The organism is Pseudomonas sp. YH-1 (assembly GCF_051990045.1).
Taxonomy (GTDB): Bacteria; Pseudomonadota; Gammaproteobacteria; order Pseudomonadales; family Pseudomonadaceae; genus Pseudomonas; species Pseudomonas nicosulfuronedens.
Map to the genome: position 1 here is coordinate 2,705,758 of NZ_CP178184.1, position 112,075 is coordinate 2,817,832.

Genomic DNA, 112,075 nt, shown 5'->3' on the forward strand with positions numbered 1-112,075 from the left:
CTGGAGGACATCGACAGCGTGCAGGCCAGCCTGCCGATGATCCGCGAGAAGCTCGGCGGCAGCCTGCATGCTTTGGTGAACAACGCCGGCATCTCGCCCAAGGGCCCGGAAGGCGAGCGTCTCGGCGTGCTGGGCAGTGAGTACGGCACCTGGCTCAAGGTGTTCAACGTCAACCTGTTCTCCACCGCATTGCTGGCGCGCGGGCTGTTCGACGAGCTGAAGGCGGCCAAGGGCTCGGTGATCAACGTCACCTCCATCGCCGGCTCCCGCGTGCATCCGTTCGCCGGTGCCGCCTACGCCTGCTCGAAAGCCGCGCTGGCGGCGCTGACCCGCGAGATGGCCCACGACTTCGGCCCGCACGGTGTGCGTGTCAACGCCATCGCGCCGGGGGAGATCGATACGGCCATCCTGTCCTCGGGTACCGAGCTGATCGTCGAGCGCGACATTCCCATGCACCGCCTGGGCAAGCCGGAGGAAGTCGCCTCGCTGATCCACTTCCTCTGCACCAGCGGCGCGTCCTACGTGAATGGTGCGGAAATCCACGTCAACGGCGGGCAGCATGTGTGAAACCGGCTGGCATTCGGCGCGATCAGCGACCATCATGCGCGCCCGAATGCCGCACCACGCGATGAGACAGCCATGAACTACCCGATCGAAGGGCTCAATCATTCCTACCTGGGCAGCGGTGTCTACGCGCTGCTGCGCGAGGCGCTGATCACCGGCCGCTTCAAGCCCGACGACCGCCTGCGCATCCGCGACCTGGCGCAGCAGCTGGGCACCAGCGTCACCCCGGTGCGCGACGCCATCCTGCAACTGGCGAAGGAACAGGCGCTGGTACTCAAGACCCCGCGCGATATCCGCGTGCCGTTGCTCACCCGCGAGCAATACCTGGAAATCCGCAGCATCCGCGTGGCGCTCGAAGGTCTCGCTGCGGAGACCGCCGCCGCCCGCGCCAGCGATGACCAGCTGGATGAGCTGGAAGCCAACATCCGCGAGAACCTCGACGCGATCCACGCCGAGGACCTGGTCCTGGCGCTCAAGCTCAACCAGGCCTTTCACTTCGCCCTGGCCGACATCGCCGGGATGCCGCTGCTGCGCGCCTTCCTCGACAGCCTGTGGATGCGCACCGGTCCGCTGATCGCCCAGGCCTACGCTGACTTCAACGAACGCATGGCCATCGAGCACCACTGGGATGTCCTGCGTGCCCTGCGCGAGCGCAACGGCACTGCTGCCCGCGCAGCGATCCACGCCGACCTGCTGGACGGCAGCGAGAAGATGCTGGAGTTCATCGCCCAGACCGAAGAGCCGGAGCAGGAAGCCGGCTGACCGGCTTTTTTGTAGTAGCGAGCTTGCTCGCGAACCGCATTGTACGGAGCCAGCCGGCTGGATCGTTCGCGAGCAAGCTCGCTCCTACGAAGAGCAAAGGCTCAGCGCCGCAGGGCGGATAACGCTGGCGCGTTATGCGCCCTACAAAAGCGGAAGCTCAGACCGCACCGTCCTTGCGCAGCGCGGCGATAGCCGCGGCGTCGTAACCCAGTCCGCTCAGCACCTCGTCCGTATGCTCACCCAGCTTTGGCCCGATCCATTCGGCGCTGCCAGGGGTATCGGACAGCTTGGGCACGATGCCGGGCATGCGGAAGGGTTTGCCGTCCGGCAGCTTGGCCGAGAGGAACATCTCCCGCGCGAGGAATTGCGGGTCGCTGAACATGTCCTCGGCGGAGAAGATGCGGCTGGCCGGCACTTCGGCTTCGTTGAGTACCTTCAGCACGGTATCCAGCGATTCGGAGCGCGCCCAGCGGTCGATGATGCCGTACAGCTCGTCGCGGCGCGCATCGCGGCCATCGTTGCTGGCCAGGGTCGGGTCTTCGGCCAGGTCGAGGCGGCCGATGGCGGTCATGAAGCGGCGGAAGATCGCGTCGCCGTTGGCGGCGATCTGCACGTGCTTGCCGTCGGCCGTGGTGTGCACGGAGGAGGGGGTGATGCCGGGCATGATGTTGCCGGTGCGTTCGCGGATGAAGCCGAACACATCGAACTCCGGCACCATGGATTCCATCATGGCGAATACCGCCTCGTAGAGCGCCACGTCCACCACCTGCCCGGCGCCGCCATTCACCTCTCGATGGCGCAGCGCCATCAGCGCGCCGATCACGCCCCACAGCGCGGCGATGGAGTCGCCGATGGAGATGCCGGTGCGCACCGGCGGGCGGTCCTCGAAGCCGGTGATGTAGCGCAGGCCGCCCATGGATTCGCCCACCGCGCCGAAGCCCGGCTGGTCCTTGTACGGGCCGCTCTGGCCGAAGCCGGAGAGGCGCACCATCACCAGCTTCGGGTTCAGCGCGTGGATCACCTCCCAGCCCAGGCCGAGCTTCTCCAGCACACCGGGGCGGAAGTTCTCGATCAGGATGTCGGCCTCGGCCAGCAGCTTCTTCAGCACCTCGCGGCCGGCCTCGTGCTTGAGGTTCAGGGTCAGCGAACGCTTGTTGCGCGCCTGCACGAACCACCACAGCGAGGTGCCCTCGTAGAGCTTGCGCCACTTGCGCAGTGGATCGCCGCCGTCGGGCGACTCGACCTTGATGACTTCGGCGCCGAATTCCGCGCACAGGCGCGAGGCGAAGGGGCCGGCGATCAGGGTGCCGAGTTCGATGACCTTGAGGCCGGCGAGGGGTTTGGCGGTGCTGTTCATCGGTCTGTCCGATCAGATAGGAATCGCCGGACTCTAACGCTTGTGCGCCGCTTCGAACAGGCCGCCGGGCAGGCGTCTGGAAACGGTGCTTTGCGCTGGCCTTGAGCGCGCGTAGAGTAGCCACATTCAGATGGTTCCCACTTCGGCTCGCTCGGTTTCGCGCAGGTATACCGTGATGCGTTCGTCTTCCTTCCCACAGCCCGATGGTCTGACGGCATTCTCTGAGGAGTGCGCGCAGGCGGGTGGCGAGGGGGTTGCATGACGTTGAACCTGCCGACGCTGGTAGTCGTCGACCTCTACGTGCTGACCCTGGTCGGCGTACTGATGGCTTTCGCCTGGCACAGCGGTCGACGCGATCACACGCTGGGCTTCATGAGTGTCGCGCTGTTGCTGGGCGCAATCGGCACCTTCCTGGCCACGCTGCGTGGCATGGGTATCGACTGGTTGCCGATCCTGGTCGGCAACGTGGTCCTGCATCTTTCTTCGGCGATGACCTGGACTTCCATGCGCGTCTTCACCGGACGCAAGCCGCATTGGCCATTGATCGGAGCGGGCGCGGCATTCTGGGCGCTGCTGTGCCTGGTTCCGCCGTTCTACGACTCCCTGGCGGCGCGCATCGCGGTCAGTACGGGCATCACGGTCATCTATTGCCTGGCGGCGATCAGCGAGTTGTGGCGGGACCGCCGGAAACTCGAAGTGGAGCTCAAGCCGACGCTGGCGTTGTTACTGTTCCATACCGCCGTTTACACGGTGCGCCTGGTGGTCGACCGCGGCATGCCGTTCGAGAGCGTGGCCAATAACGGCCAGGGCTCGACCTTCTTCACCTTCCTGGTCTTCGAGACCATGCTGTTCGCCATCGGTATTGCCTTCGCCACCCTGGCGATGGTCAAGGAACGCGCCGAATTGCAGTTCCGCAGCGCCGCCCTGAGCGACCCGCTGACCGGCGTGGGTAACCGCCGCGCTTTCATGGAGTCCGGCGAGCGCCTGCTGCGGTTGTGCGCCGAACGCGGAGAGCAGGCGTCGCTGCTGCTCTGCGACCTGGACAACTTCAAGCGCCTCAACGATTCCTTCGGCCATCCGGCCGGCGACCGCGTGCTGGTGGAGTTCAGCCGCATCACCGCGTCGCGGATGCGCAAGCACGACCAGTTCGCGCGGATCGGCGGGGAGGAGTTCGCCTGCCTGCTGGTGGCCGCCGACACCGAAGGCGCCTGCCAGGTAGCCGAGCGTGTGCGCCGCGAATTCGCCGAGCTGCCCTTCATCGCCGAAGGCCAGCTCAGCGTCAGCATCGGTATCGCCACCAGCCGCGAAGCCGGGCATGACCTGCTGCGCCTGCTGTCGCTGGCCGACCAGGCGCTCTACGCCGCCAAGGCCAAGGGCCGCAATCGCATCGAACTGGCCGCGCCGGAGCCGGGAACCGACCGGCGTCCGCGCACTTGAGCCACGGTGCCGACGCTTTCGCGGTAGACTTGCCGCCTTCGAAAATTCGCCGGGAAAGCCCATGGCCCTGTCCGCCACGCCCTACAAAGCCGATATCAGCCTGACCGACCTCGACCGTGGGGTCTACGAGACCCTGCGCTTCACCGTCGCTCGTCATCCCTCGGAAACCGAGGAGCGCCTGGCGGTGCGCCTGCTGGCCTACGTCATCTGGTACAACGAGCAGCTGGCTTTCGGACGCGGTCTGTCGGACGTGGAAGAACCCTCGCTCTGGGAAAAAAGCCTGGATGACCGCGTACTGCACTGGATCGAAGTCGGCCAGCCCGACGCCGAGCGCCTGACCTGGTGCTCGCGCCGCTGCGAGAAGCTGACCCTGGTCGCCTACGGCAACCTGCGCGTGTGGACCACCAAGGTGCTCGACAGCGTGCGCCATCTGAAGAACCTCAACGTCGTCGCCATGCCCCAGGAGCCGCTGGAGGAAATCTCCCGCGACCTGCCGCGTTCGATCAACTGGACCGTGATGATCAGCGAAGGGACCATCTTCGTGACCGACGAGCGCGGCCAGCACGAGCTGCAGGTGGAGTGGTTGATGGGCGAGCGTTAATCGCCAGCTTTGCCCGCTGTAACCAGGGCGCCGGGATCGGCGCCTGAATGAATCGACTGGAACACCCATGCGCATCGAATCCCGCCCCCTCCCGCAAACCCTGCCCAACCTGGGTGACCTGCCGCCGCTGCTGACCCGTCTCTACGCCGCCCGTGGCGTACAGAGCGCCGAAGAGCTGGACAAGGGGCTGGCGCGGCTGATCCCGTACCAGCAGCTCAAGGGCGTGGACGCGGCGGTGGAACTGCTGGTTGATGCACTGGAGAAGGGCCAGCGGATTCTCTACGTCGGCGACTTCGACGCCGACGGCGCCACTGCCAGCAGCGTCGGCGTGCTGGCTCTGCGCATGCTCGGCGCGGCCTGGGTCGACTATCTCGTCCCCAACCGTTTCGAGTACGGCTACGGCTTGACCCCGGAAATCGTCGCCGTGGCGCTGGAGAAGCGCCCGGACCTGCTGGTCACCGTCGACAACGGTATCTCCAGCATCGATGGCGTCGCCGCCGCCAAGGCCGCTGGCCTGCGTGTGCTGGTCACCGACCATCACTTGCCGGGGCATGAGCTGCCGGCCGCCGACGCCATCGTCAACCCGAACCAGCCCGGCTGCGACTTCCCCAGCAAGGCCATGGCCGGTGTCGGTGTGATCTTCTACGTCATGCTCGCCCTGCGCGCTCGCCTGCGCGAGCGCGGCTGGTTCTCCGCACGCGGCATCGCCGAGCCGAACCTAGCCGAACTGCTCGACCTGGTGTCCCTGGGCAGCGTCGCGGACGTGGTACCACTGGACGCCAACAACCGCATCCTGGTGCACCAGGGCCTCGCTCGCATCCGTGCCGGCCGAGCCCGCCCTGGCCTGCGGGCGCTGCTGGAGGTCGCCGGGCGCGATTGCCGGCGGATCACCTCCACGGACCTGGGCTTCATCCTCGGCCCTCGCCTGAACGCCGCCGGCCGACTGGACGACATGTCCCTGGGGATCGAGCTGCTGCTCTGCGACGACGAAAGCGTCGCCCGTGACATGGCGGTGCAGCTCGACCAGCTCAACCAGGATCGCAAGGCCATTGAGCAGGGCATGCAGCGCGAAGCACTGGCCCAGCTCAAGGAATTGCCGGTGGAGGAGATGCCTTTCGGCCTGTGCCTGTTCGACCCGGAATGGCACCAGGGTGTGATCGGTATCCTCGCCTCCCGCCTGAAGGAGCGTTACCACCGCCCGACCATCGCCTTCGCCGATGCCGGCGATGGCACGCTCAAGGGCTCGGCGCGTTCGGTGCCGGGATTCCATATTCGCGACGCACTGGATGCCGTGGCCGCCCGCCATTCGGGGCTGATCAGCAAGTTCGGCGGCCATGCCATGGCCGCCGGCCTGTCACTGCCGCAGGAGAACTTCGGCGCCTTCGCCGCCGCCTTCGATGCCGAGGTGCGCCGCCAGCTGGACGAGGAAGACCTCACCGGTCGCCTGCTCTCCGATGGCCAGTTGGGCGCCGAGGAGTTCCACCTGGAGCTGGCCCGCGCCCTGCGCCAGGCCGGTCCCTGGGGCCAGCACTTCCCCGAGCCGCTGTTCCACGGCATCTTCCAGATCGTCCAGCAGCGCGTGGTCGGCGAACGTCACCTGAAGCTGGTGCTCAAGACCGAATGCGGCTCGCTGCAGCTGGACGCCATCGCCTTCAACATCGACCGCGAAATCTGGCCAAACCCCACCGTGCGCTGGGCGGAAGTGGCCTACAAGCTGGACGTCAACGAGTTCCGTGGCAACGAGACCGTGCAGTTGATGGTGGCGCATATCGCGCCACGTTGAGTTGCTCGGCGCTGATCTGCCTTTTATAGGAGCGAGCTTGCTCGCGAACCCGGTCCTCGCAGCGGAGGCTGTTCGCGAGCAAGCTCGCTCCTACAGATTCACGCCTACGAAAATGTCGCGGGATAGTGCTCAGATGCCTTTGATCTCGCTCGGCTCGACCTCGACCTGATAGCCCGGCCCGACATCGAAGAGGATGTAGAAGTCCTCGGCAGGGCGCTTGAAGGTCAGGCTGGAGTCCGCCCCCAGCTTGCCGGGCGTCAGCACCTGGTTGTCGGCGGCGCTCATCACGTCCAGCGTCACTCCCGGGGCGTCGCTGCCGTCGGTGAAGCCGCCGACGCAGCGGATGGTCTCGGCATCCAGCGCGGTGCATTCGCAGAAGGGGGCGTGTGCCAGGGCACTGACGCTGACGGCGAGGCCGAGCAGCGCGGTGGCGGTTTGCAGGATCGCTTTCATCAAGGGCTCCGGGTCTTTTCCAGCCACGCCACCAGCGTCGGCGAGGCCTTGTCGAGGGGAATCTGCGTCTGGTGCACGGCGCCGTCCCAGCCTTCCACCGTCAGCCAGAGCTGGTCGCTCGGGGTGACGCGGGCCGGGATCGTGACCTCGGCGAACAACTGGTGCGGCGTGCCGGAGAACAGCCCGCCGGCCGCCCGCAGGCTGCGCGGCTCGCCAATGCGCAGGTAGGCAGCTTTCACCTGTGGATAACAGCTGTCGCAGAAGGCCAGGGTGAACGCCTTGACGAAGCCCGCGCGGCCTTCGTCTTCCGGATCACCCACTTCCCACTCGGCCATGCGCGCGGTCCAGGGGCCGACCTGTACGGCACCGATCTCGCGTTCGCCCAGACCACGCAGGCCTCGGTCCAGCTTCGCTTCGTGGAAGTAGTGGGGCATGAAGCCCAGCGGGATCAGCACCAGCAGGGCGCTGAGGTGGAATCGCCAGCGCAGCCACTGGCGGCGCAGTTTGCTGTGGCCGCTCATTGGCTGGTCTCCGGGGTGGCCGCGACGGTGATCCGCTCACGGGCCTTCTGCTTCTTCAGTTCCTTGGCGGTGGCGATCAGGGTGCGTTTGCTCCAGATCATCAGGCCGCTGAGCACCATCATGCTGAGGATCAGGCCGAACACGAACCAGATCAGCTTGACCCACACGCCGCCGAAATCGCCGGTGTGCAGCGGGCGCATGGACTCGGTGACGAACTCCAGGCCCGAGCGGTCGCCCAGCAGGCGGGTCGAGGCCACGCTGCCGTCGTAGGGGTTCACCTGGGCGCTTTCGAACATCAGCGGGTACCAGGCCTTGCCGAAGATGGTCACGGGATCGTAGGCGCTGGAGGGCAGGCGGAAGAAGGTCGGCTCCAGGCCGGGAATTCGCTGCTGGGCGGCGAGCACGGCGGCGTCCAGGCCGATTCGCGGTGGTGCCTTGCCGTCGGCGCTCAGGGGAATGCTGTCACGCTGGATGATGGTCGGCACGCCTTCGCTGGAGATGGAAATGGCGTTGTCGTAGAGCACCGCCTGGATCAGGAACCAGGTACCGGTGATGGAGATCACCGCGATGAACCAGATCGACCAGATACCCATCAGCCGGTGCACGTCGCCCCAGAAGATGCGCGCACCCTGGCGCAGGCGCAGCGTCGGCTTGAGGAAGCCGCGCCAGAAACGCTTGTACACCACCAGCCCGGTGACCAGCGAGGCGAGCATCGGCAGGCCGAGCAGCGAAACCAGGTACCAGCCCCAGCTGAAGCCATGGGTGAAGGGCACCAGCCACCAGCCGTGCAGCGCGCGGGTGAACTGGCGGAAGTCGAAGAGTGGCACCTTGCCCTGGATGACGCCGGTATAGGGGTTCACGTAGAGCGCGGCGCTGGAGCTGTCGGGGTAGGTGACGCGCGCCAGCAGGGCGAAATGCGATTCGCTCGGCGCACTGAGCATGTGCACGGCCGCTTGCGGCTGTTGCTGTGCGACGGCTGCAAGCACCTGGTCGTAACCCAGACGCGGAGTTTCGTCGTCCGGCGCATTGGCGCGTACGGCTGGGTCCACCAGCCAGACGATCTCCTGGCTCACCGTGGCCAGGGTGCCGGTGATGCACACCAGGAACACGAAGAACCAGATGGGCAGCGCCAGCCAGCTATGAACCAGGAACCAGAGCCTGGAGCGGGATTTCTTGGACATGGGGAATCACGGCCACGCAAGGAAAAAGACCAATGAAAGAGCCCCCGCCGGACGAGGCCGGCGAGGCGCGAAGACACCAAGGAGCAGCGGTGTTCTAGGAGTAAGGACGGATGAGATCGAAAAACCGGCCATGTGCAGTTGCAAATAAATGTTTCGGAGCGGCTTTTCGCGTCTTTTCCATTTCTTTACACATTTTCGGTGCGCGTTTTTGCCGGCTCATCCGTCTTGTATGTGAAAGCGATCGATTCGCAACGGAAGCGAACCTCAGCCCAACAACAGGAGAACCCGCATGACCCACTACCTTCGCCAGCTCACGCTGCTGGCCGTGGCGCTGAGCTGTGCGCCGCTGGCCAGCGCGGACTATCTGTGGCTGGAACGCGAAGCCGGCCAGAGCGCGAAAAGCTACTTCAGCGACCTGCAGCCGGGTGAGCGCCTGCCGGTGGCCCAGCTGCAGAACCCCCACGTCGTCCTGGGCGACGGCAAGACTGCGCCGATGAAGGCGGGCGTCGAGTCCTTCGAGATCGACAAGGCGCCGTCGGGTGACCTGCGCGCGGCCGCCCAGCGGGCCGAAGGCAGCACCCTGACCATCTATCAGGCCCGCGAGGGACGCACTGAAACCCGGGCGCAGAATGATCTGGAGCTGGTGCCCACCACGCCCGGCGGCAACACCTTCGCCCTGCACTGGAAAGGCACCGTGGTGCCGGCCTCGCAGGTCAACGTGTACACCTCCGAGCAGTGGAGCCGCAGCCTGAAGCCGGCGACGGATGGCACCGTCACCCTGGCCACGCCGTTCCCGGCGCGCTACGTGCTGGAGGTTTCCGCCCAGGTCAATGGCGGTGCCAGCGTCGATGGCAAGCGCTACGACAGCGTGATCCACGTTTCCACCCTGTCTTTCGAGGTGCGCTGAAATGAGAGTCGCGATGAAAGTCAGTACCCCGGCACCGGTCCGCCCACGCCTGCCGCGCCCGGCGCGGCAACTGCTGGAGCACGCCGGCCTGCGCAGCAGCCTGCCGCGCCTGAACATCCTCGATGCGCTGGTGATCTGCCGCAAGGCGACCGCCGTGGAGCTGCATGCCTACCTGGAGGAGCCGGGCCTGCCGATCTCCCTCAGCTGCGTCAGCCAGACCCTGCGCAGGCTACACCTCTCCGGCCTGCTGGAGCGTGACGAGAACAAGCGATACAGCCTGGCACCCGGAGCGGTGGCAGCCATGGGCAAGTCGAGCGGATTGCACTGACAGCAAGGATGTAGGGGATGGGACGGGGGAAAAAGGGCCGCCTGCTGACGCTGGCGGCCCTGTTGGTCGTTGTGGGGGGAGGCTTGGTCTGGGCGTTCGGCCGCAATGGCGTGCAGTACCAGACCCAGCCAGTGGCGCGGGGGGATATCGAGGCGACGGTGAGTGCCATCGGCACGCTCCGACCGCGCACCCAGGTGGAAGTCGGCGTACGGGTGTCCGGGCAGATCGACCGCCTGCTGGTGAAAGCCGGGGATGTGGTGAAACAGGGCCAGTTGCTCGCCGAGATCGACCCGAGGATTCCGCAGGCCACGGTGGATGCCGGCAAGGCACAGCTGGCCGACCTGCAGGCGCAGCTCGCCGAGCAGCGCGCGCAGCTGCAACTCGCCCAGCAGAAGCACGGCCGCCAGCGCCAGATGTTCGCGGAGGGCTCCACACGCCTGGAGGACCTGCAGACGGCAGAGGCCGAGCAGAAGGTGTCTGCTGCACGCATCGACCAGTTGCAGGCGAAGATCCAGCAGACCCGATCGACCCTGAGCGCCGACCAGACCCAACTGGACTACACCCGCGTCTACGCCCCCATCGCCGGTGCGGTGATCTCGGTGAAGGCCGAGCAGGGCCAGACTCTCAATGCCACCTACCAGACCCCGGCTATCCTGCGCATCGCCGACCTCTCGTCGATGACCGTCTGGACCGATGTATCCGAGGCCGATGTGGGGCGCGTGCGCGCCGGCATGCCGGTGCGCTTCACCACCTTGGGCGGCGATGGCCGCAGCTGGACTGGCACGGTGCGCCAGGTACTGCCAGCGCCGGAAGAGCCCAAGACCGAGGACAGCGGTAGCAGCAGCCAGGCCAGCAGCGGCACCAGCAAGGTCGTGCTCTACACCGTGCTGTTCGACGTGGACAACGCCGACGGCGCGCTGATGCCACAGATGACTGCCCAGGTCACCTTCGTCAACGCTGCCGCCAAGGGCGTACTTGCCGTACCGCTCACCGCGTTGGAAGCCCTGCCACAACAGCGCGGCCTGTACCGCGCGCGGGTGCTCGATGGTTCCGGCAAGGCGCAGACCCGCGACGTTCGCATCGGCGTGCGCAACCGGCTGCAGGGCGAGGTGCTCGACGGTCTCGCCGAAGGCGACGAGCTGATACTCGGTGAGCTGACTGCCCAGGAAGGTCCGCGGAGATTCACCTGGTGACCGCCGTGATCGAACTGGACGGCATCGTCAAACACTATGGCGGTGGCGCGAGCCCGACGGTCACGGTGCTGCATGGGGTGTCCCTGCGTATCGAACCGGGCGAATTCGTCGCCATCGTCGGTGCATCCGGCTCCGGCAAATCGACCCTGATGCACATCCTTGGTTGCCTGGACCGCCCGAGCGCCGGCCGCTACCGTTTTGCCGGCACCGACGTGTCGCAGATGGGCAGCGACGAACTGGCCTGGCTGCGCCGCGAGGCGTTCGGCTTCGTGTTCCAGGGCTACCACCTGATTCCCACCTGCAGCGCGCGGGAGAACGTCGAGGTCCCCGCGCTCTATGCCGGGCACCCGGTGCACCAGCGCCAGGAGCGCGCCACCGACCTGCTGCGCCGCCTGGGATTGGGCGAGCGCCTGGACAACCGCCCCAACCAGCTGTCCGGCGGTCAGCAGCAGCGCGTGTCCATCGCCCGCGCGCTGATGAACGGCGGGCGCATCATCCTCGCCGACGAACCCACGGGGGCGCTGGACAGTCGCAGCGGCGAGGAAGTCATGGCCCTGCTGGACGAACTGTCCGCCCAGGGCCACACGCTGATCCTGATTACCCATGACCGCGAAGTGGCGGCGCGGGCGAAGCGCGTCATCGAGATCCGCGACGGACACATCGTCGCCGACAGCGGCGGACAGGCGGGCGAAGCTGCGCTGCCATTACCCGATCTGCGGGATGCCCGCGATGCCGGTGGCGCCAGTTTTGCGGGAGATCTGCTGGAAGCCCTGCGCTCAGCGTGGCGAGTGATGTGGTTGAACCGCTTCCGTACCGCGCTGACGCTGCTGGGCATCGTCATCGGCGTCGCCTCGGTGATCGTCATGCTCGCCATCGGCCTGGGCACCAAGCAGCGTGTGGTGCAGCAGATGGCCTCCCTCGGAGCCACCATCATGTACGTCAGTGGCGACTATCCGCCCGAAGGCGGCCCCATGGGCGCGGTGACGGTCGAGGACTTGGCCGCCGTGTCCGAGCTGCCACAGGTGCGCCACGCCATGCCGGTGATCGGCAACGCCCTGACCGTGCGCTACGGCAACCTGTCGAAGTCGCTGTACACCTTTGCTTCGACCGAGGAGATGCCGCTGATCCATCGCTGGCCGGTGGTGCAGGGACGTTTCTTCACCACCGCCGAAGACCGCGAGCTGGCGCCGCTGGTGGTGATGGGACACAAGGCCTGGACCTACTTTTTCCCCGATGGCGAGAGCCCGCTGGGACGGCAACTGCTGGTGGGCAACGCGCTGTTCGAGGTGATCGGCGTACTCAAGGAAAAGGGCGCCGACTCGGGGGTCGAGGACTACGACGAGATGCTCTTCATCCCTTACAACGCCGGGCGCGCGCGGGTCTACAAGGGCATGACCGACCCGGATTACGCGGTTATCGACGCCATGTCCCCGGCGCTGGTGAAAGAGGCCGAGGAGGCCATGCAGGAGCTGCTGCTGGAGCGTCACGGGCGCAAGGACTTCGGCATCGGCAACGCCGCCGCCAAGTTGCAGGCCCAGGCCGAGGCGCAGGACAGCATGACCCTGATGCTCAGCCTGATCGCCGCCGTCTCGCTGCTGGTGGGTGGCATCGGCGTGATGAACGTGATGCTGATGACCGTGCGTGAACGCACCCGCGAGATCGGCATCCGTGTCGCCACCGGCGCGCGGCAACGGGACATCCTTCGCCAGTTCCTGTCCGAGTCCACCTTGCTGAGTCTGGTGGGCGGACTGATCGGCGTGGTCATCGGCCTGTCCATCGGCACCGTGCTGCTGCTCAGTGGTGTGCCGGTGGTGTTTTCGCTCACGGCGAGCCTTGGCGCTTTCGGCTGCGCGCTGGTCACCGGGCTGGTGTTCGGCTACGCGCCGGCCCGCAAGGCGGCGCGGCTCGATCCGGTCGTCGCCCTGGGAGGTGAGTGATGAGGGCCCGCCTTTCGCTGTTCTGCCTGCTGCTGGCCGGCTGCTCCTTGCAGGAGTCGGCGCCGCCGCACCAGATTGCCGCGCCCGCCGCCTGGACTCAGACGGTGGCGCCCGCCGAGGCAGAGTGGGACGAGCAATGGTGGAAGCAATTCGGCAGCGCCGAACTGGACCAATTGGTAGCGCGCGCCGCCCGCGACAGCTACGACCTGCAGGCCGCCGAGGCGCGCCTGCGCCAGGCGCGTGCGACCTTGCGGGTCGCCGGTGCGCCCTTGCTGCCGGAGGTGAACGGCACGCTGAACGCCTCGCGCCAGGGGCGTCTGGGCGGGAATGCCGATGTCGACGGCAACGCATTCGGCCTGGGCCTGCAAACCCGCTACGAGCTGGACCTGTGGGGCCGCAACCGCGCCCTGCGCGATGCGGCCCGTGCGCAATGGCAGGCCAGCGAATTCGACCTGCACAGCACCCATCTGAGCCTGACCGCCGCCGTCGCCACAACCTGGCTGGAACACGCCGGTCTGAGCGCACGCCTGCGCATCGCCGGGCTGAACCTGAAGAACGCCGAGGACGTGCTCGCCACCCTCGAATCGCGCCAGCGCGCCGGGGCGGCCATGCCGCTGGAGCTGGCCCAGCAGCGTGCGTTGCTGGCTGGTCTGCGGGTGGAGCAGGCGGAGCTGCGCCAGCAACTGGCGCAGAGTGAGGTCGCGGTGGCCGTGTTGCTCGGCAGTCCGCGTCAGTCGTTGCGTTTACAGTCGGGGTCATTGAACGAGCTGAGCGATCCCGGCATTGCGACGGGCGTGCCGTCGCAACTGCTGGCTCGCCGTCCGGACCTCGCCCGTGCCGAAGCACAACTGCGAAGCGCTGCCGCCGATCTGGGCGCTGCCCGTGCCGCGCTGTTCCCACAACTGACGCTGGGGCTGGACCTGGGCAGTGGCGGGGCCCGGCTGGGAGATCTCGCTGACAACCCCCTCTATAGCGTCAGTGGAGGCCTGCTGGCACCGATCTTCAACAACGGCCGCCTGACCGGCCAGCGCGACCTGGCCCAGGCGCGGCAGGAGGAACTGCTCGCGAACTATCGAGCGGCGATCATCACCGCATTCGGCGAAGTGGAGTCCGGCCTGGACGCCATTGCCGGACTCGAGGCTCGTCTGCAGGCGCAGGCCGAGCAGGTGCGCCAGGCCGAGCGCGCCTTCGAACTGGCCAACTCGCGTTATCGCGCCGGAGCTGAAGACCTGCTGGTGCTGCTGGACGCCCAGCGCACGCTCTACAGCGCGCAGGATGGCCTGGCCAGCCTGCGCCAGCTGCGTCTGCAGGCCAGCGTGGCCTTGTACAAGGCCCTGGGTGGAGGTTGGCAGGCTGGAAATACCCCACTGGCGACCTCCCTGTAGGAGCGCGCCACCGCCAGGGCGAGCAGCTTGCCACCGATCATCTGAACCTATCCTTAGGCGATCCCGGTCTACAGTTGAAGTGACAAGTTCTGAAGACCCGAGGGAGTGCCACCATGAGCCAGTTGTTCGAGCCCCTGACCCTGCGCCAGCTGACCCTGTCCAACCGCATCGCTGTATCCCCCATGTGCCAGTACTCCGCCCAGGACGGTCTGGCCAACGACTGGCACCTGGTGCACCTGGGCAGTCGAGCCGTCGGTGGTGCCGGTCTGGTGATAGTCGAAGCCACGGCCATCGCCCCGGAAGGGCGAATCAGCGCCGAGGACCTGGGTATCTGGAACGACGAGCAGGTCGAGCCGCTCCGGCGCATCACCCGCTTCATCGAATCCCAGGGCGCAGTGGCCGGCGTGCAACTGGCCCATGCCGGCCGCAAGGCGAGCACCTGGGCTCCCTGGTTGGGCAAGCACGGCTCCGTGCCGATCAGCGAGGGCGGCTGGACGCCGGTGGCGCCCTCGGCCATCGCTTTCGACCCGCAGCACACGGCGCCCATCGCCTTGAGCGAAGAGCAGATGGCGACGATCAAGCACCAGTTCGTGCGCGGCGCCGAGCGCGCCCTGGCCGCTGGCTTCAAGGTCGCCGAGGTGCATGCCGCCCACGGCTACCTGCTGCACCAGTTCCTTTCGCCGCTCTCCAACCAGCGCCGCGACCAGTACGGCACCTGCTTCGAGAACCGCATCCGCTTCCTCCTGGAAGTCACCGAAGCCGTGCGCACGGTCTGGCCGCAGGAGCTGCCGCTGTTCGTCCGCCTGTCCGCTACCGACTGGGTGGAGGACGGCTGGAACCCCGACGAAACCGTGGAGCTGGCGCGCCGCCTGAAGGCCCTGGGCGTGGACTTGATCGACGTGTCTTCGGGCGGTACCGCGGTGAACGCCGAGATCCCCGTGGGCCCGGGCTACCAGACGCAGTTCGCCGAGCGGGTGCGCAAGGAGGCAGGCGTCGCCAGCGGCACCGTGGGGATGATCACCGAGCCAGTGCAGGCCGAGCACATCCTGCGTACCGGGCAGGCCGACCTGATCCTGCTGGCCCGCGAACTGCTGCGCGATCCCTACTGGCCGCTGCATGCCGCCGACGAGCTGGGCGGCCAGCCGGTGCCCTGGCCGGCGCAGTACCTGCGCGCCGCGCAACGCGGCACGCCCAAGCGCAAGGCCTACGGGCAGGTTTGACGCTCGACCAGGGGGCATGGGCGAGCACCGCGTGCCCCCGCCTTTCTCTTCAACCGATGAGTAAGCCGCCGCCAGGGCAGCGGCGGCTTACTGCTGGTCGTTTTCCTTTACCGAGAACAGCGCCGGGCGAAGCGGGGTGGTGAAGGGGCGACGCTCTTCGTCCCGCTCGGTCGTCACCGGCGTGCGGTCCACTCTGTCGACGTTCCAGCCGTCGCCTTCGTGCCTGAACAGATAGGCCAGCGCAATGCCTTCCCTCAGCACGCGTTCCGGGCCTTTGCGGCCAAGTGCGTAGAGCGAGACTTCATAGGCGTCGATTTCTCCGGCCTTGCTCCGGCTGACGGGCACCAGGCGCGCATAGTTGAGCACTGGAGAATCTGCCAGGCGCCCCAGTGCGTGCTCACCCTGGTCTGCTTCGGTGTAGAGCGGGTAATGCAAAGGTGCGGACGGCACGCTGGTGTCTATCACCTGGAGAAAACCGTAGCGTTGCCAGTCGCCGACGCCGAACAGGCCGGCACCTGGGCTGACAAGCACCTGATAGCGCTTTTTCGGCCAACTGATTTCCAACAGGCGTGCCTGACGCATGTCCTGCCGGGGGAAGTTGCCCCAGGGGGTGGCGACGGCATCGAATCGTCTCCTGCCGGTGAGGACCCAGGCGGACTCACCGGCGGTTTGCAGGTAGGCCGGCGCGTTCTTCACTTCGGTACGGTACTCGCTCCCGGCTTTCGACACCTGCTGTGTGAAGCTGGAGCTCAGCACATTGATGGAAACCTGTTCGCCGCTCCAGAGGCTCTCGACGGCGGCACTCAGGCTTTCATGTGTGTCGGCCTGGACCAGCGGCAATACGCCCAGAAGGGAAAGCGCCAGACAAAAGCGGGCTGACCGGTAAGTAAAGGACATGGGGGCCTCGCTATCGGAGAAGAGGTTCAACGGCGCGCCGCCTGGACGAACACCGGTCCCCAGAGGGGATGGCTTGCTTCGGCAGTTCCCAGGTGGAAGGTCGGGTCGATCTGCAGGGCGCGATCGAAGGCGAAGCGACACTGGATCGGCCGCTCGGTCACGCAGTAGCTGAAGGCCAGATACTTGAGCGCCTTCAGCTGTATCGGGATATCGCCGGCCCACAGGGGCGGCGAGAGGAACTGTTCTTCGGCCAGGTAATAGTGCCCCGCCTCATACAGCTGCAGGCCGTCGGCGAAGGTGCTCTCGGCGTTCACCTGGGTGTCGTCTGCGGCTGGCACCGGCGGTGTTTCGAGGTGTGTCCTGCAGCCTGATGCCAGCGCCAGAAAGGCGATCAGCAGCGATACCGAAAGTGTGTGCAGAGTCTTCATGGGGCTGTCCGTACGTGAAAAAGGGATACGCCGGCATTCACTGGAAGCTGTGCCGCAATGTCACCGACTGGCCGGTGGATATCTGCACCTTCTGGCCGTAGCTGGGCAGGTCGGGGTTGCGCAGTTCGACCGTGTGGAGACCGGGCGGCAGTTGCAGCTTGAGTAGGGGCGGGCTGATGCCGTGTTTGCGGCCGTCGACCCAGATCTCGGCCCATGGCTGGACGGCGACGATCAGCGTGCCGAACGTGATAGCTGCCGGGATGCTGCGCGGTTTTGCCGGGCTGACCGGTTTCCTGCCAGTGATGGTCACGGCGTCGACGGGTCCCGGGTGCGCCTTCTGCGCCGTGATCGCCTGTGAGGTGCGTGCCGGTTGCTTGTGTTCCTCATGCCTCGGCGCCGGAACCGCTGCCGGAGAGGGGACAGTGACAGGCGCAGGTAGCGGCTTTTCGACGCTCTGCATGGCGGGCGCTACTTGCCTGACGGGGTCTGTTTCGGGTGAGAGCTGACGGTCATACATAGCCGGATCGGGCAGTTCGTTCAAAGCGAGCTCGGAAGATGGAGGGAGCACCAAGTCGTCTTCCACGGGCTCCTGGATTACGGTCACGGTGCTTTCTATCGGGCTTTCCGTGGGCTGCATTCGCGCAGGAGAGAGGGGACTTGGCTCGCCGTCTGCCGGGATGGCGGCCGTAGTGTCGAGTACTCCAACCTTCCATAGCGCCGCCAGCAGCACACCGGCGGCAATGCCGAGGAACAGCAGCCAACTCATGGAAGGCCTGGGCGTGGGTCGGTGGGAACCGAGCGCTGGCAAGGCTTTGGGTGGCTCCACCTGCTCGGTTTGCAGAGGAGGCCGAGCAGGGGGCGGTGATGGAGGCGCGGGGCGCGGCATAACGGTGTATCGGGTCCCCGGACCGTCCCAGGAGCTCAGGACATCTATGGGAGCAGGGCCGGCACGCGGAGTGCTCGGAGGCTGCCGGGTGTCGTGGGGGCGCAGGGCGTTCGCGGTGGGTTCCATCGGAGGGCATCTTCAAGGGGGGAAGAAGAGGCCTGGCCCTCGTACTGGAAGCGAGTCGCCGTGGACGACGAGAAGCAGGCATTCAATGTTCGAAAAATGGTCGCGGATCATAGAAAACCGATATCCCAGGCTCAAATGTGCTGGGTGGTTTCCTTCGCCGGGGTGGGGATTTGAGGATCAGGTCGCGCTTTGCGGTGAACAGGCTTACCGGGCGAGCGTGACCGTGAAGTCAGGAAAAGAAATGAAATGTGATATCTGTCGCACAGTGGCGTTGTGATGCTACTCTCGGTGTGCTCGCGCAAGGACTGCGCACTACCCACCAGAGCATCACTGGAGCACGCATGGACGCTTCTGCAACGCCTGCTGTCATCCCGCAATCGGAAATCGCCCTGCTGGCGAATATCCTTGCCCTCGCCACCCGCAACATGTCTAACCTCAGCACGCTGATCACCCAGTTGTCGGTGGAACTCGGCCATAGCCCCGACCCGCACCTGCAGCGCGTGGGCCAGCGGGTGCTGGCGGATGTGGATGTGCTGGCGAAATCCCTGGATACCCAGTGGGAGCTGATCGGCGCACTGGCGCGCTTCTGTCCGCTGCTGTCGCGTACGCCGCTGGTGAAGCCGGCGCTGGTGACGGAAATCCATATCACCGAATTGCCCGATAGAGCATGACTCCCCGGCCTGAGGCATTGCGTAGGATGGGTGGAGCGTAGCGATACCCATGCTACTGCGGGTGCGCAGATATCGATGGGTATCGCTGCACTCCACGCCATCCTAATTGGGAGCTTTCGCCAGCACGATCAGCTGGCAGGATGATGATTATTCGCCGGCCTGCGCCAGCTCGAAGCTCATCATCAGGGCCCAGGGCGCATCGCTGTCGCCCACGCGGATGGGCTGCAACAGTTGCACACGGCGGCCTTTCACCTGTTCCCAACTTCGGCCCTGGGCGATGGCGTTGCGTGCTTCCTGTGGCAGTTCGCCGGCCTTGTCGCCCAGGCGTTTGGCGTCCGGGTGGGTGACGTAGACGCTGGCGTTGGACAGCAGCGTGTACTGGCCATTGCCCATGGGTGTCAGCTTGCCGAGGCTTTCCTGCAACTGGTGCAGGGTGTAGTCGGCGCCGAGGATACCGAGGAAGCGGCCGTTGGCAGTCATGGGCGACATGAACGAGGTCATCAGCACGGTGCTGCCGCCGACGCTGTACTCGTAGGGCTCCATGAACACGTCGCGGCCCTTGTCGCGGGGGATCTGGTACCAGTCGCCGCTGCCATCGGCCTTGTCGTAGCCGACCAGGCATTCGCGCTGGGCCACGCCGCTGCCGCGGTGCCAGTAGGCCATGAGACGACCGCTGGCGTCGTGACCCGGTGCGTTGACGAATTCGCTGTCACGGCCGTCGAAGGCGTTGGGCTCGCAGCCGCAGGCGAAGGCCAGCAGCTCGGGATTGCGGGTCAGGTACTCGTGCATCACCGCGTCGATCTGCTCGCGCTGCGGGCCGAGGTTGCGAGTCTTCAGGCCGAGCAGAAAGTGCTTCAGGCCGTAAAGCGCGGTGGCCATCACGGCGAAGCGTGCCTCCAGGCGCTGGGTCTCGCTGGCCAGCACCACGCGGGCGGTGTCCAGCAGGCTGGAGTGCTCGGCCTGTTCGACATCGGCCAGGGCCTTGGCGCTTTCGCTCTTGATCGAGGCGACGACGTTGCCGATATCGGCGGTGGCGTTGGCCGACTGGGTGGCCAGGCGGCGCACCTCATCGGCGACCACCGCGAAGCCGCGTCCGCTTTCCCCGGCGCGGGCAGCCTCGATGGCGGCATTGAGGGCCACCAGGTTGGTGTTCTTGGCGATCTGCTTGATGACTTCGGAGACTTTGCTGATCTCGGTCCAGCGCACATTGAGGCCGGCGATAAGCTGCTTGACCTGGTCGATGGTGGAACGGGTGCTGGAGCTGTCTTCGGCCTTGGCGGGCCGTGGTTCGAGTGTAATTGACATGGCTTGGGACACTGCAGTGGCGGAGGAGGGCAGGGGTAGACGAGGGCTTGGATTTTTCTTATGTCAGCCGCTTTCCAAAGCTTCGGCTGTGGTCGCAGGCGGGTCGTAGGATGGTGTGGAGCGAAGCGATACCCACCGTTCTTCGCGTAAACCGCTTGGGTATCGCTGCGCTCCACCCATCCTACAAAGGCCTCCCGGAAGACCCGTAGGGCGAATAACGCGTAGCGTTATCCGCCGCCATGGCTGGACGGCGGATAACCCGTTCCGGGTTATGCGCCCTACGTTTCCGTTACCAACCGAGCTGCTTGTGAAGGCCCAGGGCGTCGTAGTAGTCGCCCTGGTAGACGATCTTGCCGTCCTTGACCTTCACGTAGCTCACACCGTCGAACGACAGCGGCTTGTTGGTCGCCGGGGTCTGGGCGTCCCAGGCGCCGGTGTTGGTGCCGCTGAAGGTCCACTGGAAGGCGATGCCGTCCTTGTCGACGATCGGCTTGCCGTTCATCTTCCACTTCAGGTCCGGCACGGCCCCCACGAACACCTTGATCACGTTGTCGCGCGCGGCGTCGCGGCCTTTCTGCGGGGTGCCGACGGTGACGTCGAAGTACTCCGCATCCTTGGCCAGGTAGCCGGCGGCCTTCTCGGCGTCGTGGGCATTCCACGCGGCCATGTAGGCATCGACGATCTGTTTGGGCGACTCTGCGGCCTGTACCAGGCCGGCAAAGGTGAACAGCGACAGCAGGTAGAACGCTCTGACGAGGTGACGCATGCTTGCCTCCGTTGCGGGCGTGCCCGCGGGTTGTCGGCCGGATGGCCGTTGAGTGTGGCGCCACGCGTGACTTGGCGCCGGGACCATCAGGACAGTTCGCCCACCGCGCGCCAGGCTTCGTCGATGGCCGCGTGGGCGTAGGCGTCCCAGGCGGCGTCGGAGTTGGCGATGGTGACGTTGCCGACCCTGGTACGAGCCAGGTTCATCAGTTTTTCGCTCTCTTCCTCATCATCGAAGAGGCTGTTGGAGAAGTACGAATAGCCGTGCGACCAACGGTTGATGGTGATCGCCTGGATGTCCTTCTGGTGGTCGAAGCCGGCCGAGCCGAGCATGGCCTGCAGCTGGTCGCGGATCTGCGTTTCCATCTGCTCGAAACTCATGGCGTAGAGCTTGCCGCGGCCGACGCGGGCCTGGGTGCGCGCGTCCATGCCGGCATTCGGGCTGGTGGGCACGTAGACCATGTGCAGGCCGATGGGCTGGTTCGGGTCGCGCGGGTGGCTGTAGCCGCCGATGTCCACCGGGTAGTCCAGCTTTACGCGGCTGTACGGCTGGCTCGGCGCGTAGATCTCGTGCACGCCCAGCTTCATGAAGCTCTGCCAGTTGCGGATCACCACCTTGGTGTACACCAGCGGGAACTTCACGTTCTGCGCCAGGGCGTGGCTCTGCTCGGCGGAGAGGTCGCGCAGGAGGTACGGGATGATCATGTTGTAGCAGGCCAGCACGCAGTGCTTGCCACGCACGCGGTGCAGGGCGCCGGCACGGCTGTAGCCGACGTCTACGCCGCCGTCGCGGTTCTTCACGCTGACTGCGGTGCTGTTCAGACGCAGGCGCACGGCGTTCTTCGGCTGGTCCAGTTTCGAATAGTCGAAGGTGGCCAGGACGATGTCGTTCATGTCCTTGCCCGGCGCCACGCCTGGAATCAGGCCGCGCACCAGCAGGCGCGCCAGCGAGGCGTTGCCGTCGGGGAAGTGGTAGATGTACGGCTCTTCCATCTCCGCCTTGAGCTCTTCGCTGATGGGCGAGAGGTCCATCGCGGCGAAGCCGGGGAAGCCCACGCCATAGGCGTCAGCGGCAGCCACGGCGTCGATGCTCAGCGCCGAGAAGTCGTTGGTGCGGCTGAGGAAGTAGCGGGTGGCGGCTTCGCTCAGGCCGACGTCCTTGCGCAGGAAGTCCTGGTAGCTGGTCTTGGCCAGGTGCGCTTCCTTCTCCTCGCGGGTCTTGCCGGCGAGGTAATCCCTGGGGGCTTCGTGCAGGTCGATCAGCGCCTGGCGGTCGGCCTCGGGCAGCGGGAAGTCGCCGATGAAGGCGCGCCAGCTACGGGCGTTGAGTTTTTCCGGGGCAATGTCGTCGGCCACCATCGGCGTCGGGTCGCCGCTGACCATCTTCGCTTCGCCGAAGCCGGCCTTGTCGAAGAACACCCCGCGTGACAGGCCCAGGCCCGGATAGAAGTCGCGGTCGAAGGCGGTCTGGAAGCGATCGACGTCGACGTTCAACTGCTTGAGCAGGCCGTTCACCGTGTCGCTGTACAGGTGCTTGGGCGACTGGAAGGCTTCGCTGCCGCCGTAGCCGAGGATCATCCGGCCACCGGCCTGGAATTCGTTGCGCTTGGCGTGGCCGCCGAAGTCGTCATGGTTCTCGATGATCAGTACGCGCGCCTTGGGGTGCTTCTGCCGGTAGAACCAGGCCGCAGACAAGCCGCTGATGCCGCCGCCGACCACCACCAGGTCGTACTGCTCCTCGATCTTCAGGCCATCGGTATCGAATACCTTCTTCTCCCAGCCCATCTGGTGCGCGACCTCGAACGCGCCGGGATGGCTGCCGCGCATGCCGGTCAGGGCGGGCGGGTAGTAGCGGCCGGAGGGGGCGGCCTGGAGAAGTTGCAGCGGGGTGAGGCCCGCGCCGATGGTGAGGGCAACGCCGTTGAGGAAGTCGCGGCGGGTGATGGTCATGGGAAATCCTTGCAAGGTGATGGCCCGGGGCAGGGGCTGTCATGGTTTTGCCCTTCCATGTCGGAAGGGGTTGCGGCATGCGTGGCCGCGCGGCGGCCCCGGTCGAGCGGGGCGCCGATTTGAAGCTTTTGATCTTTACGGTGTAACGAGGAACCAACGACCGCGCGAGCTAGAGCAGGACGAGGCGGAAAGAGGGGCGGGCCCAGGAGGGTAAATAACTGGGCCCGTCCCTCTTTCCAACGCTGTACTGCCGACGCGCAGCCGGTTGTTTTAGTGTTTGATCATCACGTGGCGAATGGCGGTGTAATCCTCCAGGCCGTACATGGACATATCCTTGCCGTAGCCCGACAGCTTCATGCCGCCGTGGGGCATCTCGGTGGTCAGCATGAAGTGCGTGTTGACCCAGGTGCAGCCATACTGCAGGCGCGCGGACAGGCGATGGGCACGGCCGATGTCGCTGGTCCACACCGAGGAGGCCAGGCCGTAGTCGGAGTCGTTGGCCCAGGCCAGCGCCTGTGCTTCGTCTTCGAACTCGGTGACCGAAACCACCGGGCCGAAGATTTCGCGGCGGACCACTTCGTCGTCCTGGCGGGCGCCGGCCAGTACGGTCGGCTCGAAGAAGAAGCCCGCGCGGTCGGCACGCTTGCCGCCGGTAACGACTTCGATGTGCGGCACCTGGCGGGCGCGCTCGACGAAGCCGACCACGCGCTCCAGGTGCTGTTCGGTGATGACCGGGCCCAGCTCGGTGTTCGGGTCGTCCTGCTCGCCGTACTGGATGCTGGCCACGGCGGCGCCGAGCTTCTCGACGAACTTGGCGTAGATGCCCTTCTGCGCGTAGATGCGGCAGGCGGCGGTGCAGTCTTGGCCTGCGTTGTAGAAGCCGAAGGTGCGGATGCCTTCCACGGCGGCGTCGATGTCGGCGTCGTCGAAGATCAGTACCGGGGCCTTGCCGCCCAGTTCCATGTGCATGCGCTTCACGGTGTCGGCGGTGCCGGCGATGATGCGGCTGCCGGTGGCGACCGAACCGGTCAGGGACACCATGCGCACTTTCGGATGGGTGGTCAGCGGCTCGCCAACGGTCGGGCCACGGCCGAAGACCAGGTTGACCACGCCAGCGGGGAAGATGCCGGCCATCAGCTGCGCCAGGCGCAGGGCGGTCAGCGGGGTCTGCTCGGACGGCTTGAGCACCACGGTGTTGCCGGCGGCCAGGGCCGGGCCGAGTTTCCACGCGACCATCATCAGCGGGTAGTTCCACGGCGCGATGGAGGCGACCACGCCCACCGGGTCGCGGCGGATCATCGAGGTGTGGCCCGGCAGGTATTCGCCAGCGGCGGAGCCTTGCATCACGCGGCAGGCGCCAGCGAAGAAGCGGAACACGTCGGCCACGGCCGGCAGTTCGTCGTTCAGCGCGGCGGAGTAGGGCTTGCCGCAGTTGTTGGACTCCAGGCGGGCCAGTTCCTCGGCGTTGGCGTCGATGGCGTCGGCCAGTTGCAGCAGGAGCATCGCGCGGTCTTTCGGCGCGGTCTGCGACCAGCTGTCGAAGGCCGCATCGGCGGCCAGCACGGCGGCGTCGACCTGGGCCGGGGTGGCCTCGGCGATCTCCACCAGGGTGGTGCCCAGGGACGGGTTCAGGACGGCGAGCTTCTCGCCTTCGCCAGCGACCAGTTGGCCGTTGATCAGCAGGTTGGTTTGCATGGTTGGGTCCTCTTGTTCAGAAGCGTGGTGCAAATTCGGTTGGGGTGTTTCTTCTTGGGGGCCTGCCGGTTCTGGGAGCCGGCGGGCCTGAGGGGTTCTGTGAGTTCGGAGTGGGGGCTTTTCCCTCTCCCCCGCCCTCTCCCTGAAGGGAGAGGGAGCAGTTCGTGCCGGCTGAAACTGTGGTTTCCTCCGGCGCCGATCCAGTCCCCTCTCCCTTCGGAGCGGGGCGCGCAGCCAGGGTTAGGGAGAGGGCCGCACGGCACCCAGGTTATTTCCCGCTCCCCGCCACGCCTTCACCACCCTTGGTCAGGTAGTAGGCGCCGAGGATCGGCAGCATGGTCACGATCATCACCAGCATCGCCACCACGTTGGTCACCGGCACGTCGCGCGGGCGGCCCAACTGGTTGAGCAGCCAGATCGGCAGGGTGCGTTCATGGCCGGCGGTGAAGGTGGTGACGATGATCTCGTCGAAGGACAGCGCGAACGCCAGCATGCCGCCGGCCAGCAGCGCCGAGCCGAGGTTGGGCAGGATCACGTAGCGGAAGGTCTGCCAGCCGTCGGCGCCCAGGTCCATCGAGGCTTCGATGAGGCTGTGGGAGGTGCGGCGGAAGCGTGCGATGACGTTGTTGTAGACGATCACCACGCAGAAGGTGGCGTGGCCGATGACGATGGTCAGGAAGCCCGGCTCGATGCCGAGGGTCTTGAACGCCGACAGCAGCGCGATACCGGTGATGATGCCGGGCAGGGCGATCGGCAGGATCAGCATCAGCGAGATACCTTCCTTGCCGAAGAAGTCGCGGCGATACAGCGCGGCGGCCGCGAGCGTGCCCAGAAGCATGGCGATCAGCGTGGCGACGCTGGCGATCTTCACCGACAGCTCGATGGCTTCGAGCACGTCCTGGCGCGCAAAGGCGACGCTGAACCAGTGCAGGGTGAAGCCCTTGGGCGGGAAGCTGAAGGCCGCGTCCTCGGTGTTGAAGGCGTACAGGAAGATGATCAGGATCGGGAAGTGCAGGAACACCAGCCCGCCCCAGGCGGCCGCTTTCAGGCCCCACGAAGCTTTCTCAGAGTGCATCGAAGGCCCCCAGACGTTTGACGATGGACAGGTACACGGCGATCAGCACGATGGGCACCAGGGTGAAGGCGGCGGCCATCGGCATGTTGCCGATCGCGCCCTGCTGGGCGTAGACCATGCTGCCGATGAAGTAGCCCGGCGGGCCCACCAGTTGCGGCACGATGAAGTCGCCCAGGGTCAGGCTGAAGGTGAAGATCGAGCCGGCGGCGATGCCGGGAATCGACAGCGGCAGGATGACCTGGAAGAAGGTCTGCCGCGGGTGCGCGCCGAGGTCCGCCGAGGCCTGCAGCAGTGACGGCGGCAGGCGCTCCAGGGAGGCCTGGATCGGCAGGATCATGAACGGCAGCCAGATGTACACGAACACCAGGAAGCGCCCGAAGCTGGAGGTGGACAGGGTGTTGCCACCGATACCCGGAATGCCCAGCAGCAGGTTCAGTATGGGCTCCAGGCCCAGGTGCTGGACGAACCACATGGCCACGCCGCCCTTGGCCAGCAGCAGGGTCCAGGCGTAGGCCTTGACGATGTAGCTGGCCCACATCGGCATCATCACGGCGATGTAGAAGAACGCCTTGGTCTTGCCGGTGGTGTAGCGCGCCATGTAGTAGGCGATGGGGAACGCCACCGCTCCGCTGGCAATGGAGACCGCGACCGCCATCAGCACGGTGCGCTGGATGATGTCGAAGTTGGAGCCACTGAACAGCGAGCCGAAGTTGGCCCAGGTCAGGTTCGGCGTCACCGTCATGGTGAAGTCGTCGAAGGTGTAGAAACCCTGCCACAGCAGTGTCAGCAGCGAGCCCAGGTAGATCGCGCCGAACCACAGCAGCGGCGGAATCAGCAGCAGCGAGAGGTACAGCGTCGGCTTGCGGTAGAGCAGGTTGGACAGGCGCCGCAGCGGGCCATTGCTGGCCGCGGGCAGCGCTGCATTCATCGTCAGTTCCATGTCACGCGCCCTCGTTCAGCACCACCATCGCCTCGCGTGCCCAGCGAGCGGTCACGCGCTGGCCCGGCTGATGGGCGAGGTCGATGTCGGCCCATTGGCTGTTGGCCTGGCTGAGGCAGAGGTTCTGGCCGTTGTCGAGACGGATCTCGTAGCGGGTCGCCGCGCCCTGGTACTGGATGTCGTGCAGCAGGCCGCTGATTTCGATGTCCGAGGCGCTGCGCTCGCCGTTGGCGAAGCGGATGTGCTCGGGGCGGATGGAGAAGGGCTGGACGTTGCCGGTCAGGCTCTGGGCGATGTCGCCGCGCAGCACGTTGGAGGTGCCGACGAACTCGGCTACGAACGGGGTGGCCGGCTTCATGTAGAGGTTGCGCGGGGTGTCGACCTGCTCGATGCGGCCCTTGTTGAATACCGCGACGCGGTCGGACATGGACAGCGCTTCGCTCTGGTCGTGGGTGACGAAGATGAAGGTGATGCCCAGCTGGCGCTGCAGCTTCTTCAGCTCGCTCTGCATCTGCTCGCGCAGCTTGAGGTCGAGGGCGCCGAGAGGTTCGTCCAGCAGCAGCACGCGCGGACGATTCACCAGAGCGCGGGCCAGGGCGACGCGCTGGCGCTGACCACCGGAGAGCTGCACCGGCTTGCGCACGCCGTAGCCACCCAGGGCAACCATGGCCAGGGCTTCTTCGGCGCGCTTGAGGCGTTCGGCCTTGCCGATGCCTTTCACCTTCAGGCCGTAGGCGACGTTCTCCAGCACGCTCATGTGCGGGAACAGCGCGTAGTCCTGGAACACCGTGTTGACGTCGCGCTGGTACGGCGGAAGGCCTGCGGCCTCCTCGCCATGGATGCGGATGGAGCCTGCGCTGGGTTGCTCGAAGCCGGCGATCAGGCGCAGGCAGGTGGTCTTGCCCGAACCCGACGGGCCGAGCATGGAGAAGAACTCGCCGTCCTTGATGTCGATGGACACCCGGTCAACGGCTTTCACCTCGCCGAACTGGCGGGAGACCTGGGTGAATTGAACAGCGGGGGTGGTCATGGTGCACGCTCCAAGGGGCAGGAATCCGGCGCGGCCGGGCCCTGCCCGTAAATCTGAGATACGGGTGAATCGATGCAATCGGATGGATGCCGTGAGGCTCGCCGGGATGGCGAGGTGCACGGGGCGGGTTCGCGAGCAAGCTCGCTCCTACAGGGGGCGATTGCTCTTCGTAGGAGCGAGCTTGCTCGCGAACACTCTAGGCCTTAACGGCCGCCCATGATCCCGATGTAGTCCTGGGTCCAGCGGCTGTACGGGACGAACTTGCCGCCTTCAGCCTGCGGGGTCTTCCAGAACGCGATCTTGTCGAACTGGTCGTAGCCGTTGGTGGCGCAGCCCTCGGCACCCAGCAGGGTGCTGGCCTTGCAGCCTTCGGGCACGGCCGGTACGGAACCGAACCAGGCCGCCACGTCGCCCTGGACCTTGGGCTCCAGCGACCAGTTCAGCCACTTGTAGGCGCAGCTCGGGTGCTGGGCTTCGGCGTGCAGCATGGTGGTGTCGGCCCAGCCGGTGACGCCTTCTTTCGGGAACACGGTGGCGATGGGCTGACCTTCGGCCTTCAGGGCGTTGGCCTGGTACGGCCAGGCGCTGGAAGCGGCGACGCCTTCGTTCTTGAAGTCGCTCATCTGCACGGTGGTGTCGTGCCAGTAGCGGTGGATCAGGTCATGCTGCTTGCGCAGCAGGTCGACCACGGCGGCGTACTGCTTCTCGTCGAGCTGGTACGGGTCGGTGATGCCCAGCTCCGGCTGGGTGGCCTTCAGGTACAGCGCGGCGTCGGCGACGTAGATCGGGCCGTCGTAGGCCTGCACGCGGCCCTTGTTCGGCTTGCCGTCGGGCAGGTTCTGCGCTTCGAACACGACTTTCCAGCTGTCCGGCGCGGTGGGGAAGACCTTGGTGTTGTACATCAGCAGGTTCGGGCCCCACTGGTACGGCGCGCCGTAGGTCTTGCCGTTGACCACGTACCAGGCGGCGTCCTTCAGGCGTGGGTCGATGTTCTTCCAGTTGGGGATCAGCGACGGGTCGATCGGCTGCACGCGCTTGCCGTAGATCAGGCGCAGGGAGGCGTCGCCCGAGGCGGTGACCAGGTCGTAGCCGCCCTTGGCCATCAGGCTGACCATCTCGTCGGAGGTGGCGGCGGTCTTCACGTTGACCTGGCAGCCGGTGTCCTTCTCGAACTGGGTCACCCAGTCGTAGTTCTTGTCGGACTGGCCGCGCTCGATGTAGCCGGGCCAGGCGATGATGTCCAGGCGGCCTTCGCCTTGGCCGACTTCCTTCAGGGCCTCGGCGGCCTGGACGCCGGCGCTGGCCAGCAGGGCGGTGGTGATGGCACTGAGCAGTGCGGTCTTGCGCATCGGGTGTCTCCCTCTCGTTGTTGTCTCTATTGGTGGGGCAGTTCAATCGAGCAACAGCCCTCGCGCGGCGTACCGCCGGGGCGTTTCTTATGTGCCGGCGGGCGACCCCGCCGGATGGTTCAATCCAGTTGCTGGCCGTGGCGCGCCATGATGTGGCGCACCACGCTGTAGTCCTGCAGCGAGTCGCTGGACAGGTCCTTGCCGTAGCCCGAGCGCTTGAGCCCGCCGTGGGGCATCTCGCTGGCGAGCATGAAATGGGTGTTGATCCAGGTGCAGCCGTACTGCAGGCGGTTGGCGATCTGGAAGGCCTTGTCCAGGTTCTGCGTCCACACCGAGGAGGCCAGGCCGTATTCGGAGTCGTTGGCCCAGTCCACCGCCTGCTCCAGCTGGTCGAAGCGGGTCACGGTGACCACCGGGCCGAACACTTCGCGCTGGACGATCTCGTCCTGCTGCTTGCAGCCGGCCAGCAGGGTTGGCTGGTAGTAGAAGCCGGGGCCCGAATGCACGGCGGCGCCGGTGACGCGTTCGATGTGCGGCTGGCCGAGGGCGCGTTCGACGAAGCTGGCCACGCGGTCGCGCTGGCGGGCGCTGATCAGCGGGCTGATCTCGTTGTCGGCGTCGCGCTTGCGGGCGAAGCTGATACTGGCCACGGCGTCGCCCAACTCGGCGACGAGGCGGTCATGGATGCCGGCCTGGGCATAGATGCGACAGGCGGCGGTACAGTCCTGCCCGGCGTTGTAGTAACCGTGGGTACGCACGCCCTGGACCACGGCTTCGAGGTCGGCGTCGTTGCAGACGATCACCGGTGCCTTGCCGCCCAGTTCCAGGTGGGTGCGTTTGAGCGTGCGCGAGGCGGCCTGGAGAATCTTCTGCCCGGTGACGATGTCGCCGGTGAGCGAGACCATGCGCACCTTCGGGTGGCTGACCAGATGACTGCCGACGCCTTCGCCGCCGCCGCAGACGATATTGATCACGCCCGGTGGGAGAATCTCGGCCAGCGCCGGCGCCAGCGCCAGGATGCTCAGCGGGGTGTGTTCGGACGGCTTGAACACCAGCGTGTTGCCGGCGGCGAGTGCGGGGGCGATCTTCCACGCGGCCATCATCAGCGGGTAGTTCCACGGTGCGATGGAGGCAACCACGCCCACCGGATCGCGGCGCACCATGCTGGTGTGGCCGGGCACGTATTCGCCAGCGAGCTGGCCCTGCTGGCAGCGCACGGCGCCGGCGAAGAAGCGGAACACGTCGGCGGTGGCCGGAATATCGTCCTGGCGCGCGAGATGCAACGGCTTGCCGCAGTTCAGCGATTCCAACTGGGCGAGATCGTTCGCGCGCTTGTCGATGGCGTCGGCGATAGCCAGCAGCGCGGCGGAACGTTGTGCGGGGGTCGTGCGGGCCCAGGCGGGGAAGGCGCGGTGCGCGCTGGCGATGGCCTGCTCGACCTGGTCGATGGAGCCGTCGGCGATGCTGACGATGTTCTCGCCCGTGGTCGGGTTGATGATCGGTTCGGCCATGCCTTCGCCGGCGACCAATTGGCCGTCGATCAGCAAGGCGGTATGCAGGGTTGCGCCGGTCATCTTGGAAACTCGTCTTTTATCTGTCTTGTTTTCGGGGGCCATGTGCGTGCTCCGGCGTAGGGGCGGTGCCCGGAACTTGGCCCTTTGGTATGGGACGAGAGACTAGAGTCCGGACGTGGGGTCGACAAATTCTAATTACTGAAAGCGCCGTTCGATTAAATCGAACGCTGTAAGCCTCTAGTTCGAAAGGCGTTTTGCCATTGCGTAGCGGATTTCGTAGGGCGCATAACGCTGCAAGCGTTATCCGCCGTCCATTTCTTCCCGGTCCATTCGGCGGATAACCGCTAGCGGTTATCCGCCCTGTGTTGGTCCGGCACGTACGGGTAAATCGGTGTTCAGATCGACAGGCGTTTTGCGTTGGGCTGTTCGCGGGCGACGGTGAGGAACGGGTCCACCAGTGCCGGTCGCGCGGTACCGCGCCGCCACGCCAGGCCCACGTCGAGCGGCTCGGACAGGTCCACCAGCGGCCGTGCTTCGATGATGTCGCCCTCCAGCGACCAGGGGCGATAGGTCATGTCCGGCTGGATCGACAGTCCCAGGCCGGCCGCCACCAGGCTTCGCACCGCTTCCACCGAGGCGGTGCGCAGCGTCACCTGCGGCACCAGCCCGGCACGCGACCAGATGCGCTGGGTGTGCAGGCCCATCTCGTCGGCGTTCAGCTGGATCAAGGGCTCGCCCGCCACATCGGCCAGGCCGATGCTGTCGCGTTCCAGCAGCGGGTGCTGGGCGGGCAGCCAGAGGCGGTGCGGCGAGTGGGTCAGTACCTCGGTCTGCAGGGCGTGGCGGTCTTCCAGGTTGGAGAGGATCAGCACGCCGACATCGATCTCGCCGCTCACCAGCAGGTGCTCGATGTACGGGCGTTCGTCCTCCACCACGCGGGTCTTCACGTTGGGGAAGGCACGCTGGAAACGGTTGATCAGGTCCGCCAGGTAATAGCCCGCCACTAGGCTGGTCACGCCGATGGTGAGGCTGCCGGCCACCTGGTCGGTGCTCTGTTGCAGGCTGCGCTTGGCGTTCTCCACCGTGGCCAGGATCAGGTGCGCCTGGCGCAGGAACTGGTGGCCCTGGTGGGTCAGGGTCATGCCCTTGGCGTGGCGGTCGAACAGGCGCACGCCGATCTCTTCTTCCAGTTGCTGGATGGCCAGGGTCAGGGTGGACTGGGAAATGAACACCGCCTGGGCGGCGGCGGAGATCGAGCCGGTCTCGGCAACGGCGATGAAGTGGCGGATCTGGCGGAGCGTCATCATGCTGATTGGCCGTTGGCGCGCGGAGCCGCGATCTAGAGCCTTGTCTAGCCGCTCTCGGCGCTTTTCATTGTTGATTATCGAAAATATATAGGAGCATTCTTTTTAATCGAATGAAAGCGGCCTATTTGCCCTGCGGACCCGCCGGCAAAGGCCCGCAATATCCGGAAGCACTCTGCGCCTGCGCTGTGACAAGGCTGCGAGCTAGAGTCGGAGGCCTGACTTTTCATCTCGATAGCTAGCGGAGATCGCCATGAACACACGTGGCCTGCTCGACCAACTGCTCAAGTCCGGGCAGGAACTGATGCAGAACAAGGGCCTCACTCAGCAGGGCGGCGGCCAGAGCTCGCAAGGCAGCAACAAAGGCGGCCTGGACCTGGGCAGCCTGCTGTCCGGAGCCGGTGGCGGTGCGTTGGCAGCTGGCGCGCTGGGTCTGCTGATGGGCAGCAAGAAGGCGCGCAAGGTGGGCGGCAAGGTCGTCGCCTATGGCGGTCTCGCGGCGCTCGGCGTGCTCGCCTACAAGGCCTACGGCAACTGGCAGCAGAAGCAGGCCAGCGCCCCGCGCGGTGAGCCGCAGACCGTCGACCGGCTGCCGCCGGCCCAGGCCGAGCAGCACAGCCATGCCATCCTTCGGGCCATCGTCGCTGCCGCGAAGGCCGACGGTCATATCGACGATCGCGAACGCCAGCTGATCGACGGCGAGATCGCCAAGCTCACCGGCGACGTCGAGCTGCAGGGCTGGCTCGACCGCGAACTGGCCAAGCCGCTGGACCCGGCCGAAGTCGCCCGCGCGGCCACCAGCGAGGAAATGGCCGCCGAGATGTACCTGGCCAGCCTGCTGATGGTCGACGAGACCAATTTCATGGAGCGCGCCTACCTCGACGAACTGGCCCGCCAGCTGAGCCTTGACGCTGGCCTCAAGGTCGAACTGGAGGCCCAGGCGCAGAAGGCGCTGGAGGCTGTTCCGGCCTAGTCCGTGACGACCCTCGCAAGCGTCGGATAAACCTCGCGACTGCGTTGCTTTGTCTGGCTCCGGACGGGGCTGCGCTTCAGGCTCCATCGCCGGGCGTCCCGACCATTCCGGGCCGGCTGGCGGACGGCGCTGGCGCATCGGTGTGGCGGGACTATCGTTGCCCAACGCACACCGCGCGATGGCGAGGGACTGGTCATGAACACAACCGATCTACTGGAACAACTGCTGCGGGCCGGACAGGGCTCGGCGGCGCAACAGCAACAGGGTGGCGCCGGCGGCGCAGACCCGCTGGGTGGCCTGGGTGGCTTGCTCGGCGGGATTCTGGGCGGTGGCGGAGCCGGCGGTGGCGGCGGCCTGGGTGGGCTGGGCTCGATCCTCGGCGGCGGCAGTTCCGGTGGCGGTGGGCTCGGCGGCCTGGGTGGCGTGCTCGGCAGCATGCTCGGTGGTGGCAGCAGCGGTGGTGGCATGCCGCAGGGGCGTTCCAGTGGCGGCGGTGTCAACTACGCCATGCTCGCCTCGCTGGGGATGATGGCTTATCAGGCCTATCAGAGTTGGCAACGCAATCAAGGCGCCAATCCCTCTCAGCAGCAATCCCTGACCACCGTCGACCAGCTCGATGGCCCCGAGGCCGAGGCGCACAGCCACGCCATCCTCCAGGCGATGCTGGCGGCAGCCAAGGCGGACGGTCGAATCGATCAGCGTGAGCAGGCCGCCATTCAGGCCGAATTGCAGCGCCATGCCGGCGAGCCACAACTGCAAGCGTGGATCGACGCCGAGATGCGCAAGCCGCTGGACGCCGCCGATGTCGCCCGCGCGGCCCAGGGTGACCCTGCGGTGGCAGCGGAGATGTACCTGGTCAGCGTGATGCTGGTGGATGACCAGCAGGACGCCGAGCGTACCTACCTCGACGAACTGGCCTACAACCTCAACCTCGACCCGCAACTGCAGGCGCACCTGGAGCAACAGGCCAAGACGGGCGGCGAAGTAGCTTGATACAACTCAGGGCATGGCCGTAGGAGCATTCGTACAATCTTGCGGTCAGAGAGGCTCGGACGAACGCACCTTCGCGGCGCGTTCGTTCCTCAATTCTGCAAGGAGGCTTCATGCCGTTCGCTCGTTACACCCTGCCCACTGCGCTGCTGCTCAGCGCCACCGCCACCCTGGCCAACGCCGCCAAGCTCGAAGATGTCGCGCCTTATCCCAAGGCCGATGAAGGCTTCGTCCGCCAGGTCATCCACCTGCCCAAGCAGGCCCATGAAGAGAACTTCAAGGTCGAGATCCTCGCCGGCAAGATGCTGAGCGTCGACTGCAATCGCCAGCGCCTGGGCGGCACCCTGGAAGAGAAGACCCTGGAAGGCTGGGGCTACACCTACTACCGCCTGGACAAGGTCAGCGGCCCGGCCAGCACGATGATGGCTTGCCCGGATGGCAAGAAGCACGAGGCGTTCGTGCCCGTGATCGGTGACGGCTTCGTGCTGCGCTACAACAGCAAGCTGCCCATCGTGGTCTACGCGCCGAAGGACGTAGAAGTGCGCTACCGCCTGTGGTCGGCCTCCGAGAAGGTCGAGAAGGCCCGCGCGGAGTAATCCCCGCGTTTCCCCTACATGAAAGGCAACGCCCCGCCGCTATCGGCGGCGGGGCGCCTCACCTCAACCCAGGCTCAACGCCTGCGGCAACTCCGGCAGCGGCACCCACACCTGCCCCTGCCAATCCAGCACGTTCAACTGCTGGCGTTCCCAGCGCAGCAGGCGACGGCGTGGCTGTTCATCTGACACCTGCTCATTCGTACGCAGGCTCGGCACCACGGTCTGGGTGATCCACTGGCGGATGCAGCGGTTTTCCGGGTGGTAGAAGTAGATCAGCGAAGCGTACAGGCCGGATTCGCTGACCAGTTCCACGGCTTCAGCGGGCTCGTACTCGCCGAGAGTCGTCACTCGGCGTACCTGGTCCGCATCGAGATTCTTGCCGACGCGTTCTTCCAGAAAGGCATGCATCAGCTTCGCCAGGTCGTGCACGACGAACCACGGCTGGCCTTCGATCAGCAAGGCGCGGAGGCGGCGTTTGTGGCGGTAGAAGGTGGTGGGGATGAATGGAGTCTGGGTTGTGGAAAGGGACATGGATTGGGCGTCCTATACGTAACGCTCCATGCTAACGGGCATGTATTCCGCCGCGAGGGTGTGTTCAGCACCATGGCGAAGGACGTTAGAAAATGTCCATGATCCGGTCAATCGAAGCAGTTGCTGAATTTGACGTCTGAAAAGGTTTGCTGCTCCCTGAGCCCGTTTGCTGCTAGATATTGCGCTGCAGTTCCTTCCGGTCTCTCCAGTAAATCGTCGACTCATATTGGAAGCTGACCAGGAATTGTCCGGTGGCTTGGTTCGAAATTGCAGTGATCAGTCTGTCCAGATCGTCCAACGGGGATAGTCCGTCCGGCGCAGGGCCCTTAATCCTCAGGTAGCCTCGCAACGCGACAGCAAAAGACATTCCTTTCGAATCTTCGGCGCGAATACTCTGGTCGGAGGAATAACTGACGCATATGGAAAGCCCTGACTCGAATACTGCTTCCAGTTCGTTTGGCAGTGCTTGGGTTGCACGAACGCCGATTGAGTTCAGCGTGCCTTCAATTAGCTCGATTGATAGATCGCTGCTGGCTTCCAGGAAAAAGTCCAGGCTCATAATTCTTCCCTGATACCGATGAGTGGTGATGTTGGTAGATTGGCGAGTATTTGCCACACCCTGTGCTGCTAGTTGATTCCTTGGGGCATGAGGGCGCATAACGCCCCAAGCGTTATCCGCCATCCCATCGGCGGATAAAGCGTTCCGCTTTATGCGCCCTACGCGGGTACTCCGGTTTTCCCTTCCACCAGAATCCCTTGTTCCCGCCCACAGACTTCCACCAGGAAATCCCACACCAGTCGCAGGCGCACCGACCGGTGCAATTCCCGCCGAGTACACATCCAGTATTCCCGTTCGATGAATTCCTCCGGCAGCACCGGCACCAGCCGCGGGTCGTGCAGGCCCATGTACTGCGGAAGGATGGCGATGCCGATGCCGGCCTGGGCGGCCTGTTGCTGGGCGACCACGCTGGTGCTGCGGAACACCACCTGCGGGTGGCGGCAGAAGCTGTGGTGGAACAGCAGTTCCTGGCTGAACAGCAGGTCGTCGACGTAGCCGATCCACGGGTGCTGGCTGAGGTCTTCGCGATCGCGCAGGGGTGGGGCTTTTTCCAGGTAGGCGGGGCTGGCGAACAGGCTCAGGCGGTAGCGGGTGAGCAGGCGGCTGATCACCAGGTCGGCGCTGGGGCGTTCCAGGGTAATGGCGATGTCCGCCTCGCGGTTGGTGATGCTGACGAAGCGCGGCACCGACACCAGTTCCACTTCCAGGCCCGGGTAGCGCTGCATCAGTTCGCCCAGGCGCGGGGCAAGGAACATGGTGCCCAGGCCTTCGGTGACACCGATGCGGATCTGCCCCAGCGGCGAGATGGCCTGGCTCATGTCCTCCTGGGCGAGCAGGGCGGTGTTCTCCATGGCCTCGGCGTGCTTGAGCAGCGCCTGGCCGGCTGGAGTGAGCTGGTAGCCGCCGGTGTGCTGGGCGAACAACTGGGTGCCGAGGTCGCGCTCGATGCTCTCGATATGCCGTGCCACTGTGGCGTGGGTGGTGCCCAGGCGCTTGGCGGTGGTCAGCAGGCGGCCGCTGCGGTGCAGCTCCAGGAAGTAGCGCAGGTCATTCCAGTCGAACATCTCGGCAGTCCTTGTTGTTAGAAAACGCACAGCAGCTGACTCGAAACGACTGTTCTTTTATCACGAACGAACGACTAGGCTCGGTCTTCAGATAAAAAGAACAAGCACGACGAGGTACTTCTCCATGCCCCAGGCACTGGATGCTTATGACTACCTGATCGTCGGCGCGGGCCCTGCCGGCTGCCTGCTGGCCAATCGTCTGTCCGCCGACCCTGCCAACCGTGTGCTGCTGCTCGAAGCGGGCGGCCCGGACAACTATCCCTGGATCCACATTCCCGTCGGCTACCTCTATTGCATCGGCAATCCGCGCACCGACTGGTGTTTCGACACCGAACAGGTGCCGGGCCTGAACGGCCGAGCCATCAAGTACCCGCGTGGGCGCACGCTCGGTGGTTGTTCCTCTATCAACGGCATGATTTACATGCGCGGCCAGGCGTTGGACTACGACGGTTGGGCGGCCGAGGGCAACCCCGGCTGGGGCTGGAACGATCTGCTGCCGCTGTTCATGAGGATGGAGGACCACTTCGGCGGGGCGAGCGAGCTGCATGGCGCGGGCGGCGAGTGGCGGGTGGAGAAGCAGCGGCTGTCGTGGACGATCCTTGATGCCTTCCGCGAGGCGGCGGCGCAGTCTGGTGTGCGCCCGGTTGAGGACTTCAACGGCGGCGACAACGAGGGCTGCGGCTACTTCCAGGTCAACCAGCGTTCCGGTGTGCGCTGGAACGCGTCGAAAGCCTTCCTGCGGCCCATCGCCAACCGACCCAATCTCACCGTGCTGACGAATGTCGAGGCCCTGCGCGTGCTGCTCGAGAACGGCCGCGCCGCCGGGCTGGAAGTGAGCTGGCAGGGCGCGCGGCGTGAGCTGCGGGCACGGCGTGAAGTGATTCTCTGCGCCGGGGCGATCAACACGCCGGTGCTGCTGCAACGCTCCGGCATCGGCCCGCGCGACCTGCTGGAGAAGCATGGCATCGGCGTGCGCCATGAGCTTTCCGGCGTGGGCGGCAACCTGCAGGACCACCTGCAATTGCGCCTGATCTACCGCATGAACGGCGCGCCTTCGCTGAACCAGATCGCCTCGACGCTGTGGGGCAAGATGGGCATGGGCCTGGAGTACCTGCTCAAGCGCAGCGGCCCGCTGTCCATGGCGCCAAGCCAACTGGGCGCGTTCGCCAAGTCCGACCCGAACCAGCGCTCGGCCAACCTCGAGTACCACGTGCAGCCGCTGTCGCTGGAGCGTTTCGGCGAGCCGCTGCACAGCTTCCCGGCGTTCACCGCTTCGGTGTGCGACCTGCGTCCATTGAGCCGTGGCACGGTCACGCTGCGCTCGCTGGACCCGCGCGACAAGCCGGTCATCCAGCCCAACTACCTGAGCCACCCGGAGGACCTGCGTGTGGCCGCCGATGCCATCCGCCTGACGCGACGCATCGCTGCTGCGCCCGCGCTCGCGCGCTACCAGCCGGTGGAGTTCAAGCCCGGCCTGGATTACCAGACTGAAGAAGACCTGCACCGCGCCGCCGCCGAGATCGGCACCACCATCTTCCACCCGGCCGGCACCTGCCGCATGGGGCAGGGCGAGGGTGCGGTGGTGGACAGCCAGCTGCGCGTCCACGGCATTCCCGGCCTGCGCATCGCCGATGCTTCGATCATGCCCAGCCTGACCTCCGGCAACAGTTGCTCGCCGGTGCTGGTGATCGCAGAAAAAGCCGCACAGATGATTTTGAGCGAACCCGCGCGCGGCGCGGAGGTCATCCCTTCCAGTGGGCGCACACAGGAGGAAGCCCCGGTGGCGTGACGGTATACGGCGGAGAGCCGCGTGCTTCGTAGGAATTGATGTAGAGGGTCGCTCCTACAAGGAGCTGAAAGAAACGGTATCGCGCGGTGTGACAGCCGTGGCAGTCGAGGCTGACAAAAACAAAAGCCCCCAGAAGGGGCAGGAGAGCCCGTAATGACCGATGTAGCACAGTCCAGCTCCTATGAGCGTCCCGCGACCTCGCGTCGCGACGAGCGCAAGGTGATCTTCGCCTCGTCGCTCGGCACGGTGTTCGAGTGGTACGACTTCTTTCTCTACGGCTCGCTGGCAGCGATCATCGCCAAGCATTTCTTCGCCGGGGTCAACGACACCACCGCCTTCATCTTCGCCCTGCTGGCGTTCGCTGCCGGCTTCCTTGTCCGACCGTTCGGCGCGCTGGTGTTCGGCCGACTGGGCGACATGATCGGGCGCAAGTACACCTTCCTCGTCACCATCCTGCTGATGGGGCTGTCGACCTTCGCCGTCGGCCTGCTGCCGGCCTACGCCACCATCGGGGTGGCGGCGCCGATCATCCTCATCGTGCTGCGCCTGCTGCAGGGCCTGGCACTGGGCGGTGAGTACGGCGGCGCTGCAATCTACGTGGCCGAGCACGCGCCGGACCACAAGCGCGGCGCCTACACCAGCTGGATCCAGTGCACCGCCACCGGCGGCCTGCTGCTCTCCCTGGTGGTGATCTGGGGCTGCCGCCAGATCACCGGGCCCGAGTTCGAAACCTGGGGCTGGCGCCTGCCGTTCCTGATCTCCATCGTGCTGCTGGGCATCTCCACCTGGATTCGCCTGTCCATGCACGAGTCGCCGGCCTTCCTGAAGATGAAGGCCGAGGGCAAGGTGAGCAAGTCGCCGCTCAAGGAGTCGTTCACCAACTGGAGCAACCTGAAGATCGTCCTGATCGCGCTGTTCAGCATCAACGCCGGCCAGGCGGTGACCTTCTACGCGGCGCAGTTCTACGTGATGTTCTTCCTCACCCAGGTGCTGAAGGTCGACCCGGCGCTGTCCAACGGACTGTTGATCATCTCCCTGGTGATCGGCGCGCCGCTGTTCGTGATCATGGGCTGGCTGTCGGACAAGGTCGGGCGCAAGCCAGTGCTGATCACCGGTCTGCTGCTGGCCACGGTGCTGTACTTCCCGCTGTTCAAGGCGCTGACCCATTACGCCAACCCGCAGATCGACGCGGCCTCGCGCCAGGCGCCGGTGACGGTGATGGCGGACCCGGCGACTTGTACCTTCCAGTTCGACCCGGTGGGCAAGGCCAAATTCGACAGCGCCTGCGACAAGGCCAAGACCCTGCTGGTGAAGGGCGGTGTGCCCTACAGTTCGGTGGCCGCGCCGGCCGGCAGCGAATTGGTGGTGACCGTGGGCGAGAAGCGTATCGAGGGTTTCGATGCCGCCGCGCTGGGCGCTGCGGTGAAGGACGCCGGGTACCCGACCGTGGCCGACTCCTCGCTGGTGAACCGGCCGATGGTGGTGGCGATCATCGTCGCGCTGATCTTCATCGCCACCTGCTGTTACGGCCCGCTGGCGGCGCTGATGGTCGAGCTGTTCCCGACGCGCATCCGCTACACCTCGCTGTCGCTGCCGTACCACATCGGCAACGGCTGGTTCGGCGGCTTGCTGCCGACCATCTCGTTCGCGCTGGTGGTGTACACCGGCAACATCTTCTACGGCCTTTGGTACCCGGTGCTGATCACGGCGATGAGCCTGGTCTGCTCGCTGCTGTTCCTGAAGGAGACCAAGGACAACGATATCCACGCCGACTGACGGCGCAAGGTGGAGAGAAGGGCGCCATTGGGCGCCCTTTTGCTTTTACCGGCGGAATCCGGGCTCGCCTGGCGGCCGGCGCTGGAATACCCTTGCGCTATTGCCTGGCGCGCCTTGCGCCGAACCCATCGCGGAGAGTCATCGAACATGAAACAGGAAATCGCCACCGTGACCGTCAGCGCCGAGCATTGGGGCCGCGAGACTGAAGCGGTGGACAATGCCCGCGTAACGGTGAGCCTGAGCGCGCCGGAAGAGGGTGTGATCGAGGTGAGCTTCAAGGGCCAACTGGATGCGCCGGAAGAGCCGACCCACGTCTGTGTGACGCTGGAGAACGGGCTTTCCTATTACGGCGAGATCAAGGATGGCGAGGCGAATGAAGAAGGTGGGTCGATTCGCTTCGAGGGCGAACTGATCGATCTGGAAGGGTTCTGACTCCTCCGGAGACCGCGGGCCCAGACCTGCAAAAAAAAGCCCGTCCAATGAAAAACCGGCCACAGGGGCCGGTTTTTCATTGCCTGCGGATATCCCTCACTGCTGCGGGAGCATCCCCTCGATGCGTTTGGCGAAGGCATTGGCCAGCGGGCCGTCGGCGAGCAGCAGCAGGTAGTCGTGCTCGGATTTGGCCGCCGGGGCGATCTGGTATTTCAGGGTGCCCGAGGCCACCTGGCCGACTACCGGTACGGTCAGGGTGCCGACGCATTCCAGGACGCCGCTGTCCGGGTCCTTTTCGATGATCGCCACATCTTTCAGCTCGGCTTTGCTCAACGCGTCGGACTGCGCGGACAGCGCGCCGGACAGGAAGATCTTCACCAGCTGGTTCTTCACGTCGTCCGAACCGCAGACCTTGGCTTCGTTGCCTCCGCAGGCGCTCAACAGCGCGGCGGCGGCCAGCACGGCCGACAATTTCAACAGTTTCATCTATCCACCCTGTGGCGTTCCATGATGGCCATTGGATAGGAAAAGGCCGGAAAAATTCCCCGTCGCCCCCCTCCAGTTTCGTTACTCAGTTGGCGAAACGGGAGAAGGACTGCTGGTCGTCAGACCACGAAGCGCGCCACCATCCCGTTCAGGTCCACGGCCAGGCGCGACAGCTCCTGGCTCGCTGCGCTGGTCTGGGTGGCGCCGGCAGAGGTCTGGGTCGCCAGGTCGCGGATGTTCAGCAGGTTGCGGTCCACCTCGCGGGCGACCTGGGCCTGCTCCTCGGTGGCGCTGGCGATCACCAGGTTGCGCTCGTTGATCAGCGACATGCGCTCCAGGATCACCACCAGCGAGGCACCGGCCTCGCCGGTGCGACTGACAGTACGCTCGGCGTGGGCGGTGCTGCTGAGCAAAGCGGCGACGGTGCGGTCGCTGCCGTTCTGGATGGCCGAGACCAGCTCTTCGATCTCGCGGGTCGAGCTCTGGGTGCGCTGGGCCAGCGAGCGCACCTCGTCGGCGACCACGGCGAAGCCTCGCCCGGCCTCGCCAGCGCGGGCCGCCTCGATGGCGGCATTGAGCGCCAGCAGGTTGGTCTGCTCGGCAACGCTGCGGATGACTTCCAGCACCTTGCCGATGTCCTGTGCCTGGTTCGCCAGCACTTCTGCCTGCTGCGACGCTTGGCCCACTTCGCCGGCCAGTGCGCCGATGGCGCTGGAGGTTTCGTCCACCCGCTCGCTGCCGCTACGGGCGGCGTCGATGGCCTCGCGGGAAGCGGCGGAGGTGGAGGCGGCGTTGCTGGCCACTTCCTCCACGGCGCTGGTCATCTGGTTGACGGCGGTGGCGGCCATTTCGATCTGGTCGCTCTGTTGTTGCAGCGCGCGGCTGCTTTCCTCCATGACGCTGTGCATTTCCTCGGCGGCCGAGGCCAGCTGGCTGGCCGAGTTGCCAATGCCACGGATGGTCTCGCGCAGGCTGTTCTGCATGTCCGCCAGGGCGTTGAGCAACTGCGCCGGCTCGTCACGGCCCTCGACGGTGAAACGCTGGCTGAGGTCGCCGCTGGCGATGGTCCGGGCTACGCGCACGGCCTGGTTGAGCGGCACGACGATACTGCGGGTGAGTTGCCAGGCCAGCAGCAGGGTGAGGCCGATGCTCAGTAGCAGGATGGCGCCGACTACCAGCCGGCCACTCTGGTATTGCTCCACGGCGCGGTCGGCGGCAGCGGCGGCGCCGTTGCGGTTGAGGTCGATCAGGGTGGTGAGGCGCTTGTTCAGCTCCGCGCCCTGCTGGGCGATGTTGCCGTTGAGGATGTGCAGCGCGCCTTCGTTGTCATCCTGGCGGACCTTCTCCAATAGCTGGTCAACGTAACCAAGGTAGCCGTCCAGCGCCTGGCGTAGCTCATCGGTGTGCTGCTGCTCCTCCGCACTGAGGATCAGCCGGCGGTAGTCGGCAAGCACCTTGTCCTTGTCCTGCCGCGCTTCGGCGATCAGCTCCAGGCTGTGCTGGCGGGCGGTACTGTCATGGTTGACCAGCAGGCGCATGGATTCCAGGCGGATGCGGGCGATGTCTCCCGACAGCTGGTTCATGTGGTTGATGCTCAGCAGCCAGTTGCTGTCGATTTCTTCTGAAGCGGCGCGCAAGGTCGAGAGCTTGTACAGCGAGAACAAGCCGAGAAACACCAGGAGCAGGCCCATGGCGGCGAAACCCAGGGACGCGCGGCGACCAATACTCATGCTTCTGAACATCGTGAATTTCCCTTTTCTTCATCCATTGTGTTGGGGCCATGGCCCTGCCATGTGCAGTGATGGCGCGGTGATATTACTGGGCGCCATTTTTTCGCAGCAGTGGCAAAACAGGACTAGCAGACGAAAAACCTGTCCGCTTTCGGGGAGGGGATCGTTCAGACGAGCGTGAGCCAGGCCAGCACGACGTAGCGCCCGACCTTGGCCAGCGTGACCAGCAACAGGAAGCGCCACAACGGCTCGCGCATGACGCCGGCAATCAGCGTCAGCGGGTCGCCGATCACCGGCGCCCAGCTCAGCAGCAACGACCAGCTGCCGAAGCGTCGGTAGTGGCGCTGGGCTTTTTCCAGCGCCGCATCGCTTACCGGGAACCAGCGTCTACCGTGCCAGCGCTCGATTCCGCGCCCCAGCAACCAGTTCACCAGCGAGCCCAGCACATTGCCCAGGCTGGCCGCCAGGAGAAGCGACCAAAGCGGGTACTGGCCGCCCAGCAGCAGGCCGACCAGCACGGCCTCCGATTGCAGGGGCAGCAAGGTGGCGGCGACGAAGGCGGAGAGGAAGAGACCGGCGTGGGCGGCGAGGGCGAGACTGAACATCGGCTAGGAGGGAAAAGGTCTTGAAAAGGGGCGGTCAGAATGACAGGAACCGCCGTACTAAAAATTTGGAATAAAGAGAGGAGCTTCAGACGTCTCCGGATACTATATGTCCTATCTTGCTGAGGATTTAGTAGGAATTTACATTCGCGCGATCACTCGCCCGAATCCATCATCCGTCGGCACGCCACACATCTTCTGGGGAACGCTGTGAAGAACTGGACTCTACGCCAACGCATCCTGGCCAGCTTTGCCGTCGTCATCGCGATCATGCTGCTGATGGTGGTGATTTCCTACACCCGTCTGCTGCGCGTGGAGGCCAGCACCAAGCGGGTCAGCGAAGACGCCATGCCGGGTACCTACGCCCTGACCACGGTGCGCTCGGCCTGGACCGACAGCATCCTGCTGACCCAGGTGACCATCGGGCTGAGCGACGGCAAGCCGCTGGACCAGGCACGCCGCCAGGAATTCCGGGCCATCCACGACTCGCTGGTGGAGCGTATTGCGCTGTATGAGCGTACGGTCAACGACACTCGCGACAAGGAAATCCTGGCCCGCTTCAAGCAGCAGGTGCAGAGTTACGACGCGTTGCTGGCGCAGCTGTTGGACCTTTACGGGAATGACCGCGAAGCGGCCCGCAAGGTGTTGCTGGAGCGCCTGGAGCCGGATTGGGAAACCGGCCGCAAGACGCTCAACGAACTGATTTCGCTGAACAAGGAAATCGCCGATGCGGCGGCCTCGGACATCGTCACCGAGGTGTCCACTGCCAAGGCGATCATGCTGATTTCCCTGCTGCTGGCTATCGTTGCCGCGGCAGTCTGTGGGCTGCTGCTGATGCGCGCCATCACCGAACCGGTCCGTCAGGTGGTGAAAGGCTTGCAAGTGATGGGCAGCGGTGATTTCACCACGCGTCTGGCCATGGAGCGCAACGACGAGTTCGCGGTGATCGAGACCGGCTTCAACGGCATGGCCGAGGAGCTCAAGGGCCTGGTATCTCAGGCCCAGCGCTCGGCCATCCAGGTGACTACCTCGGTGACCGAGATCGCCGCTACGTCCAAGCAGCAACAGGCCACCGCCACCGAAACGGCCGCCACCACCACCGAGATCGGTGCGACCTCACGGGAAATCGCCGCCACCTCGCGTGACCTGGTGCGCACCATGACCGAGGTGTCCTCGGCCGCCGAACAGACATCCACCCTGGCTGGGTCCGGCCAGCTGGGCCTGGCGCGCATGGAAGAGACCATGCACCACGTGATGGGCGCCGCCGAACTGGTCAACGCCAAGCTGGCGATCCTCAACGAGCGTGCCGGCAATATCAATCAGGTGGTCACCACCATCGTCAAGGTGGCCGACCAGACCAACCTGCTGTCGCTCAATGCCGCCATCGAGGCGGAGAAGGCCGGCGAATATGGCCGTGGTTTCGCGGTGGTCGCCACCGAAGTGCGCCGCCTGGCCGACCAGACCGCCGTGGCCACCTACGACATCGAGCAGATGGTGCGCGAGATCCAGTCCGCCGTGTCCGCCGGTGTGATGGGCATGGACAAGTTCTCCGAGGAGGTGCGCCGCGGCATCTCGGAAGTCGGCCAGGTCGGCGAGCAGCTCTCGCAGATCATCCAGCAGGTGCAGGCGCTGGCGCCCCGCGTGCAGATGGTCAACGAAGGCATGCAGGCCCAGGCCACCGGCGCCGAGCAGATCAACCAGGCGCTGGTGCAGCTCGGCGAGGCCACCGGGCAGACCGTGGAATCCCTGCGCCAGGCCAGCTTCGCCATCGACGAGCTGAACCTCGTGGCCAACGGACTGCGCAATGGCGTCTCCCGCTTCAAGGTCTGACGCCGCCGCGGCGGGCAGGCTGTACCTGCAGTTCCGCCTGGGTGGGGACCGCTATGCGCTGGATGTCCACGACGTCATTGAGGTGCTGCCGGTGCCTGCGCTCAAGCGTGTGCCGGAAGCACCGGCCTGGGTTGTCGGACTGTTCCCCCATCGCGGCGAGTTGCTGCCGGTGCTCGACCTGAGCCAACTGGCCTTCGGGTACAGCGCGCCGCGTCGCACCAGTACGCGGCTGGTGCTGGTGCGTTATCGCGCCAGGGGCGACGCTGTTGAACAGCGGCTCGGGCTGATCCTCGAGCAGGCGACCCACACCCTGCGCCGCGATCCGGCGGCCTTCCACGACTACGAACTGGATAACGGCAGCGCCCGTTACCTGGGCCCCGTGCTGGAGGACGAGCAAGGGTTGCTGCAGCGCGTGGGTGTCGATCAGTTGCTCAGTGACGAGGCCCGCGCGCGCCTGCTGCGTGATGCAGGGGAGGCGTCGGCATGAGCGATCCGCGTTTCGCCCAGTTGCTCAAGGAGCGCATCGGACTGGATGCCGAGTCGGTCGGCGAAGCCGTGATCGAGCGCGCTGTGCACCAGCGCATCAACAAGGTCAGCGGCGGCAGTGCCGAGCACTACTGGATGCTCCTGCAGGGTTCCGCCGAGGAAGTGCAGGCGCTGATCGAGGCGGTGATCGTCCCGGAGACCTGGTTCTTCCGATATCCCGAATCCTTCGGCGCGCTGGCCGACCTCGCGTCCCGGCGCGTGCTGGAACTGGCCGGCTCCCGGCCGCTGCGTATTCTCAGCCTGCCGTGCTCCACCGGCGAGGAACCGTACTCCATCGTCATGGCGCTACTGGACGCCGGTCTCGCGCCGTCTGCGTTCCAGGTGGATGCGTTGGACGTCAGCCGCGCGGTGCTGGAGCGGGCCGAGGAGGGGCGCTACGGGCGCAACTCGTTCCGCGGCTCCAATCTGACATTCCGTGACCGTTACTTCCGCGCCGACGGCAACGATTTCCAATTGGCCGAGGCCGTGCGCCACAAGGCTCGCTTCCGCGTCGGCAACCTGCTGGCACCGGGCTTGCTGGCCGGCGAGGCGCCCTATGATTACGTGTTCTGCCGCAACCTGCTGATCTACTTCGACCGCCCGACCCAGGAGCAGGTGGTGGATGTGCTGCACCGTCTGGCGCGACCCGATGGCGTGCTGTTCATCGGCCCCGCTGAAGCCAGCCTGATGTCGCGCATCGGCCTGCGCCCGCTGGGTGTGCCGCAGTCCTTCGCCTTCCCACGGCAGGGCGCCGATCCGGTTCCTCGCACAGCGCCGCTGAACTGGACTGCCCCGGCGCCGATTCCGCGTCCGGCTCCGCCCAAGCCCGCGCCGGCACGTCCGCGTCCGGTCGCCAAGCCTGAGCGGTCTGAGCAGTCGATGCCCTTGTCTGCCGATAAGGCGCTGGCGGAGATCGCCCGGTTGGCCAATTCCGGCCAGGCCGATGAAGCGCGCCAGCGCTGCGAGGCGCTGCTGACCAAGCAGGGGCCGAACGCCGAAGCCTTCTACTGGCTCGGCCTGCTGGCCGACGCCCAGGGGCAAGGCAGTGAGGCCCAGGCGTTCTACCGCAAGGCGCTGTATCTGCAACCCGATCACCAGGAAAGCCTGCAACATCTGGCCGCGCTGCTCGCGGCCCAGGGCGACATGGCCGGCGCCCGTCGCTTGCAGGAGCGCGCCGCGCGAGGAGTGAAGCGCAATGGTTGAACGCAATTTGTCATCCATCGGCAGTTCCGCCTTCGGCGATGACCTGCCGACGGTGGACGACTGCTGGAACCGCATCGGCGTGCGTGGCGACCGCAGCTGCCCGAAGCTGGCCGAGTACATCCATTGCCGCAATTGCCCGGTGCATGCCGCCGCTGCCATCAGCCTGCTGGACCGCTACGCGCTGGGCAGCGAAGGCGTGGAACTGGCTCCTGTCGAAGTCGCCGAAGCGGCTGTCGAGGAAGGCCGTCAGCACCTGATCTTCCGCCTTGGCGAGGAATGGTTGGGCCTGCCCACCCGTGCGCTGGCTGAGGTTGCTCCTGCGTGCGTGGTGCATTCGCTGCCGCACCAGCGCTCGCCCGCGCTGCTGGGCGTTGCCAATGTGCGCGGCACGCTGGTGGCCTGCATTTCCCTGGGCGAACTGCTGGGCCTCGACGCTCGCGCGGCCGCCCGTGACAACGCGCGCATCGTGCCGCGCATGCTGATCCTGGCCGCTGTCGGAGGGCCGATCATTTCGCCGGTGGATGAAGTGGACGGCATCCATGAGCTGGACGAGAAGGCCATCGTCGAAGCCGCCTCCCAGAGCCACGCCGCCAACGACCGCTTCACCCGCGGGGTGATGCAGTGGCGCAATCGCAGCATCCGCCTGCTCGACCAGGAAGCCCTGCTCGACGCCGCTACCCGGAGCCTCGCATGACCCCGGACCAGATGAAGGACGCGTCGATGCTGGAGCTGTTCCGCCTGGAGGCGGAGGCCCAGACGCAGGTGCTGGTGCAGGGCCTGATGGCGCTGGAGCGCAACCCGACCCAGGCCGACCAGCTCGAAGCCTGCATGCGCGCGGCGCACTCGCTCAAGGGCGCCGCGCGTATCGTCGGCCTCGATGCCGGCGTGCAAGTTGCCCACGTAATGGAGGACTGCCTGGTCGGTGCCCAGGAAGGCCGGCTGCTGCTGACCTCGGGGCATATCGACGCGTTGCTGGCCGGCACCGATATCCTCCTGCACATCGCCGATGCTCAGCCCGAGCGCGCCGAACAGGCCCAGCAGGGCGTGCCGGCCATGGTCGAACGCCTGCAGGCGCTGGTTTCCGGAAAGGCTCCGGCGCCGCCAACCGCGCCCGTTTCGGCACCCGTCCCAGAACTTGTCGAACCCCCTGCGCCGGCTGTCGAACTGCCCGCGCCCGCCGCCAACACTCCTGCTCCCGCCGAGCGGGCTCCGCGTCGTCGCTCCAGCGACAGCGATGAAGCCGGCGAGCGCGTGCTGCGGGTGACCGCCGAGCGCCTGAACCAGTTGCTCGACTACTCCAGCAAGTCGCTGGTGGAGTCCCAGCGCCTGAAGCCGCTGCTTGATTCGCTGCAGCGCCTCAAGCGTATCCAGGCCAGCGCCAGCCGTGTGCTCGACGGTGCCCGCGATGCCGCCAGCACGGCCAACCTCGACGCCGAAGCGCAGGCCTATCTGGCCGACGCACGCCGGCTGGTCGGTGAGTGCCAGCAACTGCTCAGCGAGCAGATCGCCGAGCTGGATGAGTTCAGCTTCAAGGCTGGCCAGCGAGCGCAGTCGCTTTATGACACCGCGCTGTCCTGCCGTATGCGGCCCTTCTCCGACGTGCTGTCCGGGCAGGCGCGGATGGTCCGCGACCTCGGCCGCTCGCTGGGCAAGACCGTGCGCCTGGACATCCAGGGCGCCACCACCCAGGTTGACCGCGACGTGCTGGAGAAGCTCGAAGCGCCGCTCACCCACTTGCTGCGCAACGCCGTCGACCACGGTATCGAATCCGCCGAAGTGCGCGCCCGCACCGGCAAGCCGGATGAGGGCAGCATCCAGCTGCTGGCCCGCCATCACGCCGGCATGCTGGTGCTGGAGCTGCAGGACGACGGCGCCGGCGTCGATCTCGACCGCCTGCGCTCGGCCATCGTGCGCCGCCAGCTGTCCACCGAGGAAACGGTGGCGCGCCTCACCGAGGAAGAGCTGCTGAGCTTCCTGTTCCTGCCCGGGTTCAGCATGCGGGAGCAGGTGACCGAGGTGTCCGGCCGCGGCGTCGGCCTGGACGCCGTGCAGCACATGGTGCGCCAGCTGCGCGGTGGCATCCGCATGGAGCAGGTGCGAGGGCAGGGGGCGCACTTCCATCTGGAAGTACCGCTGACGCTGTCCGTGGTGCGCAGCCTGGTCGTCAGCATTGGCGGTGAGGCCTACGCCTTCCCACTGGCGCACATCGAACGCATGCGCCGCCTGGCGTCGGACGAAATCGTCCAGCTCGAAGGCCGCCAGCAGTTCTGGCACGAAGGCCGGCATGTCGGCCTGGTATCCGCCAGCCAGCTGTTGCAGCGCCCCGATGGTGAAGCCGCGCCGGACGAGATCCCGGTGGTGGTGATCCGCGATCGAGAAAGCGCCTACGGCGTGGCCGTGGAGAAGTTCCTCGGTGAGCGCACCCTGGTGGTAGTACCGCTGGATACCCGGCTGGGCAAGGTGCAGGACGTTTCCGCCGGCGCGCTGCTGGATGACGGCACACCGGTGCTGATCCTCGACGTCGAGGACATGCTGCGTTCAGTGGAAAAACTCCTGGCCACCGGCCGCCTGGAGCGCATCGACCCCACCGGTCGCCTACTGGGTCCGGCGCGCAAGCGCGTGCTGGTGGTGGATGATTCGCTCACCGTGCGCGAGCTGGAGCGCAAGCTCCTGCTGGGCCGGGGTTATGACGTCGCCGTGGCCGTGGACGGCATGGACGGCTGGAACGCCCTGCGCTCGGAGCATTTCGACCTGGTCATTACCGACATCGACATGCCGCGCATGGACGGTATCGAGCTGGTCACCCTGATTCGCCGCGACACCCGCTTGCAGTCGCTGCCGGTGATGGTGGTGTCCTACAAGGACCGCGAAGAAGACCGTCGGCGCGGCCTGGATGCCGGCGCCGACTATTATCTGGCCAAGGCCAGCTTCCACGACGAGGCCCTGCTGGATGCGGTGGTCGACCTGATCGGAGGAGCACACGGGTGAAGATAGGGATAGTCAACGACATGCCGCTGGCGGTGGAAGCGATGCGCCGCGCGCTCGCCTTCGAACCGGCGCATCGCGTCGTCTGGGTCGCTGCCAATGGTGCCGAAGCGCTGGAGATGTGCGCCGCGCACAAGCCCGACGTGATCCTCATGGACCTGCTGATGCCAGTGATGGATGGCGTCGAGGCCACCCGCCGGATCATGGCCCAGAGCCCCTGCGCGATTATCGTCGTCACGGTCGACCTGGAACAGAACATGAGCCGGGTGTTCGACGCCATGGGCAACGGTGCAGTTGATGCGGTGAATACCCCGATCATCGGCGTCGGCGATCCCGCCGAAGCGGCCCGCCCGCTGCTGCGCAAGTTGCAGAACCTGGCCTGGCTCACCGCCCCGCGCGATACCCGGCCCACTACCAGCGTTTCCCCGGTACGCAAGGGGGGCGGCGCGCGCAAGCTGATCGCCATCGGCTCCTCGGCAGGCGGCCCCGCGGCGCTGGCGGACCTGTTCGCCCGGCTGCCGGCGGATTTCCCGGCGGCCGTCGTGGTGGTCCAGCACGTCGACGAGGTGTTCGCCGCCGGCATGGCCGAGTGGCTGTCCACCCAGTCGAAGATTCCCGTGCGCCTGGCGCGCAATGGCGAGCCGCCGCAGCCCGGCTGTGTGTTGCTGGCCGCGACCAATCACCATATCCGTCTGGTCAAGGGCGGTGAACTGGCCTACACCGCCGAGCCCAGCGGGCACATCTACCGGCCATCGATCGATGTGTTCTTCGACAGTGTGGTGGAACACTGGTCCGGCGATGCGGTCGGCGTGCTGCTCACCGGCATGGGCCGGGACGGTGCCGAAGGATTGAAACGCATGCGTGCGCGCGGCTTTTTGACGCTGGCCCAGGACCAGGCCAGCAGCGCCGTGTACGGTATGCCCAAGGCTGCGGCGGCGATCGGTGCCGCGGTGGAGATTCGTGCACTGGGCGACATTGCCCGAAGACTCGCTGAGGTCTGCGCCTGAGCGCAGCCTACGGAGCCCCCATCAGATGAACCCTTTGACGAGTGACTACCCCGTGAACACCCCAGGCGATTCCGCTGTGATGGTGCTGTTGGTCGACGATCAGCCGATGATCGGCGAGGCCGTGCGCCGCGCGCTGGCGGACGACCCCAGCATCGACTTCCATTTCTGCTCCGATCCGCACCAGGCCATCGCCCTGGCCATCCAGATCAAGCCCACGGTGATCCTCCAGGACCTGGTGATGCCCGGCGCCGATGGCCTTTCGCTGGTGCGCGAGTACCGTGCCAACCCGGCTACCCGCGACCTGCCGATCATCGTCCTGTCGACCAAGGAAGACCCGGCGGTCAAGAGCGCGGCATTCAGCGCCGGCGCCAACGACTACCTGGTCAAGCTGCCCGATGCCATCGAGTTGATTGCCCGGGTGCGCTACCACTCGCGTTCCTACCTCGCGCTGCTGCAGCGTGACGAGGCCTACCGCGCCCTGCGCGAGAGCCAGCAGCAGCTGTTGGAAACCAACCTGGTGCTGCAGCGGCTGATGAATTCCGACGGCCTGACCGGGCTGTCCAACCGCCGACACTTCGACGAATACCTGGAAATGGAGTGGCGTCGCGGCCTGCGCGACCAGACGCAGCTGTCGATCCTGCTGATCGACGTGGATCACTTCAAGGCCTACAACGACACCTTCGGCCACGTGCAGGGCGACGAGGCGCTGCGCCAGGTGGCCGGGGCGATCCGCACCAGCGCCAGCCGCCCCTCGGACCTGCCGGCGCGTTACGGCGGCGAGGAGTTCGTCATGGTCCTGCCCAACACCTCGCCCGGCGGCGCGCGCCTGCTGGCGGAGAAGCTGCGGCGCCTGGTGCAGGACCTGAACATCCGCCATGAACTGCCGACACCGGGTTCGTCGCTGACCATCAGCATCGGCGTGGCGACCCTGATCCCCCAGGCCGGGCAGGCCTGCCGCCAGCTCATCGAATTGGCCGACCAGGCGCTCTACAACGCCAAGCACGGTGGTCGAAACCAGGTGGCCATCGCCGGCTGAACGGGCGGGGAGGGTGCGGAAACGGTGAGCGTGCTTTGTCGTAAAGCCTGAAAGGGTGACAAAAAATCACGTATACTTGCCGGCTTTTCTACGCCCTTTACCCGTGAGAGATGCCCGCCATGGAAATCCAACCGATCCTCAACAGCATCAAGGACCTCTCCGACCGTACCCATTCGATTCGGGGGTATCTTTGACTACGATCTGAAACATGATCGTCTGATCGAAGTAAACCGCGAACTGGAAGACCCGGCGGTCTGGAACAAGCCCGAATACGCCCAGAACCTGGGCCGCGAGCGCGCCATGCTGGCGCAGATCGTCGAGACCCTCGACGAGCTCACCGGCGGTCTGGCCGATTCCCGCGACCTGCTCGACATGGCGGTCGAGGAGAATGACGAAGGCGCCGTCGGCGACGTTGAAGCCGAAGTCCAGCGCCTGCGCGAAATCCTCGAGAAGCTCGAATTCCGCCGCATGTTCAGTGGCGAGATGGACCCCAACAACGCCTACCTGGACATCCAGGCCGGCTCCGGCGGCACCGAAGCCCAGGACTGGGCCAACATGCTGCTGCGCATGTACCTGCGCTGGGCGGACAAGAACGGCTTCGATGCCGAGATCGTCGAGCTGTCCGAAGGCGAAGTCGCCGGCATCAAGGGCGCCACCGTGCACATCAAGGGCGAGTACGCGTTCGGCTGGCTGCGCACCGAGATCGGCGTGCACCGTCTGGTGCGCAAGAGCCCGTTCGATTCCGGCAACCGTCGCCATACCTCGTTCACCGCGGTGTTCGTCTCGCCTGAGATCGACGACAACATCGAGATCGAGATCAACCCGGCCGACCTGCGCATCGACACCTACCGCTCCTCCGGCGCGGGCGGTCAGCACGTGAACACCACCGACTCCGCGGTGCGTATCACCCACGTGCCGACCAACACCGTGGTGGCGTGCCAGAACGAACGCTCCCAGCACGCCAACAAGGACACCGCCATGAAGATGCTGCGGGCCCGGTTGTACGAGCAGGAGATGCAAAAGCGCACCGCCGCCTCGCAGGCGCTGGAAGACACCAAGTCCGATATCGGCTGGGGTCACCAGATCCGTTCCTACGTGCTCGACCAGTCGCGCATCAAGGACCTGCGTACCGGCGTGGAACGCAGCGATTGTGACAAGGTGCTCGACGGCGACCTGAACGAGTACCTCGAGGCCAGCCTCAAGCAAGGGCTCTGACGCAGAGCCCCATTGTAGGAGCGAGCTTGCTCGCGAACCCGTCCAAGAGCTTCGCGAGCAAGCTCGCTCCTACACGTATCCCCCAATTTGATTTAGACGCCAGGCAGATAGACGACCATGAGCGACCAACAACTCGACCAGCACGAACTGCAACAGGAAGAAAACAAGCTGATCGCCCAGCGCAAGGAAAAGCTTGCCGCCGTGCGTGAGGCCAAGGCCATCGCCTTCCCCAACGACTTCCGCCGCGAGAACTACTTCGCGGACCTGCAGAAACAGTACGAAACCGCGACCAAGGAAGAGCTGGAAGCAGCCGCCATCCCGGTCAAGGTTGCCGGTCGCATCATGCTCAACCGCGGCTCCTTCATCGTTCTGCAGGACAGCAGCGGCCGCCTGCAGGTCTACGTGAACCGCAAGACCCTGCCCGAAGAGACCCTGGCCGAGATCAAGACCTGGGACCTGGGCGACATCATCGGCGCCGAAGGCACCCTGGCCCGTTCCGGCAAGGGCGACCTGTACGTCGAGATGACCAGCGTGCGCCTGCTGACCAAGTCGCTGCGCCCGCTGCCGGACAAGCACCACGGCCTGACCGACACCGAGCAGCGCTACCGCCAGCGCTACGTCGACCTGATCGTCAACGAAGAAACCCGCCACACCTTCCGTGTGCGTTCCCAGGTCATCGCCCACATCCGTCGCTTCCTGTCCGATCGCGGCTTCCTCGAAGTGGAAACCCCGATGCTGCAGACCATCCCCGGCGGCGCGGCGGCCAAGCCCTTCGAAACCCACCACAATGCGCTGGACATGGCCATGTTCCTGCGGATCGCCCCGGAGCTGTACCTCAAGCGCCTGGTGGTCGGTGGCTTCGAGAAGGTCTTCGAGATCAACCGCAACTTCCGTAACGAAGGCGTCTCGACCCGGCACAACCCCGAGTTCACCATGCTCGAGTTCTACCAGGCCTACGCCGACTACGAAGACAACATGGACCTGACGGAGGAGCTGTTCCGCGAGCTGGCCCAGGCCGTGCTCGGCAGTACCGACGTGCCCTATGGCGACAAGGTCTTCCACTTTGGCGAGCCGTTTGCCCGCCTGTCCGTGTTCGACGCCATCCTCAAGTACAACCCGGAACTCACCGCGGCTGACCTGACCGACCTCGAGAAGGCTCGCGCCATCGCCAAGAAGGCCGGCGCCAAGGTCCTCGGCCACGAAGGCCTGGGCAAGCTGCAGGTGATGATTTTCGAAGAGCTGGTCGAGCACAAGCTGGAGCAGCCGCACTTCATCACCCAGTACCCGTTCGAAGTGTCCCCGCTGGCGCGCCGCAACGACAACGACCCGAGCGTTACCGACCGCTTCGAGCTGTTCATCGGTGGCCGCGAGATCGCCAACGCCTACTCCGAGCTCAACGACGCCGAAGACCAGGCCGAGCGCTTCATGCTGCAGGTCAAGGAGAAGGATGCCGGTGACGACGAGGCGATGCACTACGACGCCGACTTCGTCAACGCGCTCGAATACGGCATGCCACCCACCGCCGGCGAAGGCATCGGCATCGACCGCCTGGTGATGCTGCTGACCAACTCGCCGTCGATCCGCGACGTCATCCTCTTCCCGCACATGCGCCCGCAGGCGTAAGTGCAGGATCGGTGAGAAAGGCCGCCTTCGGGCGGCCTTTCTCGTTTGGGCAGCGGACGGCTTTTGTAGGAGCGAGCTTGCTCGCGAACTGTTCCACTCAGGTGCTTCCGGTGAGTCCGTTCGCGAGCAAGCTCGCTCCTACAGGGACGTGGGATTTGGGCGGTATGCCATCCGACGAAGTGCACCCGCGCACCGTGGCTCGGCGTGCCTGTGGCACGTCTCACTCCCAGGCCTGATTCCCAGCCGCCTGCTCTGCCTCGCGGTCTGCTCTGTGCGCCGGTGTCGCAGCTGCACGGCGGCAATTGTTTTCCCACAGAAAAGCTCGAACAATGCGCCATCAGGCCGCGCCGCCGGAGGTAATGCCAGTGACCCAAGTGTCCCCGCGAGACAGCGCAGCGCAAGTCGCCAGCGCCATCGCAGAAAGTGTCAAATACCAGGGCCGCAAGGCCAGCCGCCAGGGCAGCGAGCAGCGCCGCCAGGCGATCCTCGACGCCGCCCTGCGGATCATCGTGCGTGATGGTGTCCGCGCCGTGCGCCACCGCGCCGTGGCCGCCGAGGCGGGTGTGCCGCTATCGGCCACGACGTATTACTTCAAGGATATCCAGGACCTCATCACCGACACCTTCGCGCTGTTCGTCGAACGCAGCGCCGAAGCCCTGTCGACTTTCTGGGGCAGCGTCGAGGGTGACCTTCAGGCCATGGCCGCCGGCCTCGCCCAGGACGACCCGCAGGCACGCCGGGAGTTGACCGCCAATATCGTCGAGCTGGCGATCAAGTACGTGCAGGTCCAGCTCACCGAGCGCCGCGAGCACCTGCTGGCCGAACAGGCCTTCCGCCAGGAAGCGCTGCTCAACCCCAGCCTCAGCGATCTGGCGCAGCGTCACCGGCGGATTCTGTCCCTGGGCGTAGTGCATTTCTTCGAAGTGCTCGGCTCCAGACAGCCCGAGCAGGATGCCCGGGTGTTGACGGCCATCATCCTGCAGATGGAGTATCAGGGCCTGCTGGACGGGGCCGATCACCTGCAGATCGAGGAAATGCGTGCCATCCTTAGCCGCTATCTCGACCTGGTGATGGGCCTGTAGCCCCGGCTGCTGCATTCCAACCCCGCCATCCGGCGGGGTTTTCGTGTCGGAACTCTGGAGGCCTCTGCGCATCGCATGGGAAGGCATCCGGACCTAAGGAGGGCGTGATGAAAGTCTGGCGTGCACTGCTGCTGTTGAGCATCGGCTTGCTCAGTGGCTGTCTGGTGACGTTCAAGGACCCGATTCCGGCCAACGAGCCCGCTCCGGCTCACCTGCTGGGCCAGTGGTCGCGTGTGGACGAGTACGGCGAGGAGCAGTTCCTCGAAGTCACCCGTTCCGGCTCCAACCTTTACCGCGCTGTCAGCTATGTCGACAGCAAGGACAATACCGACAGCGTCGAGGACTTCGGCTTCACCGTCGCCCACCACGGCAAGCGCTGGTATCTGTCGGCCGGTTTGCCGAAAAGCATGGGTGGCAACTTCGCCCTGGCCGGCTTCGAGATCACCGACAAGGACGAACTGGTGATCTATAACCTGGATGTCGAGCACATCCTGCAGGACATGAAGGAAGGCGCGCTCAAGGGCGAGAAGGTCGACACCGAGCAGGGCGCCGGCGCCCTGGTGACCAGCCCGTTGCCCCAGGTGATCACCTACCTCAACGATCCGGCCAACTCTGATGTGTTCGTCGAAGTGCTGCGCTTTTCGCGCGTGACCCCGGGAGAACAGCAATGACCCCACGGCGCAAGAAGTCCACGCCCAACGAATACCAGCAGATCATTCGCGGCCTGTCTGACCGCATCGTCGAGGCGCAGACGCCGATCCGCGTGCTTGACGCCATCAAGTGGGATGACGGCATCCGCGATGACTTCCTCAAGGGCCGTGGCAAGCACGCGCCCAAGGTCGACCGTGCCTACTACGACAGCCGTCCGCTGTCCTTCGACAGCAGCGCGAAGAAGCAGGAATTCCAGAACATCGAGCGCGACATCACCCGTCACCTGGGGCAGTTCAACCCGGTCGGGCAGATCATGCGGCGCATGTGCAAGGAATACCGCATGGTCATCCGCATGCTCGAAGCGCGCGGCACCCAGGACTTCGGCCTGATTTCCCAGGAGCTCTACGGCTCAGCCTCCGACGCCTTCCACGCCGGCGACCCGACCTTGGCTGACCTGGGCCTGATGCTTTCGGATTACCTGAACAATATCGCTGACCGTGGTGACCTCAAGGATGAGCCCAAGACCCTGACTGCCAGCGACGCGGTGAAGATGCTGCAGGAACGCCTGAACAAGGTGTTCGACGGCAAGGAAGACACCATCCGTGTCTTCGAATCCGACGGTATCGTGGCCGACGCCGCGGCTGGCGCCGACTACATCAAGGTGCGCGCCGATGCCATGTTCAATGAGCGCGATGTGCGCGCGCTGGAAGTTCATGAAGGCCTGGTGCACGTCGGCACCACGCTGAACGGCCTCAACCAGCCGATCTGCACCTTCCTCGCCAAGGGGCCGCCGTCCTCCACCGTGACCCAGGAAGGCCTGGCGATCCTGATGGAAGTCATCGCCTTTGCCTCCTACCCGACGCGCCTGCGCAAGCTCACCAACCGCACGCGAGCCATCCACATGGCCGAAGAGGGCGCGGATTTCCTCGAGGTGTTTCACTTCTACCGCGAGCAGAACTACAGCGTGGAAAGCAGCTACCAGAACGCCAGTCGGGTGTTCCGTGGCTCGACCCCTGTCGGCCTGCCCTTCACCAAGGACCTGTCGTACCTCAAGGGCTTCATCCTGATCTACAACTACATCCAGCTCGCGGTGCGCAAGGGCAAGCTGGAGCAGATCCCGCTGCTGTTCTGCGGCAAGGCCACCCTGGAAGACATGCGCACCTTGCGCCAGCTGGTGGACGAGGGCCTGGTGGTGCCGCCCAAGTACCTGCCTCCGCAGTTCCGCGACCTCAACGCCTTGTCGGCGTGGATGTGCTTCTCCAACTTCCTCAATCACCTCAGCCTCGACCGCATCGAGGCGGATTACGCCAATATCCTCTGACTGCCTACGCGGGATGGACCGCGGTCGTAGCACGGTGTGGAGCGAAGCGATACCCATCGATGTTTCGGTGCTGCAGGGTGATGGGTATCGCAGGCTCCACCCATCCTACGCAAGGTGTTTCCCTGCAATCCCGGGGTGATGTATGCCAAGGACGAACTCATGCTGAACCGCTGTTTCCGCGCCGCCACTCTGACCTTGCTCCTCGCACTCGGCGGCTGCAGCTCGTTGCTGTTCTACCCCAGCGACGACGTCGCCATCACCCCGGCCCGCGCCAAGCTGGACTACCGCGACGTCACGATCACCACCGCCGACGGTGTGAGGCTGGGCGGCTGGTGGCTGCCGGCAAAGGCGGGTGTGCCGGTGAAGGGCACCGTACTGCACCTGCACGGCAACGGCGGCAACATGGCCTGGCACCTGGGCGGCGCCTACTGGCTGCCGGAGCAGGGCTATCAGGTACTGATGCTGGATTACCGTGGCTACGGAAAGTCCCAGGGCGAACCCAGCCTACCGGCGATCTACCAGGACATCGACGCTGCTTTCGCCTGGCTGGACAAGGCTCCGGAGGTGCAGGGCAAACCGGTGATCCTGCTCGGCCAGAGCCTGGGCGGTGCCCTGGCGGTGCACTACCTGGGCCAGCATCCCGACCGGCAGAAGCAACTGCACGCGGTTGTGCTGGACGGCGTGCCGGCCAGTTACCGCGACGTCGCGCAATACACCCTCGGCAACGCCTGGCTGACCTGGCCGCTGCAGGTCCCGCTGTCCTGGCTGGTGCCCGATGGCGACAGCGCTATCCGTTCCATGCCGCGACTTTCTGGCGCACCCGTGCTGCTCTTCCACAGCATCGACGATACCATTGTGCCCCTGGACAACGGCCTGAGCCTCTACAAGGCCGCGTCGCCGCCCAAGGTCTTCCAGCTGACGCGCGGCAACCACGTGGAGACCTTCGGCGAACCCGTGTGGCGCGAAGTGATGCTGCGCTTCCTCGATGACCCGCAGCACTTCACCGGTTTGCGTCGTCTGGCTGAAGTCCCGAACTATCCCTCTCCGGCGAAGCCACAGGAATCGCAGGCGGACCCGAAACAACAAGGCACCCCATGAACGACCGCAACCCGATCTCCTACATTCTCACCGTCATCGCCACCATCTTCGTCTCGGTCGGCACGCTCTGGTACTACGGCTACCTGCACTTCGCCAAGCCCGAGGATGCGCTGGAACTGACCCAGTTCACCATGCTGAAAAGCATTCCGGGCCAGGACACCAAGCTGTCCCTGGACCCGGCCGACCAGCAGGCGCAGTGCATCGACGGAGTACTGGTGATGTTCGACATGACCCAGAAGGGCCTGACCGGTGTGCTGGTCGACGGTCGCAAGCGCGCCGTGCGCTGCATGGGCGAGCAGACCCCGCAAGAGGTCAAGTGACGGCGAGCCCGCCGTCGCAGGCCAAGGGAGCAAGCAACATGAGCCATCCCGAGATCCGCGTCTGGCAGGGCGATATCACCCGTCTCGACGTCGACGCCATCGTCAACGCCGCCAACAGCTCATTGCTGGGCGGCGGTGGTGTAGACGGCGCCATCCATCGGGCCGCCGGCCCGGATCTGGTCCACGCTTGCCGCCCGCTGGGTGGTTGCAAGACCGGCCAGGCGAAGATCACCCCCGGCTTCCGCCTGCCGGCACGTTTCGTCATCCACACCGTCGGGCCGGTCTGGCGCGGCGGTGAGCACGGCGAGCCGGAGCTGCTCGCCCAGTGCTATCGCAACAGCCTGCAACTGGCCGAGGACAAGGGCCTCGCCAGTATCGCCTTTCCCGCCATCAGCACCGGCATCTATGGCTATCCCGCCGAAGCTGCAGCGCAGGTCGCCGTGGACGAGCTGAGTCGCCCGCGCGGGGAGGGGAGTTCGTTGAGGGAACTGGTGCTGGTGCCGTTCTCGGCGGAGATGGCGGAGCTCTATCGGCGCTTGCTGGGCTGATCGCCCTTAATGAACGGAGCGGATGAGGGCGTTCTCTTCGCGAGCAAGCTCGCTCCTACGAAGAGCACAAGAGCGGACAGTGTCGCCGGATCCTGATCGTAGGATGGGTGGAGCGCAGCGATACCCATGCTGCAGGTGCAGTGATCGATGGGTATCGCTTCGCTCCACGCCATCCTACAAGAGCGCCGTGTCCCGAAGGATCAATAGGTGCCGCTCACCGAAGAGCGCGGCTGCACCGGGTTGGCATCGTTGGAGATGGTCACCTCGACGCGGCGGTTCATCGCGCGGCCGGCCGAAGTCGCATTGCTCGATACCGGATACTCCTTGCCGTAGCCACGGGCGACGACGCGGTCAGGGGTTACGCCCTGGCTCAGCAGTGCCAGGCGGATGGCGTCGGCGCGGCGCTCGGACAGACCCTGGTTGTGGGAGGATGAGCCGCTGCTGTCGGTATAGCCCTCGACGATCACCTTGCGCTCCGGGTTCTGCTGCAGATAGCCGGCGAGGTTCTGCACGTTGCCCATGGCGCCGGGCTTGAGCTCGGTGCGGTCGAGATCGAACAGCACGTCACCGAACGACACCATGGTCCCGCGCGAGGTCTGCTTGGCGTTCAGCTCGCCCTTGAGCTTGTTCAGCTGCGCGGTGCGAGCATCCAGTCGAGCCTGGGCACGCTGAGCCGAGGTGTTCTTCATCTGGTCCTCGGCATTGCGCAGGGCCACGGTCTGGTTGGCCAGCTCGATACGCTGCTGGGTCAGGTAGGCCAGTTGGTCGACCTCCTTCTGCTCGGCACCGTCGCGGTAGGCCTTGTCAGTCTTGGCCAACCAGTCGCCAGCGTCCTTGGTTTCCAGTGCGGCCTGCTGGGTTGCCTGCGGTTCGGCCTGCAGGGCCTGGAAGTCGCCACGGGCCTTCTCCAGGTTGGCGTTGGGCGGCGTGGAGCACGCGGCCAAGGCCAGGGCAAGGGTCGAAATGGCGGGCAGTACGATGAGCTTGTTCATGTCGAAATTCCTTATATGACCGGACGTAGGGGCGGGATCACTGGGCCTGCTGCAGGCCTTCCTGACGCAACTCCATCACGCCCTGCTGGGCGTCCTTGACGTTGTTCTGGGCCTTCACGGCCTGCGACTTGCGTTCGGCCACGCGGGCGTCCCATTCGGCCTGCTGCGCCAGGCGCTTGGCCTGGTCGTATTCCTTGTCGTTCAGGGCGATGCGCGCCTGGGCGAGTTTGTCCTGGGCATTCTTGGTCTCGACCGGGGCGTATTCCGGTCCGCCGGAGCTGACGGCGGCGTTCACCGCCGACTCGGTGACGGCCATCTGTTCGCTGGGTGGGTTACCGGCGCAGCCGGCCAGCAGCGCGGCGCTGCCAAGGGCGAGCAGGCTGAGGCGCAGGGACGCGCGGGTGGAGGCGGTCGGGACGGTTCGAGCGCTCTGAGATTTCAGTTCCATTGGGTGAATCCTCTGACGTTTGGTAAGGGGTTCCCTCGGCGATTCGAGTGCCGGTGGATGCCTGCCGCGCGGGTCTGCGGCTTCGTGGGCATCTGATTAGGGGACTAAGGGTTTTGTCAGGGGGTTCAAAAAAAATGCCCGCCGTATTGGCGGGCATTGGCGACGATCCACTGGAATCAGCCGCGATGACGCAGTAATCGCAGGCCGTTGAACACGACCAGCAGGCTGGCGCCCATGTCGGCGAAAACCGCCATCCACAGGGTGCCTTCGCCGGCCAGGGTGAGGGCAAGGAACACCGCTTTGATGCCCAGCGCCAGGGTGATGTTCTGGATCAGCACGCGGTGGGTCTGTCGCGACAGGCGAATGAAGGACGGCAGCTTGCGCAGGTCGTCATCCATCAGTGCGACGCCAGCGGTTTCGATGGCCGTGTCGGTGCCCGCCGCGCCCATGGCGAAGCCGATGTCGGCGCGCGCCAGGGCCGGAGCGTCGTTGATGCCGTCACCGACCATGCCGACGCGCTTGCCGCCTTCCTGGCGCTGCTTCACTTCACGCAACTTGTCTTCGGGCAACAGGTTGCCCAGCGCCTCGTCGATGCCCACCTGGGCGCCGATGGCATTGGCGGTGTGCGGATTGTCGCCGGTCAGCATCAATGTCTTCACACCCAGTTCGTGCAACTGGGCGACCGCTTCACGGCTGGTCTGCTTGACGCCATCGGCCACGGCAAACAGCGCCAGCGGGCCGTCGTCATCGAGCAGCACGATGACCGTCTTGCCCTGCTGTTCGAGGGCATCGAGGCGGGCCTCCAGCTCCTTCGAGCACAGCTCCAGCTCCTCCACCAGACGGTGGTTGCCCAGGTGATAAGTGCGGCCGTCGATCTCGCCTTTCACGCCGCGGCCGGGCAGGGCGGTCAGCTCGCCGACGCTGTACAGCGAGATGTTGTCGGCTTCGGCGGCCTGGGCCACGGCGTGCGACACCGGGTGATCCGAGCGAGCAGCGAGGCTGGCGGCCAGTGCGCGCACGTCGCCGGCGGCGGTCTCCCGCAGGGCGGTGAAGTCGGTCTGGCGCGGGCGTCCCTCGGTGAGCGTGCCGGTCTTGTCGAGGGCGATCCACTCCAGGGAACGGCCCATTTCCAGGAACACGCCGCCCTTGATCAGGATACCCAGGCGTGCCGCTGCCGACAGGCCGCTGACGATGGTTACCGGAGTGGAAATCACCAGGGCGCAGGGGCAGGCGATCACCAGCAGCACCAGCGCGCGATAGACCCAGTCCAGCCAGGCGCCGCCGAAGAACAGCGGCGGAATTAGCGCGGTGGCGATGGCAATGAGGAAGACCGCCGGGGTGTAGATGCGCGAGAACTGGTCGACGAAGCGCTGGGTCGGTGCGCGCGAGCCCTGGGCTTCTTCCACGGCGTGGATGATGCGCGCCAGGGTGCTGTCATCGGCCACGCGAGTGACGCGGTATTCCAGCGCGCTTTCACCGTTGATGGTGCCGGCGAACAGGGTGTCACCGGCCTGTTTTTCCACCGGCAGGCTTTCACCGGTGATGGGGGCCTGGTTGACGCTGGAGCGACCGTCAAGCACCTCGCCGTCGAGGGCGATGCGCTCGCCGGGACGCACCCGCACTCGTGCGCCGAGAGCGACGGACTTGGCGGAAACTTCCTGCCACTGCCCGTCGACCTGCACCGTGGCCAGTTCCGGAGCCAGTTGCAGCAGGCCGCGAATGGCATTGCGTGCGCGGTCCAGCGACTTGGCCTCGATCAGTTCGGCGATGGCGAACAGCACCGCGACCATCGCCGCTTCCGGCCACTGGCCGATGAGCATGGCGCCGGTCACGGCGATGCTCATCAGGGCGTTGATGTTGAGGTTGCGGTTTTTCAGGGCGATCCAGCCCTTGCGGTAGGTCGGCAGGCCTGCACCGAGGATGGCGGCGATGGCCAGTGCTGCCACCAGCCATTGCGGGCCGATGGCGAACCACTCGAAGAACTCCGCGCCTGCCGCTGCGACACCGGCCAGCGCCAGCGGCCACCAGGGCTTCTGCTGGGTGGGCTGTGCGGAAACGGGGGCGTTTTCGTCCACTGGCTCGGCCTGCATGCCGAGGGAAGCGACCAGCTTCTGCAGCGGCTCGATGCTGTCGAAGCGATGCTGCACGCGCAGCAGGCGCTGCATCAGGTTGAAGTCGAGGTCCTCCACCGCCGACACGCGGCCCAGCGCATCGCGTAGCAAGCGCTCCTCGGTGGGGCAGTCCATGGCTTCGATGCGCAGGCTGGTCCAGCGCAGCTCGCCGCTGGCCGAGCCGGCGGCGGCAGTGGCGGCGCTTTCGGCTCGCGCGCCGTGATCTTCGCCGTGATCGTGATCGTGATCGTGGGCATGACCATGGTCGCGCGAGTGCGGTGCAGGTTCGGTGGCCGGGGCACGCAGCAGCGCGCCTTTGTCGCAGCCGCAGCAGCCGGCGGCTGGGTGTTCGCGGTGCTGCTCCTGGGTTGGGGCTGGACCGTGGATGATCGGGCCCTGGCGATTGGCAGTCATGTCGTCCGTTCCTGTTTGACGAGTTGCTGCTGATTGCACACCCTGTAGCAACTACAGAGTCAAGCGTCCGTTGGCGAGGAGTCGCACATGAAGATCGGTGAACTGGCGAAACTGACCGGCTGCCCGGTGGAAACCATCCGCTACTACGAGCGCGAAGGCCTGCTGCCCGCGCCGTCGCGCAGCGAAGGCAACTACCGGCAGTACGATGCCAGCCACGTCGAGCGGCTGTCCTTCATCCGCCATTGCCGATCGCTGGACATGACCCAGGAGGAGATTCGCATTCTCCTCGGCCTGCGCGACCGTCCCGAATCCGATTGCGGCACCGCCAATCGCCTGATCGACGAGCACCTGCACCATGTTGAGGTGCGCATCGCTGAGCTGCAGTCGCTCAGCCAGCAACTGCGCGACCTGCGTGCTCAGTGCCAGGGCGAAGGCAACAGCGAGGATTGCGGCATCCTGCGCGAGCTGGAGCAGCCGGCGGAGCCTTCGGTGATTCCGGAGGCCTGCGCCGAGGCGGGACATCTGCACGTCCCCGGTGTCCATGGGCGGCATTGATCGCACCCGGTAGGAGCGCCCTATGGTCCCGCTCCTACATGAGGTCCGGTGCGAGGATCTGCCCTCTCCCTAACCCTCTCCCTGAAGGGAGAGGGGACTGGTTCGGCACAGGTTGAAACCAATGTGTCAGCCGGCACAGACGGCTCCCTCTCCCTTCAGGGAGAGGGCGGGGGAGAGGGAAACCCTGGGCACGACCTCCCAGAGGAATGCTGTCGCTTCTACAGGTGAAACAAACGCCCCGGCATCTGCCGGGGGCGCTTTCATCAGGAGTGCTCCGCCTCCGTAAGTTCGTGCAGGTACTTGCGCGACAGTGCCAGGAAACGCGGAGTCGGGCCGATGTCCTCGTAGATCGGATCACCCTGTTCGTCCTGCGCTACTACCTTGTTTCCCTGCACATAGGGGAAGCTTGCCTCCAGTTCTTCCAGCGCCGCATTGACCAGTTCCCCCAGCAGTTCCTCGACGCTGCGCTTGGGATACATGTCGTGTAGTGCGGCCAGACGCGCGGCCGTCTCGACATCCAGCGGAATGCTGTACTGGTGGTGGGTCATGCGCCCCCTGGCGTTCTTTTCCCAATGGCGTACCAGCTCGCGAATCTTCATGTTCACCTCTAGGGTCGTTACGTGGCGGTCGGCCCTCGTGAGGTCGCCGCAGGTTTTCCCGATGATGGGGATAACTTTCAGCCTAGACGTTGTCCGAGCAGGATTGCGGGCGTTCGTCGAGCGCTTGCCTGCCGGCCCGGCCGGCGGCACTGTGAAGCCAAGCGACGCCTATTCAGTCTGGGGCTCTCAGACTAGGGCTTTCTATCCAGGAGACTGTGATGCCGGATATCGACGCGCGCCTGCGCGAGGACGTTCACCTGCTCGGCGAGCTGCTCGGGCAGACCATCCGCGCCCAGTACGGGCAGGGCTTCCTCGACAAGATCGAGCTGATCCGCACGGGCGCCAAGGCCGCTCGACGCGGCTCCGCCGAAGGCGCCAAGCAGCTTACTGCTACCCTCGACGGCCTCGGCGAAGACGAATTGCTGCCGGTGGCGCGGGCTTTCAACCAGTTCCTCAACCTGGCCAACATCGCCGAGCAGTATCACCGCATCCGCCGGCGCACGCCCAAGGAGCCGGAGCCCTTCGAGAACCGCGTGCTGGCCGAGCTGCTGGCGCGCCTGCGCAAGTCCGGCCTGGGTGCCGAGGGCCTGGCGCGTCAGGTGGCGGACCTGGAGATTGAGCTGGTGCTCACCGCGCACCCCACCGAGGTGGCGCGCCGCACGCTGATCCAGAAATACGATGCCATCGCCGCGCAACTGGCCGCTGGAGACCACTCCGACCTGTTGCCCGAGGAGCGCCAGGCGGTGCAGGAAAAGCTCCAGCGCCTGATCGCCGAAGCCTGGCACACCGACGAGATCCGCCGCACCCGCCCGACGCCGGTGGACGAGGCCAAATGGGGCTTCGCGGTGATCGAACACTCGCTCTGGCATGCGCTGCCGGACTTCCTCCGCCATGTCGACCGCACTCTCCAGGAAACCCTTGGCGAGCGCCTGCCGCTGAGCGCCGCGCCGATCCGTTTCGCCTCCTGGATGGGCGGCGACCGTGACGGTAACCCCAACGTCACCGCCGCCATCACCCGCGAGGTGCTGCTACTGGCGCGCTGGATGGCGGCCGACCTCTATCTGCGCGACGTGGACAGCCTAGCCGCCGAACTCTCCATGCAGCAGGCCAGCGATGAGCTGCGCGGCGAGGTCGGCGATCTCGCCGAGCCGTATCGCGCGCTGCTCAAGCAACTGCGTGAACGCCTGCGCGCCACTCGCTCCTGGGCCGAGCGCGCCATCCATACCGGCGAAGAGCCGGGCACCGAGGTATTGCAGGACAACCACGAGCTGCTGGAGCCGCTGCAGCTCTGCTATCGCTCGTTGCAGGCCTGTGGCATGGGCGTGATTGCCGATGGCGACCTGCTCGACACCCTGCGTCGCGCCGCCACTTTCGGGCTGTTCCTGGCGCGGCTGGACGTGCGCCAGGACTCCACGCGCCACGCCAACGCCATGGCCGAAATCACCGAGTACCTGGGCCTGGGCAACTACACCGAGTGGGACGAAAGCGTGCGCCAGGAGTTTCTTCTCGAAGAGCTGGCCAGCCGTCGCCCGTTGCTGCCAGCGAACTACGAAGCCTCGCCCGAAACCGCCGAAGTCCTCGCTACCTGCCGCGTGGTGGCGCAGGCACCGGCGGCTTCGCTGGGCTCCTACGTCATCTCCATGGCCGGGCATCCCTCCGACGTGCTGGCCGTGCAGCTGCTGCTCAAGGAGTGCGGGCTGGAGCGGCCGATGCGCGTGGTGCCGCTGTTCGAGACGCTGGATGACCTGGACAACGCAGGCCCCTGCATCGACCGCCTGCTCAGCCTGGACAGCTACCGCACCCGCCTGGCCGGGCCGCAGGAAGTAATGATCGGCTATTCCGACTCGGCCAAGGACGCCGGCACCCTGGCCGCCGCCTGGGCGCAGTACCGCGCCCAGGAGGCGCTGGTGGATATCTGCCGTAACCACGGTGTCGAGTTACTGTTGTTCCATGGCCGCGGTGGCACCGTCGGCCGTGGCGGCGGCCCGGCCCATGCGGCAATTCTCTCGCAGCCGCCGGGCTCCGTGGCCGGGCGTTTCCGTACCACCGAGCAGGGCGAGATGATCCGCTTCAAGTTCGGCCTGCCGGATATCGCCGAGCAGAACCTCAATCTCTACCTGGCTGCCGTGCTTGAGGCTACCTTGCAACCGCCGCCAGTACCCGAGCCGGCCTGGCGCGAGGAGATGGACCGCCTGGCCGCCGATGGCGTGCTTGCTTACCGCGCCGTGGTGCGGGAGAACCCGCAGTTCGTCGACTACTTCCGTGAGGCCACGCCGGAGCAGGAACTGGGCCGCCTGCCGTTGGGCAGCCGCCCGGCCAAGCGCCGCGAGGGCGGGGTGGAGAGTCTGCGGGCGATCCCGTGGATCTTCGCGTGGACCCAGACGCGGCTGATGCTGCCGGCCTGGCTGGGTTGGGAAGACGCTCTGTTCAAGGCCATCGAACGCGGCGAAGGCGCGCTGCTGGGGCGCATGCGCAAGGAGTGGCCATTCTTCACCACGCGCATCGACATGCTGGAGATGGTGCTGGCCAAGGCCGACCGGGAAATCGCCCAACTCTACGACGAACGATTGGTGCAATCGGAACTGCGACCATTAGGTGCGCATTTACGCGACCTATTGTCGCAGTCGGTGCGAGTGGTGCTGGGGCTTACCGGGCAGTCGCAGTTGCTCGCCCACGCCGCCGAGACGCGCGAATCCATCGGCGTGCGCAACACCTACCTGGACCCGCTGCACCTGCTTCAGGCCGAACTGCTGGCGCGCTCGCGGCGCTGCACGGGCGATGCCTGCGGCGGTCTGGAGCAGGCCATGCTGGTGACGGTGGCGGGTATTGCGGCGGGACTGCGCAACACCGGTTGAGGTCTCGTCACCCCCCACCAAAGGTGGATTGCCGAGCGGCCAGATGAGATTAATTTGATGGCTGTCCCGGGCGCTACGAAACGCCCGGGACCGGCTCGCGCAGTCCCCATGGCCGGCTTGTCTGGCGGGGGACCGCTGTGTATCGTGAGCAACCTTTCGGCGCATGTCTGCGCCATTCCAGCACGATGAGATTGGCCCCACGAGGCGGATCCGTGATTTCGCTTAACAAGTATTAAGGAGCATATCGATGCGTGTGATTCTGCTCGGGGCGCCCGGTGCCGGCAAAGGTACCCAGGCTCGCTTCATCACTGAGAAGTTTGGCATTCCGCAGATTTCCACCGGCGACATGCTGCGTGCAGCGGTCAAGGCTGGCACCGAGCTCGGCCTGCAGGCCAAGAGCGTAATGGACGCCGGCGGCCTGGTTTCCGATGACCTGATCATCAACCTGGTCAAGGAACGTATCGCCCAGCCCGACTGCGCCAAGGGCTTCCTGTTCGACGGCTTCCCGCGCACCATTCCCCAGGCCGAGGCCATGAAGGAAGCGGGCGTCTCCATCGACCACGTGGTCGAGATCGCCGTGGACGACGAGGAAATCGTCGGCCGTATCGCCGGTCGCCGCGTTCACCCGGCCTCGGGTCGCGTCTACCACGTCGAGCACAACCCGCCGAAAGTGGCTGGCAAGGACGACGAGACCGGTGAAGACCTGATCCAGCGCGAAGACGACAAGGAAGCCACCGTGCGTCACCGCCTGTCGGTCTACCACTCGCAGACCAAGCCGCTGGTCGACTTCTACCAGAAGCTCGCCGCTGCCGAAGGCACCCCGAAGTACACCCGCGTCGAGGGTGTCGGCTCGGTGGAGCAGATTACCTCCAAGGTGCTCGGCGCTCTCAGCTGATCCATCCTCGGCACCACCAAAGGCCCGCACACGCGGGCCTTTGGCGTTTATAATGCCCGCCCATTTTTGATCGCCTCCTGCTCTCAGCCCTGAAGGAAAGCACCATGCCCACGCTGCTGGCCCTGGATACCTCGACCGAAGCCTGTTCCGTCGCTTTGCTGCATGACGGCCGCCGGTTCGTCCGCCACGAGGTGATCCCGCGCCTGCACGCTCAGCGCCTGCTGCCCATGGTGCAGGACATCCTTGGCGAGGCTGGCATAGCGCTGTCCGCCGTGGACGCCATTGCCTTCGGTCGTGGCCCCGGCGCCTTCACTGGCGTGCGTATCGCCATTGGCGTGGTGCAGGGGCTGGCTTTCGCCCTGCAGAAGCCGGTACTGCCGATCTCCGACCTGGCGGTGCTGGCCCAGCGTGCCTATCGCGAGCACGGCGTGAGCCAGGTGGCTGCGGCCATCGATGCGCGCATGGACGAGGTGTACTGGGGTTGCTACCGCCTGGAGCAGGGCGAGATGCGCCTGTCCGGCGCCGAGGCGGTGTTGCCGCCGGAGCGAGTCGAGTTGCCGCGCGACGCCCAGGGCGAGTGGTTCGGCTCCGGCACCGGCTGGGGTTTCCAGGAGCGCCTGGCGGTGAAGGTTACTGCTTGCGACGCCAGCCTGCTGCCGCACTCCGAAGACCTGCTGAGCCTGGCCGAATTCGCCTGGACACGCGGTGAGGCCGTTGACGCAGAGCAGGCCCAGCCCGTCTACCTGCGCGACAACGTGGCAACTCCCAAGAAAGCCTGACCTGCGCCAATTGACCACAGCCCGGAGCGCTCGCTAGAGTGAGCGCATTCCCACCGAGTTTCTGACATGCGTATCGACGGTTTCACTTCCATTTCCCAGACGCCGGAGCGTGGTTCCCGAACGGGCACCGCGGTCACGCCGTATCGGGACGTGCAAAGTGACGTCGAAGCCCGTCGCGATCAACCCGCGCCGACCTCGGCGAGCCAGGGGCTGGAGTCGCAGTCGCAGACTCGCCGCGTCGAATCCTCCAGCGCCAGCAGCTACAGCGTGCCGGCGACTCTGCGCGACATCGAGTACCAGCGCCCGCTGAGCTCCCGCGCGGCCCAGGCCCTGGCCAGCTACACCAGCACCGCCAGTATGGCCGGCCAGTACGAAGGCCAGGAAGTCCTCGGTCTCGACCTTTACGCCTGATGTCCTTGCCGTACTTCCTTGGCTGCCCCTCGTGGAACGAGCCGGCCTGGCGCGGCACTTTCTACCCCTCCGATCTGCGCGCCGCTGAGACGCTGGGCTTCTACTCTCAAGTGTTCAACGCCGTGGAAGGCAACACTACCTTCTACGCCCGCCCCAACGCCGACACCCTCGCGCGCTGGGCGCAGACCATGCCGGAGACGTTCCGCTTCTGCGCCAAGCTGCCGCGCGACATCAGCCACGAAGGCGACTTGCGCGGGCAGTTGGAAAACACCCGTGACTTCCTCGATCTGCTCAAACCGCTGGGCAAGCGCGTAGCGCCGCTGTGGTTGCAGGTATCGGCCGGTTTCGGACCGGATCGTCTGGGCGAACTGGCTGCCTGGCTGGATGAGTTTTCCGAGCGGCGCATTGCCGTGGAAGTGCGACACCCGGCGTTCTTCGCCAAGGGTGACGAAGAGCGGGCGCTGAACCGCCTGCTGCTGGACCGTGGCGTCGAACGCATCTGCCTGGACTCGCGGGCACTGTTCGCCGTGCAGTCCGACGACCCGGCCGTGCTCCATGCGCAGTCGAAGAAGCCCAAGGTGCCGGTACGCCCCGCAGCCTTCAGCGACAGCCCGCAGGTTCGCTTCGTCGGCGGGCCGGACCTGGATGCCAATCTCGTCCATCTCACGCCCTGGATCGGCAAGGTGGCTGAGTGGATCGAGCAGGGGCTGACGCCTTACATCTTCCTGCACACACCGGACAATCACCGCGCCGCCGAACAGGCCCAGCGCTTCCACGCCTTGCTGCGCGATCGCCTTCCGGGCCTGCCGCCGCTGTTCGAGCCCAAGCCGGAAGTGGAACAGCTCGGCCTGCTCTGAGCGGTCAACTGGGCATGGCGCGGGGTGGGCGAGGGGACTAACCTGCTCCTTCCCCGTTCGGCAAGGAGTTAGCCATGACCACTCAACAACAGCGCGGCGCAGCCTTCCGCGCGCTGCACCAGCGCGACGGCCTGTTCGTCCTGCCTAATCCCTGGGATGCCGGCTCAGCGAAGATGCTTGCCCACCTGGGTTTCGAAGCCCTGGCCACCACCAGCGCCGGACTGGCCTTCGCGCTCGGTCGCCGTGATGCCGAAGGGACAGTGAGCCGTGACGAAGCGCTGGCAAATGCGCGTGAGATCGTCGAGGCGACGTCGCTGCCGGTGGCCGCTGATCTGGAGAACGGCTATGGCGATACGCCTGACGATTGCGCCGAGACCATTCGCCTGGCCGCTGCCTGTGGGCTGGTTGGCGGCTCCATCGAGGACGCCACAGGCCGACCGGATACGCCGATCTACCCGCTGGAGCTGGCGGTCGAGCGCGTCGCCGCTGCCGTGCAGGCCGCGCGAGCCTTGCCGTTCACCTTTACCCTGGCGGCGCGCGCGGAGAACTTCCTGCACGGCCGTGTCGATCTGGACGACACCATTCGCCGCCTGGTGGCCTTTGCCGAGGCTGGCGCCGATGTGCTCTACGCGCCGGGGCTGAAGACTCGCGAGGAAATCTCTGCAGTGGTGCAGGCGGTAGCGCCGCGGCCGGTCAATGTGTTGGTGGGCTCGCCTGCGGTGCAACTGAGCTTGGAGGAACTGGCGGAACTGGGCGTGAAGCGCGTCAGCGTCGGTTCGACCCTGGCGCGGGCGGCATACGGTGCTTTCTTCAGTGCTTCCGAGGCATTGGCCAAAGGCGACCTGAAGCCCATGCACGGTGCCATGCCGTTCGACCGCATCAACGGGCTTTTCCGGGGCTGACACTTGCGCGGGTGGCTGCTGGGTTTCGGCCTCGTCATCGCCGGCTTCGCACTGGCCGTGCAGCAGCAATGGTTGAAGCTGCCCGACCGCTGGAGTCCCTGGGCGCCGCTGAATGTAAGCGATGAGCCGAACCTGCTGACCCGCTACAAGCTATGGCGCCTGCGCGACGATGCGGAGCTATGCCGGCTGGCGCTGCAAAGCTCCGACCTCAAGGCACAGCCCATGGCCGACAGTGAACCGGTTGCCGGCTGCCCGTTGCAGAACGTCTGGCGTGTGCAGGCCGCCGAGGTGAAATTGAGCAGCAGCTTCCTCGCCAGTTGCCCGTTGGCCGTGAGCTTCGCGCTGTTCGAGCGCTACTCCCTGCAACCGGCTGCACGGTCGGTCTACGGCCAGTCGGTGGTGGGCGTGGAGCACCTGGGTAGCTTTGCCTGCCGCAATATCTATGGCCGCACCGAAGGGCGGCGCAGTCAGCATGCCAGCGCCAATGCGCTGGACATCGCGGCCTTCCGCCTCGCCGATGGTCGGCGCATTGTCGTGGCCCGGGACTGGAACGGCGAGGGCGATGCCGCGCGCTTCCTGCGCGCCGTGCGTGATAGCGCCTGTGGCAACTTCGACGGCGTGCTCGGGCCGGACTACAACCGCGCCCACCACGACCATTTCCACTTCGACCTGGGGGGCTGGCAGCTCTGCCGTTGAGCCCCTGTGCCACGGGCTGCGGTAGAATCACGGTTTTTTCCAGGATCGTCCCGTCATGACCGAAGCACTCACCCCGCCGCGCATCGTCGTCCAGGCGCTGGCGCCTGCCTGGCAAGTCGCCGCCGAGCAGTGGGCGCAGCGGCTCGGGCTGTCGATGGGCGAGGGCGAGGCGGATTTCGCCCTGCAACTGGGCGATGACGGTCTGCAGTTGCTACAACTGGGGCCGGATTCCCCCGGCCCGGTGCGGGTGGACTTCCTCGAAGGCGCTAGTGCGCATCGCCGTCAGTTCGGCGGCGGTGCCGGGCAGATGATCGCCAAGGCGGTCGGCATCCAGCAGGGCGTGCGTCCCCATGTGCTGGACGCCACCGCAGGCCTGGGCAAGGACGCCTTCGTGCTGGCGACCCTGGGCTGCGAGATGGACCTGACCGAGCGCCAGCCGATCATCGCCGCGCTGCTCGAAGACGGCCTGGCCCGTGCCGCAGGGGATTTCGAGGTGGGCGCCATCGTGGCGCGCATGCGCCTGCTGCAGGGCAATGCCATCGAGCGCATGGCCGCGTGGGAAGGGGAGGCGCCGCAGGTGATCTACCTCGACCCGATGTTCCCGCACCGAGACAAGAGTGCGCTGGTGAAGAAGGAGATGCGCCTGTTCCGCCCGCTGGTGGGGGATGACCTCGACGCTCCGGCCCTGCTGGAAGCGGCACTGAAACTGGCCAGCCACCGCGTGGTGGTCAAGCGCCCGCGCAAGGCGCCGATCATCGAGGGCGGCAAGCCCAGCTACAGCCTGGAAGGCAAGTCCAGCCGGTATGACATCTATCCGCTGAAGAGCCTCAAGGGCTGACGGCCAGGTCGAGGGTCCGAGGCTATGCGTAGGGGCGGACTCCGTCCACGATGACTCTCGGCGCGACCCAAACCTATCGCGAACAAGGCTCGCTCTTACTGAACATATCGCCGCAGCTCCTACAGGTTCCCTGGGCGCTCGTGAGGCTGGCTCGGTCAGGGCCGGAAGGCCTTGAGGAACAGCGCCACTACCTCCCGTGCGTGAGCCTCTGACTCTTCCTCGGTCGGCGGCTCCACGCAACCGATCATCAGGCGGAAGTGCACGCAACCCTGCACCAGCATCAGGAAATGCTCGGCGGCCCGGCGCGGGCTGTCCATCGCCAGCTTGCGCTGCTGGCGCGCCTGCTCCAGCAAGCGTTCCATCTGGTCCAGCACGCGCTGGGGCCCTGCATCGAAGAATAGCTGCGACAAATGCGGATTCTGACCACCCTGGGCAATCATCAGCCGGCTCAACGCAATGGCTTCCGGGCTGTTGATCAGCTGGTTGAAGCCGCGCGCGAGGTTAAGCAGCAGGCTTTCCAGCGGCGCATCAGCCGATGGCTCGGCGAACAGCTCGGGCAGGTTCTCTGCGCACTTGGCCTGCACGGCTTCGGCGAACAAGGTCTCCTTGTCCGTGAAGTGGCTGTACACGGTGAGCTTGGACACCCCGGCCTCGGAGGCGATGGCCTCCATGCTGCTGCCGTCGTAGCCGTGGCGGACGAACAGCTCCTTGGCGGCTTCGAGAATGGCCTTGCGCTTGGCTGGGTCCTTGGGTCGACCCGGTCCGTTCGATGAGTTCGATGGCGACATGATTTTACATTTCTAATACTGGACTGATGGGTTCTGTATTTTTACTATACCGGGGAGTATAAGAATTCCAACCGCGTTTTGCGAAAGGTCACACATCATGTTCCGCCATGCTCTGTCTGTCGCGCTGCCTGCTGCCTTCATCCTTTCCCTTTCCGCTTGCGGTAATGGCGAGCCTCCCAAGCCCGCTGTGCGCCCGGCCATCGTGGTCCAGCCGCTGCCGGCGAAGGACATCACCGAGGCCTATCCCGGCGAAGTCCACGCCCGCCATGAGCCCGAACTGGCCTTCCGCATCGGTGGCAAGGTCAGCAAGCGCCTGGTGGAAACCGGCGAACGGGTGAAGAAGGACCAGCCACTGGCGGAACTCGATCCCGAAGACGTTCGCCTGCAGCTCGAAGCCACGCGCGCCCAGGTGGCCGCTGCCGAAGCCAACCTGCAGACCGTCCGCTCCGAATATGCCCGCTACAAGACCCTGCTGGAGCGCCAGCTGGTCAGCCAGTCGCAGTTCGACAACATCGAGAATACCTACCGCGCCGGCGAGGCGCGGGTGAAACAGATTCGCGCCGAGTACGACGTGGCCAGCAACCAGGCCGGCTACGCGGTGCTGCGCTCGCCCCAGGACGGCGTGATCGCTACCCGTCGGGTGGAGGTCGGGCAGGTGGTCGCCGCTGGGCAGACCGTCTTCACCCTGGCCGCCGATGGCGACCGCGAAGTGCTGATCAGCTTCCCTGAACACGCCTTCGAACGCTTCCGCGTCGGCGAAGCAGTGAGCGTCGAACTCTGGTCGCAGCGCGACAAACGCTTCAGCGGCAAGATTCGCGAACTGTCGCCGGCGGCCGATCCGCAGTCGCGCACCTTCGCCGCACGTGTCGCCTTCGACGACGCCAAGGTGCCCGCCGAGCTGGGCCAGAGCGCCCGCGTCTATATCCATGCCGAGGGCGCCGTGCCGCTGGCGGTGCCGCTCGCTGCCGTGACTTCGGAAGCCGGCCAGCCGTTCGTCTGGGTCGTCGACCCGAAAACTTCCACCCTGCATCGCCGCCCGGTGCGCATCGGGCCTTTCGCCGAAGACCGTGTGCCGGTGCTGGAAGGCCTGAAGGATGGTGACTGGGTGGTGGCCGCCGGTGTTCAGGTGCTACGCGAAGGACAGGAGGTGCGGCCGGTCGACCGGGAGAACCGGTCGATCAAGCTGGTGGCGAAGGAGTAACGCCCGATGCAATTCAACCTTTCCGCCTGGGCGCTGCAGAACCGCTCCATCGTCCTGTACCTCATGCTGCTGCTGGGCATTGTCGGTACGCTGTCCTACACCAAGCTGGGGCAGAGCGAGGACCCGCCGTTCACCTTCAAGGCGATGGTGGTGAAAACCAACTGGCCGGGGGCGACCGCCGAAGAAGTCTCGCGCCAGGTCACCGAGCGCATCGAGAAGAAGCTGATGGAGACCGGCGACTTCGACCGCATCATTTCCTTCTCGCGTCCCGGTGAGTCCCAGGTGACCTTCGTCGCCCGCGAGGACTTCCACTCGCGCGATATCCCCGAGCTCTGGTACCAGATCCGCAAGAAGGTCAACGACATTCGCTACACCCTTCCGCAGGGCATCCAGGGGCCGTTCTTCAACGACGAGTTCGGCACCACCTTCGGCAACATCTACGCGTTGTCGGGCAAGGGCTTCGACTACGCGGTGCTCAAGGACTACGCCGACCGCCTGCAGCTGCAACTGCAGCGGATCAAGGACGTCGGCAAGGTCGAGCTGGTCGGCCTGCAGGACGAGAAGATCTGGATCGACCTGTCCAACACCAAGCTCGCCACCCTCGGCCTTCCGCTGGCGGCGGTGCAGAAGGCGCTGGAAGAGCAGAACGCGGTCACCGCCACCGGCTTCTTCGAGACGGCGACCGACCGCGTGCAACTGCGCGTGTCCGGACGCTTCGATTCGGTGGAGGATATCCGCTCCTTCCCGATCCGCGTCGGCGACCGTACCTTCCGCATCGGTGATGTGGCCGAGGTGCACCGTGGCTTCAACGATCCGCCCGCGCCGCGCATGCGCTTCATGGGCGAGGACGCCATCGGCATCGCCGTGGCGATGAAGGACGGCGGTGACATCCTGGTGCTGGGCAAGAAGCTCGACGCCGAGTTCGAGCGTCTGCAGCAGACGCTGCCGGCGGGCATGGAGCTGCGCAAGGTTTCCGACCAGCCGGCGGCGGTGCGTGAAGGCGTCGGCGAGTTCGTCCGCGTGCTGGCCGAGGCGCTGATCATCGTGCTGCTGGTGAGCTTCTTCTCCCTCGGCCTGCGTACCGGCCTGGTAGTGGCGCTGTCGATCCCGCTGGTGCTGGCGATGACTTTCGCCTGCATGTACTACTTCGGCATCGGCCTTCACAAGATTTCCCTCGGCGCGCTGGTGCTGGCGCTGGGGCTGCTGGTGGACGACGCGATCATCGCCGTGGAGATGATGGCGGTGAAGATGGAGCAGGGCTACGACCGGCTCAAGGCGGCGAGTTACGCCTGGACCAGCACGGCCTTCCCGATGCTCACCGGCACCCTGGTCACCGCCGCCGGCTTCCTGCCGATTGCCACCGCGCAGTCCGGCACCGGCGAATACACCCGCTCGTTGTTCCAGGTGGTGACCATCGCGCTGCTGGTGTCGTGGATCGCCGCCGTGGTCTTCGTGCCCTACCTGGGCGAGAAGCTGCTGCCCGATCTCGCCAAGCGCCATGCGGAAAAGCACGGCGGCAGCGACAAGGGGCACGACCCGTATTCGACGCCGTTCTACCAGCGCTTCCGCCGTGTGGTGGAGTGGTGCGTGCGCTACCGCAAGACGGTGATCCTGCTGACCGTTGCCGCCTTCATCGGCTCGATCATGCTGTTCCGCCTGGTGCCACAGCAGTTCTTCCCGCCCTCGGCGCGCCTGGAGTTGCTGGTGGACCTGAAGCTGGCCGAAGGCGATTCGCTCACCGCCACCACCGAACAGGTCAATCGCCTGGAGAAGATGCTTGCCGAGCATCCGGGCATCGACAACTACGTGGCCTATGTCGGCACCGGTTCGCCGCGCTTCTACCTGCCACTGGACCAGCAATTGCCGGCGGCGAGCTTCGCGCAGTTCGTGGTGTTGGCGAAGAGCCTGGAGTCACGTGAAGAGATTCGCCAGTGGCTGATCAAGCACATGAACGAGGACTTCCCGACCCTGCGTACTCGTATCAGCCGCCTGGAGAACGGCCCGCCGGTGGGTTACCCGGTGCAGTTCCGCGTCTCCGGCGAGCACATCCCGGAAGTCCGCGAGCTGGCGCGCAAGGTCGCCGACAAGATGCGTGAGAACCCCCACGTGGTGAACGTGCACCTGGACTGGGAAGAGCCGAGCAAGGCGATTTTCCTCGACATCGATCAGGAGCGCGCCCGCGCCCTGGGCGTGAGCACTTCGGACATCTCGCAGTTCCTGCAGAGCTCGCTGACCGGCTCCACCGTCAGCTACTACCGCGAGGACAACGAGCTGATCGAGATCCTCCTGCGGGGCGACGAGCGCGGCCGGCATGACCTGTCACAACTGCCCAGCCTGTCGATGCAGACCAGCAGCGGTCGCAGCGTGGCGCTGTCGCAGGTGGCGACGCTGGAGTACGGCTTCGAGGAAGGCATCATCTGGCGACGCAACCGCTTGCCGACGGTGACCGTGCGCGCCGACATCTACGACGACTCGCTGCCGGCGACCCTGGTGAAGCAGATCTCGCCGACGCTGGACCCGATCCGCGCCGAGCTGCCCGACGGCTACCTGCTGGACGTCGGCGGCACCGTGGAGGACTCGGCCAAGGGCCAGAACTCGGTGAACGCTGGCGTGCCGCTGTTCATCGTGGTGGTGCTCAGCCTGCTGATGATCCAGCTGCGCAGCTTCTCGCGGATGATCATGGTGTTCCTCACCGCACCGCTGGGGCTGATCGGCGTGACGTTGTTCCTGCTGATCTTCCAGAAACCCTTCGGCTTCGTGGCCATGCTCGGCACCATCGCGTTGGCGGGGATGATCATGCGTAACTCAGTGATCCTCGTGGACCAGATCGAGCAGGACCGCGCCCACGGCCTGGACACCTGGCACGCCATCATCGAGGCCACGGTGCGACGCTTCCGCCCCATCGTGCTGACCGCCCTGGCGGCCGTGCTGGCGATGATCCCGCTGTCGCGCAGCGTGTTCTTCGGGCCGATGGCGGTGGCGATCATGGGCGGCCTGATCGTCGCCACGGCGCTGACCCTGCTGTTCCTGCCGGCGCTCTATGCGGCGTGGTTCAGGGTGAAGAAGGAGGCCTGACGGATTCCGGATGCTCAGCGCCGGCGCAAACTTGTAGGAGCGAGCTTGCTCGCGAACCCGACCCGTTTCGGCGTTACCGGGGTATCCGTTCGCGAGCAGGAACTAGGCGTTCCCTCGCTCCTACAAGGTGGCTCCAGGCTCCAAAGGGCGAGGAAGCCGTTCTTGCCGGCTGACGCCAAAGTTTCATGCCACTCCGGACAGTCCCCTCTCCCGCGTGCTGGAGCGCGACGGCACTGCGTAGGATGGCGTGGAGCGAAGCGATACCCATCGCTGGCAGTCCGTAGGACGAATTACCCGGAGCGGGTTATCCGGCCTACGGATGCCGAGCTTCTGCGAACGCACGTTCGTATGAAAGGGTGACTGTCCAGTACGCCTCTGGCCCAAACTGGCGTAGGACGCCCCCGGCGAGACTTTGTGCACAGCTGTGCGCCTCCGGCATTCTTGGTTCAGAATCAGAAAGATCCTCTGTGTAAATAAGAATACAAAGGAGCCCGACAGAGGCGACGAGGTCGACAAGCCCACCGCCCAACCAGCAAGTGGTGCGTCGAGCGCCCTCAATACGACAGTGGCCAAGCCCAAGGCAGGACAGCATGAAACTGCGGAAAGAAATCGAAAATACCATCCGGGAAGCGCGTGAAGACCGTGCCAACGCGGCGCTCGCGATCTGTGTATTGCTCGAGGAGAAGCTGGGTCTTTCGCAGACCGGGTGGTTCGATGACGACCCGCTTGCGCTGCAAGCCATCGCCGAGTGGAAGGCCTCCGCCATTCATCATCAGCAAGAATGAGCGCCCCGAGAGGCGGTTAACCCACGCTTGCTCTGCATGAGCAGAAAAGAAAAAGCCCGGCATTTTGCCGGGCTTTTTGCGTCCTTCAGGCGGAGCTCAAAGCACCCCGAACACCTTCTTCGCCAGGCCGGTGGCCGCTGCAGTCGGGTTCTGGCGAATGGTCTTCTCCTGTTCCGCGATGAGCTTGAACAGGCCGTCCAGCGCTTCCTCGGTCACGTAGTTCTCGATATTCGCGTTCTTCGCATCGACAACGCCGAAGGCGGCAGCCTGGCTGGCGAATGCGTTGTACTGCTTGGCCACGCCGACCTGGTCGGTGGCCTGCTTGATGATCGGCAGGAACTTGGCGCGCAGTTGCTCGCGACTGCTGCGGTTCAGGTAATCGGTGGCGGAATGCTCGCCGCCCTGGAGGATGCCCTTGGCATCGGTCACGCTCATCTTCTTGACCGCATCCACCAGCAGCGCCTGGGCTTGTGGCATGGCAGTCTCGGCGGCCTTGTTCATGCTCGCTTCGAGCTGGTCGACCTGGGCGCCCATGCCGAATTGCTTCATGGTCTTGGCGGCCTTGCCCAGCTTCCCGGGCAGTTCGATGCGCACGGCCGGGTCATTACTGAAACCGCCAGGTTGGCTGAGCTGCTTCACGGCTACCTGGGCACCCTGGGTCAGCGCATCTTTCAGGCCGCCGGTGGCATCGCTCTGGCTAAGGTCGGAGAGGGACAGGGCAAAGGCATTGAAGGACAGCAGGGCGCCGGCCAGCAGAACGGGGAATCGCAGCATCGATACTTCCTTGGCGAAACACGACGGTTTCGAACCGCCGAGGTGGAGAAGGGAGGGGGGAGATTAACGGAGGATGGCCGCCGGGGAAAACCCGGCGGCGCGGTGAATCAGCGCACGGGATCGACGCGGACGCGCAGCGGCTGAGGATCGCTGCCATCGAGTTTGACGCTGTGGCGCTCGGTGGTGATGAACAGCAGGCGGCCGCCGTCCTCGATGCGCGCACTGATGCTGTAGCTGTGGCCCGGCTTGACCTGGTTGCGGTCGTAATCCAGATGGAACGCCAGCGGCACCTGGCGACCGGGCTCCAACTGTTGCTGGGCGAGGTCGACGGCCGGCGCATCGGCCAGCGATACGTCCTGCAGGCTGACGGTGACCTGGGCAGTGGGCGGCAGGGCGATGCGCTGCAGGTAGAAGACTTCGCCATCCAGCGATGCCTTGTCGCCGGAAGAAGTGGAACTGCAGGCGGCGAGCAGGCCGGTCATCAGTAGCAGGGGAAGGGTTTTCATGGGGGAGCTCTCCTTGGATCCAGGGCGCGTCAGACCATTGTGGGTGACTTTGGTTTCCGCGCCATGATCTGGGAGAGCGTCGAGTTATTTCACGATGCGTCCGAAGCGGTTCTGGAACATGACCTGATCGCGGCCGTCCGTGAGGTCATACAGCGAGTAGTAGTGGCTGAGTCGCGCGCCACCGTCACGGGTCAGAGGGTCCCAACTCAGGTTGGCGCGGCGCATGGTGGAACTGCTCATCAGCTCGTCGAAGGGGATCGACACATAGATGCCCTTGTCGAAGCTGCCCTCGCCGTAGGCCTCCTTGTCCGCCGTGGTCAGCGTGACCCAGGCGCCGAAGCGCACGCCGTTCCTGAACTGGCGGGACAGATCGAGGGTGCCGCCCCAGTCGCGCGCCAGGTAACGGCCGGCACTGACCTGCGCGAGGATGTCCTCGAAACCGGTTTGCCAGTAGAGGGTGACGAAGCCGGTGGCCGTCTGGTAATCGCGCAGGGCGAAGTGCTGGTCGAACTCGCGCTGGCGCACCAGATCAAGGTTGGCGCCCAATGCCCAGCGTTCGTTCATGGGGCGATACAGCAGTTCGCCGCCCACGCCGGCGTACATGCTTTCCAGATAACCGGCGTAGACCATGCCATAGAGGTCCTGGTCCAGCCGCATGGTCTTGTTCATCTGGAAGGTTTGCAGCATGACGTTGGAGGTTGTCATGTACTCGCGGACATCGGTGCGCACGCGCGGCAGGTTGCTCGGTGCGTCGTAGGTGAAGTTGTCGAAGTTGTTGAACAGGTTGACGCTGAGCAGGCCGTTCGCCCACAGGCTTGGCGTGAAGCGGTATTCGCTGTCGAGGTCGGCTGTGAACTGATAGAGCAGGAAGTCGTTCGGCCCGCCGACGCTCTGGTTGTAGCCGAGGCCGACGTTGTAGCTGAACGGATCGGGTTTCTGTTGGTACAGCACCTGTTCCTGCTGCGGCAGCGGCACGTTCTGTTCGGTCGCACGGCGCAGGTCTTCCAGCGGCCGTTCCTGATTGGCCACTTCCTCGAACATTCGACGCGGTACGCTGGTTTCGACGATGGGCTGGCCATAGCGCGTGTCGACGACGGTAAACCACTGGGCTTCCTGGTCGGTGCTGTTATCCAGGATGCGTGCCGTACGCCCCACCGCTTCGGGTGGATAGAGATAGCGGGTCTGCTCGCCGTACACCACGACTTCGTGGTCCTTCTGCGTAATGCGCTCGACCTTGTAGCCGGCGTTTGCTTCCAGGCGATGGGAGACCTCGGCCCAGTCGGTTGTGCCGCCTGGTTTCTGCCCCACTCGCTGTGCCAAGGTTTCGGGAGCGGGGTCGCTCACTTTCGCTGGGGCCTTGCGGGTAGCGAAGTTGGTGTGCAAGGTGATGCCGAACATGGCGGTGTTGCCGCGCTCGAAGGCGGCCGTCAGGTCGATCGAATCGCTTGCCTTGAAGACCAGGCCGATGTTGAACGGCGAGTCCTGCTTCTGTGGGTTGTCGAGTGGTTCGTGCTGGTAGTCGTTGCCGTCGTATTCGAGCTTGAAGGACAGCGGTTTCCAGGGCGTCTGCCAGTTGATGCCGCCGAAGAGGGAAGGGCGGCCACGGAAGTAGTCATTGGAGTTGACGGAGCCTGCCGTATCGACGGTTCCGGTTGGTGCTGGGCGGGTTTTGAATCGATCATCGATCCACCCCAACGGGTTGTCCAGCTCACCGCGATTACCGATGTAGCCCCATGCCAAACCCAGGCTGAAGTCAAAATCGCCGGCGCGCTTGTTGGCTACGAAGTATTCGCTGGAAAACAGGCCGGTGCCGCCGATATCGCGGCCGCCCAGAGCGATCTCGGGAGCCCAGCGGCTCTCCTGCAGGAGGCGGAATTTGACGTCGAACGCCTTGTCCTTGTAACTCTGATCACCGCTGAAGTCCTCGGCGCCATACTTCCGGTTGCTGATGGACGTATAGCGGAAGGTACCCTCCATCCAGTCGAAGGGCTGCAGTGAAAAGCTGTAGCGCGAGTAGGGATCGGTCCGGTTGGCGTTGATACTGATCTCACCGGCCGGCGCCATACGTGCGGTTGGCGTTTGAAGCAGACCGACGCCACCGAAATCGTTCTGTGTATAGCGTGGTTCGGCGAAGGCCAGGTGGGTGCCGACCAGCAGCAGGTAAAGGCCGTGGCGGCAATTCATGGCGACTCCATCGGTAGCGGCTGGGTGGCGATGAACCTGGCCAGTTCACGGTTCAGGTCCGGGGCGATCGCGTCCACTTGCGTGGCATCCAGAGGTACCAGCACGACTGCTCCGGGAGCAGGAGGAGCGGCTTCCTCGCGATTCCACAGGGCGATACCCAACCGGGAAACCTGTCCGTCAGGCTGAATCAGATAGAGGTAATCCGGGTCGGCCTCCGCCAGGGCAGGGCACTGTTGTGCATACCGGTAGGCCTGTTGCAGAGGAGCAAACGGCAGCTTGCAGTCGTTCGAGACCGCACCAGTGACGCGAATACTGTCGGGCCGCGGCGGGAAGATCAGTCGGTCGCCGCCCTGCAGCTTGGGCGAATGGGCGGCGCTCAGTTCGACGGCCAATGGGTCGAGCCGGTAAAGGCGCCGCCCGGTGACCGGAAGTCGGGCCACCTGCTCGTTCAGTTGCCGGGCTGCATTGGCCATCCCCGGCTCGTTCTGAAGCATTGCGAGACGTTGGAGCTGGATCAGGTCGAACAAGATGCCTGCTTTCAGGCGTTGCTGTTCCTGCTTCAGGCTTTCGCGTTGCCATGACGCACCCAGCCAGTAGCCCAGCGGATCCACACGCAGGCGGCTGAGCAGATCGCCGAGGCGCAAGCCTTCGGCAATCTCCTTTTCTCCGGGAGAGGGGACTGCGCCCAGAACCTCGATGCGGGTATTGGCCAGCAGCGTATTGCTGAGCATGAGACCAAGCAGAAAGCAGCTGATCCGCACAGCTTTCAAGGTTGCCCCCGCAATGGCCGTAACTGGGTGAGCGTGACGCTCAGGCTCGGCGTGACCTGCTGGCGGCTTTGCAAGATGAAGCCATCCTGCGGATCGATCCAGTAGTGGTTGGTTGAAGACATGCCCGCAACCGGGGAGGCCAGTGATTCGTCGACGCGTAGCAAGGAGTGGTCGCGGTCAAGAATGCGCACAGTCTCGATACCGGCGGGGTGGAAGGTACCTCTGAGGGAAATGTCGAACTGGGTATTCGAGCCGAGATCGATCCAGCGCTGGCTTGGCTGCCCGTCGGCAACACGCTGCAACCCACGAGAGAAGGGGGAATCCGCTGCCAGCCGCGTCCCCAGAAGATCCTCCGGGAAGCCCAGGGTGCGTACGATCACACCATCCTCAAGCAACAACAGCTGGTTGGAGTTGGCCCGCCAGTACTGCAGCTTGCCCTGCACGCGCACCAGCGCCATCACCGCCGAGCCGTATTCGGTCGTCACCTGGATCTGGTAATAGGGCAGAGCATCGACCTGGACTTGCGTGACTTCCAGCTTCGCTGGGCCGTGAAGGCTGGCGCCCAGCGTATTGAGGGAGCCTTGCATCAAGGGATTGCAACCACTCAGTGACGCGGCCGATGCGGCCAGCGCGATCAGGCGGAGGGCAGTCATAGGCGGGGGCATTAGTTGTTGTTGGTGAGGTTGCGCTGGACGGACGAACCGGTACCCACGATTCCCGCGGAAGGCACCAACTGGCTGATCAGGCGGTTCCAGCGGGTGACGCCTGCCGGGCCGACGTAGACCACGTCCTGAGGCCGCAGCTGGAACTGCTGCGCGAGGATGAACGCGGTTGGTGATTTGGCGTCGAGCTGGAAGACCTTGGCGCGATCGGTTTCCAGGCTCTCCACGCCGCGAATGACGTAGACGGCCTTGCCGTTGGAGGTGGTCTGGTTGAGACCGCCGACACTGCCCAGTGCGTCGGCCAGGTTCATTTCGCGGGTCTTGAAAGTCAGGGCGCGCGGTGCGTTGACCTCGCCCATCAGGTAGACCTTCTTGCGGTCGTTGTAGGGCAGGTAGATGCGGTCGCCGTCCTTCAGGCTCAGGTTGTACAGGTCGGTTCCCTGGGCGGTGTTCAAGGCATCCAGGTTGAGCTGGAAGACTTCTCCGTCCCGAGTGAGCGTCAGGCCGGCAAGGTCGGCGTTGAGCGTGTCCACTTCAGCGGTGCCAATGGCCTCCATCAGCGTCAGGGGTGTGGTGGTGATGGGCTGCTGGCCCGCCTTGACGAAGGCGCCATTAAGTACCACTCGCTGGCTGGCGAAACGCAGGATGGCAATGTCCACCTGTGGCTCTTCGACATAGGCCGAAAGCGCCTCGCTGATGGTCGCGCGGACGTCCTCGATGGTACGCCCGCCTACTCGAACCGTGCCGATGTAGGGATAGAAGAGGGTGCCGTCCGGTCGGACCAGGCGTCCGTTGGCATCGGTTTGCTGCTGCTGCCCCGCTGGCGAGGTCAACTCGGGGTGATCCCAGACCGTGATGTAGAGCAGGTCACCCGCGCCAATGCGATAGCTTTCCGGGCGGTAGTCGGTCAGCTTTACCGGGACGGCACCCTGAGGTTGCGTCGCGGCTTCTACCGCCAGCAGTTTGGGAGTGATCTGTACCAGTTCGACACGGCTGGACTCGGCAGAGTCGTCCTGCAACAACCGTCCGGTATCGAGGTTCTGGCCAGGGGAGAACATGCATCCCTGGAGTGAAAAGGCGGACAGGAACGCGATAGACAAGGGACGGAGCATGGGCTGGTTACACATGGAAGATGATGGGATTGACGCGGAAGATGGCCGACGCCGGTTTTCCTGGGCATAAGAGGACGGCCGAGAGGCTGCGCAGGGTAGCAATCAGGTCTGATAAGGGATGTAGGAAAAGGATGGCGATGCGGGACAGGAAATTCGCTAACTGACAGTGATTTTGACTAGTAAGCGTTCTGGTGGACGAAGCCCTTGAATAGCGTCAGGAATACGATCTTCAGGTCCCACCACAGCGACCAGTTGTTGATGTAGGCCAAGTCAAACTCGACGCGCTTCTGCATCTTCTCCAGCGTGTCCGTCTCCCCACGCCAACCATTCACCTGGGCCCAACCGGTAATGCCGGGCTTTACCTTGTGGCGCAGCATGTAGCTGCTGATCTGCCCCCGGTATTCCTCGTTGTGTGCAATGGCGTGTGGGCGCGGCCCAACGATGGACATATCGCCCATGAATACGTTGACGAACTGGGGCAGTTCGTCCAGCGAAGTACGACGCAGGAAGGCACCAACCGGAGTGATGCGGCTGTCGTTACGGGTCGCCTGGGTCACTGTCGCGCCGTTCTCCATGACGCGCATGCTGCGGAATTTCCACACCTCAATTGAACGACCATCGATACCGTAGCGTTTCTGCTTGAAGAAGACGGGGCCGGGCGACGTGAGTTTTACTGCGGCGGAAATCAGCAACATCGGTATGGCGATCATGCAAAGAATCAACGACGACAGCACGATGTCTTCCAGGCGCTTTATCCATGCACCGGCTCCCACCATGGGACTGTCGAATATGCTGATGGTGGGAATGCCGTCGATGTTCTGCGAGCGGGCGTGAAGCAGGTCGAAGACGAAAACATCGGGAACGATGTAGACGGAGGTCGTGGTATCGCTCAGTTGCTCTACCAGCCACTTGATACGTGCTTCACTGCGCATGGGGAGCGTGATGTAGACGCGATCCAGCTTGCCCGCGCGGGCCTGCTCTATCAGGTGTTCCAGCGCGCCAGAAATAGGCAGCTTCACAGTGCCAGTGCCGAGGCTAACCGGAGTGTGAAGGTTGTCATCGAAGAAGCCGACCAGTTCCAGCCCCATCCACGGTGCGCTGGCAATGTTGGTGGCCAAGCGCTGCCCCAACGTGCCTGCGCCGGCAATGGCAACCGAGCGAGTGTTAAAGCCTTGACGGCGAAGCGCATGCAGGCCTGAGCGCAAAAGCACGCGGTAACCACACAAGCCGCCGAGTGCCAGTGAAAACCACTGTATCTGACCTGTACCACTGAGCACGGTGATCTCGGGACTGAGGTAGTCGGCAATCGCTACGCCGGCAAAGCTGACTGCCCAGATACCACCAACCTTCCGCAACTCCTCGCGAATTCGTCCACCCCGCCATGAGACATAGAGTTGCCCGAAGTCACTGAGCAGATAGAAGATGACCAAGGCAAACAGCGTCGCAATGACGGCTGAGTAATTCCACTGTGCTCTATCAATGGCGATGACTACGCTCATGCCGAGACAGATGACACCGAGGTCAAGCAGCTTTTGCAGGATGGAAATAGTGGCTTGATGGGGGCGGAGGATTCCGCGGTCCCTCGTGTTCATTGGAGTATTCCTTTGTGATCTCTGGCTTGCAGGATCTTTTAGAGGGGTATTTATGTGGAGGCGAGGGATTTAACTGAGCTGCATTAACTAATGAGGAACAGGAGAAGTTATTCAGCTCTGGAGCGAACTTGCTTGTACTTCTCTATCATCAGCAACCAAGCAAACTGCAAATTGGTGGTCAGATAGCGCTTCCACATCCTGCCGGGCTCTTGGATTACGCGATATAGCCATTCAAGACCATGATTTTGCATCCACAGCGGCGCTCGCTTGACCTTCCCAGCGACTACATCGAAAGTACCGCCGACACCCATGACAAAATTGACACCAAGCTGGTCTTTCCAACGATTGATGAAGTTTTCCTTCTTGGGGGAAGTAATGGCTACAAACAGAAGTCGGGCATTGGAGTTGCGGATCGTCTCGACCATTTTCTCTTCATCGTCCCAGAAGTAACCATGGTGGTAGCCAGCTACTTCAAGGCCTGGATACATGGCCTCTACAGTTGTGGCAGTTTTGGCGACAACCTCTTCGGTGGCGCCCAGTAGATAAACGGGGAAGTTGCTTTTTGCGCTCATGGCCAGGAGCTGATGAAAAAGATCCACACCTGCTACTCGTTCGGGGATTTTTTGGCCCAGAAAACGTGCGCCCCAAACAACGCCAATTCCATCAATATTGATAATGTCGCAGGACTTAACTGATTCGGAAAGTTCATTATCTAACTGCATATTGACTAGTTTTGCTACATTCACCACCGAGTGTTGAGTGAACTGCTTTTGGGTTATCCTTTTCCTTAACTCACTAATTGTCTGCTCCATAGAAACTGCATTCATCGGACAGTTCAAGAATTTTATTCTATTCATGGTTGTATTCGTATTAATTTTGGTGTTTTTGAATTAGTGTGGTTTCTCTGAGGGATCGATGTTTCTCTGTAAAATTTTCAAGGCCATATTTTTTTTCTACTAATTCAGATCTGTTTTGCGAGAGAGCTATATCGTCTATGGATCCTATGGAATCAATCGCTTTGTTTATTGCCGACAAAAGGCTAGAGGATCTGCGGATATCGAATGAAAAGCTAAGTGGGTCGTTATCACATATTTCGCGCAGGGCTGGAATTGCGTTGTATATCAAAATTTTCCCTTGATAAATCCCTTCAATTGCTACAAGTCCAAAACCCTCTTCTAACGACGGAATGAGCAGAGCATGCGAGTCTTCCAAAACCTTAAATGGCATCTCTTGATGGCCTGATATTAAGATATCGACGTTCTTCGGGGCTGTATATTTTAGTTTTTGAATTTTACTCATGAGTGGGCCGTCGCCGACTATGTTAAAAGATATTCCCCCTTTGATTTTTGAAGATATCTCGTAAATAGAATTTATTGCTTCTATTATTCCCTTCCAGCTATTAAGTGAGCCAACGAATCCAATCTTAAGTCTTTTTTCTATCGGGGATGGATAGGTGCCGACATGTGTCTCGCCTATATAGGGGTTAGGTATCGTGCTTACTATTTTTTCTATTACGCCATGCTCTAGTAGTTTTTTTTTCACAGACTCAGATACAGCTATATAATGATCGCAGGGGAAGGTCTTATAGAGCCAGAGATGTTTTCTGTAACTGGCATGTGCATAGAATACAGCTTTACCTCCCACTGACTTGATTAACCAGGATAGTGGGAGAAAGCAACGGCTATGAATGTAAATAATTTCAGGCTTTGCTCTTTTTATTTTAAATGCAACGGATATAAGCGTAGTTAAGATGTTCGGCAGGAATTTTATAAATGCATAAGAATTTGGCTGTATGCTGAGGACTTCTTCATTTGGGCCTACCAGTTTCGCAAGGATCTTCTGAGCACCACCTCGTTCTGGGGCGGGATTGTTTATTAGGTGCCAAATTCTAATATTTATACAGTTCCTTTTCATGGTCTTCGTTCAGTCCTTTTAGTTTGTTGAGCTCGCATATAAAAGAGTTATGCGCATCGCATGTTAAAATAGAATTCGCTGAAACGAAAACACTCCCGCTTAGAGTTATTGGTCCCGCTAATATTGAGTTTGGTCCGACGAAAGCCCTTCCATCAATCCATGGTTGGTGCTGAATGATTTCACCCTTCTTTAAAGTTTTTCCTAGATTTCCGCCGATTGTTACACCTTGCATTATTTTAGTATGTCCTCTGAGTTGAACATGTTGTCCAACTACTATTCCCATTGGATGAGGAAGGTATATGCCGCCGTATAGCTTGCAACGTTGGTCTATATCAACCTTGAAAATCAAGAAATTCAGCCACCAGACGAGCCGGGGGAGTATGGGGATTTTGAAGAGATAGAGACTATGAGAAATACGATATAGAGTAGTGCACAGGAAAGATGGGGAAAGAGAGGATGAGAGTATATTTATAATTTCTCTACTTCGTCCTTTGTAGAAAAGGATTGTCTTTACGTCTTCCCAAATTAGTCTCCTCAGTGAAAGTGCTTTCATATCTTGCTCTTCGTAAGTAAAAATAATAGGGCATATACATCCAGAACTTTAAAGTTGGGTAGAAGATTAAACATGCAATGAATAGTACTAGTCCTCCTCTGACGTGTGTATACCGGCTAGGTGTTCGAAAATAGGTCACAAGGAAATCAAAGAGTAGCAACGCAAGTCCGAATAGCCCGAGTTCAAAAATAAAAACAGGTAGCTCGCTGCCATCTCTAGCTGCTGGATCCTCTTCATATACTAATGCGGAAAGTCGATGGCTTATCGCTGTCGTGCCCCAACTTCCAAGACCGTTACCGAATAGTACAGTCAATATGTCCTGATTGCTTTGGTATTCTATAACTCTAGTCAGTGGGATCCAGCGTGAAGCATAATTGAGAAGAGTCTCGTTATCCTTTTCTGGGTTTATTGCACTTCGATAACTTATTACGCCAATTAGAACTGATAGGATAAGAGTGGCAAAAATTGTACCTTTTATTGGGTTTTTCTTTATTATGGGTATTGAGTAGATTGCAGCTAATATCCCAATTGTAGTCAGTGACCCGTTAAGAATCATAACCACAGCAGTAAGTATAGCTATGTATGGATTTCTTTTTATGAAGTTAATTATGTTGCTGCCGGTGAGAAGAAGGGTGTTGAAAGAAAAGGAAATGGCAAACCAGTTCGGCTCAATGAAGAATCCCCTGAGCCTAAAAGATACTGAATATCCTTTTTCATAGTGTTCTTCGTTAATGAAGCTTAGTTGGAGCCCAGCAACCTTAAAAGTAAGGTATTGAAATAACCCGGTGAGGATCATTACTATTTGAAATTGGTAGAATAGCTTTTGGGATGTGTATTTGTAAGTTGTGTTTGCGAAGATTATGATATTTACAGTTACCAGTAAGTATATTGTTATATTTATAAAGCCAGGCTTCAGCATTAATGCGCCAGAAAGTAGGCAGTAAAAGATGAATATAAATAGAGAGGTATCTTTTTTTAGTGAGAAAAGTAATGATGACGGATTTCTAAGGGTGGTAATTATATTGGTTATTGCTATGCAGATAATCCCTACATGAAACTGTACGGTCCCGCCTAGCTTTAGCGCTGAGTCCAACGCAAAACTTACATATATTAATGCCACCCATGTTGAGATATTTATGCTCATTGCTATCTATGGTGGTTTAAGATTCATTCAATGGATTTCAATAGGAAAGCTTGAGATTCTTTTATGACATTGTTTAGCAGAGGACGCACATCGTCGTATGAAATTCTTTCGAGCTTGCGTAATATCAGGTCTGTTGGTGATTCTATAATTCGAGACATAAGTCCGAGTCGGCTAAGTAGTGTTGTCTGTCTTGAATTTAGGTTTTCAATTATATGCGGAAAGAAGAAGAAGTCTTTTTCGAAGTTTATGGAAAAGGCTGTTCCGTGAAATGAGTTTGTTGCTACGAAACTTGCTGAGTTAATTAATGTCAACCACTCGCTTGGTCCTATGTCAAGGAGGTTGTGATCAGCACTTTGGATTGGCTTCGAACCAAGGTGATATATCGGAAGTTGTGTTTTTTCTTTAGCTCTTTTATATATTCATCAAACCGGTCTAGCATGGCGCCAGATCCAACTACATAGGAGGCTATATACTTTTCCTTTGGGATTATTGATCTCTCAAAAATCTCTCGATAGTCGCGAACAAGAAGTGTCGGGTCAACTACAACTTGGCTTTCTATGCTAGGTAGCTGAGTGGTAAGATCAATATTTAGGGTGTCCTCCCTAACGCCAACTGAGTTAAATTGCAGCAATAGATCATTTACTTGATCAATAAATTCAGGAAGTCGACAACTTCCCGCACTAGCTGCATATGCAATTTTTTTTGTAGGACTTGAGATGAAGTCTAGAAAATATGCCCTGTCCGGCTTCCCGCCAGTGAGGTTAGGGTTCCAGATTTGATCACTTCCACAAATTACCGCATGAGCATCTTTGATCTTGGTGAGCGATTTGTTTGAGTAATATTTCTTTTTGGTTAATGGTAAGTGCGCGTGTGAGAATTTGTTAAATCTCTTTAGCTTTGAAATCTTTTCAAGAGTCTTCTTTATACCTTTAGCAGGTCGGTAACGTTGAAGGAAGAAGTAATTAGGGATGTAGTCTATAATTTGAACTTCTAAGTTTTCCGATTTCAAGAATTTTACAAGAGCATAGGCTTGAAGTGTTGCTCCGTAGTTCAATGCTTTTTGAAATGTTAGCGTATATATTTTTTTCATTTCACTATCACGACTTCTGGGTCGATATTTATATTGAATTTACTGAATACTGAGCTTTGAATGCTCTTTGAGAATTCTAGGATTTCTTTTGAAGTTGCTTTCCCATGGTTTAATATTATTAATGGGCGGCGCTCATTTATGCTGACATCACCGATCCTAATTCCTGCCCACCCGCACTCCCGTATCAAGTCCCCAGCTGATACTTTGTAGGTGTCTGGGGTGTCGGGGTATATTGCAATTTTTGGATATAGAGATTTCAGCGATATTGCTGCGCTTTTCTTTACGATGGGGCTTTTGAAGAAACATCCAACGTTTCCAATATCGGTTGGATCTGGCATTGTCTTTTTTCTGATCAGACAGACGAGTTTTCGCTTGAGCGATATGGATAGAAGATTACTTTGTAGCAGGCTTCGCACGTTCTCGAATGAGATCTTTGGTTTCCAACTTGTCTTAGGCCCTATAGTCACTTCGCTAAATATAAAAAGGACGATTCGATTAATCTCTTTAAGAAAATCTCGATATGATCTTCTGTTTCCATTTGGATTTCTAAGGGCGGAATTCCGAGAGTGGAAAAGCTCAAAGTCTACAGATAATACTAAAAGCTCTGGTCTTCTTTTGAATATACTGTCTCTGTAGCTAAATTCGCAGTCTGAATTTTCTAGAACGATTATCTGTTTGGTGAATAAGTTGTAACACGTAACTTTTTCAATTGTTTCACAGACCTCCTTTCCGTAGGCTCCTATGTTCTGAACAGGTGCCGCTCCGACATTTCCTGGAATCAGAGAAAGATTTTCCAATCCAGCCCAGTTTTTGCTTACACAGTGATCAACGAACCTGTCCCATTCCAGGCCGGCATGAGCGCGAACTATTAGGCGATTGTTATTGTCTGAAATAATATCTATTCTGTCATTGCAGGGGTGTAAGACAATTCTGTCGAGATTCTCTGGGAGAAGTACATTGCTTCCGCCTCCAAGAATGAAGAAATTGTTCTTACTTAGGGGGATTTCTGCTGCTAGGTGCTCTATTTCCGTTATATCAAAGAATCTGAAATACTTATTTGTTATGCAGTCTAACCCAAATTTATTATATGGGCGTAAGTTCTTTTCTTCCATTCTCATGGGCTAGTTCCTAGATGTCATGTGCATGCGGTGTAATGGGAATAGGCTCCTCATCTGCATCTTGAATAAGTGTCTGTAAGTTGGAATAAGGCGATGGCTTAGAAGGTTTGCTATTAGAAGTCCAGAGACTGTTGAAATGGCTGCGCCATTTATTCCAATTCTAGGGATTAGCGTAATGTTTAAGAGGAGGTTTATGATGCAGGCAATTATGCTTTTAATAAATGATTGGTTCTGGTTTCCATCTGCAACTATAATCTGTCCAGAGGCTGCGCCCAGTGCAATCAAAACGGGGCAGGCAGATAATATGTACATGGTCTTTTGCGCTTCGACATAGCTTTGGCCGTATAAGAATTTGATGAAAAAGGGGGTGACTGCCATCATGCACACCGACATCACAATTCCACTAAATACTACTGTGTCGGAGAAGCTCTGCTGAATGTAACGAGTTTGGTAAGGCATGGGATTTCTGAAAATTTTGGGTGCTAGAGTTTCAGAAATTACCAATGGAAATATTGAGAAAAGTGACATGGCTGTAGCTGCACTACTATATAAACCGGCTGCATGGTCTCCAAGATATTGACGAACCAATATCAAGTCCATGCGCTGAAGTAAAATCATCGCTGCACCTGAGAATACCAGTGGTGCGGATAGAAATGTCATGGATTTTGCTTCAGCAAGCTTTGTGCTTAGTTTTATTTTCCCTTTAACCTCAAGCTTGAAGGCTATCGTGAGGAGTATTCCGCTTATCAGGAAGTCTAATGATCTGGCGAAGATGATCCAGGCTAAACTAAGTTTCAGGAAAATAAATGTAATTACTGTAGCTAGTGATATTAGTGATGCAATAATTTCGCACTTTGCAATAATTTTATTATTTTCTGTTGATATAAAATATGCGCGAAATGATCTAGGTGCCTTATAGAAAAAGGATGCGGTGTATATTAATGTTCCGATTATTATTGTTTTATCGCTCTCGAAGTGGAGGTATATAATTGCGATCACGACTCCAAGAGCGGAGAATCCTATGTTGGCAGATATTGCGGAGCCAATTATTTCACCTAGATTTCTCGGGTTTTGCAAAATTTTCTTCATCATGACGCTCTGTAATCGAAATTCAGCGATTACTGCTATCACAGAAGATATTCCTATTATGTAAGAGTATCTTCCGAAGTCGTCAGGGCTAAAAAATCGAGCAACGATTATACTGGCAATTATAACTTTTGATCCTTCAAGTGCCTTGGCAGTAAGTGCAAAGAGGTTGTTCTTTATTGATTGGATGTTGAGTTTCATATGTGCAGATTTAATCGTTGCTTTTGTGGATGTTCTTAAATTGCCAGATTCCACGAGTGTCGATGAAGCGTTTACCTTTCAGGTTTAAATTTCTAAATTGGTTATGGTCTACTAGTAGAAGTAAAATGTCTGCCTCTAAAATTGCTGATTCCATGTCGTAGAGCATCAAATTACTAGGTGTTATAGCTGGAAGGTTTTCTATATGCGGTTCTACAGCTAATATTGATCCTGTGTGAGACTCTGCGAGTTGGCAGGTGATCGCCAAAGCAGGGCTTTCTCGGAGATCATCAATATTGGCTTTGAAGGCTAGGCCAAAGCAGGCAATTTTAACTTCATGATCTTTCATTTGGGGGTTCTGCTTTAGGTGTTCGGAGATTTCTGTGCGGACTTTATCGATCACCCAGGCCGGCTTTAATTCGTTAACTATACGGGCGCACTTAATTATCTTTACTTGTTCAGGTGTTTTATTAACTATGAACCAAGGGTCAACAGCAATGCAGTGCCCACCTACTCCTGGATCCGGCTGAAGTATGTTGACACGAGGATGCCGATTAGCGAGTTGAATCAGCTCCCACACATTGATATCCAGCTTGTCACAGATCATCGACAGTTCGTTTGCAAACGCAATGTTGACATCGCGAAAGCTATTTTCTGTCAGCTTGCACATCTCCGCAGTGCGCGCATTGGTAACAACGCATTCCCCTTCGACGAATGTTTTGTAAAGGGCGACCGCTTCATCTGAGCACTTGGGTGTCATGCCACCAATAACACGATCGTTTTCCACTAACTCTCGTAGAACTTGGCCCGGGAGTACGCGTTCCGGGCAATGGGCGATACGAATATCTGATGCTTCACCATCGGTTTGCGGAAAGCTCAGGTCGGGGCGTGCTTCGGCCATCCAGGCGGCCATTTGTTCAGTAGCGCCAACCGGTGACGTTGACTCGAGAACGACCAGATCGCCTTTTTTTAGTACTGGCGCAATGGCCTTGCTGGCCGATTCGATGTAGCTCAGGTCTGGTTCGTGGTCACCTTTGAAGGGGGTGGGCACTGCGATCAGGAAGGCATCTGCTGGCTCCGGAGTAGTACTGGCGCGCAGGTAACCTCCGTTAACTGCTTCCTGCACCACTTTGTCCAGATCCGGTTCCACGATGTGGATCTCGCCGCGATTGATAGTTTCTACGGCGAGTTTATTCACGTCGACGCCGATGACCTTTACTCTCCGAGAGGCAAACACAGCGGCGGTCGGCAGGCCGATATAGCCCAGACCTATTACCGAGATTGTCTGGTAATGCATGGTTGTATCCTTTTTATGGAGCAGAGTTGGAAGTTGATACGATGAGGTCTTTCTAGGTGGCCGTTTATCGCAGCGTACGCAGGGTTTCGAGAATTCGACTGCAGGCTTTTCCGTCCCCGTAGGGGTTGTGGGCAAAACTCATGGCACGATAGGCATTGGGATCGGCCAGCAGGGAGTTCAACGTGCGAACGATGTTTGCGGTGTCGGTGCCCACCAATTTGACTGTGCCGGCTTCAATGGCCTCAGGCCGTTCGGTGGTGTCGCGCATGACAAGGACGGGTTTGCCGAGGGAGGGGGCTTCTTCCTGGATACCGCCGGAGTCCGTCAAAATGATGTGTGATCGACTCATCAGATAAACGAATGGCAGATAGTCCAAGGGCTCTATCAGGTGAATGTTGGATATGCCTGCCAGCAGCCGGTTGACGGGCTCGCGCACATTGGGGTTGAGGTGGACTGGGTAGATTATTTCTACCTCAGGGTGTTGTTGTGCTACTTCCATCAGGGCTTGGCAGATGCGCTCGAATCCTCCGCCGAAGCTTTCGCGACGGTGACCGGTTACGAGAATGAACTTGCGACTTAGGTTGAGATGAGAGAACGGTTTGGCTGCCTGATCCTGCAGAATGGGGTCTCTGTCGAGTCTGGCGACTACATCGAGCAAGGAGTCGATAACGGTGTTCCCGGTGACAGTAATGTATGCCGGGTCGATCCCTTCCTGTACAAGGTTGTTTCTTGAGGTAGTGGTTGGAGCAAAGTGCAGGCTGGCCAAGACTCCTGTCAGTTTCCGGTTGGCCTCTTCCGGCCAGGGGGAGTAGAGATTTCCGGTACGCAACCCGGCTTCGACGTGGGCTACCGGAATCTGCTGGTAGTAGCAGGCCAGACTGGCGGCGAAAGTCGTTGCGGTGTCTCCATGTACGAGGACAACATCCGGCCTGTAGGAACTGAAGATGTTCTTCATGCCTTGCAGGATTGCTGTCGTTACATCGGTCAGGTCCTGGCCGGGTTTCATGATGTTGAGGTCGAAGTCTGGTCTTATTCCAAACAGGCCAAGAACTTGATCAAGCATTTCTCGGTGTTGGCCGGTAACACAAACCTTGGCATCAAAGTCCGCATCAGCAGCAAGAGCCAAAGAAAGGGGGGCCATTTTGATGGCTTCGGGGCGTGTGCCGAAAACACAAAGGGTTTTGATACTCATGTAAGTTCCTGAATAAATTTTAATAGAGTGAAATTGGGTTAGGCAGCCCTGGGGCGAATTTATTTACGAGCAATTGTCGGGCTATCTGACATGGATGCTGGTTCAGGAGGACTTGAAGTTTTCGGATCTGCTGACTTCGCGTGTAATAGGGCACGCTACCGCCCCAGGATTATTCGTATGCTCCTGAGACGTAGTCTGGAAAGGGATGCGGCAGAGGCGATGCGGTGGAAAAAATAGTAGTCGAGGAGGACGTTCAGCCTGCTCTTACTAGTCCACTGACTGGAACCGTTACTTTCACTTCGCGCTGCAGAATGTTCAGTAATATGAGAACTCTTTCGTTCCCGTCCTTGTTGATGAATATCGCCTCTAGACCGTGCAGTTGCCCCCATTCGACTATTATTTTGTCGCCTGGTAAAAGTTCGGCCTCGACTGTAGGAGAAGTATTTCGCAGCCGCTCGATAATATTGAGTGGGACTGACAGAGGATGAGTTCCGAATCGGACTATCTGACTAACACCGCGTGTGGATCGAATAGGCATCCAGTTGTCCAGCAGGGTGTCTAGTTCGATGAAAAGATAGCCGGGAAATAATGGCTCTTCATGGGTTTTCCATTGCCCTTTCTGCAATCGTTCAAGCTTATGCAGTGGTAATAAGCACTCATAACCTTGCCGCCGCAGATTTTCGAGCGCGCGTATGTCCTGTTTGGGTTTGCACTGTACCAGGTACCAGCGTTTTTCCGTTGTTGTGCTCATGGCTTCCTCCCTGTGGACAAGACTTCAGACGCGTCCGTCAGCGCTTGTCTGATAGGTACTCATACTGGTAATTGGCATAAGCTCCATTGCCGTAGTAGTCCGAGGCTCGTCGCTCGACGCCGTTGAAGATCGCTCCCTTGAGCTCGATGCCGTTCTGTTCGAAGCGGCGAACCGTCAGTTCGATTTCCCTTGGGGCGTTCTTGCCGAAGCGAGTGACGATCAGGCTCGTACCGGCCTGTCGGCCAACGATGGCAGCATCGGTGACGGCGAGCAGGGGAGGGGTGTCGAGGATGACCAGGTCGAACTCGTTGCTTGCTTTCTCCAGCAAGTCGGTGAAGTTGGGGTGCATCAGCAGTTCGGAGGGATTGGGCGGAATCTGGCCGCGCGAGATGAAGCAGAGGTTCTCTACCTCTGTTTGCTGCAACGCTTGTTGGAAGGTGCAACGCTGGATGAGCAGGTCGGAAAGACCATTGTTGTCATCAGTGTCGAGCACCTTGTGCAGATAACCCTTGCGCATGTCCACGTCGATCAGGAGTACTCGCTGCCCCGCTTGGGCGATCACCGCGGCCAGGTTGGCGCTGACGAAGGATTTGCCTACTGCGGGGCTGGGGCCGGAGATCATCAGGCGGTTATCGCCAGATTCGAGCATGGCGAAATGCAGGCTGGTGCGCAGGCTACGTAGGGATTCGATGGCAAGGTCGGTGGGATGACTGGTTGCCAGTAGAGGCGCTGGGTGGAGAGCGGCTTTGCCCTTTCTGTTGTGCTTGTTGCGCTGGTCTTCTTCCGATTTCTGCAACTCGCTGTAGGGTATGGAGGCATAGACCGGTAGGCCAAGTTGCTCTATGGCCTCGGGATTCTCGATGCCGCGATTCAGTGCCTTGCGCAGCAGTACCAGAGCGATGGCGAGGAACAGGCCGAGCAGCGTCGCGATGGCGACGATCAGAGGCTTTTTCGGTTTTACTGGCTTGGTGATGTCGACGTCGGCCGGGTCGATGATGCGCACATTGCCGACGGCGCCCGCCCGCATGACGTCCAGTTCCTGGGCCTTGTTCAGCATCTGCGTATAAATGGCGGTGCTGACCTGTACGTCGCGGGTCAGGCGCAGCAGGTCCTGCTGGGTTTCCGGAAGGGCCTCCACGCGCTTGGTGAGGCCGGATTGCTTGCTGGTGAGTTCGCCGATCTGCCGCATCAGCGCCTGGTAGGCCGGGTGCTGGCGGGTGAACTTGTGGTCCATCTCGGCTTGCTGGAGTTTGAGCTGGGAAATGTTGGTGTCCAGCGCGACGATCTGGTCCAGCAGGGCCTTGGTTTCCAGGCTGATGTCGGCTGACTTGGCGCGGGATTGATAGCCGCTCAGGGCGTTTTCCGATTGCTCCAGGTCATGCCGCACTTCCGGCAGCTGTCCGCGCAGGAAGTCGAGGCTGGAAGCGGCTTCGGCAGACGCACGCTGGACGTTCTGCAGAACGTACTGCTGGCTGATGGCATTGAGGACGGCAAGCGCTTGATCGGGCTGTTCGTCATCCAGCGACAAGGTGAGGATGCCGGATTCCTTGCCGGTCTCGCTGACATTGAGCGCCTGCTGGTAATCAAGAATGGCGCTCAACCGGCGCTCGCGGATGACCGTGAAGCGTGTGCCGGGGTTGGCATGAAGTGTTTCGACTTGGATTTTTACGCCGTTCTGCTCGGCGGGTTGCCCGGCCAGGCCTTCCACCAGTGTGTCGTTGTCATCATTCAGGAGGGTGAACTGGCCATCGTTGCCGGCGATGAGCTTCAGCTTCTTTTCGAGCAGTGCATTGGGAACTTCGAGCTGGAAGATTTTCAGCGTTTCCCCTCCCCAGGCGAAACGGCTCATGCCCAGCAGCGGCGAGGCAACGTCTCCCTGATGATCCGGGGAGTAGCGGCGATGGAGGAAGTTTCCGAGCACCGGAAGCAGCGACGGCTGGATATCGATGTCCAGCTTGAGTGCGTCCACGGCCTTGCCGATCACCGTGCGGGAGGTCAGCAGCTGGATTTCCGTGACAGCCTGCGACTGTGCTCCCAGCAGATCGCTCATGTCCGACAGCCCCGGAATACCGGGCTTTTTCTGCTCGACCTGGAGGGTGGCCGTCGCGCGATAAACCGGGGCCGCCAGCAGGGCATAGGCAGCCCCCACGACCATGAAACCGGCGGTGATGCCTGCGATCAGCCATTTGTGATCGACCAGGGTGCCGAACAGGGCGAGCAGGTCGATTTCGTCGTCATCGCTGACGGCCGGCGGAAGGGCGGGCGCTTGAGGGTATTGCATACGGGGCTTCTTGAAGTATTCAGCGTTGAGGTTGAAGGCGTCGGGACCAGGCTGCTGCGGCTTCTTCGATCAGGGCATAGGCGTGCTCGAAGGCGGCGGTTCCTCGGCGGTAGGGATCGGGGATCTCGCGCTCGCTCTGCCATTTGCCGAGCAGGAAGGTCTTGCCGCGTGATACGGGAGAGAGCCGGATGACGTCCTGCAGTTGGCGCCGCTCCATGACGAGTACGAGGTCGGATGCTTGCAGGAGCTGTGGCGTCAGTTGCCGTGCCGTATGGTCGTGGGGCTGTTGGCCGTGTCGCTGAAGGGTGTCGAGCGCGCTGCGTTCGAGCGGGTGACCCACCATCGCGGTGAGGCCAGCGGAGCTGACACGGATGCCTGTGCTGGCGAGATTTTGCTGGAGCAGATGCTCACCTGTCGGGCTGCGGCAGATATTGCCTGCGCAGATAACCAGTACGTTCTTGAACACGCTGACCACCGCTGCATTGAATGAGCGCTACCTATGGGCCGCGAAAATTAAGCTTCGCGCCGGAACGATTCAATGCGTGCTCCCCCCCGTTCGAGGGCTTTAGGAATTCTCTGAGGAGCGTTAGAGGGAATCCCTTCAAATAGCGGCGAGGGGCGGACAATTCTGGTGGCGCAATGCCGCATTCGGCTGTTGCCGATTGGTCGGTTTCTACCGTTGCCGTGCGCAGCGATGAGGGGCAAAACGCGAAGAGGAAAGCATGCTCCAGCCAGAGTCAGGCGGCCTGGAGGGGGAGAGCAGCCAAACAGGGAAGAAGTGGCCTGTCCGTTGGGACAGGCCTCGAAGTCATCCGGCGGCGAACTGATTGACGGGGTGTGCGGGGGTGAAACGGGAGTAGAGGCTTTCCAGCGAAGTCTGTAGCTGTTCGCCAGAGTGCAGGCCCTGAATACTGTGGCTATTGCGCGCCAGCTCAGCCAGAACGGCCGGGTCGCCCTGGGCGAAGGCGATGACTTGTTGCTGTGCTTCTGCCAGATCCCGTACGGTGGACAGCCCTTCGGCAACGAAAGGACCTATGCGCCGAAGCGCGATGGGCAGGTCGAGCTTCGCTGCCTCCAGGACCGAGATCGGGAAGCCGTCCCAGGCGGCGGTGTGGAAGTACAGGTCGAGCCCTTTCATGTGGGCGATGACTTCGCCGCGTTGACGCCACCCGGTGACTTCGATGCCGGCCTGGACCATCTCCGCCATGACCTGGGCGTCTCCCCCACCGATCCACTTGAAGTGCGCAATGTCTGCGCAGCTTTCCGCCAGGGCGCGGAAGTACTCGTGGCCCTTCTGTCGGCTGATGCGCCCGACCATGCCGACCACGGGTTTGTTGGTGAGACTGCGCACGGCCGGCACTTCCGGCAGGTCGTCGCAGACATTCACCAGTCCCAGGGTATGCGCCGGCTCGATCAGTTCCCCGGCGATACGCTGTTCATCCAGACCGCAGCCGGCAATCACGGCGGTACGCCGTGCCAACAGTGACTCGATGGTCCGGTAGGCCTTGAGCATCATCGGGTGATCGCCGCGCAGAAAGGCAAAGCCGTGTGGGGTGTAGACGATCTTCTGTGCAGGGATGAAAGGCAGGGCGCGGATCAGTGCGCCGGCATAGGTGCTGTGCAGATGGATGACATCCGGCTGCACGCGATCAATGTAGGGCTTTACCTTCGCAAGGCTGGACAGGCGGCGCGGCACCAGTTCCATGTGCTTGAACAGGCCCTCGCTTTCCTCTCCCGTGGTGTCGCCTTTGCGCACCGAAGCCAGCAGATAGTGCTCATGCTGCTGGGAGTTGAGGATGTAGGAGTTGATGGCCGAGGTGACGCCGCCGCCGAAGGACTCGGTGATATGCAGGATCTTCATAAAGCGATGTAGGCCCCTGGAAAATTACGTGTCGTAACTGGGAGACCAAACAGCTGAATATGGTCTTGCTGGGCTAGAGCGTAGCCTTTTTCATCATGGCTTTGTAAGGTTTTCTGACGCTTTTGTCGGAAGTAAAATATTCCGTCAAATTACCGGCGAGCCAGCAGGCGATCACCCCAGGGAGCTACTGCGGTTTCGATCAGCGCATAGGCGCGCTCGAAGGCTTCCGGGCCTTTGCGGTAAGGATCCGGAATCTCCTGGTCGGTCTGCCATTTGCCCAGCAGGAAGGTCTTGCCACGGGCCTCGGGGGCCAGGCGGATAACACTCTGGACCTGCGATTGCTCCATCACCAGGACAAGGTTGGCTTCGTGGACCAGTTCGGCGGTGAGTTGGCGGGCGCGATGCGGGTGGGGATGGTGGCCGTGACGGCGAAGGATGGCCAGGGCGGTGCTGTCGATGGAGTGGCCGACCAGCGCGCTGAGCCCGGCTGAGGCCACGGTGATATCGCTGCCCTGCAGGGATTCGCGCAGCAGGTGTTCGGCGATGGGGCTGCGGCAGATGTTGCCGACGCAGACGATCAGAATCCTGTTGAACACGGGGAGCGTCCCTGACCGCAACCGATGGATCGTCAGAAATCTATCGGTCGCGGTGTCGGGGCGTCAAGCCACCGTCAGCGGTGTGGCTCAGCCCTGGCTGGCGGCCGGCGGTTCGGAGGGAGCGCTTGCTTCCTGAGGCGGGCGCTCCAGGGCAACCTGGCGGATGGACAGGCGAATTTCTGCCGGCAGCACGCGCTTGGCGGCCCCTTCAGCCAGTTCGCCGAGCAGCTCGTGGTAGCTCAACTTGCCGTTCTCATCCTTGCGCAGGACGCCTTCGTCCAGAAGGGTCTGGATGAAGTGGCGGAACAGGCTCTTGTCGAAGAACTCCGGGGCGTTGAGACCGTGGAGGACCGACAGGCGCTGGGCCATGACGGTGCAGAGGTTCTCCAGTTCCTCGGCGGTGAGCTGCTTCTGCCCGGCGTTGAGCACCAGCGAGATGGACATGTAGAAGCGCTGCAGGGTCTGCGCGATGGCGCGGGCCAGCAGGGTCAGCAGCACGTACTGGCGCGAACTGGGCGGAGGCCGGATGAAGGTATCGTTCTCCTGCTTGAGCAGATCGCTGGCAACCATGGCCTGTAGCCATTGATCGACCACGGCGTCCAGTTCATCCAGGCTCCAGCGGATGAACAGTTCGGCCTGCAGGTAGGGGTAAAGCGCGCGGGTGTAGCGCAGCAGTTGCTCGCGGCTGATCCGTCCGCTGTTCTGGAAGAAGCTGGCAATCAGCGCTGGCAGGGCGAAGATGTGCAGCACGTTGTTGCGGTAGTAGGTCATCAGCACTGCATTCTGCTCGTCGAGGTAGCAGATGCGGCCAAGTGCGTCCTTCTGCTCGCTGAGCAGGTTCATGCTCTTCACGTACTCGATCAGATGATGGCCGTCGCCCTCGGGCAGCGTGGCGCTGGGCGAGTAGGGCACCTTGCGCAGCAGTTCGAGGTAGAGGTCGATCACCCGCGCCAGGGCGGTTTCGTCCAGGGCCAGGCGGCTGGTGGAGAGCAGTGCCAGGGCCACCAGGTTCACCGGGTTGATCGCCGCGGCATCGTTGAGGTGACGGGCGACGTCGCGAGCCAGGTGGTTGGTGGTTTCCGAGAGCCAGGCCGGGCGGAATTCCGGGCCCAGCTCCTGTTCGCGCCAGTCCGGTTGTTGCTGATCGAGGAAGTCGTCGAGGTGGATCGGCTCGCCGAAGTTCACCCAGACCTGGCCAAAGCGCTGCTTGAGAGCGCCGATGACCTTGAAGATGTCGAAGATTGATTCCTTCTTCTTCGCCGCGCCGCGCAACTCGCCCAGGTAGGTACGGCCTTCGAGCACACGCTCGTAGCCGATGTAGACAGGTACGAAGACGATGGGCCGGCGAGAGTCGCGCAGGAAGCTGCGCAGGGTGATCGCCAGCATCCCGGTGCGCGGATGCAGCATGCGCCCGGTGCGGGAGCGGCCGCCTTCCACGAAGTACTCGGTGGAGAAGCCACGGCTGAACAGGGTATGCAGGTATTCGTTGAACACCGCGGTGTACAGCTGGTTGCCCTTGAAGCTGCGGCGCATGAAGAAGGCGCCGCCACGGCGCAGGATCGAGCCCACCACCGGCATGTTGAGGTTGATGCCGGCGGCGATGTGCGGCGGCGTCAGACCGTTTCGGAACAGCAGGTAGGACAGCAACAGGTAGTCGATGTGGCTGCGGTGGCAAGGCACGTAGACGATCTCGTGGCCCTGGGCAACTTCCTGAACCCGCTCGATGTGGTTGACCTTCACGCCCTCGTAGAGCTTGTTCCAGAACCAGGTCAGGGTCACTTCGAGGAAGCGGATCACCGGATACGAAACGTCGGCGGCAATCTCGTTGGCGTAGCGCAGCGCGGCGGCCTCAGCCTTGTCCTGGGAGATTTTCTGGGTTTCACATTCCTCCTGGATAGCCTGGCGCACCAGCGGCGCGCGCAGCAGGCCCTTGACCAGGGTGCGGCGGTGGGAGAGGTCCGGGCCGATCACCGCTGTCTTCTGGTTGCGGAAGTGCACCCGCAGGATGCGCTGGACCATGCGCAGGGTGCGCTCGTGGCCCTTGTTCTGCTCCACCAGCTCGCGCAGGTGGATGGGGGCGGAGAACTGCACGCGGGTCTTGCGGCCGAGGATGAGGATGCGCGCCAGCTTGCGCAGGCGGCCGGTGACGGCCCAGTTGTCGGCGAACAGCAGCTTCCAGGCGCTCTTTTCGCTGTCGGGGGATTGGCCCCAGAACACGCTGACCGGGACGATCTGCGCGTCGTCGATGCCGTTCTGGCCAATGGCGCCGAGCATGCGTACCAGTGCCGGCGGTGCGCCACGCTTGTCCTGGCGGCCGAGCCAGTCGGGTTCCGGGGTCAGGTAGAAAAAGGCTGCCGGCTCGATGGATTCACCCACTGCCACTGGCATCACCGGACGTGGCAGGCCGGCCTTGCGGCACTCGGTATCCACCACGGCGAGGTCGGTCACCGAGGGCTGCTGCAGGACGTAGAGGACCGGTTTGCTGCGGTCGATCTTCAGGCTGAAGGCCGACTGGTTGATGGTTTCCGAGCGCACCCAGAGGTACAGCAGGCGGCGCAGGGCACCAAAACCGAAGCGGCGGAACGGGTAACGAGGCATACAGGCCCTATGGCTGGCGGAGGTAAAACGAGCGATTGCTCAGGCCGGCTATTTTGCCGGATTAGGCCCCCGCCAGCAAAGTCACGAGCGCTTGGTCGGCGCGGGCGGACACCCCATGGACTGCGGCTATCCTGCCATTTAGGGGATGACATTCGATGGAGGTTCCGCGATGCGTACGTTCACTTGGGGATGCCTGCTCGCCTTGTCGGTTGCACTGCCCGCCGCGGCCCAGACCGTCGTCCCGCTCAAGGGCCAGAGCAGCCAGCAGATGCAGCAGGACATGAGCGAGTGCAACAGCGTTGCCGCCAGTGCGGCGAGCAGCGCTACTACCAATTCCGACCCGAATGTCGGCGGTCGGGTTCGTGGTGCGGCCAGGGGAGCGGCAGCCGGCGCCGTGGCGGCGGAGGTGCGTGGACAGCGGCATGATGAGGTTTACGACCGCGTCAGTGACGATGCCAAGCAGCAGTATCGGCAAAACCGAGCGGGCGATGCCGCCTCCGCGGGGGCTGTGGTCGGAGCTTCGCGCCAGCGCCAGGACCGCCGGCAGGATCGTCGCACGCAGAACGAGGCACAGAGCACTGCCAGCGCCAGCGCGTACAGCGGTTGCCTGCAAGGTCGGGGCTATCAGGTTAGTCCCTGAGCGTCCGGGACCTTTGATGGTGCACGACTGGCTGCGTATCAGGTGCGGCCAGTCGGCGTTTTATGGCCGTTATTCATCGAGCCCAATGGATTGGCGGACGGCCAATTCAGCAGATAAATGATCAGGCATATTGCTGTAGCCGAAACTGCAGGACGCATTCTGGCTGCGTCTGATAGACATTTCCGGAGATCGGCGAAAACGGATGAACGGGAACGAAACTACCCGCTGTTAATGCGCGAAAGTGCGAAAGGGTCCACGTTCGAAACACTTTCGTTACGCTGGGTAACGAGCACCAAAATGGCTCTGCAGGCCCCGAAAAATGGCACTTTGGCCTGATTGGTCATAGGGTCGTGGAGTTGATGAAAAAGTGCTTTTCAGCTGTAACTTTTGATTTATATACTCGGGAGCGCTGTCGCCCTTGGGCGTTATTCGAATTACCTTCCTACGTGCCTTTCGGCGCGGGTTGGATGATAAGGAAAGCGTTCAGCCGGCGACTGCCGAAGTCCTCATTCCCGGGGGCCATCCAAAAATAATAGGCAAGTTGGAGAGTGTGGTAATGGCTGATCGTGAGGTCGGAACCGTCAAGTGGTTCAATGACGCCAAAGGTTATGGATTCATTCAACGCGATAGCGGTCCGGACGTTTTCGTTCACTACCGTGCCATTCGTGGCGATGGTCACCGCTCCCTGGTCGAAGGCCAGAAAGTGGAGTTCTCGGTGATCCAGGGTCAGAAAGGCCTCCAGGCAGAAGACGTCTCGAAGGTCTGAGCCCCCGAAATCAAAGGCCCGTCCAATGGACGGGCCTTTGATTTTCACACTCTGCCGGCGGCGGTTTCAGCCCGTGCGCCAGGTAATCTCTTCGACGCCCGCAGCAGTCACTTTCAGCCAGCGGTCCGCGTCTTCCTCGCCCTGATCCTCGCTCCAGCTGCCCGGTGCGCAGCGCACCTCCACTTCCAGAGCGGCGCAGGCGTCGCGGGCGCAGGCGACATCGTCGTCCCACGGGGTCTTGTCGCTGTCCAGGAACAGGCTGTTCCACTTGCCCACGGCCTTGGGCAGCCAGGTGGCGGGAATGCTGCCGGCCGTGCACTTGAAGGTCTCGCCCTGGGCGCGCCATTCGGAGCAGGGGCCAAGGGCCTTTTCCAGCCAGGCGCCGACGGCGGCCTGGTCGGCATCCTTGATGTAGATCTCGATATCCGGTTGGCGCATGGCGTCCTCGTCAGGGTTCTTGGCGTTGCAGCCAATCGTAGCGTACCGCGACCGTCACCTCGAAGGGCTCGGCGAGGATGCGCTCGCGCCGCTCAGGATTGACCCGCCAGCCGTGGGGTGTCATCGCCAGCAGGTGCTCGCGGGCTTCGCGGGTGTGCAGCGGCAGCTTGAAGCTCAGTTGTTCGGTATGCGCCAGTTTCAGTTCTTCGGGCAGGTCGGCGAGGTGCTTGTCCTCAACGTACTCGCGAACTTCGTCGTACAGGCGCTGGCGCAGCTCCAGCAGATGGTCGCGCGCCGGGCCCAGGCGCAGCACACCGCCGCCGGGAGTGAGCAGACGCGTCGCTTCCTTCCAGTCGATCGGGCTGAACACGCTGGCCAGCAACTGGCAGGACGTATCGGCCAGCGGTACGCGGGCCATGCTGGCGACCATCCAGGTCAGTTGCGGGGCGCGCTTGCAGGCGCGTTTGACGGCCTCGCGGGAGATATCCAGTGCATAGCCATCGGCCTGCGGCAGGGCTTCGCCCAGCTGCGCGGTGTAGTAACCCTCACCACAACCGATGTCCAGCCAGCGCCCCGGAGCGCGCTCTGCGGCCAGTTCAGCCAGGCGCCCGGCCAGTGGCGCGTAGTGGCCGGCGCCGAGGAAGAGCCGGCGCGCCTCGACCATGGCGGCGTTGTCGCCCGGATCGAGGCTCTTCTTGTGCTGCACCGGCAGCAGGTTCAGGTAACCCTGGCGGGCGCGGTCGAAGCGGTGGCCGGCAGAACAGGCGACACCGTTGTCGACCTCGGTCAGCGCCTCGCGGCACAGCGGGCAGATCAGCATCATTTCTTCCCTTGCGGCGGCACCAGCGGCTGCGGCAGGTCGTTGCGCAGTACAGTCGGCAGCGAGCGGCGGCGCTGGGCGATCTGATACACGCGCAGGGAGTAACGGCGCTCGGCGGCTGGCGCGGGCGGCGGAGTGTCGGGCTGTACGGCGCCCAGGCAGAAGCCCTTGTTCGGTCCACTCATGCCAGCAGTCGCACCAGGGTCTGGTAATAGATTTCGGTCAGCACATCGAGGTCGCTGGCCAGCACACGTTCGTCCACCTGGTGGATGGTGGCGTTCACCGGGCCGAGCTCGACCACCTGGGTGCCCATGGTGGCGATGAAGCGGCCATCGGAGGTACCGCCGGAGGTCGACGGGGTGGTCTCGCGACCAGTCACCGCGCGAATCGCCGCCGCTACGCCATCGAGCAGTTCACCCGGCTGGGTGAGGAAAGGCAGGCCGGACAGCGCCCAGTCGATGTGCCATTCCAGGCCGTGCTTGTCGAGGATCGCCGCGACACGCTGCTGCAGGCCTTCCACGGTGGATTCGGTGGAGAAGCGGAAGTTGAAGATCACCTTAAGCTCGCCAGGGATCACGTTGGTCGCGCCGGTGCCGCCATTGATGTTGGAGATCTGGAAGCTGGTCGGCGGGAAGTAGTCGTTGCCGTTGTCCCAGTGCTCGGCGGCCAGCTCGGCCAGGGCCGGGGCGGCAAGGTGGATCGGGTTCTTAGCCAGGTGCGGGTAGGCCACGTGGCCCTGCTTGCCGCGCACGCTGAGGGTGGCGCCGAGAGAGCCGCGCCGGCCGTTCTTGACGATGTCACCCACCAGGGTGGTGCTCGACGGCTCGCCGACGATGCACCAGTCCAGGCGCTCGTTGCGCGCCTTCAGGCGCTCGACGACGGCCTTGGTGCCGTGATGCGCGGGGCCTTCCTCGTCGCTGGTGATCAGGTAGGCGATGCTGCCGCGGTGCTCGGGGTGATCGGCGACGAAGCGCTCGGTGGCGATGATCATCGACGCCAGGCTGCCTTTCATGTCCGCCGCGCCACGGCCGCAGAGCATGCCGTCGGCGTCGATCAGGGCGTCGAACGGCTGGTGCTGCCAGGCCTGCTCGGGGCCGGTGGGGACCACGTCGGTGTGGCCGGCGAAGCACAGCACCGGGCCGTTGGCGCCGTCGCGGCCCTGGCGCAGGGCCCAGAAGTTATCCACCTCTTCGATGCGCATGGGCTCCAGGGCGAAGCCGCAGGCGTCCAGGCGCTGCATCATCATCTGCTGGCAGTCGGCATCGACCGGTGTGACGGAGGGACGGCGAATCAGCTCGCAGGCGAGGGCCAGTGTCGGCGAGAGGGACATTGAGGGCATCCTGGGGATGGAACGGAAAAAGGCGCCCATCTTAAAGCAAAAACGCCGGCGAATGGCCGGCGTTCTTGGTGGCGGATGGATGGTCAGGCCGCCGGAGTCGCCGGGCTGGCTGCCAGCGCCTCCTGAGCCTTGGGCGCGGCAGACAGCAGCGCCATGACCAGGGCGGCGAGGTAGGGCAGCGACTGCACCAGCAGCATGGCCACCCAGAACATCATGTCGCGGCTTGGTACGCCCTGCACCAGCACGATGCCCAGCGCCGCGCCCCACAGCAGCAGCATGATGAATACCTCCTCACGCGCTTCGGCCAGCGCGACCAGCAGGCCGTGGTTGGAGGCCATCTTCGGTGTGCGGAAGAACGGGATGGTCTTGGTGAACGTCCCGTAGAGCACCGCCTTGGCAATCGTGTGCGACAGCGCAAGGCCAGCCACCGCTGCCTGGAACGAGCGCACGAGGTTCACGCCCACCGCGCGGCGGTAGAGGAACATGATCTTGCCGAACTTGAAGAAGAACAGTGCCAGCGGCGGGATGGCGAAGATCAGCAGCGGCGGGTCGACCCGCTTGGGCACGATGATCATCGCCGAGGACCACAGCAGCGCGCCGACGGTGAAGAAGATGTTCATGCCGTCGGCGATCCACGGCAGCCAGCCGGCGATGAAGTGGTAGCGCTGGCCGAGGGTGAGCTTGCTGTCCTTGCCCTGGAACAGGGCGCGGGCATGGCCCTTCATGATCTGGATGGCGCCATAGGCCCAGCGGAAGCGCTGCTTCTTGTAGTCGATGAAGGTGTCGGGCATCACGCCCTTGCCGAAGCTCTGGTGCGAGTAGGCGGCCGAATAGCCTTTCTCGAATACGCGCAGGCCCAGCTCGGCGTCCTCGCAAATGGTCCAGTCGGCCCACTTGAGCTCGTCCATCACGGTCCGGCGGATCATGGTCATGGTGCCGTGCTGGATGATCGCGTCGCGGTCGTTGCGGGTGACCATGCCGATGTGGAAGAAGCCCTTGTATTCGGCGTAGCAGAGCTTCTTGAAGAGGTTTTCCTCGCCGTCGTGGTAGTCCTGTGGGGACTGCACCACTGCGATCTGCGGGTCGGCGAAGTGCGGCACCATCTGCTTGAGCCAGTTCGGTTCGACGCAGTAGTCGGCATCGATCACCGCCACGACTTCGACGTCCGGCGCGGTGTGCGGCAGGATGTAGTTCAGCGCGCCGCCCTTGAAGCCGGCCAGCGGCGCGACGTGGAAGAAGCGGAAGCGCGGGCCGAGGACTTCGCAGTAATCGCGCACCGGTTCCCAGACCGCCGGGTCCTTGGTGTTGTTGTCGATGATCAGGACTTCGAAGTCCGGATAGTCGAGCCTGGACAGGGCATCCAAGGTCTTCTTCATCATTTCCGGCGGCTCGTTGTAGCAGGGCACGTGGACCGAGACCTTGGGGCGGTAGCCGGAATCGGTGAGTACCGGGTCGAATGGCCGACGGCGCTTGCGTACCCAGACGGTCTCGGCCAGCTCGTGGGCTTCGGTGAGCAGGACGATGAATACGCCCAGTGCGCCAATGCCCAGCAGGCCGCCGACGGTCATGCTGAACCAGGTGCTGTACTGCTGGCTGTAGTCGTAGGCGATCCACACCAGCACCGAGCCGCCAGCGAAGGCGACCACGGTGAGGAAGGTCCGCCCGCGCTGGCGCAGGGCGCTGCCGTCGATCATCAGCAGGGTCAGGGCGAGCAGTGCCATCACCACCGAGGCGACCGCCAGGGCGCGCCATTGCGGGATGTTCACCACCGGCCCGTCGAAATTGAACTTCGGCTGACGCTGGGCGTTGTAGACGCCCCAGTAGGCGCCCACCGAGCCTTCGTCACCGACTTTCCACGGCTGGTCGAAGGCCTCGACGACGAAGTAGTTGTAGCCGCGCTTGTTCAGCGCGTTGGTCAGCGTACGCAGGTAAATCGCCTGATCCGCCTGGGTGGCGTCGGCGCCGCCGCGCATACGGCCATTGCTCGGCCAGCCGACCTCGGCCAACAGCAACGGCTTGCGCGGGAACTTGGCGCGCAGCTCCTTGGCGCGTTCGAGGACGAAGGGCACGGCGTCGTTCATCGCCGTGTATTCCCAGTAGGGCAGCACGTGGGCGGCGATCAGGTCGACGTGCTTGGCCATCTCCGGGTACTTCTCGTAGATGTGCCACTGCTCGGCGGTTGTCACCGGCACCTTCACCGCCTTGCGCACGCGGTCCAGGTAGGCCGTCAGTTGTTCGACGGTGACCTCGCGGCGGAACAGCGCTTCGTTGCCGACTATCACCCGCACCACGCTGCGCGAGTTGTTGGCGATCTCGATGCCGCGCTCGATCTCGGCTTCGTTCTCCGCCTCGTCCGGGCCGATCCAGATGCCGAGGCTGACGCGCATGCCCAGCTCTTCGGCCAGGCGCGGGATGTCGGCCAGCGAACCCTTCACCGAGTAGGTGCGGATGTTGTCGGTGTTCTTGGAGACCAGCTCCAGGTCCGAGCGGATCTCGTCGTCGCTGGGGAACTGGTTCTTCTGCGGATTCTGGTTCAGGCGGAAGGGCGAGAAGGAGAATCCGGAAATGCTCTCCGGCCAGTCGGGAACGCTGACGGGGCGGTTGTAGAGGGCCCAGAAGCCGGTGAAGAGTGCCGCGAGGGCAACGAATACCACCAGGTTGAGGCCGAACTTGCGTGCAGGCATGGTGCAATCGGGTTCCAAAGGGTGGAACGGGGAGGGGCCGGGACAATCTCTGTACGGGATAGCTCGGTCGGGGCGCATCCTACCCCGCACTCCGGGGGCTGTACAGGCTGCCGGCGCCGTCCGCCGTGAGGGCGTTCGTGGGCAATTTCCGACAGTTTAGAATGTGTGGCAGGCGCGTGACTGAGACTGCGGCAATCCGGCTTTGTTGCAGGCGTGCCGATGGCTGCCGGTATAGAATGCCGGCCGTTTCGATGCGAGGTGTGGGCGATGCAACTGGATGAACAGCGTTTCGGCGGAATCGCGCGGCTTTATGGCCGTGAGGGCCTGGAGCGGCTGGCGGCCAGCCATGTGGCGGTGGTCGGGATCGGCGGCGTGGGCTCCTGGGCGGCCGAGGCCCTGGCACGCAGCGGGGTGGGTGAAATTTCGCTGTTCGACCTGGACGACGTCTGCGTTACCAACACCAACCGCCAGGTACACGCCATCCAGGGCGCCGTGGGCAAGCCCAAGGTCGAGGTCATGGCCGAGCGCCTGAAGGCTATCAACCCGGGCATCGTCGTACATGCCGTAGCCGATTTCGTCACCCGCGAAACCATGGCGGACTACATCACCCCCGAGCTGGACTGCGTGATCGACTGCATCGACAGCGTTGCCGCCAAGGCCGCGCTGATCGCTTGGTGCAAGCGTCGCAAACTGCAGATCATCACTACCGGGGGCGCGGGTGGGCAGGTGGACCCGACGCAGATCCAGGTCGCCGACCTGAACAAGACCTTCAACGATCCGCTGGCCGCCAAGGTCCGCTCCACGCTGCGCCGTGACTACAACTTCTCGCGCACGCCGGGGCGGCATTACAGCGTGCAGTGCGTGTTTTCCACCGAGCAGCTGCGTTATCCCAAGCCGGACGGCACGGTGTGCCAGTCCAAGAGCTTTGTGGGTGAAGGGGTGAAGCTGGACTGCGCCGGTGGTTTCGGCGCGGTGATGATGGTCACCGCGACCTTCGGCATGGTCGCGGCGGCGCGGGCTGTGGACAAGGTCGTTGCCGGGGCGCGGCGTCCGTCGGAGCGCGCAGCGGGCTGACCTCGTTGGTAGGAGCGGATTTATCCGCGATGGTCTCCGGCGCGAGGCGGACCTATCGCGGACGGAGCCCGCTCCTACGCACAGGCCAGCGCTTCATGCCGAGATCAAATCCTGCATCCGCTTCAGCACGGCGTTCAGGCCGTTGCTGCGCGACGGCGACAGTTGCCGGCCCAGCCCGAGCTGGTTGAACCAATCCGTCAGGTCGATGGTCGCCAGCTCCGCTTCCGGCATGCCTTCCACCCGCACCAGCAGCAACGCCAGCAGCCCGCGCAGCAGGCGTGCATCGCTGTAAGCGCGG

The 112,075-nt window shown here is 63.1% G+C and carries 104 protein-coding genes and 1 pseudogene (2 of these 105 running past the window's edge); 48 read left to right on the forward strand and 57 right to left on the reverse strand.

What is annotated here, in order from left to right; all coding sequences use genetic code 11:
- A protein-coding gene (locus ACKI1H_RS12655; RefSeq protein WP_440468518.1) for an SDR family NAD(P)-dependent oxidoreductase crosses the window boundary here: on the forward strand, positions 1–567 show its 3' portion. 168 nt of this gene lie to the left of the window's left edge; 567 of the gene's 735 nt are visible here — the last part of the coding sequence; its start codon lies beyond the left edge, outside the window; it ends in the stop codon at positions 565–567.
- A 72-nt stretch (positions 568–639) separates the two neighbouring features.
- Positions 640–1,326 carry a GntR family transcriptional regulator gene (locus ACKI1H_RS12660; protein WP_440468519.1) on the forward strand — a complete coding sequence of 229 codons (687 nt, stop codon included), beginning with the start codon at positions 640–642 and terminating at the stop codon, positions 1,324–1,326.
- Between the two features lie 157 nt (positions 1,327–1,483).
- Here ACKI1H_RS12660 and ACKI1H_RS12665 read toward each other — a convergent pair whose 3' ends face one another.
- A complete protein-coding gene (locus ACKI1H_RS12665; RefSeq protein WP_138520784.1) occupies positions 1,484–2,683 on the reverse strand; it encodes a CaiB/BaiF CoA transferase family protein in 1,200 nt (399 codons plus the stop codon).
- A 258-nt stretch (positions 2,684–2,941) separates the two neighbouring features.
- Here ACKI1H_RS12665 and ACKI1H_RS12670 point away from each other — a divergent pair, with 258 nt between their 5' ends.
- The 3 genes from ACKI1H_RS12670 to recJ all read left to right on the forward strand — a co-directional run bounded on the left by ACKI1H_RS12670 (position 2,942) and on the right by recJ (position 6,504).
- Positions 2,942–4,120, forward strand: coding sequence for a diguanylate cyclase (locus ACKI1H_RS12670; protein ID WP_440468520.1), 1,179 nt, complete (start codon positions 2,942–2,944; stop codon positions 4,118–4,120).
- A 61-nt stretch (positions 4,121–4,181) separates the two neighbouring features.
- A complete protein-coding gene (locus ACKI1H_RS12675; RefSeq protein ID WP_243809185.1) occupies positions 4,182–4,721 on the forward strand; it encodes a YaeQ family protein in 540 nt (179 codons plus the stop codon).
- Between the two features lie 67 nt (positions 4,722–4,788).
- Complete coding sequence (gene recJ, locus ACKI1H_RS12680; protein ID WP_138520787.1) at positions 4,789–6,504, forward strand: single-stranded-DNA-specific exonuclease RecJ; 1,716 nt, start codon at positions 4,789–4,791, stop codon at positions 6,502–6,504.
- A gap of 129 nt (positions 6,505–6,633) precedes the next feature.
- Here recJ and ACKI1H_RS12685 read toward each other — a convergent pair whose 3' ends face one another.
- From ACKI1H_RS12685 to ACKI1H_RS12695, 3 genes are read right to left on the reverse strand one after another with little or no spacing between them, the layout of a single operon-like run.
- Positions 6,634–6,957 carry a hypothetical protein gene (locus ACKI1H_RS12685; protein WP_440468521.1) on the reverse strand — a complete coding sequence of 108 codons (324 nt, stop codon included), beginning with the start codon at positions 6,955–6,957 and terminating at the stop codon, positions 6,634–6,636.
- Positions 6,957–7,478 (reverse strand): thiamine pyrophosphate-binding protein, encoded by a 522-nt coding sequence (locus tag ACKI1H_RS12690; protein ID WP_440468522.1) that lies wholly within the window; start codon positions 7,476–7,478, stop codon positions 6,957–6,959. The genes ACKI1H_RS12685 and ACKI1H_RS12690 overlap by 1 nt, the downstream gene beginning before the upstream one ends.
- Positions 7,475–8,659, reverse strand: coding sequence for a PepSY-associated TM helix domain-containing protein (locus ACKI1H_RS12695; protein WP_138520790.1), 1,185 nt, complete (start codon positions 8,657–8,659; stop codon positions 7,475–7,477). The genes ACKI1H_RS12690 and ACKI1H_RS12695 overlap by 4 nt, the downstream gene beginning before the upstream one ends.
- A gap of 289 nt (positions 8,660–8,948) precedes the next feature.
- Between ACKI1H_RS12695 and ACKI1H_RS12700 the strand changes: the two genes are divergently transcribed.
- From ACKI1H_RS12700 to ACKI1H_RS12725, 6 genes are all read left to right on the forward strand, one after another.
- On the forward strand, positions 8,949–9,566 hold the full coding sequence (locus ACKI1H_RS12700) for a hypothetical protein (protein WP_138520791.1): 618 nt from the start codon (positions 8,949–8,951) through the stop codon (positions 9,564–9,566).
- 13 nt (positions 9,567–9,579) lie between these two features.
- Positions 9,580–9,894, forward strand: a complete 315-nt coding sequence (locus tag ACKI1H_RS12705; protein ID WP_138520792.1) for a transcriptional repressor — start codon at positions 9,580–9,582, stop codon at positions 9,892–9,894.
- Between the two features lie 17 nt (positions 9,895–9,911).
- Positions 9,912–11,087, forward strand: coding sequence for an efflux RND transporter periplasmic adaptor subunit (locus ACKI1H_RS12710; protein WP_440468523.1), 1,176 nt, complete (start codon positions 9,912–9,914; stop codon positions 11,085–11,087).
- Positions 11,081–13,024, forward strand: a complete 1,944-nt coding sequence (locus ACKI1H_RS12715; protein WP_440468858.1) for an ABC transporter permease — start codon at positions 11,081–11,083, stop codon at positions 13,022–13,024. Before ACKI1H_RS12710 ends, ACKI1H_RS12715 begins: the two co-directional genes overlap by 7 nt.
- Positions 13,024–14,409 (forward strand): efflux transporter outer membrane subunit, encoded by a 1,386-nt coding sequence (locus tag ACKI1H_RS12720; RefSeq protein ID WP_440468524.1) that lies wholly within the window; start codon positions 13,024–13,026, stop codon positions 14,407–14,409. Before ACKI1H_RS12715 ends, ACKI1H_RS12720 begins: the two co-directional genes overlap by 1 nt.
- Positions 14,410–14,522: 113 nt before the next feature.
- On the forward strand, positions 14,523–15,629 hold the full coding sequence (locus ACKI1H_RS12725) for an NADH:flavin oxidoreductase/NADH oxidase (protein ID WP_138520796.1): 1,107 nt from the start codon (positions 14,523–14,525) through the stop codon (positions 15,627–15,629).
- 87 nt (positions 15,630–15,716) lie between these two features.
- Here ACKI1H_RS12725 and ACKI1H_RS12730 read toward each other — a convergent pair whose 3' ends face one another.
- From ACKI1H_RS12730 to ACKI1H_RS12740, 3 genes are read right to left on the reverse strand one after another with little or no spacing between them, the layout of a single operon-like run.
- Positions 15,717–16,526, reverse strand: a complete 810-nt coding sequence (locus ACKI1H_RS12730) for a hypothetical protein (RefSeq protein WP_440468525.1) — start codon at positions 16,524–16,526, stop codon at positions 15,717–15,719.
- Positions 16,527–16,552: 26 nt separating this feature from the next.
- Positions 16,553–16,954, reverse strand: a complete 402-nt coding sequence (locus ACKI1H_RS12735) for a TssQ family T6SS-associated lipoprotein (RefSeq protein WP_440468526.1) — start codon at positions 16,952–16,954, stop codon at positions 16,553–16,555.
- 37 nt (positions 16,955–16,991) lie between these two features.
- Complete coding sequence (locus ACKI1H_RS12740) at positions 16,992–17,720, reverse strand: hypothetical protein (protein WP_440468527.1); 729 nt, start codon at positions 17,718–17,720, stop codon at positions 16,992–16,994.
- 587 nt (positions 17,721–18,307) lie between these two features.
- On the opposite strand from ACKI1H_RS12740, the gene ACKI1H_RS12745 reads away from it, so the two are divergent.
- Positions 18,308–18,637 (forward strand): hypothetical protein, encoded by a 330-nt coding sequence (locus ACKI1H_RS12745; protein ID WP_138520799.1) that lies wholly within the window; start codon positions 18,308–18,310, stop codon positions 18,635–18,637.
- A 147-nt stretch (positions 18,638–18,784) separates the two neighbouring features.
- Here ACKI1H_RS12745 and ACKI1H_RS12750 read toward each other — a convergent pair whose 3' ends face one another.
- The 11 genes and pseudogenes from ACKI1H_RS12750 to ACKI1H_RS12800 all read right to left on the reverse strand — a co-directional run bounded on the left by ACKI1H_RS12750 (position 18,785) and on the right by ACKI1H_RS12800 (position 31,567).
- Positions 18,785–19,516: a cache domain-containing protein gene (locus ACKI1H_RS12750; RefSeq protein WP_425467700.1), complete on the reverse strand. Its 732-nt coding sequence runs from the start codon at positions 19,514–19,516 to the stop codon at positions 18,785–18,787.
- Positions 19,517–19,648: 132 nt separating this feature from the next.
- Positions 19,649–19,942 (reverse strand): annotated as a pseudogene (locus tag ACKI1H_RS12755) (methyl-accepting chemotaxis protein); the annotation flags it as partial.
- A 289-nt stretch (positions 19,943–20,231) separates the two neighbouring features.
- Positions 20,232–20,708 carry an ester cyclase gene (locus tag ACKI1H_RS12760; RefSeq protein WP_045209913.1) on the reverse strand — a complete coding sequence of 159 codons (477 nt, stop codon included), beginning with the start codon at positions 20,706–20,708 and terminating at the stop codon, positions 20,232–20,234.
- 86 nt (positions 20,709–20,794) lie between these two features.
- A complete protein-coding gene (locus ACKI1H_RS12765; RefSeq protein ID WP_440468528.1) occupies positions 20,795–22,657 on the reverse strand; it encodes an FAD-dependent oxidoreductase in 1,863 nt (620 codons plus the stop codon).
- Positions 22,658–22,927: 270 nt separating this feature from the next.
- A complete protein-coding gene (locus ACKI1H_RS12770; protein ID WP_440468529.1) occupies positions 22,928–24,352 on the reverse strand; it encodes a gamma-aminobutyraldehyde dehydrogenase in 1,425 nt (474 codons plus the stop codon).
- A gap of 268 nt (positions 24,353–24,620) precedes the next feature.
- Positions 24,621–25,427, reverse strand: coding sequence for an ABC transporter permease (locus tag ACKI1H_RS12775; RefSeq protein WP_024766933.1), 807 nt, complete (start codon positions 25,425–25,427; stop codon positions 24,621–24,623).
- Positions 25,417–26,367 (reverse strand): ABC transporter permease, encoded by a 951-nt coding sequence (locus tag ACKI1H_RS12780; RefSeq protein ID WP_440468530.1) that lies wholly within the window; start codon positions 26,365–26,367, stop codon positions 25,417–25,419. Before ACKI1H_RS12780 ends, ACKI1H_RS12775 begins: the two co-directional genes overlap by 11 nt.
- A 1-nt stretch (position 26,368) precedes the next feature.
- The gene (locus ACKI1H_RS12785; RefSeq protein ID WP_138520803.1) at positions 26,369–27,397 is read right to left on the reverse strand and encodes an ABC transporter ATP-binding protein; all 1,029 of its coding nucleotides are present in this window, start codon (positions 27,395–27,397) and stop codon (positions 26,369–26,371) included.
- A 203-nt stretch (positions 27,398–27,600) separates the two neighbouring features.
- Positions 27,601–28,746, reverse strand: coding sequence for a putative ABC transporter substrate-binding protein YdcS (gene ydcS / locus ACKI1H_RS12790; protein WP_440468531.1), 1,146 nt, complete (start codon positions 28,744–28,746; stop codon positions 27,601–27,603).
- 119 nt (positions 28,747–28,865) lie between these two features.
- Complete coding sequence (locus ACKI1H_RS12795; RefSeq protein WP_440468532.1) at positions 28,866–30,320, reverse strand: gamma-aminobutyraldehyde dehydrogenase; 1,455 nt, start codon at positions 30,318–30,320, stop codon at positions 28,866–28,868.
- Positions 30,321–30,655: 335 nt separating this feature from the next.
- Positions 30,656–31,567 (reverse strand): LysR family transcriptional regulator, encoded by a 912-nt coding sequence (locus ACKI1H_RS12800; protein ID WP_045209919.1) that lies wholly within the window; start codon positions 31,565–31,567, stop codon positions 30,656–30,658.
- Between the two features lie 250 nt (positions 31,568–31,817).
- Here ACKI1H_RS12800 and ACKI1H_RS12805 point away from each other — a divergent pair, with 250 nt between their 5' ends.
- From ACKI1H_RS12805 to eco, 3 genes are all read left to right on the forward strand, one after another.
- Positions 31,818–32,537, forward strand: a complete 720-nt coding sequence (locus tag ACKI1H_RS12805) for a tellurite resistance TerB family protein (RefSeq protein ID WP_138520806.1) — start codon at positions 31,818–31,820, stop codon at positions 32,535–32,537.
- 195 nt (positions 32,538–32,732) lie between these two features.
- Complete coding sequence (locus tag ACKI1H_RS12810; protein WP_440468533.1) at positions 32,733–33,530, forward strand: tellurite resistance TerB family protein; 798 nt, start codon at positions 32,733–32,735, stop codon at positions 33,528–33,530.
- Between the two features lie 110 nt (positions 33,531–33,640).
- Entirely contained in the window at positions 33,641–34,123 is a 483-nt protein-coding gene (gene eco, locus ACKI1H_RS12815; RefSeq protein ID WP_138520808.1) for a serine protease inhibitor ecotin, read from the forward strand.
- A 63-nt stretch (positions 34,124–34,186) separates the two neighbouring features.
- On the opposite strand, the gene ACKI1H_RS12820 is transcribed toward eco, so the two are convergent.
- The 3 genes from ACKI1H_RS12820 to ACKI1H_RS12830 all read right to left on the reverse strand — a co-directional run bounded on the left by ACKI1H_RS12820 (position 34,187) and on the right by ACKI1H_RS12830 (position 36,277).
- Positions 34,187–34,654 carry a BRO-N domain-containing protein gene (locus ACKI1H_RS12820; RefSeq protein ID WP_440468534.1) on the reverse strand — a complete coding sequence of 156 codons (468 nt, stop codon included), beginning with the start codon at positions 34,652–34,654 and terminating at the stop codon, positions 34,187–34,189.
- 172 nt (positions 34,655–34,826) lie between these two features.
- Entirely contained in the window at positions 34,827–35,213 is a 387-nt protein-coding gene (locus ACKI1H_RS12825; protein ID WP_440468535.1) for a hypothetical protein, read from the reverse strand.
- Between the two features lie 158 nt (positions 35,214–35,371).
- Positions 35,372–36,277, reverse strand: a complete 906-nt coding sequence (locus ACKI1H_RS12830; RefSeq protein ID WP_138520811.1) for a LysR family transcriptional regulator — start codon at positions 36,275–36,277, stop codon at positions 35,372–35,374.
- Between the two features lie 124 nt (positions 36,278–36,401).
- Between ACKI1H_RS12830 and ACKI1H_RS12835 the strand changes: the two genes are divergently transcribed.
- The 3 genes from ACKI1H_RS12835 to ACKI1H_RS12845 all read left to right on the forward strand — a co-directional run bounded on the left by ACKI1H_RS12835 (position 36,402) and on the right by ACKI1H_RS12845 (position 40,274).
- A complete protein-coding gene (locus ACKI1H_RS12835) occupies positions 36,402–38,066 on the forward strand; it encodes a GMC family oxidoreductase (protein WP_440468536.1) in 1,665 nt (554 codons plus the stop codon).
- Between the two features lie 153 nt (positions 38,067–38,219).
- Positions 38,220–39,842: an MFS transporter gene (locus ACKI1H_RS12840; protein ID WP_440468537.1), complete on the forward strand. Its 1,623-nt coding sequence runs from the start codon at positions 38,220–38,222 to the stop codon at positions 39,840–39,842.
- A 147-nt stretch (positions 39,843–39,989) separates the two neighbouring features.
- A complete protein-coding gene (locus ACKI1H_RS12845; protein WP_138520814.1) occupies positions 39,990–40,274 on the forward strand; it encodes a hypothetical protein in 285 nt (94 codons plus the stop codon).
- A 96-nt stretch (positions 40,275–40,370) separates the two neighbouring features.
- On the opposite strand, the gene ACKI1H_RS12850 is transcribed toward ACKI1H_RS12845, so the two are convergent.
- The 3 genes from ACKI1H_RS12850 to ACKI1H_RS12860 form a co-directional block, all read right to left on the reverse strand.
- Positions 40,371–40,760 carry a hypothetical protein gene (locus tag ACKI1H_RS12850; protein WP_138520815.1) on the reverse strand — a complete coding sequence of 130 codons (390 nt, stop codon included), beginning with the start codon at positions 40,758–40,760 and terminating at the stop codon, positions 40,371–40,373.
- A 119-nt stretch (positions 40,761–40,879) separates the two neighbouring features.
- Positions 40,880–42,502, reverse strand: a complete 1,623-nt coding sequence (locus ACKI1H_RS12855) for a methyl-accepting chemotaxis protein (RefSeq protein WP_440468538.1) — start codon at positions 42,500–42,502, stop codon at positions 40,880–40,882.
- A gap of 155 nt (positions 42,503–42,657) precedes the next feature.
- Positions 42,658–43,095: a YqaA family protein gene (locus ACKI1H_RS12860; RefSeq protein ID WP_440468539.1), complete on the reverse strand. Its 438-nt coding sequence runs from the start codon at positions 43,093–43,095 to the stop codon at positions 42,658–42,660.
- 207 nt (positions 43,096–43,302) lie between these two features.
- On the opposite strand from ACKI1H_RS12860, the gene ACKI1H_RS12865 reads away from it, so the two are divergent.
- The 15 genes from ACKI1H_RS12865 to ACKI1H_RS12935 all read left to right on the forward strand — a co-directional run bounded on the left by ACKI1H_RS12865 (position 43,303) and on the right by ACKI1H_RS12935 (position 59,536).
- A complete protein-coding gene (locus tag ACKI1H_RS12865; protein ID WP_138520818.1) occupies positions 43,303–44,922 on the forward strand; it encodes a methyl-accepting chemotaxis protein in 1,620 nt (539 codons plus the stop codon).
- Positions 44,897–45,409, forward strand: coding sequence for a chemotaxis protein CheW (locus ACKI1H_RS12870; protein WP_138520819.1), 513 nt, complete (start codon positions 44,897–44,899; stop codon positions 45,407–45,409). The genes ACKI1H_RS12865 and ACKI1H_RS12870 overlap by 26 nt, the downstream gene beginning before the upstream one ends.
- On the forward strand, positions 45,406–46,650 hold the full coding sequence (locus ACKI1H_RS12875) for a CheR family methyltransferase (RefSeq protein WP_440468540.1): 1,245 nt from the start codon (positions 45,406–45,408) through the stop codon (positions 46,648–46,650). The genes ACKI1H_RS12870 and ACKI1H_RS12875 overlap by 4 nt, the downstream gene beginning before the upstream one ends.
- Positions 46,643–47,344 carry a chemotaxis protein CheW gene (locus tag ACKI1H_RS12880; RefSeq protein WP_138520821.1) on the forward strand — a complete coding sequence of 234 codons (702 nt, stop codon included), beginning with the start codon at positions 46,643–46,645 and terminating at the stop codon, positions 47,342–47,344. Before ACKI1H_RS12875 ends, ACKI1H_RS12880 begins: the two co-directional genes overlap by 8 nt.
- Positions 47,341–49,638 (forward strand): hybrid sensor histidine kinase/response regulator, encoded by a 2,298-nt coding sequence (locus tag ACKI1H_RS12885; RefSeq protein ID WP_440468541.1) that lies wholly within the window; start codon positions 47,341–47,343, stop codon positions 49,636–49,638. Before ACKI1H_RS12880 ends, ACKI1H_RS12885 begins: the two co-directional genes overlap by 4 nt.
- Positions 49,635–50,642, forward strand: a complete 1,008-nt coding sequence (locus ACKI1H_RS12890; RefSeq protein WP_138520823.1) for a chemotaxis response regulator protein-glutamate methylesterase — start codon at positions 49,635–49,637, stop codon at positions 50,640–50,642. Before ACKI1H_RS12885 ends, ACKI1H_RS12890 begins: the two co-directional genes overlap by 4 nt.
- Positions 50,643–50,667: 25 nt before the next feature.
- Positions 50,668–51,678 (forward strand): response regulator, encoded by a 1,011-nt coding sequence (locus ACKI1H_RS12895; RefSeq protein WP_138520824.1) that lies wholly within the window; start codon positions 50,668–50,670, stop codon positions 51,676–51,678.
- 119 nt (positions 51,679–51,797) lie between these two features.
- A protein-coding gene (gene prfB / locus ACKI1H_RS12900) for a peptide chain release factor 2 (protein ID WP_100227314.1) occupies positions 51,798–52,893 on the forward strand; the annotation gives its coding sequence in 2 pieces (ribosomal slippage) (positions 51,798–51,869 and positions 51,871–52,893; 1,095 coding nt in all).
- Between the two features lie 117 nt (positions 52,894–53,010).
- Positions 53,011–54,516: a lysine--tRNA ligase gene (gene lysS, locus ACKI1H_RS12905; protein WP_138520825.1), complete on the forward strand. Its 1,506-nt coding sequence runs from the start codon at positions 53,011–53,013 to the stop codon at positions 54,514–54,516.
- Positions 54,517–54,881: 365 nt separating this feature from the next.
- Positions 54,882–55,598 (forward strand): TetR/AcrR family transcriptional regulator, encoded by a 717-nt coding sequence (locus ACKI1H_RS12910; protein ID WP_138520826.1) that lies wholly within the window; start codon positions 54,882–54,884, stop codon positions 55,596–55,598.
- Between the two features lie 107 nt (positions 55,599–55,705).
- Positions 55,706–56,269 carry a hypothetical protein gene (locus ACKI1H_RS12915; protein WP_440468542.1) on the forward strand — a complete coding sequence of 188 codons (564 nt, stop codon included), beginning with the start codon at positions 55,706–55,708 and terminating at the stop codon, positions 56,267–56,269.
- On the forward strand, positions 56,266–57,570 hold the full coding sequence (locus ACKI1H_RS12920) for a flavohemoglobin expression-modulating QEGLA motif protein (protein WP_081517831.1): 1,305 nt from the start codon (positions 56,266–56,268) through the stop codon (positions 57,568–57,570). Before ACKI1H_RS12915 ends, ACKI1H_RS12920 begins: the two co-directional genes overlap by 4 nt.
- Positions 57,571–57,729: 159 nt before the next feature.
- Positions 57,730–58,668: an alpha/beta hydrolase gene (locus ACKI1H_RS12925; protein WP_440468543.1), complete on the forward strand. Its 939-nt coding sequence runs from the start codon at positions 57,730–57,732 to the stop codon at positions 58,666–58,668.
- Entirely contained in the window at positions 58,665–58,988 is a 324-nt protein-coding gene (locus tag ACKI1H_RS12930; protein ID WP_440468544.1) for a hypothetical protein, read from the forward strand. Before ACKI1H_RS12925 ends, ACKI1H_RS12930 begins: the two co-directional genes overlap by 4 nt.
- Positions 58,989–59,026: 38 nt before the next feature.
- Positions 59,027–59,536 (forward strand): O-acetyl-ADP-ribose deacetylase, encoded by a 510-nt coding sequence (locus ACKI1H_RS12935; protein WP_138520830.1) that lies wholly within the window; start codon positions 59,027–59,029, stop codon positions 59,534–59,536.
- Positions 59,537–59,736: 200 nt separating this feature from the next.
- Here ACKI1H_RS12935 and ACKI1H_RS12940 read toward each other — a convergent pair whose 3' ends face one another.
- The 3 genes from ACKI1H_RS12940 to ACKI1H_RS12950 form a co-directional block, all read right to left on the reverse strand.
- Complete coding sequence (locus ACKI1H_RS12940; RefSeq protein ID WP_440468545.1) at positions 59,737–60,528, reverse strand: OmpA family protein; 792 nt, start codon at positions 60,526–60,528, stop codon at positions 59,737–59,739.
- A 37-nt stretch (positions 60,529–60,565) separates the two neighbouring features.
- Positions 60,566–60,976 carry a DUF4398 domain-containing protein gene (locus ACKI1H_RS12945; RefSeq protein WP_138520832.1) on the reverse strand — a complete coding sequence of 137 codons (411 nt, stop codon included), beginning with the start codon at positions 60,974–60,976 and terminating at the stop codon, positions 60,566–60,568.
- A 176-nt stretch (positions 60,977–61,152) separates the two neighbouring features.
- Positions 61,153–63,501 carry a heavy metal translocating P-type ATPase gene (locus ACKI1H_RS12950; protein ID WP_440468546.1) on the reverse strand — a complete coding sequence of 783 codons (2,349 nt, stop codon included), beginning with the start codon at positions 63,499–63,501 and terminating at the stop codon, positions 61,153–61,155.
- A gap of 87 nt (positions 63,502–63,588) precedes the next feature.
- Between ACKI1H_RS12950 and cadR the strand changes: the two genes are divergently transcribed.
- Complete coding sequence (gene cadR / locus ACKI1H_RS12955) at positions 63,589–64,056, forward strand: Cd(II)/Pb(II)-responsive transcriptional regulator (protein WP_017521130.1); 468 nt, start codon at positions 63,589–63,591, stop codon at positions 64,054–64,056.
- A gap of 263 nt (positions 64,057–64,319) precedes the next feature.
- Here the strand turns inward: cadR and ACKI1H_RS12960 are convergent, their stop codons facing one another.
- Entirely contained in the window at positions 64,320–64,655 is a 336-nt protein-coding gene (locus ACKI1H_RS12960) for a pilin assembly protein (protein WP_138520833.1), read from the reverse strand.
- Between the two features lie 218 nt (positions 64,656–64,873).
- Here ACKI1H_RS12960 and ppc point away from each other — a divergent pair, with 218 nt between their 5' ends.
- The 8 genes from ppc to ACKI1H_RS13000 all read left to right on the forward strand — a co-directional run bounded on the left by ppc (position 64,874) and on the right by ACKI1H_RS13000 (position 72,888).
- Entirely contained in the window at positions 64,874–67,510 is a 2,637-nt protein-coding gene (ppc, locus tag ACKI1H_RS12965; protein WP_440468547.1) for a phosphoenolpyruvate carboxylase, read from the forward strand.
- Between the two features lie 247 nt (positions 67,511–67,757).
- Positions 67,758–68,405 carry an adenylate kinase gene (gene adk, locus ACKI1H_RS12970; protein WP_138520835.1) on the forward strand — a complete coding sequence of 216 codons (648 nt, stop codon included), beginning with the start codon at positions 67,758–67,760 and terminating at the stop codon, positions 68,403–68,405.
- 104 nt (positions 68,406–68,509) lie between these two features.
- Entirely contained in the window at positions 68,510–69,184 is a 675-nt protein-coding gene (tsaB, locus tag ACKI1H_RS12975) for a tRNA (adenosine(37)-N6)-threonylcarbamoyltransferase complex dimerization subunit type 1 TsaB (RefSeq protein WP_440468548.1), read from the forward strand.
- A 66-nt stretch (positions 69,185–69,250) separates the two neighbouring features.
- Positions 69,251–69,595, forward strand: a complete 345-nt coding sequence (locus ACKI1H_RS12980) for a hypothetical protein (protein ID WP_138520837.1) — start codon at positions 69,251–69,253, stop codon at positions 69,593–69,595.
- Positions 69,592–70,452 (forward strand): DUF72 domain-containing protein, encoded by an 861-nt coding sequence (locus tag ACKI1H_RS12985; RefSeq protein ID WP_440468859.1) that lies wholly within the window; start codon positions 69,592–69,594, stop codon positions 70,450–70,452. The genes ACKI1H_RS12980 and ACKI1H_RS12985 overlap by 4 nt, the downstream gene beginning before the upstream one ends.
- A 74-nt stretch (positions 70,453–70,526) precedes the next feature.
- A complete protein-coding gene (locus ACKI1H_RS12990; protein WP_440468549.1) occupies positions 70,527–71,354 on the forward strand; it encodes an isocitrate lyase/PEP mutase family protein in 828 nt (275 codons plus the stop codon).
- Between the two features lie 3 nt (positions 71,355–71,357).
- Complete coding sequence (locus ACKI1H_RS12995; protein WP_171049449.1) at positions 71,358–72,050, forward strand: extensin-like domain-containing protein; 693 nt, start codon at positions 71,358–71,360, stop codon at positions 72,048–72,050.
- Positions 72,051–72,105: 55 nt separating this feature from the next.
- Positions 72,106–72,888 carry a class I SAM-dependent methyltransferase gene (locus ACKI1H_RS13000; RefSeq protein ID WP_138520840.1) on the forward strand — a complete coding sequence of 261 codons (783 nt, stop codon included), beginning with the start codon at positions 72,106–72,108 and terminating at the stop codon, positions 72,886–72,888.
- 155 nt (positions 72,889–73,043) lie between these two features.
- On the opposite strand, the gene ACKI1H_RS13005 is transcribed toward ACKI1H_RS13000, so the two are convergent.
- On the reverse strand, positions 73,044–73,676 hold the full coding sequence (locus ACKI1H_RS13005) for a TetR/AcrR family transcriptional regulator (protein ID WP_440468550.1): 633 nt from the start codon (positions 73,674–73,676) through the stop codon (positions 73,044–73,046).
- Positions 73,677–73,773: 97 nt separating this feature from the next.
- On the opposite strand from ACKI1H_RS13005, the gene ACKI1H_RS13010 reads away from it, so the two are divergent.
- From ACKI1H_RS13010 to ACKI1H_RS13020, 3 genes are all read left to right on the forward strand, one after another.
- A complete protein-coding gene (locus ACKI1H_RS13010; protein WP_138520842.1) occupies positions 73,774–74,877 on the forward strand; it encodes an efflux RND transporter periplasmic adaptor subunit in 1,104 nt (367 codons plus the stop codon).
- Positions 74,878–74,883: 6 nt separating this feature from the next.
- Positions 74,884–77,952 (forward strand): efflux RND transporter permease subunit, encoded by a 3,069-nt coding sequence (locus ACKI1H_RS13015; RefSeq protein WP_138520843.1) that lies wholly within the window; start codon positions 74,884–74,886, stop codon positions 77,950–77,952.
- Between the two features lie 590 nt (positions 77,953–78,542).
- Positions 78,543–78,737: a hypothetical protein gene (locus ACKI1H_RS13020; RefSeq protein WP_440468551.1), complete on the forward strand. Its 195-nt coding sequence runs from the start codon at positions 78,543–78,545 to the stop codon at positions 78,735–78,737.
- Between the two features lie 96 nt (positions 78,738–78,833).
- Here ACKI1H_RS13020 and ACKI1H_RS13025 read toward each other — a convergent pair whose 3' ends face one another.
- The 22 genes from ACKI1H_RS13025 to plsB all read right to left on the reverse strand — a co-directional run bounded on the left by ACKI1H_RS13025 (position 78,834) and on the right by plsB (position 104,016).
- Entirely contained in the window at positions 78,834–79,511 is a 678-nt protein-coding gene (locus ACKI1H_RS13025) for a DUF4197 domain-containing protein (RefSeq protein ID WP_138520845.1), read from the reverse strand.
- A gap of 107 nt (positions 79,512–79,618) precedes the next feature.
- Positions 79,619–80,017, reverse strand: a complete 399-nt coding sequence (locus ACKI1H_RS13030; RefSeq protein WP_138520846.1) for a YbaY family lipoprotein — start codon at positions 80,015–80,017, stop codon at positions 79,619–79,621.
- An 84-nt stretch (positions 80,018–80,101) separates the two neighbouring features.
- Positions 80,102–82,201, reverse strand: a complete 2,100-nt coding sequence (locus tag ACKI1H_RS13035; protein ID WP_440468552.1) for a YjbH domain-containing protein — start codon at positions 82,199–82,201, stop codon at positions 80,102–80,104.
- The gene (locus ACKI1H_RS13040; protein WP_440468553.1) at positions 82,198–82,932 is read right to left on the reverse strand and encodes a capsule biosynthesis GfcC family protein; all 735 of its coding nucleotides are present in this window, start codon (positions 82,930–82,932) and stop codon (positions 82,198–82,200) included. Before ACKI1H_RS13040 ends, ACKI1H_RS13035 begins: the two co-directional genes overlap by 4 nt.
- Before the next feature lie 35 nt (positions 82,933–82,967).
- Positions 82,968–83,624: a YjbF family lipoprotein gene (locus tag ACKI1H_RS13045; protein WP_440468554.1), complete on the reverse strand. Its 657-nt coding sequence runs from the start codon at positions 83,622–83,624 to the stop codon at positions 82,968–82,970.
- Between the two features lie 11 nt (positions 83,625–83,635).
- Positions 83,636–84,745, reverse strand: a complete 1,110-nt coding sequence (locus ACKI1H_RS13050; protein ID WP_440468555.1) for a polysaccharide biosynthesis/export family protein — start codon at positions 84,743–84,745, stop codon at positions 83,636–83,638.
- 176 nt (positions 84,746–84,921) lie between these two features.
- Complete coding sequence (locus tag ACKI1H_RS13055) at positions 84,922–86,337, reverse strand: undecaprenyl-phosphate glucose phosphotransferase (RefSeq protein WP_440468556.1); 1,416 nt, start codon at positions 86,335–86,337, stop codon at positions 84,922–84,924.
- A gap of 107 nt (positions 86,338–86,444) precedes the next feature.
- Positions 86,445–87,194: a WecB/TagA/CpsF family glycosyltransferase gene (locus ACKI1H_RS13060; RefSeq protein WP_440468557.1), complete on the reverse strand. Its 750-nt coding sequence runs from the start codon at positions 87,192–87,194 to the stop codon at positions 86,445–86,447.
- A gap of 13 nt (positions 87,195–87,207) precedes the next feature.
- Positions 87,208–88,251: a glycosyltransferase family 4 protein gene (locus tag ACKI1H_RS13065; protein ID WP_440468558.1), complete on the reverse strand. Its 1,044-nt coding sequence runs from the start codon at positions 88,249–88,251 to the stop codon at positions 87,208–87,210.
- Positions 88,252–88,730: 479 nt separating this feature from the next.
- Entirely contained in the window at positions 88,731–89,948 is a 1,218-nt protein-coding gene (locus ACKI1H_RS13070; RefSeq protein ID WP_440468559.1) for a hypothetical protein, read from the reverse strand.
- 23 nt (positions 89,949–89,971) lie between these two features.
- On the reverse strand, positions 89,972–90,259 hold the full coding sequence (locus ACKI1H_RS13075) for a hypothetical protein (RefSeq protein ID WP_440468560.1): 288 nt from the start codon (positions 90,257–90,259) through the stop codon (positions 89,972–89,974).
- Between the two features lie 14 nt (positions 90,260–90,273).
- Positions 90,274–91,038 (reverse strand): polysaccharide pyruvyl transferase family protein, encoded by a 765-nt coding sequence (locus ACKI1H_RS13080; protein WP_440468561.1) that lies wholly within the window; start codon positions 91,036–91,038, stop codon positions 90,274–90,276.
- The gene (locus ACKI1H_RS13085) at positions 91,035–92,156 is read right to left on the reverse strand and encodes an FAD-binding protein (RefSeq protein WP_440468562.1); all 1,122 of its coding nucleotides are present in this window, start codon (positions 92,154–92,156) and stop codon (positions 91,035–91,037) included. The genes ACKI1H_RS13080 and ACKI1H_RS13085 overlap by 4 nt, the downstream gene beginning before the upstream one ends.
- A 3-nt stretch (positions 92,157–92,159) precedes the next feature.
- Complete coding sequence (locus ACKI1H_RS13090; protein ID WP_440468563.1) at positions 92,160–93,443, reverse strand: flippase; 1,284 nt, start codon at positions 93,441–93,443, stop codon at positions 92,160–92,162.
- Positions 93,444–93,453: 10 nt separating this feature from the next.
- Positions 93,454–94,737 (reverse strand): UDP-N-acetyl-D-mannosamine dehydrogenase, encoded by a 1,284-nt coding sequence (gene wecC / locus ACKI1H_RS13095; RefSeq protein WP_440468564.1) that lies wholly within the window; start codon positions 94,735–94,737, stop codon positions 93,454–93,456.
- A gap of 64 nt (positions 94,738–94,801) precedes the next feature.
- Entirely contained in the window at positions 94,802–95,929 is a 1,128-nt protein-coding gene (gene wecB, locus ACKI1H_RS13100; protein ID WP_440468565.1) for a non-hydrolyzing UDP-N-acetylglucosamine 2-epimerase, read from the reverse strand.
- Positions 95,930–96,182: 253 nt separating this feature from the next.
- Complete coding sequence (rfaH, locus tag ACKI1H_RS13105) at positions 96,183–96,680, reverse strand: transcription/translation regulatory transformer protein RfaH (protein WP_440468566.1); 498 nt, start codon at positions 96,678–96,680, stop codon at positions 96,183–96,185.
- Between the two features lie 37 nt (positions 96,681–96,717).
- Positions 96,718–98,961 carry a polysaccharide biosynthesis tyrosine autokinase gene (locus tag ACKI1H_RS13110; protein ID WP_440468567.1) on the reverse strand — a complete coding sequence of 748 codons (2,244 nt, stop codon included), beginning with the start codon at positions 98,959–98,961 and terminating at the stop codon, positions 96,718–96,720.
- Positions 98,962–98,980: 19 nt separating this feature from the next.
- The gene (locus tag ACKI1H_RS13115) at positions 98,981–99,427 is read right to left on the reverse strand and encodes a low molecular weight protein-tyrosine-phosphatase (RefSeq protein ID WP_440468568.1); all 447 of its coding nucleotides are present in this window, start codon (positions 99,425–99,427) and stop codon (positions 98,981–98,983) included.
- A 342-nt stretch (positions 99,428–99,769) separates the two neighbouring features.
- Positions 99,770–100,822, reverse strand: a complete 1,053-nt coding sequence (locus ACKI1H_RS13120) for a glycosyltransferase family 4 protein (RefSeq protein ID WP_440468569.1) — start codon at positions 100,820–100,822, stop codon at positions 99,770–99,772.
- 149 nt (positions 100,823–100,971) lie between these two features.
- Positions 100,972–101,418: a low molecular weight protein-tyrosine-phosphatase gene (locus ACKI1H_RS13125; protein WP_440468570.1), complete on the reverse strand. Its 447-nt coding sequence runs from the start codon at positions 101,416–101,418 to the stop codon at positions 100,972–100,974.
- Positions 101,419–101,505: 87 nt separating this feature from the next.
- Positions 101,506–104,016 (reverse strand): glycerol-3-phosphate 1-O-acyltransferase PlsB, encoded by a 2,511-nt coding sequence (gene plsB / locus ACKI1H_RS13130; RefSeq protein WP_138522743.1) that lies wholly within the window; start codon positions 104,014–104,016, stop codon positions 101,506–101,508.
- A gap of 169 nt (positions 104,017–104,185) precedes the next feature.
- On the opposite strand from plsB, the gene ACKI1H_RS13135 reads away from it, so the two are divergent.
- Together ACKI1H_RS13135 and ACKI1H_RS13140 are read left to right on the forward strand one after the other, a co-directional pair.
- Positions 104,186–104,656, forward strand: a complete 471-nt coding sequence (locus ACKI1H_RS13135) for a YMGG-like glycine zipper-containing protein (RefSeq protein ID WP_138522741.1) — start codon at positions 104,186–104,188, stop codon at positions 104,654–104,656.
- A 556-nt stretch (positions 104,657–105,212) separates the two neighbouring features.
- Positions 105,213–105,422: a cold-shock protein gene (locus ACKI1H_RS13140; RefSeq protein WP_045209986.1), complete on the forward strand. Its 210-nt coding sequence runs from the start codon at positions 105,213–105,215 to the stop codon at positions 105,420–105,422.
- 66 nt (positions 105,423–105,488) lie between these two features.
- On the opposite strand, the gene ACKI1H_RS13145 is transcribed toward ACKI1H_RS13140, so the two are convergent.
- From ACKI1H_RS13145 to ACKI1H_RS13165, 5 genes are all read right to left on the reverse strand, one after another.
- Entirely contained in the window at positions 105,489–105,860 is a 372-nt protein-coding gene (locus ACKI1H_RS13145; RefSeq protein ID WP_081517872.1) for a hypothetical protein, read from the reverse strand.
- Positions 105,861–105,870: 10 nt separating this feature from the next.
- Positions 105,871–106,680, reverse strand: coding sequence for a putative RNA methyltransferase (locus ACKI1H_RS13150; RefSeq protein ID WP_138522762.1), 810 nt, complete (start codon positions 106,678–106,680; stop codon positions 105,871–105,873).
- The gene (locus ACKI1H_RS13155; protein ID WP_138522739.1) at positions 106,680–106,865 is read right to left on the reverse strand and encodes a hypothetical protein; all 186 of its coding nucleotides are present in this window, start codon (positions 106,863–106,865) and stop codon (positions 106,680–106,682) included. Before ACKI1H_RS13155 ends, ACKI1H_RS13150 begins: the two co-directional genes overlap by 1 nt.
- Complete coding sequence (gene dapE, locus ACKI1H_RS13160) at positions 106,862–108,019, reverse strand: succinyl-diaminopimelate desuccinylase (RefSeq protein WP_171049479.1); 1,158 nt, start codon at positions 108,017–108,019, stop codon at positions 106,862–106,864. Before dapE ends, ACKI1H_RS13155 begins: the two co-directional genes overlap by 4 nt.
- 83 nt (positions 108,020–108,102) lie before the next feature.
- Entirely contained in the window at positions 108,103–110,703 is a 2,601-nt protein-coding gene (locus ACKI1H_RS13165) for a glycosyltransferase (RefSeq protein ID WP_440468571.1), read from the reverse strand.
- A gap of 267 nt (positions 110,704–110,970) precedes the next feature.
- Between ACKI1H_RS13165 and tcdA the strand changes: the two genes are divergently transcribed.
- Entirely contained in the window at positions 110,971–111,777 is an 807-nt protein-coding gene (gene tcdA, locus ACKI1H_RS13170; protein WP_138522733.1) for a tRNA cyclic N6-threonylcarbamoyladenosine(37) synthase TcdA, read from the forward strand.
- Positions 111,778–111,870: 93 nt separating this feature from the next.
- On the opposite strand, the gene ACKI1H_RS13175 is transcribed toward tcdA, so the two are convergent.
- Positions 111,871–112,075: the 3' portion of a SufE family protein gene (locus ACKI1H_RS13175; protein WP_440468572.1), read on the reverse strand. It continues 203 nt past the right edge of the window; only the last 205 of its 408 coding nucleotides appear in the window; its start codon lies beyond the right edge, outside the window; the stop codon is at positions 111,871–111,873.

Excerpts from the sequence above, each read along its gene's own strand:
- ACKI1H_RS12660 (WP_440468519.1), top strand. The coding sequence starts at position 640 with ATGAACTACCCGATCGAAGGGCTCAATCATTCCTACCTGGGCAGCGGT.
- ACKI1H_RS12665 (WP_138520784.1), bottom strand. The coding sequence starts at position 2,683 with ATGAACAGCACCGCCAAACCCCTCGCCGGCCTCAAGGTCATCGAACTC.
- ACKI1H_RS12670 (WP_440468520.1), top strand. The coding sequence starts at position 2,942 with ATGACGTTGAACCTGCCGACGCTGGTAGTCGTCGACCTCTACGTGCTG.
- ACKI1H_RS12675 (WP_243809185.1), top strand. The coding sequence starts at position 4,182 with ATGGCCCTGTCCGCCACGCCCTACAAAGCCGATATCAGCCTGACCGAC.
- recJ (WP_138520787.1), top strand. The coding sequence starts at position 4,789 with ATGCGCATCGAATCCCGCCCCCTCCCGCAAACCCTGCCCAACCTGGGT.
- ACKI1H_RS12685 (WP_440468521.1), bottom strand. The coding sequence starts at position 6,957 with ATGAAAGCGATCCTGCAAACCGCCACCGCGCTGCTCGGCCTCGCCGTC.
- ACKI1H_RS12690 (WP_440468522.1), bottom strand. The coding sequence starts at position 7,478 with ATGAGCGGCCACAGCAAACTGCGCCGCCAGTGGCTGCGCTGGCGATTC.
- ACKI1H_RS12695 (WP_138520790.1), bottom strand. The coding sequence starts at position 8,659 with ATGTCCAAGAAATCCCGCTCCAGGCTCTGGTTCCTGGTTCATAGCTGG.
- ACKI1H_RS12700 (WP_138520791.1), top strand. The coding sequence starts at position 8,949 with ATGACCCACTACCTTCGCCAGCTCACGCTGCTGGCCGTGGCGCTGAGC.
- ACKI1H_RS12705 (WP_138520792.1), top strand. The coding sequence starts at position 9,580 with ATGAAAGTCAGTACCCCGGCACCGGTCCGCCCACGCCTGCCGCGCCCG.
- ACKI1H_RS12710 (WP_440468523.1), top strand. The coding sequence starts at position 9,912 with ATGGGACGGGGGAAAAAGGGCCGCCTGCTGACGCTGGCGGCCCTGTTG.
- ACKI1H_RS12720 (WP_440468524.1), top strand. The coding sequence starts at position 13,024 with ATGAGGGCCCGCCTTTCGCTGTTCTGCCTGCTGCTGGCCGGCTGCTCC.
- ACKI1H_RS12725 (WP_138520796.1), top strand. The coding sequence starts at position 14,523 with ATGAGCCAGTTGTTCGAGCCCCTGACCCTGCGCCAGCTGACCCTGTCC.
- ACKI1H_RS12730 (WP_440468525.1), bottom strand. The coding sequence starts at position 16,526 with ATGTCCTTTACTTACCGGTCAGCCCGCTTTTGTCTGGCGCTTTCCCTT.
- ACKI1H_RS12735 (WP_440468526.1), bottom strand. The coding sequence starts at position 16,954 with ATGAAGACTCTGCACACACTTTCGGTATCGCTGCTGATCGCCTTTCTG.
- ACKI1H_RS12740 (WP_440468527.1), bottom strand. The coding sequence starts at position 17,720 with ATGAGTTGGCTGCTGTTCCTCGGCATTGCCGCCGGTGTGCTGCTGGCG.
- ACKI1H_RS12745 (WP_138520799.1), top strand. The coding sequence starts at position 18,308 with ATGGACGCTTCTGCAACGCCTGCTGTCATCCCGCAATCGGAAATCGCC.
- ACKI1H_RS12750 (WP_425467700.1), bottom strand. The coding sequence starts at position 19,516 with ATGGCCACCGCGCTTTACGGCCTGAAGCACTTTCTGCTCGGCCTGAAG.
- ACKI1H_RS12760 (WP_045209913.1), bottom strand. The coding sequence starts at position 20,708 with ATGCGTCACCTCGTCAGAGCGTTCTACCTGCTGTCGCTGTTCACCTTT.
- ACKI1H_RS12765 (WP_440468528.1), bottom strand. The coding sequence starts at position 22,657 with ATGACCATCACCCGCCGCGACTTCCTCAACGGCGTTGCCCTCACCATC.
- ACKI1H_RS12770 (WP_440468529.1), bottom strand. The coding sequence starts at position 24,352 with ATGCAAACCAACCTGCTGATCAACGGCCAACTGGTCGCTGGCGAAGGC.
- ACKI1H_RS12775 (WP_024766933.1), bottom strand. The coding sequence starts at position 25,427 with ATGCACTCTGAGAAAGCTTCGTGGGGCCTGAAAGCGGCCGCCTGGGGC.
- ACKI1H_RS12780 (WP_440468530.1), bottom strand. The coding sequence starts at position 26,367 with ATGGAACTGACGATGAATGCAGCGCTGCCCGCGGCCAGCAATGGCCCG.
- ACKI1H_RS12785 (WP_138520803.1), bottom strand. The coding sequence starts at position 27,397 with ATGACCACCCCCGCTGTTCAATTCACCCAGGTCTCCCGCCAGTTCGGC.
- ydcS (WP_440468531.1), bottom strand. The coding sequence starts at position 28,746 with ATGCGCAAGACCGCACTGCTCAGTGCCATCACCACCGCCCTGCTGGCC.
- ACKI1H_RS12795 (WP_440468532.1), bottom strand. The coding sequence starts at position 30,320 with ATGACCGGCGCAACCCTGCATACCGCCTTGCTGATCGACGGCCAATTG.
- ACKI1H_RS12800 (WP_045209919.1), bottom strand. The coding sequence starts at position 31,567 with ATGATGACGCTCCGCCAGATCCGCCACTTCATCGCCGTTGCCGAGACC.
- ACKI1H_RS12805 (WP_138520806.1), top strand. The coding sequence starts at position 31,818 with ATGAACACACGTGGCCTGCTCGACCAACTGCTCAAGTCCGGGCAGGAA.
- ACKI1H_RS12810 (WP_440468533.1), top strand. The coding sequence starts at position 32,733 with ATGAACACAACCGATCTACTGGAACAACTGCTGCGGGCCGGACAGGGC.
- eco (WP_138520808.1), top strand. The coding sequence starts at position 33,641 with ATGCCGTTCGCTCGTTACACCCTGCCCACTGCGCTGCTGCTCAGCGCC.
- ACKI1H_RS12820 (WP_440468534.1), bottom strand. The coding sequence starts at position 34,654 with ATGTCCCTTTCCACAACCCAGACTCCATTCATCCCCACCACCTTCTAC.
- ACKI1H_RS12825 (WP_440468535.1), bottom strand. The coding sequence starts at position 35,213 with ATGAGCCTGGACTTTTTCCTGGAAGCCAGCAGCGATCTATCAATCGAG.
- ACKI1H_RS12830 (WP_138520811.1), bottom strand. The coding sequence starts at position 36,277 with ATGTTCGACTGGAATGACCTGCGCTACTTCCTGGAGCTGCACCGCAGC.
- ACKI1H_RS12835 (WP_440468536.1), top strand. The coding sequence starts at position 36,402 with ATGCCCCAGGCACTGGATGCTTATGACTACCTGATCGTCGGCGCGGGC.
- ACKI1H_RS12840 (WP_440468537.1), top strand. The coding sequence starts at position 38,220 with ATGACCGATGTAGCACAGTCCAGCTCCTATGAGCGTCCCGCGACCTCG.
- ACKI1H_RS12845 (WP_138520814.1), top strand. The coding sequence starts at position 39,990 with ATGAAACAGGAAATCGCCACCGTGACCGTCAGCGCCGAGCATTGGGGC.
- ACKI1H_RS12850 (WP_138520815.1), bottom strand. The coding sequence starts at position 40,760 with ATGAAACTGTTGAAATTGTCGGCCGTGCTGGCCGCCGCCGCGCTGTTG.
- ACKI1H_RS12855 (WP_440468538.1), bottom strand. The coding sequence starts at position 42,502 with ATGTTCAGAAGCATGAGTATTGGTCGCCGCGCGTCCCTGGGTTTCGCC.
- ACKI1H_RS12860 (WP_440468539.1), bottom strand. The coding sequence starts at position 43,095 with ATGTTCAGTCTCGCCCTCGCCGCCCACGCCGGTCTCTTCCTCTCCGCC.
- ACKI1H_RS12870 (WP_138520819.1), top strand. The coding sequence starts at position 44,897 with ATGGCGTCTCCCGCTTCAAGGTCTGACGCCGCCGCGGCGGGCAGGCTG.
- ACKI1H_RS12875 (WP_440468540.1), top strand. The coding sequence starts at position 45,406 with ATGAGCGATCCGCGTTTCGCCCAGTTGCTCAAGGAGCGCATCGGACTG.
- ACKI1H_RS12880 (WP_138520821.1), top strand. The coding sequence starts at position 46,643 with ATGGTTGAACGCAATTTGTCATCCATCGGCAGTTCCGCCTTCGGCGAT.
- ACKI1H_RS12885 (WP_440468541.1), top strand. The coding sequence starts at position 47,341 with ATGACCCCGGACCAGATGAAGGACGCGTCGATGCTGGAGCTGTTCCGC.
- ACKI1H_RS12895 (WP_138520824.1), top strand. The coding sequence starts at position 50,668 with ATGAACCCTTTGACGAGTGACTACCCCGTGAACACCCCAGGCGATTCC.
- lysS (WP_138520825.1), top strand. The coding sequence starts at position 53,011 with ATGAGCGACCAACAACTCGACCAGCACGAACTGCAACAGGAAGAAAAC.
- ACKI1H_RS12915 (WP_440468542.1), top strand. The coding sequence starts at position 55,706 with ATGAAAGTCTGGCGTGCACTGCTGCTGTTGAGCATCGGCTTGCTCAGT.
- ACKI1H_RS12920 (WP_081517831.1), top strand. The coding sequence starts at position 56,266 with ATGACCCCACGGCGCAAGAAGTCCACGCCCAACGAATACCAGCAGATC.
- ACKI1H_RS12925 (WP_440468543.1), top strand. The coding sequence starts at position 57,730 with ATGCTGAACCGCTGTTTCCGCGCCGCCACTCTGACCTTGCTCCTCGCA.
- ACKI1H_RS12930 (WP_440468544.1), top strand. The coding sequence starts at position 58,665 with ATGAACGACCGCAACCCGATCTCCTACATTCTCACCGTCATCGCCACC.
- ACKI1H_RS12935 (WP_138520830.1), top strand. The coding sequence starts at position 59,027 with ATGAGCCATCCCGAGATCCGCGTCTGGCAGGGCGATATCACCCGTCTC.
- ACKI1H_RS12940 (WP_440468545.1), bottom strand. The coding sequence starts at position 60,528 with ATGAACAAGCTCATCGTACTGCCCGCCATTTCGACCCTTGCCCTGGCC.
- ACKI1H_RS12945 (WP_138520832.1), bottom strand. The coding sequence starts at position 60,976 with ATGGAACTGAAATCTCAGAGCGCTCGAACCGTCCCGACCGCCTCCACC.
- ACKI1H_RS12950 (WP_440468546.1), bottom strand. The coding sequence starts at position 63,501 with ATGACTGCCAATCGCCAGGGCCCGATCATCCACGGTCCAGCCCCAACC.
- cadR (WP_017521130.1), top strand. The coding sequence starts at position 63,589 with ATGAAGATCGGTGAACTGGCGAAACTGACCGGCTGCCCGGTGGAAACC.
- ACKI1H_RS12960 (WP_138520833.1), bottom strand. The coding sequence starts at position 64,655 with ATGAAGATTCGCGAGCTGGTACGCCATTGGGAAAAGAACGCCAGGGGG.
- ppc (WP_440468547.1), top strand. The coding sequence starts at position 64,874 with ATGCCGGATATCGACGCGCGCCTGCGCGAGGACGTTCACCTGCTCGGC.
- adk (WP_138520835.1), top strand. The coding sequence starts at position 67,758 with ATGCGTGTGATTCTGCTCGGGGCGCCCGGTGCCGGCAAAGGTACCCAG.
- tsaB (WP_440468548.1), top strand. The coding sequence starts at position 68,510 with ATGCCCACGCTGCTGGCCCTGGATACCTCGACCGAAGCCTGTTCCGTC.
- ACKI1H_RS12980 (WP_138520837.1), top strand. The coding sequence starts at position 69,251 with ATGCGTATCGACGGTTTCACTTCCATTTCCCAGACGCCGGAGCGTGGT.
- ACKI1H_RS12990 (WP_440468549.1), top strand. The coding sequence starts at position 70,527 with ATGACCACTCAACAACAGCGCGGCGCAGCCTTCCGCGCGCTGCACCAG.
- ACKI1H_RS13000 (WP_138520840.1), top strand. The coding sequence starts at position 72,106 with ATGACCGAAGCACTCACCCCGCCGCGCATCGTCGTCCAGGCGCTGGCG.
- ACKI1H_RS13005 (WP_440468550.1), bottom strand. The coding sequence starts at position 73,676 with ATGTCGCCATCGAACTCATCGAACGGACCGGGTCGACCCAAGGACCCA.
- ACKI1H_RS13010 (WP_138520842.1), top strand. The coding sequence starts at position 73,774 with ATGTTCCGCCATGCTCTGTCTGTCGCGCTGCCTGCTGCCTTCATCCTT.
- ACKI1H_RS13015 (WP_138520843.1), top strand. The coding sequence starts at position 74,884 with ATGCAATTCAACCTTTCCGCCTGGGCGCTGCAGAACCGCTCCATCGTC.
- ACKI1H_RS13020 (WP_440468551.1), top strand. The coding sequence starts at position 78,543 with ATGAAACTGCGGAAAGAAATCGAAAATACCATCCGGGAAGCGCGTGAA.
- ACKI1H_RS13025 (WP_138520845.1), bottom strand. The coding sequence starts at position 79,511 with ATGCTGCGATTCCCCGTTCTGCTGGCCGGCGCCCTGCTGTCCTTCAAT.
- ACKI1H_RS13030 (WP_138520846.1), bottom strand. The coding sequence starts at position 80,017 with ATGAAAACCCTTCCCCTGCTACTGATGACCGGCCTGCTCGCCGCCTGC.
- ACKI1H_RS13035 (WP_440468552.1), bottom strand. The coding sequence starts at position 82,201 with ATGAATTGCCGCCACGGCCTTTACCTGCTGCTGGTCGGCACCCACCTG.
- ACKI1H_RS13040 (WP_440468553.1), bottom strand. The coding sequence starts at position 82,932 with ATGCTCAGCAATACGCTGCTGGCCAATACCCGCATCGAGGTTCTGGGC.
- ACKI1H_RS13045 (WP_440468554.1), bottom strand. The coding sequence starts at position 83,624 with ATGACTGCCCTCCGCCTGATCGCGCTGGCCGCATCGGCCGCGTCACTG.
- ACKI1H_RS13050 (WP_440468555.1), bottom strand. The coding sequence starts at position 84,745 with ATGCTCCGTCCCTTGTCTATCGCGTTCCTGTCCGCCTTTTCACTCCAG.
- ACKI1H_RS13055 (WP_440468556.1), bottom strand. The coding sequence starts at position 86,337 with ATGAACACGAGGGACCGCGGAATCCTCCGCCCCCATCAAGCCACTATT.
- ACKI1H_RS13060 (WP_440468557.1), bottom strand. The coding sequence starts at position 87,194 with ATGAATAGAATAAAATTCTTGAACTGTCCGATGAATGCAGTTTCTATG.
- ACKI1H_RS13065 (WP_440468558.1), bottom strand. The coding sequence starts at position 88,251 with ATGAAAAGGAACTGTATAAATATTAGAATTTGGCACCTAATAAACAAT.
- ACKI1H_RS13070 (WP_440468559.1), bottom strand. The coding sequence starts at position 89,948 with ATGAGCATAAATATCTCAACATGGGTGGCATTAATATATGTAAGTTTT.
- ACKI1H_RS13080 (WP_440468561.1), bottom strand. The coding sequence starts at position 91,038 with ATGAAAAAAATATATACGCTAACATTTCAAAAAGCATTGAACTACGGA.
- ACKI1H_RS13085 (WP_440468562.1), bottom strand. The coding sequence starts at position 92,156 with ATGAGAATGGAAGAAAAGAACTTACGCCCATATAATAAATTTGGGTTA.
- ACKI1H_RS13090 (WP_440468563.1), bottom strand. The coding sequence starts at position 93,443 with ATGAAACTCAACATCCAATCAATAAAGAACAACCTCTTTGCACTTACT.
- wecC (WP_440468564.1), bottom strand. The coding sequence starts at position 94,737 with ATGCATTACCAGACAATCTCGGTAATAGGTCTGGGCTATATCGGCCTG.
- wecB (WP_440468565.1), bottom strand. The coding sequence starts at position 95,929 with ATGAGTATCAAAACCCTTTGTGTTTTCGGCACACGCCCCGAAGCCATC.
- rfaH (WP_440468566.1), bottom strand. The coding sequence starts at position 96,680 with ATGAGCACAACAACGGAAAAACGCTGGTACCTGGTACAGTGCAAACCC.
- ACKI1H_RS13110 (WP_440468567.1), bottom strand. The coding sequence starts at position 98,961 with ATGCAATACCCTCAAGCGCCCGCCCTTCCGCCGGCCGTCAGCGATGAC.
- ACKI1H_RS13120 (WP_440468569.1), bottom strand. The coding sequence starts at position 100,822 with ATGAAGATCCTGCATATCACCGAGTCCTTCGGCGGCGGCGTCACCTCG.
- plsB (WP_138522743.1), bottom strand. The coding sequence starts at position 104,016 with ATGCCTCGTTACCCGTTCCGCCGCTTCGGTTTTGGTGCCCTGCGCCGC.
- ACKI1H_RS13135 (WP_138522741.1), top strand. The coding sequence starts at position 104,186 with ATGCGTACGTTCACTTGGGGATGCCTGCTCGCCTTGTCGGTTGCACTG.
- ACKI1H_RS13140 (WP_045209986.1), top strand. The coding sequence starts at position 105,213 with ATGGCTGATCGTGAGGTCGGAACCGTCAAGTGGTTCAATGACGCCAAA.
- ACKI1H_RS13145 (WP_081517872.1), bottom strand. The coding sequence starts at position 105,860 with ATGCGCCAACCGGATATCGAGATCTACATCAAGGATGCCGACCAGGCC.
- ACKI1H_RS13150 (WP_138522762.1), bottom strand. The coding sequence starts at position 106,680 with ATGCTGATCTGCCCGCTGTGCCGCGAGGCGCTGACCGAGGTCGACAAC.
- ACKI1H_RS13155 (WP_138522739.1), bottom strand. The coding sequence starts at position 106,865 with ATGAGTGGACCGAACAAGGGCTTCTGCCTGGGCGCCGTACAGCCCGAC.
- dapE (WP_171049479.1), bottom strand. The coding sequence starts at position 108,019 with ATGCCCTCAATGTCCCTCTCGCCGACACTGGCCCTCGCCTGCGAGCTG.
- ACKI1H_RS13165 (WP_440468571.1), bottom strand. The coding sequence starts at position 110,703 with ATGCCTGCACGCAAGTTCGGCCTCAACCTGGTGGTATTCGTTGCCCTC.
- tcdA (WP_138522733.1), top strand. The coding sequence starts at position 110,971 with ATGCAACTGGATGAACAGCGTTTCGGCGGAATCGCGCGGCTTTATGGC.